Origin of the sequence: Nocardiopsis metallicus (assembly GCF_014201115.1) — a bacterium.
Taxonomy (GTDB): Bacteria; Actinomycetota; Actinomycetes; order Streptosporangiales; family Streptosporangiaceae; genus Nocardiopsis; species Nocardiopsis metallicus.
The window spans coordinates 7,512,112-7,627,454 of the sequence record NZ_JACHDO010000001.1 but is presented as its reverse complement, the minus strand read 5'-3'; the positions used below and the strand labels follow the sequence as shown (position 1 = coordinate 7,627,454).

At 70.1% G+C, this 115,343-nt stretch carries 82 protein-coding genes and 2 tRNA genes (2 of these 84 only partly in view); 34 read left to right on the top strand and 50 right to left on the bottom strand.

Annotated elements, in window-relative coordinates:
- Window positions 1-796, bottom strand: partial view of a DUF2786 domain-containing protein gene (locus HNR07_RS33490; protein WP_184370883.1) — the 5' portion only. It extends 548 nt beyond the left edge of the window; the window shows 796 of its 1,344 coding nt (coding positions 1-796); it begins with the start codon at window positions 794-796; its stop codon lies off the left edge, out of view.
- Between the two features lie 208 nt (window positions 797-1,004).
- Here HNR07_RS33490 and HNR07_RS33485 point away from each other — a divergent pair, with 208 nt between their 5' ends.
- Window positions 1,005-1,730, top strand: a complete 726-nt coding sequence (locus HNR07_RS33485; RefSeq protein WP_184370880.1) for a M48 family metallopeptidase — start codon at window positions 1,005-1,007, stop codon at window positions 1,728-1,730.
- Window positions 1,731-1,755: 25 nt separating this feature from the next.
- Here the strand turns inward: HNR07_RS33485 and HNR07_RS33480 are convergent, their stop codons facing one another.
- From HNR07_RS33480 to HNR07_RS33470, 3 genes are all read right to left on the bottom strand, one after another.
- Window positions 1,756-5,178: a type I restriction endonuclease subunit R gene (locus tag HNR07_RS33480; protein WP_184370877.1), complete on the bottom strand. Its 3,423-nt coding sequence runs from the start codon at window positions 5,176-5,178 to the stop codon at window positions 1,756-1,758.
- Between the two features lie 140 nt (window positions 5,179-5,318).
- Window positions 5,319-5,522: a DUF397 domain-containing protein gene (locus tag HNR07_RS33475; RefSeq protein WP_184370874.1), complete on the bottom strand. Its 204-nt coding sequence runs from the start codon at window positions 5,520-5,522 to the stop codon at window positions 5,319-5,321.
- Window positions 5,523-5,545: 23 nt separating this feature from the next.
- Entirely contained in the window at window positions 5,546-6,361 is an 816-nt protein-coding gene (locus tag HNR07_RS33470; RefSeq protein ID WP_246420615.1) for a helix-turn-helix domain-containing protein, read from the bottom strand.
- Between the two features lie 250 nt (window positions 6,362-6,611).
- On the opposite strand from HNR07_RS33470, the gene HNR07_RS33465 reads away from it, so the two are divergent.
- Genes HNR07_RS33465 through HNR07_RS33455 form a run of 3 tightly spaced genes read left to right on the top strand, consistent with a single transcriptional unit; the run spans window position 6,612 to window position 7,584 of the window.
- Window positions 6,612-7,061, top strand: a complete 450-nt coding sequence (locus tag HNR07_RS33465) for an ATP-binding protein (RefSeq protein WP_184370870.1) — start codon at window positions 6,612-6,614, stop codon at window positions 7,059-7,061.
- Window positions 7,061-7,312, top strand: coding sequence for an HMG-box domain-containing protein (locus tag HNR07_RS33460; RefSeq protein ID WP_184370867.1), 252 nt, complete (start codon window positions 7,061-7,063; stop codon window positions 7,310-7,312). Before HNR07_RS33465 ends, HNR07_RS33460 begins: the two co-directional genes overlap by 1 nt.
- 11 nt (window positions 7,313-7,323) lie before the next feature.
- Complete coding sequence (locus HNR07_RS33455) at window positions 7,324-7,584, top strand: hypothetical protein (RefSeq protein WP_312894046.1); 261 nt, start codon at window positions 7,324-7,326, stop codon at window positions 7,582-7,584.
- Window positions 7,585-7,649: 65 nt separating this feature from the next.
- On the opposite strand, the gene HNR07_RS33450 is transcribed toward HNR07_RS33455, so the two are convergent.
- From HNR07_RS33450 to HNR07_RS33440, 3 genes are all read right to left on the bottom strand, one after another.
- Window positions 7,650-8,846 (bottom strand): restriction endonuclease subunit S, encoded by a 1,197-nt coding sequence (locus HNR07_RS33450; RefSeq protein WP_184370861.1) that lies wholly within the window; start codon window positions 8,844-8,846, stop codon window positions 7,650-7,652.
- The gene (locus HNR07_RS33445; RefSeq protein ID WP_184370859.1) at window positions 8,839-11,301 is read right to left on the bottom strand and encodes an N-6 DNA methylase; all 2,463 of its coding nucleotides are present in this window, start codon (window positions 11,299-11,301) and stop codon (window positions 8,839-8,841) included. The genes HNR07_RS33450 and HNR07_RS33445 overlap by 8 nt, the downstream gene beginning before the upstream one ends.
- Before the next feature lie 143 nt (window positions 11,302-11,444).
- A complete protein-coding gene (locus HNR07_RS33440) occupies window positions 11,445-13,544 on the bottom strand; it encodes an AIPR family protein (RefSeq protein WP_184370856.1) in 2,100 nt (699 codons plus the stop codon).
- Between the two features lie 173 nt (window positions 13,545-13,717).
- On the opposite strand from HNR07_RS33440, the gene HNR07_RS33435 reads away from it, so the two are divergent.
- A complete protein-coding gene (locus tag HNR07_RS33435) occupies window positions 13,718-13,993 on the top strand; it encodes a type II toxin -antitoxin system TacA 1-like antitoxin (protein ID WP_184370853.1) in 276 nt (91 codons plus the stop codon).
- A gap of 7 nt (window positions 13,994-14,000) precedes the next feature.
- Window positions 14,001-14,492: a GNAT family N-acetyltransferase gene (locus HNR07_RS33430; RefSeq protein ID WP_184370850.1), complete on the top strand. Its 492-nt coding sequence runs from the start codon at window positions 14,001-14,003 to the stop codon at window positions 14,490-14,492.
- Window positions 14,493-14,543: 51 nt separating this feature from the next.
- Here HNR07_RS33430 and HNR07_RS33425 read toward each other — a convergent pair whose 3' ends face one another.
- Entirely contained in the window at window positions 14,544-15,779 is a 1,236-nt protein-coding gene (locus HNR07_RS33425; RefSeq protein WP_184370847.1) for a lactonase family protein, read from the bottom strand.
- Window positions 15,780-16,256: 477 nt separating this feature from the next.
- Here HNR07_RS33425 and HNR07_RS33420 point away from each other — a divergent pair, with 477 nt between their 5' ends.
- Window positions 16,257-16,808, top strand: coding sequence for a globin domain-containing protein (locus HNR07_RS33420; protein ID WP_184370844.1), 552 nt, complete (start codon window positions 16,257-16,259; stop codon window positions 16,806-16,808).
- Between the two features lie 59 nt (window positions 16,809-16,867).
- Window positions 16,868-17,563 carry a pyridoxamine 5'-phosphate oxidase family protein gene (locus HNR07_RS33415; protein ID WP_184370841.1) on the top strand — a complete coding sequence of 232 codons (696 nt, stop codon included), beginning with the start codon at window positions 16,868-16,870 and terminating at the stop codon, window positions 17,561-17,563.
- Window positions 17,564-17,656: 93 nt separating this feature from the next.
- Here HNR07_RS33415 and hrpA read toward each other — a convergent pair whose 3' ends face one another.
- The 17 genes from hrpA to HNR07_RS33330 form a co-directional block, all read right to left on the bottom strand.
- A complete protein-coding gene (hrpA, locus tag HNR07_RS33410) occupies window positions 17,657-21,670 on the bottom strand; it encodes an ATP-dependent RNA helicase HrpA (RefSeq protein ID WP_184370839.1) in 4,014 nt (1,337 codons plus the stop codon).
- Between the two features lie 156 nt (window positions 21,671-21,826).
- On the bottom strand, window positions 21,827-22,684 hold the full coding sequence (locus HNR07_RS33405; RefSeq protein WP_312894045.1) for an alpha/beta fold hydrolase: 858 nt from the start codon (window positions 22,682-22,684) through the stop codon (window positions 21,827-21,829).
- Window positions 22,636-29,898 (bottom strand): type I polyketide synthase, encoded by a 7,263-nt coding sequence (locus HNR07_RS33400; protein WP_184370836.1) that lies wholly within the window; start codon window positions 29,896-29,898, stop codon window positions 22,636-22,638. Before HNR07_RS33400 ends, HNR07_RS33405 begins: the two co-directional genes overlap by 49 nt.
- A 129-nt stretch (window positions 29,899-30,027) precedes the next feature.
- Complete coding sequence (locus tag HNR07_RS33395; RefSeq protein WP_376769968.1) at window positions 30,028-34,926, bottom strand: type I polyketide synthase; 4,899 nt, start codon at window positions 34,924-34,926, stop codon at window positions 30,028-30,030.
- 14 nt (window positions 34,927-34,940) lie between these two features.
- Window positions 34,941-42,980 carry a type I polyketide synthase gene (locus HNR07_RS33390; protein WP_184370833.1) on the bottom strand — a complete coding sequence of 2,680 codons (8,040 nt, stop codon included), beginning with the start codon at window positions 42,978-42,980 and terminating at the stop codon, window positions 34,941-34,943.
- Window positions 42,981-43,413: 433 nt separating this feature from the next.
- A complete protein-coding gene (locus HNR07_RS33385) occupies window positions 43,414-44,679 on the bottom strand; it encodes a styrene monooxygenase/indole monooxygenase family protein (protein ID WP_184370830.1) in 1,266 nt (421 codons plus the stop codon).
- 79 nt (window positions 44,680-44,758) lie between these two features.
- Window positions 44,759-45,316: a GTP-binding protein gene (locus tag HNR07_RS33380; protein WP_184373052.1), complete on the bottom strand. Its 558-nt coding sequence runs from the start codon at window positions 45,314-45,316 to the stop codon at window positions 44,759-44,761.
- 22 nt (window positions 45,317-45,338) lie between these two features.
- A complete protein-coding gene (locus HNR07_RS33375; protein WP_013151545.1) occupies window positions 45,339-45,698 on the bottom strand; it encodes a DUF742 domain-containing protein in 360 nt (119 codons plus the stop codon).
- 46 nt (window positions 45,699-45,744) lie between these two features.
- Window positions 45,745-46,170, bottom strand: coding sequence for a roadblock/LC7 domain-containing protein (locus HNR07_RS33370; RefSeq protein WP_017581967.1), 426 nt, complete (start codon window positions 46,168-46,170; stop codon window positions 45,745-45,747).
- Between the two features lie 94 nt (window positions 46,171-46,264).
- Window positions 46,265-48,955 carry an ATP-binding protein gene (locus HNR07_RS33365; RefSeq protein WP_312894044.1) on the bottom strand — a complete coding sequence of 897 codons (2,691 nt, stop codon included), beginning with the start codon at window positions 48,953-48,955 and terminating at the stop codon, window positions 46,265-46,267.
- A gap of 729 nt (window positions 48,956-49,684) precedes the next feature.
- Window positions 49,685-50,929: a crotonyl-CoA carboxylase/reductase gene (gene ccrA, locus HNR07_RS33360; RefSeq protein WP_184370827.1), complete on the bottom strand. Its 1,245-nt coding sequence runs from the start codon at window positions 50,927-50,929 to the stop codon at window positions 49,685-49,687.
- A 320-nt stretch (window positions 50,930-51,249) separates the two neighbouring features.
- The gene (locus tag HNR07_RS33355) at window positions 51,250-53,061 is read right to left on the bottom strand and encodes an ABC transporter substrate-binding protein (protein WP_184370811.1); all 1,812 of its coding nucleotides are present in this window, start codon (window positions 53,059-53,061) and stop codon (window positions 51,250-51,252) included.
- Window positions 53,058-53,249 carry a hypothetical protein gene (locus tag HNR07_RS33350; protein ID WP_184370809.1) on the bottom strand — a complete coding sequence of 64 codons (192 nt, stop codon included), beginning with the start codon at window positions 53,247-53,249 and terminating at the stop codon, window positions 53,058-53,060. Before HNR07_RS33350 ends, HNR07_RS33355 begins: the two co-directional genes overlap by 4 nt.
- 6 nt (window positions 53,250-53,255) lie before the next feature.
- Window positions 53,256-54,380, bottom strand: a complete 1,125-nt coding sequence (locus tag HNR07_RS33345) for an ABC transporter ATP-binding protein (protein ID WP_184370806.1) — start codon at window positions 54,378-54,380, stop codon at window positions 53,256-53,258.
- Entirely contained in the window at window positions 54,377-55,447 is a 1,071-nt protein-coding gene (locus tag HNR07_RS33340; protein ID WP_184370803.1) for an ABC transporter ATP-binding protein, read from the bottom strand. Before HNR07_RS33340 ends, HNR07_RS33345 begins: the two co-directional genes overlap by 4 nt.
- A 5-nt stretch (window positions 55,448-55,452) precedes the next feature.
- A complete protein-coding gene (locus HNR07_RS33335; RefSeq protein ID WP_184370800.1) occupies window positions 55,453-56,340 on the bottom strand; it encodes an ABC transporter permease in 888 nt (295 codons plus the stop codon).
- Window positions 56,341-56,352: 12 nt separating this feature from the next.
- Window positions 56,353-57,441: an ABC transporter permease gene (locus HNR07_RS33330; RefSeq protein ID WP_184370797.1), complete on the bottom strand. Its 1,089-nt coding sequence runs from the start codon at window positions 57,439-57,441 to the stop codon at window positions 56,353-56,355.
- Window positions 57,442-57,806: 365 nt separating this feature from the next.
- Between HNR07_RS33330 and HNR07_RS33325 the strand changes: the two genes are divergently transcribed.
- Entirely contained in the window at window positions 57,807-59,534 is a 1,728-nt protein-coding gene (locus HNR07_RS33325; protein ID WP_184370794.1) for an alpha/beta fold hydrolase, read from the top strand.
- A 123-nt stretch (window positions 59,535-59,657) separates the two neighbouring features.
- Here the strand turns inward: HNR07_RS33325 and HNR07_RS33320 are convergent, their stop codons facing one another.
- The 6 genes from HNR07_RS33320 to HNR07_RS35770 form a co-directional block, all read right to left on the bottom strand.
- Window positions 59,658-60,260, bottom strand: a complete 603-nt coding sequence (locus HNR07_RS33320) for a septum formation family protein (protein ID WP_184370791.1) — start codon at window positions 60,258-60,260, stop codon at window positions 59,658-59,660.
- 200 nt (window positions 60,261-60,460) lie between these two features.
- Window positions 60,461-60,967, bottom strand: a complete 507-nt coding sequence (locus HNR07_RS33315) for a septum formation family protein (protein ID WP_184370788.1) — start codon at window positions 60,965-60,967, stop codon at window positions 60,461-60,463.
- 186 nt (window positions 60,968-61,153) lie between these two features.
- Window positions 61,154-61,227: transfer RNA gene (locus HNR07_RS33310), tRNA-Lys, on the bottom strand.
- Window positions 61,228-61,518: 291 nt separating this feature from the next.
- Window positions 61,519-61,592, bottom strand: a tRNA-Lys gene (locus tag HNR07_RS33305).
- 177 nt (window positions 61,593-61,769) lie between these two features.
- A complete protein-coding gene (locus HNR07_RS33300) occupies window positions 61,770-61,961 on the bottom strand; it encodes a hypothetical protein (protein WP_017581955.1) in 192 nt (63 codons plus the stop codon).
- Between the two features lie 211 nt (window positions 61,962-62,172).
- On the bottom strand, window positions 62,173-64,164 hold the full coding sequence (locus tag HNR07_RS35770) for an AfsR/SARP family transcriptional regulator (protein WP_184370786.1): 1,992 nt from the start codon (window positions 64,162-64,164) through the stop codon (window positions 62,173-62,175).
- 202 nt (window positions 64,165-64,366) lie between these two features.
- Between HNR07_RS35770 and HNR07_RS33290 the strand changes: the two genes are divergently transcribed.
- On the top strand, window positions 64,367-65,341 hold the full coding sequence (locus HNR07_RS33290; RefSeq protein ID WP_184370783.1) for a MurR/RpiR family transcriptional regulator: 975 nt from the start codon (window positions 64,367-64,369) through the stop codon (window positions 65,339-65,341).
- Between the two features lie 77 nt (window positions 65,342-65,418).
- Complete coding sequence (locus HNR07_RS33285; protein WP_184370780.1) at window positions 65,419-66,486, top strand: N-acetylmuramic acid 6-phosphate etherase; 1,068 nt, start codon at window positions 65,419-65,421, stop codon at window positions 66,484-66,486.
- A gap of 255 nt (window positions 66,487-66,741) precedes the next feature.
- Here HNR07_RS33285 and HNR07_RS33280 read toward each other — a convergent pair whose 3' ends face one another.
- A complete protein-coding gene (locus tag HNR07_RS33280; protein WP_184373048.1) occupies window positions 66,742-68,247 on the bottom strand; it encodes a DUF885 family protein in 1,506 nt (501 codons plus the stop codon).
- Window positions 68,248-68,412: 165 nt separating this feature from the next.
- On the opposite strand from HNR07_RS33280, the gene HNR07_RS33275 reads away from it, so the two are divergent.
- Entirely contained in the window at window positions 68,413-69,633 is a 1,221-nt protein-coding gene (locus HNR07_RS33275; RefSeq protein WP_184370777.1) for a flavin monoamine oxidase family protein, read from the top strand.
- Between the two features lie 64 nt (window positions 69,634-69,697).
- On the top strand, window positions 69,698-70,447 hold the full coding sequence (locus tag HNR07_RS33270) for a SanA/YdcF family protein (RefSeq protein ID WP_184370774.1): 750 nt from the start codon (window positions 69,698-69,700) through the stop codon (window positions 70,445-70,447).
- 163 nt (window positions 70,448-70,610) lie between these two features.
- Here the strand turns inward: HNR07_RS33270 and HNR07_RS33265 are convergent, their stop codons facing one another.
- The 3 genes from HNR07_RS33265 to HNR07_RS33255 form a co-directional block, all read right to left on the bottom strand.
- Window positions 70,611-72,068, bottom strand: coding sequence for a hypothetical protein (locus HNR07_RS33265; protein ID WP_184370771.1), 1,458 nt, complete (start codon window positions 72,066-72,068; stop codon window positions 70,611-70,613).
- A 122-nt stretch (window positions 72,069-72,190) separates the two neighbouring features.
- Complete coding sequence (locus HNR07_RS33260; protein ID WP_184370768.1) at window positions 72,191-72,811, bottom strand: SanA/YdcF family protein; 621 nt, start codon at window positions 72,809-72,811, stop codon at window positions 72,191-72,193.
- 132 nt (window positions 72,812-72,943) lie between these two features.
- Window positions 72,944-73,594: a DUF1707 SHOCT-like domain-containing protein gene (locus HNR07_RS33255; protein ID WP_184370765.1), complete on the bottom strand. Its 651-nt coding sequence runs from the start codon at window positions 73,592-73,594 to the stop codon at window positions 72,944-72,946.
- An 891-nt stretch (window positions 73,595-74,485) separates the two neighbouring features.
- On the opposite strand from HNR07_RS33255, the gene HNR07_RS33250 reads away from it, so the two are divergent.
- Entirely contained in the window at window positions 74,486-76,315 is a 1,830-nt protein-coding gene (locus HNR07_RS33250) for a UvrD-helicase domain-containing protein (protein WP_184370763.1), read from the top strand.
- 210 nt (window positions 76,316-76,525) lie between these two features.
- On the opposite strand, the gene HNR07_RS33245 is transcribed toward HNR07_RS33250, so the two are convergent.
- Entirely contained in the window at window positions 76,526-77,992 is a 1,467-nt protein-coding gene (locus tag HNR07_RS33245; protein ID WP_184370760.1) for a DUF6114 domain-containing protein, read from the bottom strand.
- A 4-nt stretch (window positions 77,993-77,996) separates the two neighbouring features.
- A complete protein-coding gene (locus tag HNR07_RS33240; RefSeq protein ID WP_184370757.1) occupies window positions 77,997-78,644 on the bottom strand; it encodes a DUF6230 family protein in 648 nt (215 codons plus the stop codon).
- 218 nt (window positions 78,645-78,862) lie between these two features.
- Here HNR07_RS33240 and HNR07_RS33235 point away from each other — a divergent pair, with 218 nt between their 5' ends.
- Entirely contained in the window at window positions 78,863-80,800 is a 1,938-nt protein-coding gene (locus tag HNR07_RS33235; protein WP_221319008.1) for a GMC oxidoreductase, read from the top strand.
- Between the two features lie 198 nt (window positions 80,801-80,998).
- Here the strand turns inward: HNR07_RS33235 and HNR07_RS33230 are convergent, their stop codons facing one another.
- Window positions 80,999-81,781 (bottom strand): MerR family transcriptional regulator, encoded by a 783-nt coding sequence (locus tag HNR07_RS33230; protein ID WP_184370754.1) that lies wholly within the window; start codon window positions 81,779-81,781, stop codon window positions 80,999-81,001.
- Between the two features lie 177 nt (window positions 81,782-81,958).
- Here HNR07_RS33230 and HNR07_RS33225 point away from each other — a divergent pair, with 177 nt between their 5' ends.
- From HNR07_RS33225 to HNR07_RS33185, 9 genes are all read left to right on the top strand, one after another.
- Complete coding sequence (locus tag HNR07_RS33225) at window positions 81,959-82,870, top strand: AurF N-oxygenase family protein (RefSeq protein WP_184370752.1); 912 nt, start codon at window positions 81,959-81,961, stop codon at window positions 82,868-82,870.
- Between the two features lie 510 nt (window positions 82,871-83,380).
- Window positions 83,381-85,009: an NACHT domain-containing protein gene (locus HNR07_RS33220; protein WP_184370749.1), complete on the top strand. Its 1,629-nt coding sequence runs from the start codon at window positions 83,381-83,383 to the stop codon at window positions 85,007-85,009.
- A 122-nt stretch (window positions 85,010-85,131) separates the two neighbouring features.
- Entirely contained in the window at window positions 85,132-86,427 is a 1,296-nt protein-coding gene (locus HNR07_RS33215; protein ID WP_221319007.1) for an ISAs1 family transposase, read from the top strand.
- 38 nt (window positions 86,428-86,465) lie between these two features.
- Window positions 86,466-87,284, top strand: a complete 819-nt coding sequence (locus tag HNR07_RS33210) for a hypothetical protein (RefSeq protein WP_184370746.1) — start codon at window positions 86,466-86,468, stop codon at window positions 87,282-87,284.
- Window positions 87,285-87,712: 428 nt separating this feature from the next.
- Complete coding sequence (locus HNR07_RS33205) at window positions 87,713-88,597, top strand: SDR family NAD(P)-dependent oxidoreductase (protein WP_184370743.1); 885 nt, start codon at window positions 87,713-87,715, stop codon at window positions 88,595-88,597.
- A 26-nt stretch (window positions 88,598-88,623) separates the two neighbouring features.
- Window positions 88,624-89,538 carry an AurF N-oxygenase family protein gene (locus HNR07_RS33200; RefSeq protein ID WP_184370740.1) on the top strand — a complete coding sequence of 305 codons (915 nt, stop codon included), beginning with the start codon at window positions 88,624-88,626 and terminating at the stop codon, window positions 89,536-89,538.
- 328 nt (window positions 89,539-89,866) lie between these two features.
- Window positions 89,867-91,384 (top strand): flavin-containing monooxygenase, encoded by a 1,518-nt coding sequence (locus HNR07_RS33195; RefSeq protein ID WP_184370737.1) that lies wholly within the window; start codon window positions 89,867-89,869, stop codon window positions 91,382-91,384.
- 43 nt (window positions 91,385-91,427) lie between these two features.
- Window positions 91,428-91,772 (top strand): DUF4873 domain-containing protein, encoded by a 345-nt coding sequence (locus tag HNR07_RS33190; RefSeq protein WP_184370734.1) that lies wholly within the window; start codon window positions 91,428-91,430, stop codon window positions 91,770-91,772.
- A 102-nt stretch (window positions 91,773-91,874) separates the two neighbouring features.
- Complete coding sequence (locus HNR07_RS33185) at window positions 91,875-92,771, top strand: alpha/beta fold hydrolase (protein ID WP_184370731.1); 897 nt, start codon at window positions 91,875-91,877, stop codon at window positions 92,769-92,771.
- Window positions 92,772-92,965: 194 nt separating this feature from the next.
- On the opposite strand, the gene HNR07_RS33180 is transcribed toward HNR07_RS33185, so the two are convergent.
- From HNR07_RS33180 to HNR07_RS33170, 3 genes are all read right to left on the bottom strand, one after another.
- On the bottom strand, window positions 92,966-94,324 hold the full coding sequence (locus HNR07_RS33180; protein ID WP_184370728.1) for a four-carbon acid sugar kinase family protein: 1,359 nt from the start codon (window positions 94,322-94,324) through the stop codon (window positions 92,966-92,968).
- A gap of 129 nt (window positions 94,325-94,453) precedes the next feature.
- The gene (locus HNR07_RS33175; protein ID WP_184370725.1) at window positions 94,454-94,735 is read right to left on the bottom strand and encodes a DUF2165 family protein; all 282 of its coding nucleotides are present in this window, start codon (window positions 94,733-94,735) and stop codon (window positions 94,454-94,456) included.
- 150 nt (window positions 94,736-94,885) lie between these two features.
- Window positions 94,886-96,094, bottom strand: a complete 1,209-nt coding sequence (locus HNR07_RS33170) for an MFS transporter (protein WP_184370722.1) — start codon at window positions 96,092-96,094, stop codon at window positions 94,886-94,888.
- 157 nt (window positions 96,095-96,251) lie between these two features.
- Here HNR07_RS33170 and HNR07_RS33165 point away from each other — a divergent pair, with 157 nt between their 5' ends.
- Window positions 96,252-96,854, top strand: a complete 603-nt coding sequence (locus tag HNR07_RS33165; RefSeq protein WP_184370719.1) for a TetR/AcrR family transcriptional regulator — start codon at window positions 96,252-96,254, stop codon at window positions 96,852-96,854.
- 48 nt (window positions 96,855-96,902) lie between these two features.
- Here HNR07_RS33165 and HNR07_RS33160 read toward each other — a convergent pair whose 3' ends face one another.
- Window positions 96,903-97,544: a hypothetical protein gene (locus tag HNR07_RS33160; RefSeq protein ID WP_312894043.1), complete on the bottom strand. Its 642-nt coding sequence runs from the start codon at window positions 97,542-97,544 to the stop codon at window positions 96,903-96,905.
- A gap of 337 nt (window positions 97,545-97,881) precedes the next feature.
- A complete protein-coding gene (locus HNR07_RS33155) occupies window positions 97,882-99,003 on the bottom strand; it encodes a Gfo/Idh/MocA family oxidoreductase (RefSeq protein ID WP_184370717.1) in 1,122 nt (373 codons plus the stop codon).
- Between the two features lie 154 nt (window positions 99,004-99,157).
- On the opposite strand from HNR07_RS33155, the gene HNR07_RS33150 reads away from it, so the two are divergent.
- The 3 genes from HNR07_RS33150 (at window position 99,158) to HNR07_RS33140 (ending at window position 102,546) form a co-directional block, all read left to right on the top strand.
- The gene (locus HNR07_RS33150; protein ID WP_184370714.1) at window positions 99,158-100,504 is read left to right on the top strand and encodes an ABC transporter substrate-binding protein; all 1,347 of its coding nucleotides are present in this window, start codon (window positions 99,158-99,160) and stop codon (window positions 100,502-100,504) included.
- 69 nt (window positions 100,505-100,573) lie between these two features.
- Window positions 100,574-101,551, top strand: coding sequence for a carbohydrate ABC transporter permease (locus HNR07_RS33145; RefSeq protein WP_184370711.1), 978 nt, complete (start codon window positions 100,574-100,576; stop codon window positions 101,549-101,551).
- Window positions 101,548-102,546: a carbohydrate ABC transporter permease gene (locus HNR07_RS33140; RefSeq protein ID WP_184370708.1), complete on the top strand. Its 999-nt coding sequence runs from the start codon at window positions 101,548-101,550 to the stop codon at window positions 102,544-102,546. Before HNR07_RS33145 ends, HNR07_RS33140 begins: the two co-directional genes overlap by 4 nt.
- A gap of 37 nt (window positions 102,547-102,583) precedes the next feature.
- Here the strand turns inward: HNR07_RS33140 and HNR07_RS33135 are convergent, their stop codons facing one another.
- The 5 genes from HNR07_RS33135 to HNR07_RS33115 form a co-directional block, all read right to left on the bottom strand.
- Window positions 102,584-103,528, bottom strand: a complete 945-nt coding sequence (locus HNR07_RS33135; protein ID WP_184370705.1) for a fructosamine kinase family protein — start codon at window positions 103,526-103,528, stop codon at window positions 102,584-102,586.
- Complete coding sequence (locus HNR07_RS33130) at window positions 103,529-104,056, bottom strand: low molecular weight protein-tyrosine-phosphatase (protein ID WP_184370702.1); 528 nt, start codon at window positions 104,054-104,056, stop codon at window positions 103,529-103,531.
- Window positions 104,057-104,184: 128 nt separating this feature from the next.
- Window positions 104,185-104,619: a response regulator gene (locus HNR07_RS33125; RefSeq protein ID WP_026117172.1), complete on the bottom strand. Its 435-nt coding sequence runs from the start codon at window positions 104,617-104,619 to the stop codon at window positions 104,185-104,187.
- Between the two features lie 24 nt (window positions 104,620-104,643).
- Window positions 104,644-106,599 (bottom strand): sensor histidine kinase, encoded by a 1,956-nt coding sequence (locus tag HNR07_RS33120; RefSeq protein ID WP_221319005.1) that lies wholly within the window; start codon window positions 106,597-106,599, stop codon window positions 104,644-104,646.
- Between the two features lie 26 nt (window positions 106,600-106,625).
- Window positions 106,626-107,885 (bottom strand): PP2C family protein-serine/threonine phosphatase, encoded by a 1,260-nt coding sequence (locus tag HNR07_RS33115; protein WP_184370696.1) that lies wholly within the window; start codon window positions 107,883-107,885, stop codon window positions 106,626-106,628.
- A gap of 459 nt (window positions 107,886-108,344) precedes the next feature.
- Between HNR07_RS33115 and HNR07_RS33110 the strand changes: the two genes are divergently transcribed.
- The 3 genes from HNR07_RS33110 (at window position 108,345) to HNR07_RS33100 (ending at window position 110,186) form a co-directional block, all read left to right on the top strand.
- A complete protein-coding gene (locus HNR07_RS33110; protein WP_184370693.1) occupies window positions 108,345-109,019 on the top strand; it encodes a biliverdin-producing heme oxygenase in 675 nt (224 codons plus the stop codon).
- A gap of 94 nt (window positions 109,020-109,113) precedes the next feature.
- On the top strand, window positions 109,114-109,770 hold the full coding sequence (locus HNR07_RS33105; protein WP_184370690.1) for a TetR/AcrR family transcriptional regulator: 657 nt from the start codon (window positions 109,114-109,116) through the stop codon (window positions 109,768-109,770).
- A gap of 161 nt (window positions 109,771-109,931) precedes the next feature.
- Window positions 109,932-110,186: a hypothetical protein gene (locus HNR07_RS33100; RefSeq protein WP_184370687.1), complete on the top strand. Its 255-nt coding sequence runs from the start codon at window positions 109,932-109,934 to the stop codon at window positions 110,184-110,186.
- Window positions 110,187-110,231: 45 nt separating this feature from the next.
- On the opposite strand, the gene HNR07_RS33095 is transcribed toward HNR07_RS33100, so the two are convergent.
- A complete protein-coding gene (locus HNR07_RS33095) occupies window positions 110,232-111,128 on the bottom strand; it encodes a 3'-5' exonuclease (RefSeq protein WP_184370684.1) in 897 nt (298 codons plus the stop codon).
- A 247-nt stretch (window positions 111,129-111,375) separates the two neighbouring features.
- On the opposite strand from HNR07_RS33095, the gene HNR07_RS33090 reads away from it, so the two are divergent.
- Together HNR07_RS33090 and HNR07_RS33085 are read left to right on the top strand one after the other, a co-directional pair.
- Window positions 111,376-112,341, top strand: coding sequence for an asparaginase (locus HNR07_RS33090; RefSeq protein ID WP_184370681.1), 966 nt, complete (start codon window positions 111,376-111,378; stop codon window positions 112,339-112,341).
- Between the two features lie 54 nt (window positions 112,342-112,395).
- On the top strand, window positions 112,396-113,661 hold the full coding sequence (locus tag HNR07_RS33085) for an NAD(P)/FAD-dependent oxidoreductase (protein ID WP_184370678.1): 1,266 nt from the start codon (window positions 112,396-112,398) through the stop codon (window positions 113,659-113,661).
- On the opposite strand, the gene HNR07_RS33080 is transcribed toward HNR07_RS33085, so the two are convergent.
- On the bottom strand, window positions 113,645-113,836 hold the full coding sequence (locus tag HNR07_RS33080) for a ferredoxin (RefSeq protein WP_184370675.1): 192 nt from the start codon (window positions 113,834-113,836) through the stop codon (window positions 113,645-113,647). The two genes, HNR07_RS33085 and HNR07_RS33080, sit on opposite strands and share 17 nt — an antisense overlap.
- 194 nt (window positions 113,837-114,030) lie before the next feature.
- Between HNR07_RS33080 and HNR07_RS33075 the strand changes: the two genes are divergently transcribed.
- Window positions 114,031-115,343, top strand: partial view of a DUF4153 domain-containing protein gene (locus HNR07_RS33075; RefSeq protein ID WP_184370672.1) — the 5' portion only. Its footprint extends 535 nt past the window's final position; only the first 1,313 of its 1,848 coding nucleotides appear in the window; the start codon lies at window positions 114,031-114,033; its stop codon lies off the right edge, out of view.

The following is a 115,343-nucleotide window of genomic DNA, read 5'->3' as shown; positions in this document are numbered from 1 at the left end:
TAACGGTTCCCTGCTCTGCTTCCAGTGCGGCGTAGTCGATGCTGTGGCGGACCATCATCTGCTGAGCCCGTTCGGAGAGCGCTTCGGCCTCCTCCTGGAACTCGGTGGCCTCCGCCTTGGCCAGCAACGCGCGGATCCGGGCGAGCTTGCCGGGATCGGCCTGGGACCGGGCCTGTTCCGGAGCGGGGCGGGCCGTTCCCGGAATCGGCAGGAGGACCTGGATCTCGGGAAGGCCGTCCAGGAACTCCAAGGCTTGGAGGGCCGACTCGATGTAGGCCTGACGGGTGAGGCCGTGTTTTTCGGTGAACAGCGCCGCGTGGTCGGCGCCGGTTCCCCACCACTGTTCTCCGAGTTCACGGACCTGAGCGGCCCACTCGGGTGCTGTACGGGCCTCGGCGTGGTGCCGGTTCTCCGCGATGACCATGTCCGTGACCAGGTGCGCGGCCTGAGGGGTGCTCGCCCGGCGGGTCAGCCGCACGAGTTCGGCGGGTTGCCAGCCCCGTGGCCACACCCGACCCACCGCGTCGACGAGTTCACCGAACAGGGTCTTGTCCACCGCCCGCAGCCATTGGGGCTCCGTCTCCTGTGCCAACAGCGAAGCGGCCTCCGCCAAAGGGTTGTCAGGGCACTGGCCACAGTCGCAGTGGGCCAGGGCCGACCGGATCACGGCCAGTACCATCTCCCGCTCTGAGAGGGTGCCGAACTGCCCGTCCTGCCTGGAGCTTCGACGGCGCCGCTGTTGTTCACGTACCTTCTTCTGCTTGGCGCGGCGACGATCGCGGTTTGTCTTGCCCACAGGCCTCATCCACTTCTCGAACTCGGTTTCGACTGAAAGTGTTCCATCGCGGCCGCCTCCGTGAGGTGCTTTATGGGAAACTCGCGCCCCTCGTCCCGTACCGCTCCGTCTCCACCGGGTGTGACCTGCCCGCACCTGTCATCAGTCGCGGCTGCTCCGTGCGAGGAGGTCCGCGCGGGTTCGCCACACGTGCTCTAGCCTGGTCAGCATGCCCGCGTCCCTGGTTACCCGCCCGCCTGAACTGCTGCGACTGGAAGAGCTGGTGTTCTCGGTCCACGTCTCGGAGCGGCGCGGCACCGTGGGGATCACGGTCGACCGGGGCGGGGCCCTGCACCTGCATGTGCCGACGGGGACCGAGTGGGCGCGGGTCGAGGAGTGGGTGCGCCGGAAGCGGCACTGGGTGCGGGACAAGCTCGCGGAGAAGGACGTGCTGCTCTCACGGCAGCCGCAGCGGGAGTTCGTCTCGGGGGAGGGTTTCGACTATCTGGGGCGCCGGTACCGGCTGAAGGTCACCGACGAGGTCGAGGGCGTGCACTTCAACGGCGGCCGGATCCGCGTGCACCCTTCGGTGGCGTACGGTCCGGACCCGGCTGCGGCACTGGTGGCCTGGTACCGGGATCGGGCCCGCCGCTGGGTGCCCGCACGCCTGACGCCCTGGAGCGAGCGCACGGGGCTGCGCCCGGAACAGGTGCGGGTACTGGATCTGGGGCACCGCTGGGGTTCGGCGGGCAAGGGGGGACGGCTCAACCTGCACTGGGCGGTGATGCAGTTGCCGCCCACCGTCGTGGACTACGTCCTGGTGCACGAGCTCGCCCACATGGCGGTTCGGGACCACTCCCCCGAGTTCTGGGCCCGGGTGCGGGCTGTCATGCCCGACTTCGAACGCCAACGCGACCGGCTCGCCGTCCTCGGCGGCCAGGCCTGGCTGGGCTGACCGCCGGGGAAGGTTCGGGCTCCGGTCAGCCGTGGTCGAACTTGCGCTCCGCGAGGTCGACCAGACGGGGGCCGAGTTCCTTGGCCACCTCCATGGGGAAGGGGCGTGTTTCGGCGAGCTTGACCCTGATCAGCTCCTTCGTCATCTTCTTGCGCAGGTTCCGGCCCGGGATGTCCCCGTAGCCCCGAAGGGCGATGGCGGCCCGCATGTCACGGCTCGCGCTCCTGGTGAAGTCGACCAGCACCTCACGCAGTTCCGGGGCCAGTTCGCCCGTCTCCTCGTTCCGGATGGTGGTGGCGAGCAGGTCGTAGAAGGGTGCTTCGGTGTTCGGGTCGAGTCCGGTGTCGTCGGACTGCCGCCCTTCGGCCATGTCGGTGCGCAGGTCGCGCATGGCCTCGTACATCTGAGCCCAGTTGCCGTCGAGCCGGTCGAGGATCTCGTCGAGGCGTTCGGAGAGCTTGCCGTAGTGCTCGGGGTCCTGGTCCAGGTTCTCACTGATGTGGTGGCGCAGCGCGTGTTCCATCTCCGAGGCCTTGGCCCGGTCCGAGGACAGCGCCTCGACCTTGCTCTCGAAGTCGCTCGCGGTGATGGCGGTCGGCGGGATCTTGGTCCGGATGTCGTGCACCCGGATGTACTGGTCGATGAGGTCCCGGACCTTGCCGCCGTACAGGGAGGGGTCGAACCCGTCACCCTCCCTGTAGCGGCTACGGGCGAGGGTGGCGATAGCGCCGAAGGACTTGGCGTCGGGGACGAACTCGCGGGCCTCGGGGCGGGGCAGCACGGTCTCCAGGCTCCGGTTGAAGTCCTTGAGCGCGTTGCGGAACTCCCGCCGCCGGGACTCGTCCGCCAGGAGCTGCACGCACTCCTCGCGCTCCTCCTCGGTGTCGAACCGGTCGAGCCCGTGGACGGTGAAGATCTTGCGCACCCGCTCGTGCCGCTCGCGCAGCAGGGGCACCTCGTTGCGGACGCTGCTCAGGGCGCCCTCGATGTCCTCGGCGGCGTAGGCGGCCAGCGCGGTCTTGAGGTGTTCGGCGACCCCGTAGTAGTCGATGACGTAGCCGACCTGCTTGCCCTGCGCGGTGCGGTTGACGCGGGCGATCGCCTGGAGGAGTTCGGCCTCCTTGATGTGCCGGTCCAGGTAGAGGATCTGCTCGCCCGGGGCGTCGAAGCCGGTCAGCAGCATGGAGTTGACTACGAGGAAGGCCAGCGGGCTGGTGTTCTCGGGATCGGAGTCCGTGCCCAGAGGCAGCGGCTTCTTGAACTCACGGATGCGGTTGCGGTGCTTGGTCTCGTTGGTCCACTCCTTGCTCTGGGCCTTCCAGTCCGCGCTGTCGTTGTGCGCGCCGGAGATGACGGCGGCGGCGTCCAGCCGGGCGATGAGGTCGCGGTGGGGCAGGGCGCGGATGAGCCGGGCGGTGGCCGCCCCGTGTGCCTCGGGGTCTTCGGCCGCCTCGGGGGTGCGCAGCTCGGCGGGCAGGGCGTCGATCTCGGCGACCAGCTCGTCACGGGCGACGAGGAGCGCGGCCTGGTAGCGGACGGCGGCCTTGCGGGAGACCGCGACGACCTGTGCCTTGAAGCCGTTGGGCAGGATGACGTCCACGTAGTGGCGGAGCATGCTGGCGGCCTTGGCCGCGATCATCTGTTCCGCTTCGAGGACGTTGTTCTTGGTGGCGTAGCGGCGTTTGAGCTCTTCGAGCTGCTCGGGGGTGGCATCGAGCATGCTCACGAACAGCTCGTCGAGGTCGTTGCCGTCGCGTACGTGGGCCTTGGTGGTGCGGCCCTCGTAGAGGATGGGCACGGTGGCGCCGTCGGCCTCGGACTGCTTGATCGTGTAGGAGTCGATGAACGCGCCGAAGATCTTGCTGGTGAACCGGTCCTTGTCGCCCATGATGATGGGCGTACCGGTGAAGCCGACGCGCACGGCGTTGGGCAGGGCGCCCATGAGGTTGGCGTGCAGCTGCGACCCCTGGGAGCGGTGCGCCTCGTCGACCAGGACGAGGATGTCGGTGGAGTCGTCGGCCACGTCCAACTGGGGGACGATCTCCTTCTTCTCCTTGCCGGTCCCGGTCTCGGGAGCTTCCTCGTCCGACGCTTCGCCATCGGATGCAGAGCCTTCGGGGGTGACGGCGCCATCCCCCCGATACTTGTGGATCATGGCGAAGTACAGACCCTTGCCGGGGACGGCCAGGGTGGATTCGAGTTCCCTGACCTTCTCGATGGTCTTGGTGCTCTCACCGCTGAGCGCCATGGTCTCGGACAGCTGCCCCTGAAGCTGGGTGCGGTCGGTGACCACGATGATCTTGAAGGCGGTCAGCTGCGGGTGCGAGCGCATGGCCCGGACCAGGAACACCATGGTGAGGCTCTTACCGGAGCCCTGGGTGTGCCAGACGATGCCGCCGCGCTGGTCGAACTCGCCGTGCTGGAGCCGGGTGGGCTGGGTGGCCATGCGCCGGATGGCGCGGTGGACCGCCCGGTACTGCTGGTAGCGGGCCACGGCCTTGACCCGCCGGGTTCCGGGCTCCATGAACAGGGTGAAGTGCCGGACCAGGTCCAGCAGGATCGCGGGGCGGAGCATCCCGGCGACCAGCGTCTGCTGACCGTTGAGGTTCTTGGCCGCGTCGGGGCCTGACGTCTCGGAAACGCGGAGGTCGAGTTCGGCGGCGACCTGTTCGGGGGTGGCGGGTTCGGTGGTCTTCCACTCCATGAAGTGCTCGGGGCCGGCGGTGAACCCGGCCGCACGGGCGTTGGTGCCCTGGGCGGCGATGACGAACTGGTTGGTGTGGAAGAGCTTGGCGTTGCCCTCCTTGGCGCGGACCTCGGAGCGCTGGTCGGCGTAGCGGCGCAGCTGGTCGATGGCTGTGGCCATGGGGCTGTTGGCGTCGGGTGACTTGCACTCGATGACGACCAGCGGGATGCCGTTCACGAAGAGGACCAGATCGGGGATGATCCGGTCGGTTCCGGGGGCGCCGGGCCCGTCCAGGACGAAGTGCCGGGCAATCCGGAAGTCGTTGTTGTCGACGTCGTCGAAGTCGATGAACCGGACGCTCTGGCGGCGGCCGCCGTGCCAGCCCTCCACCCCGTCGACCTCGGTGCCGACGAGGAGGAGACCGGTGAGTTCCTCGTTGATCTCGATGAGCGTGCGCGCCTGGGGGCGGGTGAGCGCGCTAACGGCCTGCTCGATCCGGCTCTCGTCGAGCCATTCGCGGCCGTCGTCGTCCAGGTTGATCCGGCGCAGCGCTGAGCGGAGCGGGAGTTCGAGGAGCGTCTGGGTGTAGGAGGAGCGGCCGGAGCCCTTGCCATGGCCCGTGTCCAGGGTCCACCCCATGGTGATGAGCTGGTCGATGAGGGGTTTCTCGGTGAGCTCCCACTCGGGCCCGGTGGGCTGTTTGCCGGAGGGACCGGAGGAGGGGGCAGAGGGGTTGGGGGAAGAACCCTCGGGGGCGTCCATCGGCGACCTTTCATCACAGGCGGCTCAGCTAGCGGGCGACATGTCCATGTTGCCCGGATTCTGCCGGTCGGTGATGACAAACGCCCGCACCCTCGGAGGGACTGGGCCCTCCGAGAGCGCTGTTCTCGACAGGCCCGAGACTACTGGGTGGTCTCTCCATCACGCAGAGCGCCCAGAAGCGAGGTCCAGTCGGAGGAGGGGAAGGAGAGGTGCCCCAGCGACCTGTTCTGAGTGTCTCGGACATGGATGCGATGGAGGGTGTCCGCGACCTCGACGCAGGTCGGCCCGTTCCCGCTGTAGCTGGACTTACGCCAGTTCGAAGGGGAGCCCTGAGAGGCAAGCATGTTCTAAGTTCCTTTCCCGGCTCCTAGCACTTCTCACCATCAGCCATCGCGGCGATGAACTTGCCAGACTCAGCTGGACCGAGGGCGAGAGTACACAGCTGGTTGAAGGCGAGCGCGTACCGGAACACCTCTGCTTCTTCTTCGACGTAGAGGCTACTGGTCATCGCCTCAACGTGAACCACATCAGCGTCGTAACTGTCCGGGAACTGCAAAATGGTGAACTCACCAGCGGTAGCCGGGTGCTCCCCTACTGCACTCGGCAGTATTCGAATCGTGAAGTTGGCATGCTCAGCAAGCCGCAACAAGTGCTTGAACTGGTCTTTCATCACCTCAGGGCCACCGACTTGCCGCTGAAGTGCCGCCTCATCCAAGATCACAGAGAGAGTCTGGGCGGGCGAGCTACTCAGCCGCTCTTGGCGCTCCATCCGCACCCTCACACGACGAGTTACCTCACCCGGGGGCGATATCAAGAGCGCCGACTGCACGACCCTCTGCGCATAGTCCTCAGTCTGCAAGATGCCACTGATGATCTGCGGAGAGTAGGTGAGGATGGAGCACGCGGCGCTCTCAAGCTCGATGTAGTCGGCGTAATCCCGTGGGATTGCGTCTGCGTAAGCTGCCCACCAGCCTTTGACGTTCGCCCCTTTGGCCAGCTCAAGGCACCTCTCCTGCTCATCCTCCGGCACCTCGTAGAGAACAAGCAGCGAACGCAGGTCCTTGGTGCTGACAGCGATTCGCCCCGTCTCAATACGGCTGACCTTGGATTGCGACCACTCCAAACGAGAAGCCACCTGGTCGCCCGAGAGCCCAGCCGCTTCTCGCAGCCTCTTCAACTCCATGGACAGCCTTCGTCCACGGACAGTCTTCTTGCGTCGTTGCGGCATTCGCACCCCTCTGAGCATCTTCAGTGACCAGTCTCACGGAAACCCTGGTGCACGGCAACGGAGTGTAGTAGACATGAGTCAGTGCATAATGCAGAGCGCTATGCACGCACTGTCGGAGGGCTGAACGCAAAGCGGCCCTGGTCGAAGTGTTTGCCTCACTCGACCAGGGCCTTAGCCCACAACCTGAGACACCAGGTGAGGACTCATGGTCAACCGTACCGTTTCCCCTGCTAGCAGGAGCCTGCGGCCGCCGCTGCGGCGCTGCTCCTTCCGGTTCTCCGGACAGCCCACGAGTGTCGGGGAGGCCCGCGACTGGCTCGGGCGCCGCCTGAACATGGCAGCTGTCCCCGAGCAGAATCGCGAGACCGCGCTGCTGTTGCTCTCCGAGCTGGCCACCAACCAGGTGCTGCACACGCCGCGCGCCGACCAGTCCACCGGTGACTACTTCGTCCGGGCGTTCTTCTTCCACGGATGGCTCCGGGTGGAAGTCCGGGATGTGGAGAGGAACAGCCCCGAGATCCCCATGGTCTCCCTCGACCTGAACGCCGAGCACGGCCGCGGCCTGCTGCTCATCAACGCCCTCGCCTCCCGGTGGGGGCGTTTCGAGTCGGGGCGGGGCCCGGGCATGTTCTTCGAGCTCCGTTGGGATCGGTGATGACCGTGACCGGCTACCAGCTGCACCCCAGCGAAGTGATCCGACGCCTGCGCGCGGAGTTCCCGGACTTTCTCATCTGCGAGCTCAGCGGCGAGCTCGGAAACCCCTGCTTCACCGCGACCAGCACCCGGGCCAACGTCAACGGTCAGCCCGAGCTGATCGTGACGGCGAACCCGGACGAGCTGAGGCGGGTATTCACCGTCCTCGGTACCGGAGGGATCAAGTCGGGAGAGGACGGTGACCGGGGTTGACTCTGGAAACCGTGGAAGGCTCTCCTGCGTTTCACCTGCGCCGACTGCAAGCCACCTACCGCAAGCGAGGGTGGACCATCTGGCACGGCAACTCCACGAGCCAGTACTGGGCGGCCCACACCGGACGGATGGTGCTGATCAGCGGTGAGAGCCCGCAGGCTCTGGCTGCCGAGATCGAGCGCATCCAGCCGAGCAACTACCCGACCAAGGTGCCCACGCCCCGTCGCCACGCCCCCTGGCGACGGCCGCCCCTCACCCGCACGCTCCGCTAGTTGACACAACCGATAGTGGCCCGGGACACCAACCCGGGCCACACCCGTGTTCGAAGCTTCAGACGTCAGACCGAAAGGTCCTTGAGCTGGTTCACCCGCACCCGCCCAGTCAGCAGGTCATCCATGAGCCCTGCCTTCAGCTTGCGCAGCTTCTCCAGACGCGCTTGCTCAACCGCGATCCGCTCAGCATGAGGCTTAATGGTTGACAAAATTCGGCGCTGCCTCTCAAGCGAGGGAACGGAGATACGCAAACTCCGAACAATTTCAGAGCTAATTTTCACCATGCTCTCCGAAGTACCGACCGCCCTCGCCATAATCTGCCGACGCACATAAGAATGACGCAGAGAGGCCTCAAGGAACCCTTGGTCGATTTTTTCGTTCGGCTTGAGCCTCATCATAAGATCAGGATACAGACAAGGCCCACCCACATCTTCATATCGACCCACCAGGCCGACAAGTTCACGAGTATTGGCCCGAGAAATCAAGAGGTCCCCAACTTCAAGCAGAGACGAAGAAACGCTCACGAAGTTTGCTGGAACATTCTTAAGCTGACGAGGAACGAAGCCGACATGCGTCAAACAGCCGAGGCCAAGAACACGAACACCAGTCCAATCATCTACCTCAGACGGACTAAACCCATTCTTTGGCAACGCAGCTAGGTAGCTCTTCAGTTCACCAGAAGGCCAATAATTGTGTTCAGAAAAAATGCTATCAACTACACCAGAGCGAACATCTTCCAGCTTGCCGATCATCGCTTGATGTCCATCAATACTCTCATCTACAACAGCTAGCACCTCAGTGATTTTCCGCTGCTCCAACAAGGAAGGGAGAAGGACAGCGAGTTGAGCAAACTGGGAGAACTTAAGATTCCACGTGTCGCTGACCAGCCCTTGAGACATCCTACGAAACATATTCACGTATCTCGGATGCTTGAGCAAGTAGGCCAGGAAATCCGCATGCACCAGATTATTCGGCACACAGACCGTATAGGCAGGACTAACGATTCCCGAGCATCCGGCTACCCCAGAGACCCCCTGCCACATACGCATGGTGTTGTAGACGATATCCCCAGGAAAAACTTTATTGTACGAGCTCTTATCGCCACTGGAGATGTCTCGCCTACCCGATTCAGATTGACGAATGACACCGCTCTTCGCCGTCACTGAAAGAAGATCTTCCCCAGGTCTTCCCATCATCTTTCGATGCGAGAGGATATCCCCAAATGTCAGCTTGACCCACCCTTCAGGGAGAACATCAGACATATCCAAGCCCCCTGAGGAACCCACTCAGCTTGGCCTCAGCTTGCTCTCGTCGATCCTCGAACTGATCCAACGAGGTCTGGTACTTGTCCCACCAGTGCTCCAACTCAGCCACGACCACGCTCCGCTGCTGCTCGGAATATTCCCTGAGTTCTTCTACCAACTCACGTTTGGCAAACTCAAGAACGTACGCGCGCTCCTCTTCACTATCCATCCCCTGCCGCTCCATGCGCAGTGCTGCGGTCAGGTCTTCCCGCAGCGACTTGACCGTCTTCTTGGCCTCGGTACGCTGCTTTTTGAGCTTCTTCAGGTCGGCTTCACTCATCACCGCCGAGTTTTCGAAGCCCTCCCTGTCGTCTTCCTCAACACCGGCGTCATCTTCGGTCTCCGACGGTTCCGGGGTAGCTGCCTTAATCCGAGCGTCCAACTTCGACGCTTCTTGCTCCGCTTCAGCCAGCTTCACCAGGTGCTCCGGAAGCAAGTCCCTCACCAGCCGGTGCTCGGTTGGGTCCTTGGGCGGTGTGGCTTCCAGACCATCTTCGATGCTGGTGATCCACCCGTCCAACACCTCACCGAACCCATTCTCTGCGAGGGTCCGCATGTCGTACTGGATCCCATCCCACCAGCGCACGACCACACCCGTGGTCTCGAACCGGTCCAGCGAGCCCACTGGCTCCAGCGCCTCGACAAAGCTGTTGATCAGCTCCCGGCGCACCTTCATCAGATGCTTGGTCTCCGGCAGAGCCACCACAAGCTCACCCTGACGCTCCCACCACTCATCCAGAGCCTTGATCAGCTCTTCGCGTTTGGCTTGCACACCCGTGTCCCCAGACACCTGGGCGGCCAGATCAGCACGCGTCAGTCCTTCCGCAAAATCCCGGTAGGGCCCGTGTTCGGCATCGGCGCCTTGCGAGCGTGGAATCAGGGTCCGATCAGCGCTGAAACCGATGCGGGCGAAGTCCTCCGCACGGTCAGCGATCTCCGCTTCCGGCACCCCGCCGTGCAGATGGGCGTACACGTCCTGCGGTTCCGGCGGCGGAGCGTTGTCCACATAACGGCGGATGTTGAAGTTGAAATCGTTCTCCTTCAACTCCTCCAGGTCCACCACCCGCGAGTAGCCGGGGATGTCCGCGAAGTTCTGGTAGGCGTAGAGGATCTTCTCGGCGTGCTCGGGCAGGAGGTAGTTCTGGGCCTTGCCCGCCTTGAACTCACGGTCAGCGTTGATGAACAGCACCTTGTTCTTGCGCTGCTCAGGCTTACTACGCGGAGCGCGGAAGACGATCACACAGGCCGGGATACCGGTTCCGTAGAAGAGGTTGGGTGCCAGACCGATGACCGCCTCGATACAGTCGTCCCGCAGGAGCTCAGTGCGGATCTGGCGTTCCTCACCACCGCGGAACAGCACACCGTGCGGCATGACGGTGGCTCCTCGGCCACTCCCGTCAGTCAACACCGCCACCATGTGCTGAAGGAACATCAGATCGGCCTTCTTGCAACCATCCTTGACCCGGCCCCAGCGGTAGCGGGAGTCGGCGAACTGGGCTTCCTCTCCCTGGAACACCTGGGAGAACGGAGGATTGGCCAGCACCACCTCGAACCGGTCCAGTTTGCCGTCACTGACGTGCTGGGGGTTGATGAGGGTGTCCTCGTTCTGCAGGTCAGCGTCGGGGATACCGTGCAGCAGCAGGTTCATCTTGGAGATCGACCACGAGCCGCCGTTGAGCTCCTGCCCGGCCAGCGCGAGGTCACGCGGGTTGCGGTCCTGCTCCTCCATGTGCTGTTTGGCCATGATGAGCATTCCGCCCGATCCCGCCGTGGGGTCGTAGACACTTTCCTGTTCCTGCGGGTCCACGAGCTGGACCATCATCCGCACCACCGCGCGCGGGGTATAGAACTCACCACCGCGCTTACCAGCCGAGTCAGCGAACCGGCCGATGAGGTACTCGTAGGCCGCACCCAGCAGATCGGGGAACTCGAAGTCGGAGTCACGCAGCCGGTGCTGGCTGAAGTGCTTGATCAGGTCCCGCAAAGACCTGTCGGACAGGCGGGTCTTGCCGATGGTGGCGTTGAAGTCGATGTGCTGGACCACACCCTCCAGCTCGGGGTTGGCTCCCTCCAGGGCCTCCAGCGCCTTGTTGAGCTCACTGCCGACGTTGGTGTGCACCTTGTCGCGCAGCCGCTCCCACCGTGCCTCCTTCGGAACGAAGAACACACCCTCGTAGAAGACATCGTCCTCTTTGAGCTCTTCGGCCTCCTCCGGGGTGCGACCGTCGTCCAGCAGCTCCTGGACCACCTGCCGCTGGTGGTCCTCGAACTCGTCCGAGGCGCGCTTCAGGAACAGCATCCCGAAGATGTACTCCTTGTACTCGGAGGCGTCCATCCGTCCGCGCAGGATGTCAGCCGCCGAGAACAGGTGTCGTTCCAACTGAGGCAAGGTGAGTTTGGCGTGCGTGGCCACAGAGTCCCCTCTTGAAGTGTTCGTGTCGGTCTCAGGTCCCAGGTCTCATCGACACGAGAAGCCCAGCTTAGAAGCGGTCTACGACAGGAACGAATCGAGCCGCTGCGGGAGGCCGCACGCTTGCGCGGCCTCCCAAAATCCCGCTACTCCTCCTCGCCTCGCAGTACCTGCTCCGCCAGGTCCACCAGGGACCCCTCTCCCGGGACGAACCAGAGCTTGGGCCCCTGGACGGCTTTGGGCGCCTTGGCACCCATGGCCGCCTGAATCATCCGCAATGACAGGTTGCTCGGCGAGTACTGCCTACCGTCTCCTCCCCACAGGAGCGGCTGCGAACGGTCATTGGTCCACGTGGCGTACCGCCGTTCCGGGCCCTCCTCCAACCAAACTCGCATGCCCCTGCGCTGCGGACCGCTCTGCGGCTCGAACACCAGGGTCGTGCCCTCGGTGATCGCGTTGGCGTCGATGAGCGTGCTCACGGTCCGCGGCTTACGCTGCTTCTTCGGCTTGGTGTAAGCCTCCCGTACAGCCGGTGAAACGGGCTGCCCGGTCTCCAGATGGGTGAGCACGGACTCGCTCAGCTCCACACACCGCTCAGGGTTCTTGAACGTGGTGAGCGGGAAGCTGGTGTTGCCGAACCGCGCGTCCACGTAGTGAATAGTCAGGTCCAGCAGAGGCTCCACGGACTCGGCCGCGTTCGCCAGCTCGGTGTCCCAGTCCGCGTCCAAATCCCCGATCTCGCTCATGTCAGCGTCCTGGAACACCAGATGGGTGATGAACAGCCGTCCCTGCTCAGCGATGGCCGCTCCCCGACCCTCACGCTGGTCTGCGAGGAACTTCAACTGCTCCTGAGCCAGCCGGAACAGTCGAACGCTGTTCCAGACCCGCGCGCTGGTGGGTTCGGGGCCGAAGAGGCGCTTGTACAGGGGGTCGCTGGCGGGCCCCCACAGCACGTCCTCGTTCTCCTTGGCCCTGGCCACCCACTCGGTCCGAGGGTCGGCGCACAGGAGGGCCAGGGTGGCCTCCCGAACCGTGCAACCAACGTCCTGGGAAGGGATGATCTGCTCCCCGCGCTTGAGCGCGTAGGTCTTACCGAGGGTCAGCGCCAGGTCGTCCCGGAGTTCGGCCTGGACCTTGTCCAGGGCAACGAAGTCGCGCCGCTCCACCTGGTTCTGGGTGTTGGTCGCGGTCGTGACCCGTTCGCCGAAGTCGTCCTCCTCCGCACCCAGCGAGATAAACCTGACCGCGACCTGGGCGCGCTCCCCCACCTCGGGGTCTTCCCGGACCGCCCGGTGGATGGCGGTGACGGTCTGGGCGCCGTTGACGATGCTGCCGCCTTCCACCGTCAATTGGCCGCTACCGCCGGGCACGCCCTTGTACTTCACGCCCCTGCGCACCGAGTCCGCGAGCACGGTGATGCCGTTGTTGAAGTACCAGAAGTGTTCCGGTTCGGACTTCAGCGTCTCGATGAGCCCCTGGTTGACCCCGGTGACGCCGAGCGATCGGCGGATGTTGCGGTCGAAGAGGCGGTCACCGTGGTCCTCGTACCACTGTTTGATCTGCCCGACCGGGACCATGCCGAAGTAGGCGGGGTAGGGGCCCTCGTACTCGCTGCACCGGTCGACCATCACGTCCAGGTCCACCCGGGGGCGGTTGATACCAGACTTGACGAACTGGTGGAAGTCGCTCAGGTGCAGGTACTCCACGTCGACGGTGTCGGCACCGTGCAGCCTGACGAAGTAGTCGTTCTCGCCGCTGATGTCCGGGTGGACCGGGTCATCACCCAGGATCGCCATGACCACGGTGATCCTGACGGACGGGTTCTCGATCGTGTCGAGGACGTCGGGCCACTTCTTCTGGAAGCGGTCGTTGAAGTCCGCCACGTCCGCGGACAGGATCCGGCCGACGCCGCGCCAGAACTTCAGCACAGCTTCGGAGTTGAGCGTCGCGTTCCCCTTGGCCCGCCACTTGGACTGGACCAACCACAGCCGGCTCCGGCTGCTGTCAACGTGGACGGCGTCGATCCCGCCGTCGTCCGTTCCGTCGATGACCGATGCCCCGGCCTCGCCGATCTCACACCCGGACAGCTTCGCGACGGCCAAGGCCGCCAGCCCTCTGGTGAGTGCGGTGGAGGAAGGCTCGATGTCTTCGAGGGAGTTTCCGGGGGCGTCGCTGAAGTCGATCACCTCCGCGAAGTGCTGGCGGATAGCGGTTCTCACGTGCCGAACGGCGATGGGGGTGGCCATACCTACGAGCCTAGCGACGTGTGCGGGTCTCCCCCATCGCTTTCTGACTTGTCCCCTGCTACTCCCCGGCCAGGGCTCAGGGGCGTGGAGGAACTCCGTTCGACGTGCCCACATCACCAAAAATCCCGTACAACTTCCGTACAATCGATATTGCCGAACAGGGAGAAGCACGCATGAGTACCGCCACCGAACGGATCGAAGTCAGAGTGACGCCCGAGGACAAGGCACTGTTCCTCGAAGCCGCCCGAATCAACCACGAGTCCGCATCCAAGTTCGTCGTCCGGGCAGCCCGCGAGGCGGCCGAGGAGGTCGTGGAGCGCGAGCAGACCACCCGGGTCCCCGCTGCCTTCTTCGACGCCATGGTCGAATCCCTGGAAGAGCCCGCGGAGCCGATCGACGAGCTGGCCTCGGCTGTGCGCAAGCACCGCTCCACAGTGAAGAAGAGGTAGCCCGACCGTGTTCGTCTGCCAGCCCCTCAGCCAGGAGCATGAGCTCGAATCCTTCTCCTGTGGGAAGGAGGAGCTGGACACCTGGCTGCGCAGAAGCGCGCTCCACGCACGCGCGAACAACACCGCCGCCACGTTCGTCTGGTGCGAGGAAGGCAGCAGAGAGGTCGCCGCCTACTACTCGTTCACCTCCATGACCCTGGAACGGGAGGAACTGCCCAAGGCCCTGGCCCGGGGGAGCATGCACAGGGTCCCGGCAGTGCTCCTGGCAAGGTTGGCCCTGGCCACTCGCCACCAGGGGCGAGGACTCGGCCCGGTGCTCCTGGTGGACTCCTTCGAGCGGGCGCTGGTGGGAAACGAGACCTTCGCCGTCAGGTTCTTCGTGGTGGACGCGCTCGACACGGACGCGTACACCTTCTACGAGAAACACGGTTTCCGCGGTATCCCTGGAAGCATGCGGCTCTACCGCAAGATGAGCGACATCGCCAAGACCATGGCATGAGCGGGAGAACGAAGCAGGAGAGGACGAAGCGGCCACGCCCCACAGCGGCAGCTACCGCACGGCTTCCTCTGCCACCGCTTCCGCCGCCTCCGCGCGGCGGATGCGTTTGATGGGGACAGGCAGCACGCACACCGGGACCGCGATCTCCAGGCGGTGGCCGGTGTCGGCGGGGACGCCGGTGTCCGGGTCGATGAGCAGCGACATCAGGGAGTCGCCGTTCTGGGCGGCCGCGACCAGGTGGTCGGGCTGGCCGTTGTGCCCGCGGACCACGGTGAAGTGGCGGGGCCAGGCGCCCACGGGGGTGTCGGCGAGGTGCTCCAGACGGGCGCCCTCGTCGCGCACGGCGAAGGTCGAGATGACGTCCGCGCCCCGGTTGGACACGTACACGCGGCCCTCGTAGGTGTTGGTCATCGGCAGGGCGTCGCCGTCGGCGATCTCACGGCCCTCGACCTTGAGCCGGTGCAGCGTGATCTCGCCCGGATAGTTGGCCTCGGTCACGGCGGCCGTGTGCGCGCCGAGCGCGGGCAGGGAGCCCAGGTGCTCGCCGGTGCCGTTGCGGGGGTTCCAGCGCACGGTGTGCACGCGGGAGTCGAGTTCTCCGGCGACGTAGACGTAACCGCCGTTGACGGCCATATGCCGGGGGCCGGTACCGGACGGGAGGGGGACGGTGCTCAGTAGCCCGTCCTCGATCTCGGGGGCCGGGCCCTCGTTCTCCGGGCTCAGCGGGGTGGCGTAGTGGTAGACGCGCAGTTCGTCGGTGCCCAGGTCCGCGGCGAGCAGGTAGCGCAGGCGGGGTTCGTGGGAGTCGAGGGCGATCGCGGTGCTGTGTGCGTGCGGTCCCTCCTGGCGTTCGCTGACCGGACCGCGGCCCCGGTGCGGGAGTTCACGGGCGGGGCCGGTGGGGGTACCGTCGTCCGCCGTGGGCTGGAAGGCCACCACGCCGTTGGCGTAGTTGGCGACGGCCACCTGCTCGGGGCCCAGGTAGCGCACGTGGCAGGGGGAGCCGCCGCCGGTGGGCACGGAGCCGAGTTCGGTCAGCGAGGCGTCACCGTGGACCCGGAAGGCCGTCACCGTGCCCTTGGCCTGTTCGTTGACCGCGTACACCGTGGGCGGTTCGGGCCGGAAGGCGAGGAAGGAGGGGCCGGTGGTGTGCGCGGCGGCGCCGTCGGCGGTCAGCTCGCCGGTCTCGGGGTCGAACCAGACCCGGTGGATGCCCTGACCCTCCCCCGGCGGGTCGGAGTCGGGGGTGTAGGTCCCCACGAGCAGGAGCCGTCGCGGTGTGTCCACCGGGTGCCTCGTTTCCTTCGCCGAAGAGCGGGATGTGGTCCATACCACCGGCGGCATGCTACCGCCCGGGGCCCGGCTGGGAAAGGTGGAGGGCGCGGTACCCGGACGTGTCGCCGGGCCTACCACCGGACACCCGACCCGGGGAATCACCTGGCCTGTCACCGGGCTTGTTACCGGGCGTAACCACAGGGGCCACATAGCTACTAGACAGTCACAAATCGAGGACTCTCGACTACGTAGCGAGTCTGTTACAGTTCCCCCACAAACGCCCGAGTCAGTGAGGTCAGGGCCACCTCCAGCACATCTGTCCTGATTCGGGCCGCCGCGGAACTTCCCGCGTGCCCCGCGGAAAAACACCGACCCAAGGCCCCCGTCACCCCCGGAAACCGAGAGCGTGCCGCAGCTCTCCCCCACGGTCCGTGGTTCCCCGCTCACCCGAACACTGGATCAGCCTTGACCCTTCGCTCGATATCAGAAGTGCCATTGCCCGACCGGGAGATCATCGACCTGGTCCGCCAGTCAGCCGTCGACATCCCCCAGGGGTCGGCACGACTGGCCAAGTGCTTCTACGACAACCTCTTCACCATGGTCCCCGAGGTGCGGGCCATGTTCTCGGACGACATCAAGCCGCAGCAGCAGCGCATGGCCGACGCCCTCCTGGCCGTGGTCCAGCACCTCGATGAGCCCGGCGAGGTCGCCGACTACCTCCAGCGCCTGGGCCTACAGCACCGCCTGGAGCTCGGGGTGACCCCGGAGCACTACCCGCACGTGGGGCGCGCCCTGGTCCGCGCCGTCAGCGAGATCTCCCCGACCTGGTCCTCCTCGATGAGTTCGGCCTGGGTGCTGGTCTACCAGTGGATCACCGCGAACATGCTGGCCGGGGCGGAGCAGGCCGACGCCCCCTCCCCGAACTCCTCGGCGCCCTCGGCCTCCCCGAACCACGCTCCTCCCCGGCCCTCCCCCTACTCCACCCCTCCGGCGCCTTCCACGAGCGCCCCGAACCCCTCGACACCCTTCCGCGCGCGGTGACGGAACCCGGCTCCACCGGTTCCGTCACCGCTTCCGTACACCGTCGAAAGCCTTCGTCCATGACACAGTCCGATCAGCACCACAGGCCCGGCTCCGAGGGGGAGCACTACGTACAGGAGGTCCTGGGCACCACGGAAAGGGCCGACCGCTTCTACCGCGACCAGATGCTGGACCACCTCAACCCGACGATGAAGGAGTTCATCGCCCGCCAGGAGATGCTGTTCATCGCGACGGCGGACGCCGGGGGCGAGTGCGACTCCAGCTTCAGGGCCGGGCCGCCCGGTTTCGTGCACGTCGTCGACGACCGCACCCTGGCCTACCCGGAGTACCGGGGCAACGGCGTGTTCGCCAGCGCGGGCAACATCGTCCAGAACCCGCACATCGGCCTGATGTTCCTGGACTTCCAGCGGGACCGGATCGGCCTGCACGTCAACGGCCGGGTGAAGCTCACCGAGGACGAGCGGCTGCGCGCCCACGTCCCGGACCTGCCGCTGCCCCAGGTGCCGGGCCAGCGGGCGCTGATGTGGATGGTGGTCCAGGTCGAGGAGGCCTATATCCACTGCCGCAAGCACATCCCGCACCTGCGCAAGGTCGGCGCCGACGAGTCCTGGGGCACCGACGACACGGTGCGCAAGGGCGGAGACTACTTCGGCGCCAAGCAGGAACGTGAAGCCCGCGAACACGAGGCGCGGGAGCGTGCGGCCCAGGGACACCGGTCCCCCACCCGTACCACCGCGGGGACCGGCCGGCGGTAGGGAAGGCACCCTGCCGCGCCTCTCACCCGTCTCGCGCCAGGGGAACAGCGGGCGCCGCCGGAACCCGATCCGGCGGCGCCGCCCCCGTTCGGGTTACTTCCCGGGCTTCTTGACGGCTTCCAGGGCCTTCATGATGCGTTTGTCGGAGACCGGGTAGGCCGTGCGGAGTTCCTGGGCGAAGAGGCTCACCCGGTACTCCTCCAGCATCCAGCGCAGCTCCACCACGTCCGGGTCGTCGGCCCGGCCTGCGGGCAGCGCGCCCTTGACCTTGGCCACGGCCTGGCGCATCTGTTCGACCTTGGACATGTTGACCTGGTCGCGGCGCGGGTTCTCCGGGAGCTTGTTCAGCCGGTACTCGATGCCGCGAAGGTAGCGGTGCACGTCGTCCAGGCGGGAGAGCCCGGCGCGGGTGACGAAGCCGTCGCCGACGAGGTCGCCGAGCTGGCCCTGGACGTCGTTGAGGGACGGCAGGACCGCGAGGGACGTGGTGCCCTTGGTCTTCTTGGAGATCTTGCGCCAGAGCACGAGGATGCGGGCCGTCTTCCCCAGGATCTCGGCGAGTGTGTCGCCGAGGTCGGCGCGGACCCGGTCGGTGAGCTCGGCGAAGTCCTCGCCGTTCCACACCGGCCCGCCCTCGCGGGTGAGCAGGTGGTCGACGGCGGCGGCCTCGGCGTCCTGGAGCATCTTGCGGATGGACCCGTGCGGGTTGTCCGCCAGGGCGAGCTTGTCCGGGTTGTTCAGGCCCTTGCTGACCACGGTCGCCGGGGACGGGATGTTCAGCATGAGCAGCCGCCGGGTACCCGCGCGCATGGCGGCGCGCTGTTCGGGCCGGGTGTCGAAGATGCGGATGGCGACGCTCTCGCCCTCGTCCAGCAGGGCCGGGTAGCCCTTGACCTTCGGGCCCAGGGCCTTGCGTTCCAGGGTCTGCTCCAGCGGACCGAAGTCCCAGGAGGTGATGCCCTTCTTCTCCACGCCCTTGGCCTCGGTGGCGATGGCCTCGCGCAGCCGGGGTTTGAGTTTGGCGCGCAGCTGTTCGAGGTCCTTGGACTCGGCCAGGGTGCGCCCCCGGTCGTCCAGTGCGCGGAAGGTGATGCGCAGGTGGTCCGGGACCCGGTCCAGCTGGAAGTCCTCGGCGCTGATGCGCTCGCCGTAGGCCATCACGGTGAGCTCGGCGGCCAGGGCCGCGCTGAGGGAGCCCTCGTAGGGTGTCAGGCCGCCCCGGGCGCGGGCCGCGTTGTCCGGAACCGGCACGAAGTGGCGGCGCAGCGGCTTGGGCAGCGAACGGATCAGCGCGGTGATGAGCTCGTTGCGCAGGCCGGGGATCTGCCAGTCGAAGCCGGTGTTCTCGACCTGGTTGAGGAACTTCACCGGGATGTGCGCGGTGACGCCGTCGGAGTCGCTGCCCGGCTCGAACTGGTAGGTGAGCGGGAAGACGAACGCGCCCTGGCGCCACACGTCCGGGTAGTCGTCCTCGCTGACCATGTCCACGCCGTCGTTGATGAGCTCCTCGCGGGTGAAGTCGAGCAGCTCGGGCTCGTCGCGGCGGGCCTTCTTCCACCAGGAGTCGAAGTGGGCGGCGGAGACGGCCGAATCAGCGACGCGGCGGTCGTAGAAGTCGAAGAGCGTGTTGTCGTCCACGACGATGTCGCGGCGGCGGGCGCGGTGCTCCAGGTCCTCGACCTCGTCGAGGAGCTTGCGGTTGTCGTGGAAGAACTGGTGCCGGGTCTCCCAGTCGCCCTCCACCAGGGCGCGGCGGATGAACAGCTCGCGGGAGAGCTCGGGGTCGATCTTTCCGTAGGACACCTTGCGCTGCACGACGATCGGTACCCCGTACAGGGTGACGCGTTCGAAGGCCATGACGGCGCCGCGCTTGCGCTCCCAGTGCGGTTCGCTGTAGCTGCGCTTGACGATGTCGACGCCGAGCTCCTCGGCCCACTCGGGCTCGATCTTGGCGACCATGCGGCCCCAGAGCTTGGAGGTCTCGACGAGTTCGCCGACCATCACGAAGCGGGGCTGCTTCTTGAACAGGGCGGAGCCGGGGAAGATCGCGAAGCGCGCCCCGCGGCCGCCCAGGTACTCGTGCTTGTCCGGGTCCTTGAGGCCCACGTGCGAGAGCAGCCCGGCCAGCAGCGACATGTGCACGTCACGCGGGTCGGCGGCCTGCTCGCGCAGCGGCGGGACCTCGATGTCCATCGTGCGCAGCACCTGCTTGAGCTGGCCGTGGATGTCCTGCCACTCGCGTACGCGCAGGTAGTTGAGGAACTCCTCGCGGCACATCCGGCGGAACTGGTTGCCGGACAGCTCCTGCTGCTTGTCGCGCAGGTGGTTCCACAGGTTGAGGAACGCCAGGAAGTCCGATTCCTTGTCGGTGAACCGGGCGTGCGCCTGCTGGGCCTGCTGCTGCTTCTCCGTGGGGCGCTCGCGCGGGTCCTGGATGGACAGGGCCGAGGTGATGACCATGACCTCGGCCAGGCAGTCGCGTTTCTCGGCCTCCAGGACCATGCGGCCCAGGCGGGGGTCGATGGGCAGCTGGGCGAGGCGGCGGCCGATCGGGGTCAGGCGGCGCTGCTTCGAACTCTGCCGGTCCGAACCCTGCTTGCCGTCGGTGTCCCCGTCCCCCTTGGACGTCTTGGTCCGGGCGGCCTCGGGCTGGAGCGCGCCGAGTTCGGCCAGCAGGTTGACGCCGTCCTTGATCTGGCGGTGGTCGGGACCGTCCACGAACGGGAAGGCGGCGACGTCGCCCAGGCCCAGGTGGGCCATCTGGAGGATGACCGAGGCGAGGTTGGTGCGCAGGATCTCGGGGTCGGTGTACTCCGGGCGGGAGAGGAAGTCCTCCTCGGAGTACAGGCGGATACAGATGCCCTCGGACACACGGCCGCAGCGGCCCTTGCGCTGGTTGGCGGAGGCCTGCGAGACCGCCTCGATGGGCAGGCGCTGCACCTTGGTGCGGTGGGAGTACCGGGAGATGCGCGCGGTGCCGGGGTCGATGACGTACTTGATGCCGGGGACCGTCAGCGAGGTCTCGGCGACGTTGGTGGCCAGCACGACACGGCGGCCGCTGTGCCGGGACCAGACGCGTTTCTGCTCGGCCACGGACAGGCGGGCGTAGAGGGGCAGGACCTCCAGGCCGCGGATCTTCTTCTTTTCGAGGGCCTCGGCGGTGTCGCGGATCTCGCGTTCGCCGCTGAGGAAGACCAGGATGTCGCCGGGGTCCTCGGTGGAGAGCTCGTCGACGGCGTCCAGGATCGCCTGGGTCTGGTCCTTGTCGGTCCCTGGACCCGAATTCTTCTCCTCCGGGTCGAGAATCTCGTCCGAGATCGGCCGGTAGCGGACCTCGACCGGGTAGGTGCGCCCGGAGACCTCGACGATGGGGGCGTCGTCGAAGTGGCGGGAGAACCGCTCGGGGTCGATGGTCGCCGAGGTGATGATGATCTTCAGATCCGGCCGCTTGGGCAGGAGCTGCTTGATGTAGCCGAGCAGGAAGTCGATGTTGAGGCTGCGCTCGTGCGCCTCGTCGATGATGAGCGTGTCGTACTGGCGCAGCATGCGGTCGTGCTGGATCTCGGCCAGCAGGATGCCGTCGGTCATCAGCTTGACCAGCGTGCTGTCGTTGGAGGAGTCGGTGAACCGGACCTTGTAGCCGACCGTCTCGCCCAGGGGGGTGCCGATCTCGTCGGCGATGCGCTCGGCGACCGTGCGGGCGGCCAGCCGGCGGGGCTGGGTGTGCCCGACCGTGCCCATGACGCCGCGCCCCAGCTCCAGGCAGATCTTGGGCAGCTGGGTGGTCTTGCCGGAACCGGTCTCACCGGCGACGATGACGACCTGGTTGTCCCGGATGGCCTCGGCGATGTCCTCGCGCCTGGCGCTGACCGGGAGCTCTTCGGGGTAGCTGAGCTCGGGCACGGCCTCGCGGCGCAGGCCCACACGGAGCTCGGCGCGGTCGATGTCGCCCGCGATCTGCGTGGTCACGGAGGCGCGGCGGCGCTCGTCACGGATCCTGGCCAGGCCGTCGATACGACGACGGAGCCGGTGCCGGTCCGCGGGCATGAGGTCGCGCAGCCGGGAACGGAGTTGGTCCGCGGCGGGCGCGGGCGTGGTGGTGCTCATCAATAACCAAGGTTAAGAGGGCCGGCAACCGGTTTTCCCGGCGGGCAGGCAGGAAGGGTTTCGACAACACGGCGGGCGCGGCGACTCCGGGCCGGAGGAGAGGGCCCGGGCGCACCTTCAGCTGAACGTCCGGGGCGGCGGAGTTTGTTCCAGGTGTCAGAGCGGGCTGGTGAGCCAGTCCTTGAGGACGGGCAGCCAGGGCCCCTCGGGGATGAGGTGGGCGTCGTGGAACTCCTCTTCCAGGTCGGCCCGGCGGGTGGCGGGGCGGCGGTCGGTCAACTCCCTCGTCTGGGCGTCGGTGAAGATACCGAACTCGGCGAAGACCGCCAGGGTGGGGACCCGCAGTCCCTCCCACTCGGACCAGCGGGGCTCCCGGAGCCCTTCCATGGTCGCTTCCATGACGGCGGGGTCGAAGCGGGGGACGAATCCCTCGGGAGTCTCCACGAGGTCGGCGACCCAGACAGCGCTGAGGGCGTCTGGGCCCAGGAAGGCACGGGCCGCTTCCCGGCTGGGGAAGGGCACCGGCCAGGAGGCCAGGAACGCTCCGATCCGGGTCGCGGTCTCGGGGCCGTCTCCCCCGGGGTGGCACTCCAGCAGGGTGAGGCGTTCCACCAGATCCGGTCGGGCGCTCGCGGTGAGCATGGCGGTGTGGGCGCCCATGGAGTGGCCCACGAGCCGGACCGGGGAGTCCGCGAGTTCCTCGATGACGGCGACGGTGTCCGCGACGAAGGCCTCGCGGGAGGTGTCCGCGGGGCGGGAGGTGCTGCGGCCGTGGCCGCGCTGGTCCACCAGGAGCACCCGGAAGAGGGGTGCCAGGGCCCGCGCCGTGGGCCAGAACTCGCGCGCGCTCCCGGCCAGGCCGTGCAGGATCACGACCGGCGGGCCCGCCCCCGCGGTGTCCAGGACGTGCAGGTCGGTGCCCTCCCGGTGGATCCACCGGGAGAGCACCCGTGCCCCGTCTCGGTTCACCTCGAGCTCTTCCTCTTGGAGACGGCCCGCTTCAGGGTCGTCCACCTGGAGACGGTCCGGTTCGGCTTCCCTCCCTCGGAAACGATCCGGTCGACCTCCTCGGCGGTGCGGAGAGCGTGCTCCTCCAACATGGTGAAGTGGTCACCCGGGACCTCCACCCAGTCGTGGGGGATCGGCCAGCTCCAGTCCAGGCCGAGTTTGGTCCCGGCCGCGGTGACCACCGCCTCGGTGGGCCGCACCTGAACCGTCGGACCCGACCACTCCGAAGGACGCCAGGTGGAGAACAGGTCGAGGTAGGCGCCCATCGCGGTCAGGCGGGTGGTGTCCAGGAGTTCGAACTCGTGCGCCCGTTCGGTGACGAACTCCGTCACCATGGGCAGAAGGTCGTCGTCGCCGGGCACCACCGTGTCGAGCAGGACGGCCTTGGCGGGCGGGGTCCCCCGGCTGGAGAGCTCCTCGGCGACGGCGTGGGCCGTCCAGCCGCCGGAGGAGCGGCCCACCAGGATGAACGGGCGCCCGTCGGCCGCGGCGAGGGCTTGGTCGGCCTGGGTCCGCACGAAGGTGTCCAGGTCAGCGGGGAGTTCCTCGCCCTCCAGGTAGCCCGGAGCGGAGAGCACGTGGACCCTGCGTCGTCCCTGCCACCGGTTGGCGAACCGTGAGAACTCGTGCGGGCCGGAGGTCATGACCAGTGACGGGTGGCAGATCAGGACGGGTTCTTCCGGACCCGTGGCCAGCGTGGTGGCGGCGGACCGCGACGCCCCGGTGAAGACCGCGCGGGATCGGGAGGCGGCAAGGGCGAGGTCCACGGCCTGCTTGGGGCGGTGTGCGGCACACGCGTCCAAGAAGAGGCCGATCAGGCTGTCGTCGGATTTCGCCTCGCGGCTCCGACCGCCGCGGGCTCCGTCAGCGGTGGTCGCCCCGCCCGCCACCGGGGCGGGTCCGCCCATCTCCTGGTCGAGGTGGTGCGCCAGGGCCCGGGGTGTGGGGAACTGGAACACCAGGGTGGCGGGCAGGCGCAGCCCGGTGATCTCCTGGAGGTGGTTGCGCAGTTCCACGGCGGTCAGCGAGTCGAACCCGGCCCCGGGGAACTCCTGGTGGGCGCCGTACTCCAGGTAGCCCAGGATCTCCGCGGCCCGTTCGCACACCAGCCGGGTGAGCAGCTCCCGGCGCTCGGCGCCGGGCGGAACCGCGACCACCGCTTCGGTACCGCGTCCGCTCCGGTCCGGGGCGCGTACCAGCCCTCGCATCAGCGGAGGTACCGATCCCTGGGTGACCGCTCGGGTGCGCAGCCCGACCAGGTCCAGCGGGGAGGGCACCAGATGGGCGCGGTCCGAGGCCAGCGCGGCGTCCAGGAGCGCGCACCCCTCGCGGTCACCGATCCCCTGGACCCCCCAGGTACGGGACATCCGGTTCGCGGACACCTCGCTCATCTCCGCGAACTCCCCCGACTCCACCAACCAGCGCCCCCAGGCCAGGGACTGGGCCGGCAGGCCCAGCTCGCGGCGGTGCGCGGCGAGGGCGTCCAGGTAGGCGTTGGCGGCCGAGTAGGCCGCCTGGCCCGCGCTGCCGAACACCCCGGCGGCGGAGGAGAACAGGACGAACGCGTCCAGGTCGCTGTGGGCGGTGAGCCGGTGCAGGTTCCAGGCGCCCACGGCCTTGGGGCCCATCACACGGGCGACCGTGTCCGCGGTCAGACCGGTGAAGGTGGCGTCGTCGATCACCGCGGCCGCGTGCACGACGGCCGAGACCGGTACCTCGGCGAGAAGGTCCCCCAACCGCTCGGCGTCGGAGACGTCGCAGGCCTCGACCCGGACCCCGGCGCCCAGGGCGGTGAGGTCGGCGACCAGAGCATCGGCCCCCGGGGCGCGGGGGCCCTGGCGGCTGACCAGGAGGAGGTCGTCGACACCGTGCCGGACGACCAGGTGGCGGGCGACCAGGGCGCCGAGCCGACCGGTGGCACCGGTGATCAGAACCGTTCCACCGGGACGGAAGCGGGTGGCCAGCTCCAGGACCGCCTTGCCGACGTTGCGGCCGCGCTGCATGACCTGGAACGCCTCCGGGGCCTCCTCGATCGGGTACCGGGTGAGGGGGGCGCGGGGCAGGGTGCCGGCTGTGAGGAGCGGCAACAGGGCGGCGAAGGCCCGCTGGATCCGGTCCGGCCCCGACTCCAGGACGTTGAAGGCCCGGTAGACGATGCCCTCGGGGACGCCGTCCGCGCCGAGCAGCTCGTTGCGGCCCAGTTCCACGAACCGGCCGCCCGGTCCGAGCAGCCTCAGCGAGGCGGGGATCGCCTCGCCCGTGAGGGAGTTGAGGACCACGTCCACGGTGTCGGCGGCCGCGCGGAACTGCTTCTCGAAGCCGAGTTCACGCGAGTGCGCGATCTCGGCCTCGCCCAGTCCGGACGAGCGGAGCAGGTCCCACTTCTCGGGGCTGGCCGTGGCGAGCACCCGGGCGCCCAGGTGCCGTGCCAGGCCGAGCGCAGCCTGGCCCACCCCGCCCGCGGCGGAGTGGACGAGCACGGTCTCGCCCTCACGCAGCCCGGCCTCCTCGACCAGGGCGAGGTAGGCGGTCAGGTACACGGCGGGGACGGCGGCCGCCTCCGCGTGGTCCCAGCCCTCGGGGACCCTGGCCAGGTACCGGTGGTCGGCCACCGCGACCGGGCCGAAGGCGCCGGGGAAGAGCCCCATCACCCGGTCGCCCGGGCACAGGTCTCCGGCCTCGCCCCCGGTCTCCAGAACCACTCCGGAACCCTCGTTGCCGATGTCGCCGGGCTCGGGGTACATGCCCACGGTCATCAGGACGTCGCGGAAGTTCAGGCCGGCGGCGCGGACGGCGACCCGCACCTCGTGCGGGGCGAGCGGACGTTCGGGCACGGGGACGTAGGTGAGGCCGTCGAGGACGCCCCGGCCGTCGGCGTGCAGCCGCCAGCCCGGGCTGCGGGCGGGCGGGAGGGTGGCGGTGTCCGCCTCGGAGCGGCTGCGGGCCAGACGCGGCGCGTGGAGCCGTCCGCCCCGGACGGCCAGCCGGGGTTCCCCTGTGCGCAACGCCGCGGCGATCAGTTCGGTGCCGGTCTCGGAACCGGTCAGGTCGGTGTCCAGCAGCAGGAACCGGCCGGGGTTCTCGGTCTCGGCGGAAGCGATGAGCCCCCACAGCGCCGCGCCGGACGGGTCCGCGGGCAGACTGGTATCGCCGGGCAGGCTGACGGCGCCGCGGGTGAGCACGACGAACCTGGTGGCGGCGTAGCGGTCGTCGTCCACCCAGCCCCGCAGCTGTTCCAGGGCACCGGTCAGCCGTTCGAGGGCCCGCTCGGGGTCGGCGTTCGCCTGTTCGAGGCTCTGGGTACCGCCGGATCCGGCACCCTCGTCACCTGGGGCCAGCACGATCACGTCGGGCGCCTCGGCGCACTCCTGAGGCCGACGGTCCACCCCGGCCAGATCACCCGCCACCGCCCAGGTTCCGGGGTCGGGGAGAACGGTCCCCCCGGGTATCGCGATCTCCTCCCAGTCCTGGTGGAAGAGCGCGTCCTGGTCCGCTTGGGCCGCCGGGGCGGCTTCCCGGACGGAGAGGGAGTCCACGCTCAGGACCGGTCCCCCCTCGGGGTCGGTGACCAGGATCCCGTAGGTGTCCTCACCGGTCCGGGTGAGCTGGACCCGGACCCGCCCCGGGGCGCCCGGCGCGTGCAGCCGCACCCCGCTCCAGCCGAAGGGCATCAGGAGCCGGGGAGCCTGGTCGGCTTCCGCCTCGAGCAGAAGCAGGGACTGGAGCCCGGCGTCGAGCAGGACCGGATGCGGGCCGGTCATCGCCTCGGCGTCGGCGGGCAGGGGTTCGGGCCCGGCCTCGGCCCACGTCCGAGGGCCGTCGGCCCGGACGGCGCGCAACCCCTGGAAGGCGGGCCCGTACCCGATGCCCCGGGCCTCGAAGAGCGCGTAGGCGTCCGCCACCGTGAGTTCGGTGGCCTCCGGGCCCGGGGTGAGGGGGGACGGGGCGGGGGCCCTGGTGGCAGGGGCCAGCAGGCCCTCGGCGTGCGTGGCCCACTCCTGCCCGTCGGCGGAGGACGACAGGAGGCGGAAGGCGCGCGTTCCACGCAGGTCGGGGGCCTCCACGATGACCTGGACCGGGGTGCCCGGCCCCTCGGGGTCGAGTTCCAGGGGGGCGCTCAGGGTCAGTTCGGCGATCTCGGGCCGGTCGCAGAGCCGTCCGACGCGCAGCAGCAGCTCCACCGCGGCGGTTCCGGGCAGGATCGTCCGCCCGGAAACCGTGTGTTCGGTCAGCCAGGGAGCACGCGCGGGGTCGAGCCGACCGGTGAAGAGGGTCTGGCCGGTCGCGCCGATCGGTGTCCAGGCGCCGATCAGGGGGTGGTCGGCGGCGCTGAGGCCGACCGAGGAGGGGTCACCCGAGAGTCGGGGCTCGTCCAGCCAGTACCTCCGGCGCTGGAAGGGGTAGGTGGGAAGGTCGACGTCGCGGCCGCCATCGCCCAGCACCCGTTCCCAGTCGACGCCGATCCCCTGGCAGTGGGCTTCGGCCAGCGCCGCCAGGAAGCGGTCTCCGGTGTCCTCGTCCCGGCGCAGGGTGTGCACCACCGGGAGGTCAGCGGCCCCGGCGGCCTCCAGGGTCTGGCGCAGCGGCACCGACAGCACCGGGTGCGCGCCGACCTCGACGAACGCGTGGCTGACCGGGGCCAGGCGGCGGACCACCGGTTCGAGGAGTACGCCGTGGCGCAGGTTCCGGTACCAGTAACCGGCGTCGAGCGTAGTCCCGTCCACGGGCTCCGCCGACGGTTCGTCCCCGGGTTTCCACGTGGGTGAGGGTGCCACGGTGGAGTACAGGGGTACGGTGCCCGGCCGGGGCCGGAGGTCGGCCAGGGCGGCCCGCACCTCCTCCTCGACCCGGTCCACGAGGAAGCAGTGCGAGGTGTAGTCGACCGGGATGCGCCGCACGAAGGTCCCGTCCTTCTCACGGGCGGCCACGAAGCCGTGGACTGCCTCGGCACTGCCCGCGACCGTGCTGGTCTCGGGGCCGTTGGCGCCCGCGAGGGCGAGCTGTCCCTCCTGCCCGTCGATCAGGCCCGCGACCTCGTCCATGCCCAGTCCCACCACAGCGATGCCGCCCTCACCCGCGACCTTGCCGAGCGCGCGCGAGCGGGCCACGACCACCCGGGCCCCGTCCTCGAGCGAAAGGATCCCGGCCACGCAGGCGGCCGCCACCTCGCCCTGGGAGTGGCCGACCACGGCGGAGGGCTCGACACCCGCGGCCCGCCACAGCCGGGCCAGGGAGACCAGCACCGCCCACAGGGCCGGTTGCAGGACGTCCACGGGGGCGTCCTCGCCCATGAACCGCGGGGCTCCGGGGTCCTCGCGCAGAACCGCGGACAGGGACCAGTCGACGTGGGGTGCCAGGGCCCGTTCGCACTCGGCCACGGACGCGGCGAAGACCGGGGAGTCAGCCATCAGGCCTTTGGCCATGCCCGCCCACTGGCCGCCTTGGCCGGGGAAGACGAAGACCGGTTGTTCGGAGTGGCCGGACCGGCGGGCCTCGCCGGTGACCACGCTCGCCGCGCACCCGTCCGTTCCCGCGCTCCCAGCCAGGGCACGCAGCCCTGCGGTGAGGGACTCGGGGTCGGCGCCGATGACGGCCGCGCGCTGGACGAACCGGCCGCGTGTGCTGGCCAGGGCGCGGGCGACGTCGGCGGGCGGCGCGGCGCCGCCCGGGTGGTCGGCCAGCCGGGCGGCCTGTTCGCTGAGCGCCGTCCTGTCGCGGGCGGACAGCAGCCAGGCGGTCCGCCCCGTGACCAACGGCCCGGTCAGGGGCCCGGAGTCCGACGAGCCCTCCTGGGTCTCCGAGGCGTCCGGGGTCCCCGACGCGGCGCCACCCGTTCCGGGGGAGGGTTCCGGGGCCTCCTCCAGCACGATGTGGACGTTGGTCCCGCTGATCCCGAAGGACGACACACCCGCGCGGCGCACGCGCTCGCCGCGCGGCCAGTTTCTTGCCCCCGACAGCGGCCGCACACCGCCCGAGGCCCAGTCCACCAGGGGCGAGGGTTCCTCGGCGTGCAGGGTTCGCGGCAGCCGCTCACGACCAAGGGCCAGCACCAGCTTCATGATCCCGACCGCCCCGGCCGCCGCCTGGGTGTGCCCCAGGTTGGACTTGACCGACCCCAGCCACAGGGGGTCCCCCTGCCGGTCACCGAACACCTCCAGGAGGGCCTCGGCCTCGATCGGGTCGCCGAGTTCGGTCCCGGTTCCGTGCGCCTCCACCGCGTCGATGTCGTCGGGGGTCAGCCCGGCGTCGGCCAGCGCGGCCCGGACCACCCGCGATTGCGCGGGGCCGTTGGGGGCGGTCAGCCCGCTGGAGGCGCCGTCCTGGTTGACCGCGCCGCCCCGGATCACCGCCAGGACCCGGTGCCCGGAGCGCTCGGCGTCCGAGAGCCGTTCCAGGACGAGGGCGGCGGCCCCCTCAGCGAACCCGGTGCCGTCGGCCCCGGCGCCGAAGGCCTTGCAACGACCGTCCGCGGAGAGCACCCCCTGCTTCGCGGACTCCGCGAAGAGAGACGGCCCCGACATCACGGTCGCCCCGCCCGCCAGCGCCAGAGAGCACTCTCCCTGGCGCAGGGACCGCACGGCGAGCTGAACGGCGGTCAGCGAGGAGGAACAGGCAGTGTCCACGGTCAGCGCGGGCCCCCGCAGCCCCAGGGTGTAGGCGATCCGACCCGAGGCCACGCTGGCGGCGGTGCCGGTCATCAGGTACCCCTCCGCTCCCTCGGGCATGGGCACCCGGCCCGAGGTGGTGGTACGGGCGTAGTCGGTCGTGCTGATCCCGGTGAAGACGCCGGTGGGCGTCTGCGCCAGGGAGGCGGGGTCGATCCCGGCGCGTTCGAGGGACTCCCAGGTCACCTCCAGCATGAGCCGCTGCTGGGGGTCCATCGCCTCGGCCTCGCGCGGCGAGATACCGAAGAAGGCGGCATCGAAACCGGCCGCGTCGTCGAGGAAACCCCCGCCCGCGGACATGCCCGGACGGCCGCGCATGTCCTCCACGTCCCAGCCCCGGTCGTCCGGCAGGTCACCGATGGCGTCGGCGCCCCGTTCCAGCAGGTCCCAGAGTTCCTCCGGACTGTTCACTCCTCCGGGCAGACGGCAGCCCATGCCCACCACGGCGATCGGCTCGTTGTCGCGCTCCCGCAGCCGCGTGAGCTCGGCGCGGGTGCGCCGCAGGTCGGCGGTGACCCGTTTGAGGTAGTCGAGAACCTGTGCGTCGTCGGTCATGGGCATGCCTCGCCGATTCACGTCGCGGCACCGGGGTGCCGGGGTTGGGCTGTGCTTGTCGCTGGTCTTCGTGTGGTGGCTGGCAGAACTCGGTCACCCGGGGCGGGGTACGCCCGCCCCGGGTGGGAATCAGTCGCCCAGGGTCTCGTCGATGAGCGCGAAGAGCTCTTCCCTGGAGGCCCTCTCCAGGTCGGGGTCGTCCGACCCCGGCTCCCGAAGGGGCGGGGTACCCGGCTCCAGGCGCAGTAGCAGAGCGCGGAGACGGTCCGCGACGGCGGAGGCCCCGGCGGCACCGGATCCGCCGCCCCCGGTCTCGCCCTTGAACTCGTCAAGGGCGGCGACGAGTCCGTCGAGGCGTTCCAGGACGACCTGCTCCGCGCTGCCGAACACCCGCTCCTCGACGTGTCGGGCCAGTGCGGCGCAGGTGGGGTGGTCGAAGGCGACCGCCGGGGGAAGGCGGACCCCGGTGAGCGCGGAGAGCCGATTGCGCAGTTCCACCGCCGTGACCGAGTCCATGCCCAGGTCCTTCAGGCCGCGGTCGGTCGGAACGTCCCCGCCTGATCCGTATCCGAGGACGGCCGCCACGTGTTCGCACACGTGCTCGGTGAGCACGCGGACGCGTTCGGCCCGTGCCGCACCGGACAGCCGGGCCCGCAGGTCAGTGACGACCGTCTCCGGGGAGGGACCGGCCGTCTGGCCGGACGGCGCCCCGGCCCCGGCCGGGGCGAGATCGGTGATCAGGGGACTGGGCCGGTTCGCGGTGAAGGCCACCCGAAAACGCGGCCAGTCGATGTCGGCGACGGCCAGCGCGGTCAGGTCGTGGTCCAGGGCCCGGCGCAGCCCCTCCACCGCGGGTGCCGGTTCCATCGTGGGCAGTCCGTGCCGGCTCAGGAGACCCGCCACCGCCTCGCGACCGGCCATCCCGGCCCCCTTCCAGGCGCCCCAGGCGATCGATGTCGCGGGCAGCCCCAGGGACCGGCGGTAGTGGGCGAAGGACTCACAGAAGACGTTACCGGGCGCGTAGTTGCCCTGGCCGGTCACACCGAAGACGGCACCCACCGACGAGAACAACACGAAGGCCGACAGGTCCAGACCTCGCGTGAGCGCGTGCAGATGCACGGCTCCGTCCGCCTTGGCGCGCAGGACGCGGCCGATGGACTCCGGGCCGAGGTCTGCCACGGGGGCATCGTCCAGTTCCGCGGCGGTGTGGAAGACCGCCGTGAGGGGGAGGCCCTCCGGGATGCGGGACAGCGCCTCGGCGAGCTGGGCCCGGTCACCGACGTCACAGGCGACCAGGGTGACCTCCGCACCCGCCGCGCGCAACTCAGCGGTGAGTTCCCCGGCGCCCGGGGCGTCGGGACCGCGGCGGCTGAGCAGAAGAAGGTGCTCCGCGCCTCGCGCCGCGAGCCAGCGTGCCGTGTGCGCGCCCAGGCCACCGGTACCACCGGTGACCAGGGCCGTGCCCGAGGGCCTCCAGTCCCGGATCCCGGTCCCGCTGACCGGGACGCGGGCGAGCCGCCGGGCCGACAGGGTCCGCCCGCGCACCGCGAGCTGGTCCTCGCCGACCGCGGCCTCGCCGGCCAGGACCGTGGCCAGGACGGCCCCGCTCTCCGTGTCGTCGGGGTCGGGGAGGTCGACCAGACCGCCCCACCGGTCCGTGTGCTCCTGGGCCGCCACCCGGCCGAAGCCCCACAGCAGCGCGGCGGCGGGGTCGCTCACCCCGGACCCGCTGTCGACCGCGCCGCTGGTGAGGCACCACAGCCGCGCGTCGGTCCCAGTGCCGAGCAGGGCCTGGAGAACGAGGACGGCGTCCCGGTGGGCTGGCGCTTCGGACGGGGGAGCGACCTCGCCGGGAGCGGTGTCTGTGGGATCCGTGTCCCCGTGTGCCCGGTCCAGGGCGGTGGTCAGCAGGACCCCGGCGATACTCCCGGCACCGTCCCGGACGCCTTCGACCAGGGCGGTCACTGCCTCGCGCCCAGCACCGTCCGGCAGGTCGAGGACGCGCGTGCGGTGGCCGCGCGCCTCGAGGGCGCAAACACAGCTCCGGAGGGCCGGGCCGAGCCGGGAGCCGACCAGCAGCCAGGTGCCCCGGCCACCGGCCGCGTCCGGCAGGGCTGTCTGAGCGGGCGGGGCGGCGGGGGCCTCGGCGGAGGCCGGGACGGGCACCCACTCCTCGCGGTAGGTCCACTCGTCGGCGCAGGCGCCGGAACCGGCTCCGGAGGAAGCGTCGTGGGCGTCTTCCCGGGCCCGGTCGGCACCGGGTCCCGGCCGCCAGTAGCGCTGGCGTTGAAAGGCGTAGGTGGGCAGGGCGACCTGAGCGGCCTCCGGACCGAAGAGCGGAGTCCAGTCGAGGTCTACCCCGTGGCTGTGGGCCTGGCCCAGGGAGGTCAGGAAGCGGACCGGCCCGCCCTCGTCCCTGCGCAGGGTGCCGAAGGCGACCGTCTCCTCGGCCCCCGCGGCCTCGGCGGTCTCCTGGACCGAGGGTGTCAGCACCGGGTGCGGCCCGACCTCGACGAACACGTCGTGTCCGGCGGCGACCAGGGCCTCGGTGGCCTCGGCGAAGCGCACGGGTTCGCGCAGGCCCCGGAACCAGTAGGCCGCGTCGAGCAGCTGCCCGTCCAGGAGAGCGCCGGTCAGGGTGGAGTACAGGGGGATTCCCGGCAGTTCGGGGGCGATCCCGGACAGCTCCGACTCGATCCGGTCGCGCAGGAGATCCACGGACGGTGAGTGCGACGCGTAGTCCACGGCGATCATCCTGGCTCGGACACCATCGGCCTCGCACTCCTTGACCAGCTGGGCCACGGCTTCGGGTTCACCCGCCACGACCGTGTTCGACGGGCTGTTGACGCCGGCCACCACGACCCGGTCCGCCCACACGTCCAGGCGCTCGCGCACGGCCGCCGCAGGACTGGCGACCGAGGCCATCGCCCCGGTCCCGGCCAGGTCGAGCACGGCACGGCTGCGCAGGGCCACCACCTTCGCCGCGTCCTCCAGGGTCAGGGCACCGGCGATGTGCGCGGCGGCGACCTCTCCCTGTGAGTGCCCGACCACGGCGGCCGGGGTCAGGCCGTGGACCATCCACAGCCGGGCCAGGGAGACCATGACCGCCCACAGTGCGGGCTGGACGACGTCCACGCGGTCGAGGGAGGGCGCGCCGTCAGCGCCTCGGAGCACGTCGGCCAGCCGCCACCCGACATGGGGTGCAAGAGCGCGTTCGCAGGCCGCCATGTGCCGGGCGAACTCGGGCGAGGAGTCCAGCAATTCGACCGCCATGCCCTCCCACTGCCCGCCCTGACCGGGGAAGACCAGCACGGGGCGGCGGTCGGGGCGGGCCCGGCCGGTGGCGGTGGTCGCCCCCGGGGCCCCCGTCTCCAGGGAGGACAGCGCCGTGAGGAGCTGGTCGCGGTCACCGCCGACGACCACCGCCCGGTATTCCAGCGCGGACCGGATCGTGGACAGGGACAGGGCGACGTCCGCCGGGTCGAGGCCGGGCCGGGCGCGGGCGTGCTCGTGCAGCCGCACGGCCTGGGCAGCCAGGGCCTGGGGGGTGCGGGCGGACAGCGGCCAGGCGGTGGCCCCGGTCACCGAGGCCGCGCGCGGGCGGCCCGACGAAGCGTCCTTCTCCGGAACGCGGGCTTCGGGATCGGCGCCCCCGGGGTCGGGGGCCTGCTCCAGGATGAGGTGGGCGTTGGTGCCGCTCATCCCGAACGAGGAGACGGCGGCCCTGCGCGGCCGGTCACCGCCGGTCCAGGGGCGCGGTTCGTGCAGCAGTCGGATCCCGCCGTCCCAGTCGACGTGCGTGGTGGGCCGGTCCGCGTGCAGGGTGGGGGGCATGACGCCGTGGCGTAGCGCCTCGACCGTCTTGATCACCCCGGCCACCCCGGCGGCGGCCTGCGGGTGCCCGATGTTGGACTTGAGCGAGCCCAACCAGAGCGGCCGGTCCTCGGTTCGGTCCCGGCCGTAGGCGGCTATCAGCGCCTGGGCCTCGATGGGGTCGCCCAGGGACGTCCCGGTGCCGTGTGCCTCGACCAGGTCGACGTCGGCCGGGGCCAGGCCGGAATCGGCCAGGGCGCGGCCGATCACGCGGGTCTGGGAGGGGCCGTTGGGCGCGGTGAGCCCGTTGGACGCACCGTCCTGGTTGACCGCTCCGCCTCTGATCACCGCGAGGACCTGACGGCCGTTGCGGTGCGCGTCGGACAGGCGTTCCAGGACGACCAGGCCAGCACCCTCCGAGAACGCGGCGCCGTCAGCGTCCCGGGAGAACGCCTTGCAGCGGCCGTCGGGGGCCACCCCCCGCAGCCGGGTGAACTCGGTGAGGGTACCGGGGCCCGACATGACCGTGGCGCCCCCGGCCAGGGCGAGCGAGCAGTCGCCATCGCGCAGGGCGCGCACGGCCAGGTGCAGGGCCACCAGCGAGGACGAACAGGCGGTGTCCACCGTGAGCGCCGGACCGACCAGGCCCAGGCAGTAGGAGATGCGGCCGGAGGCGACACTCGCCGAAACCCCGGTCAGGGTGAGGCCGTCCGTGGTCATCCGGTGGACCGGTGGACCGTACTCCTGCTGGTTCAGACCCACGTAGACGCCGGTGTCGCTGCCGGCAAGGGAGTCCGGGGCGATACCCGCGCGTTCGATCGTCTCCCAGGCGAGTTCGAGCAGGATGCGCTGCTGGGGGTCCATCGCCTCGGCCTCGCGCGGCGATATGCCGAAGAACGCCGCATCGAAGTCGAAGACGTCCCGTAGGAAAGAGCCCCGGTCCATGTCGACGTGTCGGCCGTCTTCTCCCTCGGCCAGGAGTCCGGCCAGGTCCCAGCCCCGGTCGTCAGGGAAGGGGCCGACCGCCTCCCGCCCTTCGGAGACCATTTCCCACAGCTGTTCCGGGGTGTCGACACCGCCGGGAAGGCGGCAGCCCGTACCCACGATCGCGATCGGCTCCGGCACGGAACCGCCTTCCAGTTCCGCACGCAGGCGCGAGTTCTCCTTCATCGCGGTCCTGAGTGCCGCTACCAGGCGTTCGCTTTCGCTGCTCAAACCCAGTCTCCTCGTCATACGCTCGGTCCCCGCAGAGCGAGGTCCACCAGTTCGTCGACGCCCATGGCGTCGATGGCGTCCTGGCCTCCGTCCTCCGCCGGAGGCGTCTCGGTCCGCCCGGTCTCAGCCGGGGGTTCCGGGTTCACGAGACTGTCGAGCAGCCGGGCCAGGGCCCGGGGCGTGGGGTGGTCGAAGACGGCCGTGGCCGGTACTCGCACACCGACCGCTGTGCTGAGCCGGTTGCGCAGCTCGACGCCGGTGAGTGAGTCCGTGCCCTGTTCGGTGAAGGGGCGGTCGGGGTCCACACGGACCGCCGATTCGGCCCGGTGGCCCAGGACCACGGCGGTGTGCGCGCGGACCTCGTCCAGCAGGGCACGGGTCCGTTCTCCCGCCTCCATGGCAGCGAAGCGCGCGGCGGGGTCCCCGAGCTCACCTGCTCCGGTCCCGCCCCCGGCTCCGGAAGCGGCAGCGGAGACCGGGGCGGGGCCGGCCCCGGGTTCGGGCAGCAGCCCTCGGAAGACGCTGACGTCGGCGGCCGGGGTGAGCCACGCGGGCACGGCGTGGACCGGGTTTCGGGCAAGGGCGGTGTCGAAGAGGCCGAGCGCCGCGCTGGGCCGCATCGGCCGCAGTCCGTTCCGGCCGAGAGCGGCGAGATCGGCCCCGTCCAAGTGACCCGTCATCCCGCTGCCCCCGGCCCAGAGCCCCCACGACAGCGAGACGGCCGGCTGACCGGCGTCACGCCTGAGGTGGGCCAGGGTGTCGCAGAAGGCGTTGGCCGCCGCGTAGTTCGCCTGCCCCGGGTTGCCCAGCACCCCAACCGCGGAGGAGAACAGGACGAAGGACGCCAGATCGTCAGTGAGCTCGTGCAGGTTCCACGCCGCGTCGACCTTGGGCCGGAGCACGGCGTGCAGCTGCTCGGTGGTCAAAGAGGCAACCGTGGCGTCGTCGAGGGCGCCGGCGGCGTGCACCACGGCGCACAGCGGGCGCTCCCGCGGCACCTCGGCCAGCACACGGGCCAGGTCCTCGCGGTCGGCCGCGTCGCAGGCGACGACCTCCACGCGGGTGCCGAGCGCCTCGAGCTGGGCGGTCCGCTCCGCCTGCCCGGGGGTGTCCGGGCCGCGGCGGCCGAGCAGCAGCAGGTTCCGGACCCCGTACCCGGTGACCAGGTGGCGGGCCAGGCGGTGGCCGAGCCCGCCGGTGCCTCCGGTGATCAGCGTCGTGCCCTCGATCGGGAAGGGCGCGGGGACGCGCAGGACCAGCTTTCCGACGGTCTCGCCGCGCTGGAGGGCGCGGAAGGCCTCCTGGACCTCGCCGATGTCGTACACGGTGGTGGGCAGCGGGTGGAGGGCGCCCTCCTCGAACAGCTCCATCACCCGGGCGAGCATGTGGCCGATCCGTTCCGGGTCCACGTCCGGCAGGCTGAACGCGTCGTAGGTGCAACCCGGGTACTCGGCCGCCACTCCGTCGGCGTCGCGGATATCGGTCTTGCCCATCTCCACGAACCGGCCCCCCGGTCCGCGACCGTCCTTGGGCGAGCGCAACAGGCGCAACGAGGCGTCCACGAACTCGCCGGTCAGCGAGTTGAGGACCACATCCAGGCCCCGACCGTCGTTGGCCTCCTTCAACCGGGACTCGAACTCCAGCGTGCGGGAGGAGGCCAGCCGCTCCGGGGTCAGGCCGTAGGCGGCCAGCCCGGACCACTTGTGCGGGCTGGCGGTGCCGAACACCCTGGCGCCCATGTGTTGGGCGAGCTGGACGGCGGCGGTGCCCACGCCCCCGGCGGCCGCGTGCACGAGCACGCTCTCGCCGGGGCGCACCGCGGCCAGGTCCACCAAACCGTGGTAGGCGCTCAGGAAGGCCACCGGGACGGCCGCCGCCTGCTCGAAGGTCCACCCCTCGGGTATCCGGGCCAGTCGGGCGCGGTCCGCCACGGCGAAGGGCCCGAAGGCTCCGTCGAACATACCGGCCACCCGATCACCGGGGGCCAGGTCCGTCACGTCCGCACCGGTCTCCAGGACGACCCCGGCGCCCTCGATGCCGACCCCCACACCGTCGTCGACCACGCCCAGGGCGGTGACCACGTCGTGGAAGTTCACCCCGGCGGCCCGGACGGACAGGCGCACCTCGGAGGGGGCCAGCGGAGCCCCGGCCGCGGGCGAGGGCACGGCCTCCAGTGCGTCCAGCGAGCCCGGGCTCCGGGTGTCCGCGCGCCACAGGCGACCGGGCGGGGCCAGGACCCCCTCCGCAGCGTCCGTCGACCTTCTCAGCCGGGGTACCAGGACGGTGCCCGCACGCAGGGCGATCTGCGGTTCGTCGAGTCCGAGCGCCGCGCCCAGCACCTGGTGGGACTCCTCGGCACCGTCGGAGTCCAGCAGCACCAGACGACCGGGGTGCTCGCGCTGGGCCGTACGGAGCAGGCCCCAGACCGGACCGGCGGCGACCCCGGGGAACGGCTCCCCTCGGTGGGTGGTCACCGCCCGCCAGGTGACCAGGACCAGTCGGGAGTCGACCGTGCGCTCGTCCGCCAGCCACGCGCGGACCGATTCCAGGGCCGATTCCAGCCCCTGCCGGACCGCGTCGGGCAGGGCGTCGCCCTCGGCGTAGACCGCGGAGGCGGGCAGTTCGACACAGACCAGCTCCGGTACGGGTCCCTGCGGCTCCAGATCACCGAGAGCGGGCAGGGGCCTGGGAGAGGGGCCCTCGGCCTCCGGTTCCGAAGGCGGTGCCACCTGCTCCCACACCAACTCGTACAGTTCCGGGAGTTCGCCCGGCTCGGGCTCGGGCAGCGCGTCCTCGTCCAGAGGCCGCAGGAGCAGCTCGTCCACGGTCCAGAGCGGAACGCCCCCGGTGTCGGTGGCGAGCAGCCGGTAGCGGTCGTCGCCCAGCGGGGTGAGTCGCGCCCTCAGACTCCGGGAGGGTTCCTCTCCTCCGGCCGGAGCCAGCCGGACCCCGGTCCAGGCGAACGGCACCATGGGGCCGTGGCGGACCTCGGCATCGCCCCCGGGCAGCACCGCGTGCAGGACGGCGTCGGTCAGGGCCGGGTGAGGACCGTGGAAAGCCCCGTTCCCACCAGCGGTGTCCGGTAGCTCGACCTCCAGGAAGAGTTCGTCCCCGTGCCGGTGCGCCGACCGCAGCCCTTGGAAGGCCGGACCGTAGTCATAACCCAGGGCGCGCAGGTCGGTGTAGTCGACCGGGATCCGCTCGGCGCCCTCCGGCGGCAGGGTACCGAGGCCATCGCCGGTCTCCGGGGCGGTGTCCCCGGCGGCGGCATCGGCAGGGCGCGCGCCGGTCACGGAGCCGGAGGCGTACCGTATCCACGGGGTGTCGTCACGGGCCCCGCGCCGTGCGTACACGTTCACCTCGCGGTGCCCCAGCACGTCGCGAGCGGCGACGATGATCTGGATCTCCGCCGTCCCGTCCCGGCCCAGTGTCAGAGGGGCCTCCAGCACCAGGTCGGCGACGGTGTCCCCGCCGACGCTCCGCCCGGCCCTGGCGACCAGGTCCAGCAGCGCGGTCCCGGGGAACATCACCCGGCCGAGCACACGGTGCTCGGCCGCCCAGGGATGGTCCGCGACGGAGACCCGCCCCCGGAACACCACTCCCCCGTCCGCCAGGGTGAGTCCTTCGTCGAGCAGTGGCACCGCCGACTCCGCCGGTCGGGCCTCCGGCTCGCTCGGCGTCAGCCAGTGGCGGGACCGCCGGAAGGGGTCGTCGGGCACCGTGACCGGGGCGCCCTCGTCAGCCACCCCCTCCAACACCACGTGCGCGTTGGTACCGCTGATCCCGAAGGAGGACACCGCCGCCCGCCGGGGCCGACCGGTGTCGGGCCACTCCGCCCCCTCGGACAGCAGCCGGACACCGCTGCCCTTCCACTCGACCCGGTCGGTGGGCTCCTCGGCGTGCAGGGTCCGGGGCAGGCGTCCGTGTCGCAGCGCCTCCACGGTCTTGATCACCCCGGCCACCCCCGCGGCGGCCTGGGTGTGGCCGATGTTGGACTTGAGCGAACCCAGCAGCAGGTCGTGCTCGCGCTCGCCACCGTAGACCGACATCAGGGCACGGGCCTCGATGGGGTCGCCGAGCCGGGTGCCCGTACCGTGCGCCTCGACCGCGTCCACCTCACCGGGGGTCAGCCCCGCCGAGGCCAGGGCCTGCCGGATCACCCGTTCCTGGGCCTCCGGGTTGGGGGCGGTCAGGCCGTTGGAGGCCCCGTCGGAGTTGACGGCGCTGCCCCGCAGCAGAGCCAGCACGGGCCGACCGTTGCGGCGCGCCTGGGAAGCCGGTTCGAGCAGGAGCACACCGACCCCCTCCGACCAGGACGTCCCCTCGGCCCCGGCACCGAAGGCGCGGCAGCGGCCGTCCGGGGACAGGCCGCGCTGGGCGGAGAACTCCAGGAACATGCCGGGGGTGGCCATGACGGTCGCGCCACTGGCCAGGGCCATGGAGCACTCGCCCCGGCGCAGGGCCGCGGCCGCCTGGTGCAGGGCGACCAGTGATCCCGAGCAGGCGGTGTCGATGGTCAGGGCAGGGCCGTTCAGACCGAGCACGTAGGCGATGCGGCCGGAGGCCACGCTCAGCGTGCTGCCGGTGAGCCGGTATCCGCCGTCCGTGCTGCTGGCCGGGTCGGCCAGGCGCGCACCGTACTCGGTGGGCATCGCCCCGACGAACACGCCCACCTGCTGGCCGCGCAGGCTCGCGGGGTCCATGCCGGCCCGCCTGACAGCCTCCCAGGAGGTCTCCAGCAGCAGCCGCTGCTGGGGGTCCATGGCGTCCGCCTCCCGAGGGCTGATCCCGAAGAAGCCGGGGTCGAAGAGGTCGGCGTCGTGGAGGAATCCGCCCTCGCGCGTGTAGGTGCGCCCGGGAGTGCCGGGTTCGGGGTCGTAGAGCGAGTCGAGGTCCCAGCCACGGTTCTCCGGGAAGGGCCCGATGGCATCGGTTCCCTCCTCCACCAACCGCCACAGCTGTTCCGGGGAGCGCACCCCGCCGGGCAGTCGGCAGGCCATCGCGGTGATGGCGATCGGGTCGTCGCCGGAGGCGGCGGGCATCGAACCGACCGGGGCGGCCGGAGTGCGCGGCGCGGACTCCACCGGTGGGGGTACCGACCCGCCCGGCTCCTCGCCCAGTTCCCGGGCGAGGTGTCCGGCGAGCGCGGCCGGAGTGGGCAGCTCGAAGAGGACGGCGTCGTCCAGGCGGATCCCGGTCTCCTCCTCCACGAGGTCGGCCAGCTCCAGCAGCATGATGGAGTCGAAACCGAGGTCACGGAAGGCGCGCTGTTCGTCCGCGGGGTCCAGACCGTCCTCTTCGAGGATCCGGGCGCTCAGGGACGCCACCAGCCGAACGGTGCCGCCGTCCCCCGGGGGCACCGTCTCGTCACCGGTTCCGGGTGCCGCCGGGGCCTCGGCGGTCAGCACGGCCGGGATGCGCTCGGGCCAATAACGGGTGCGCTGGAAGGGGTAGGTGGGCAGGTCGATCCGGTGCGCGCCCGACCCCCTGAAAAGGTTCTCCCAGTCAACGTCCAGACCGGAGGTGAACGCCTGGGCGGCCGCGGTCAGCAGCTGGGCCTGGTCTCCCCGGTCCCGGCGCAGGGTCTCCAGGACCGCGCCGCGCACCTGGCGGGCGGCCAGCACGCGCTCGATCCCGTGGGCGAGGACCGGATGCGGACCGACCTCGACGAAGGCGGTGTGGCCGTCGGCCGCGGCCAGGGCCACGGTGTCGGCGAAGCGGACGGGGTTGCGCAGCCCCAGGTACCAGTACCGGGCGTCCATGGCCGGTCCGTCCTCACCCAGCTCCCCACCGGTCAGGGTCGACAGGACCGGGATCCGGGCCGGGCGCGGCCTGACGTCGGCCAGCTGTTCGAGCAGGGTCTCGCGGACCTGTTCGACGTGCGCGGAGTGCGAGGCGTAGTCGACATCGACCAGCGCGGCGTGCACTCCGGCGTCCACGCAGTGGTCCACGGCGGCGCGCACCGAGGCGGGGCTGCCGGAGACCACCACGGACTCGGGGCCGTTGACCGCGGCCAGGTGCAGGTCGGTCAGTGAGTCGAGGAGTTCCTGGGCGTGCTCCGCGGACAGTCCGAGCGAGGCCATGGCCCCGCTGCCGCCGAGCGCGGTGAGGGCCTGACTGCGCAGAGCCACCACCTTGGCGGCGTCCTCCAGGGTCAGCACCCCGGCCACATGGGCCGCGGCGATCTCGCCCTGGGAGTGGCCGATCACCGCAGCGGGGCGCACCCCCATGGCCTCCCACACCCGGGCCAGCGCCACCATGACCGCCCACAGGACCGGCTGGACGACGTCGACGCGGGCCCCGGAGCCGGCGTAGCGCGGCGCCCCCGGCTCCCCGCGCAGCACCCGGGTGAGGGACCAGTCCACGTAGGGGTCCAGGGCTCGCTCACACTCCCGGAGTCTGCGGCCGAAGACCCGGGCGAGCTGGCCGTCGCCGTCCAGGAGGGCGCGGGCCATGCCCTCCCACTGCCCGCCCTGTCCCGGGAAGACCAGCACCGGACCGCGTCCGTCACGGACGATGACCGGGGTGCCGGAGGGCCGGACGGACTCCAGTTCGCGCGTGCCGCTACCCGCGGAGGCGAGGATGACCGCGCGGTGCTCCATGACCGTGCGGGTGGCGGCCAGTGAGTAACCCACGTCCTCGGGTCGCAGGCCGGGCCTCTTGGACACGAAGGAGTGCAGGACCGACGCCTGGGCGCGCAGCGCCTCCTCCGAACGGGCCGAGAGGACCCAGGGCACGGGGTCGAGCGTGCCCTCCCCCGAGGCCGGGTTGGGTGTGTCCGGAGAGCGCCGGGGCGGCGGAGCCAGTACGAGGTGGCAGTTGGTCCCGCCCATGCCGAAGGAGGACACGCCCGCCAGCGGGGTGTCGGTCGGCCACGGCTCCCGGACGGTCTGCGGAACCAGTCCCAGCCCTTCGAGGTCGATCGCGGGATTGGGCTCGGCGAAGTTCCGGGTGGGGGGCAGCAGGCCGTGGGAGAGGCTGAGCACGACCTTCAACAGGCCGACGATCCCGGCCGCGCCCTCCAGGTGTCCCACGTTGGTCTTGGCCGAGCCCACGCGCAGGGCGCCGGAGCACCCGGAGAAGACCGTGCCGAGCGCGGTGGCCTCGACCGGGTCGCCCACCGGGGTGCCCGTGCCGTGCAGTTCGACGTAGCCCACCTGCGAGGGGTCGATCCCGGCCCTGCGGTGGGCCGCCCGCACGGCTTCCGCCTGGCCCTCGGGTTCGGGGCGGGCCAGGTAGGAGGTGGGGCCGGAGTTGTTGATCGCGCCGCCGGCCAGGACCGCGTAAACGTGGTCGCCGTCGGCCAGCGCACGGTCGAACGGTTTGAGGACGACCACGGCCCCGCCCTCGCCGCGGACGTATCCGTTGGCGCGGGCGTCGAAAGTGTAGCAGTGGGCGTCGGGAGAGAGGCCACCGAACTGGGCCACGTACTCGGTGCTCTCGGGCAGCAGGATGAGGTTGACACCGCCGGCCAGCGCAAGGTCGCACTCGCCGCTGCGCAGGCTCTCCATCGCCGTGTGCACGCTGACCAGGGAAGAGGACTGCCCGCTGTCCACGGTCATACTCGGCCCTCGCAGGCCGAGCGAGTAGGAGACGCGGTTGGCGATCATGCCGCGCTGGCCGCCGGTCAGGCTGTGGTGTGATGCGGGCGTGTCCCGCAGGAGGAGCGAGTAGTCGGAGGAGATCGCCCCGGTGAAGACGCCGGTCCTCGTGCCGCGCAGGCTGTCGGGGGCGGTGCGCGCGTTCTCGACCGCCTCCCAGCTGAGTTCGAGCATCAACCGCTGCTGGGGATCCATGGCCACCGCCTCACGCGAGGAGACTCCGAAGAAGGCGGCGTCGAAGTCCTCCGCGCGGTCCAGGTAGCCGCCCCACCGGTGGTCCCGCTCAAGCGGGGTCCACCCGAGCCGTTCCGGCGGCGGGGTGATGGCCTCACGGCCCTCGCACAGCAGCCGCCAGAAGGAGTCCGGGGTCGAAGCCCCCGGAAGACGGCAGGCCAAGCCCACGACCGCGATGGGCGAGCGGGTCACGTTATCGCTGTCAACGTCCCTGGTCATCGCGTTCCTCCGGTCGAACTCGACGTGCTCACCCCGGGCGGGTCCCGGCCCGGGGTCATGTCACGGGGTTGGCTTGCCCGTCACGTGAAGATGCACGCGCACCGCCCTCTTTGCACAGGTCAGGTCCAGAAGTGACCGTCACGGGCCCCGTCAGCGAAATCCGCGTGCTCCGGAGAATCGACAGACAGGACAAGCAAGCCGCATACAACTCCATTGACGCATGAACCACACGTACCTCACATGCGGTTTTGAGTCATACGCAGGGTGGATGGTATCCGCGATTCAGGACAGATGACAACGGAACCCTAGTTTTCGGTCATTAGCGCCACCACATTCAGAACACGACACAACCAGGGATTTAACAGCTTCGTTACCGAATAGAAATGCCCAATGTCCGTGGACATTGGGCATGCCGAAGTGTTCCAGGCCCGGCTCACCCCCCGTTGCGCGCCCGGACTTCGGCCAGGTACTTCAGCGCCTCCTCCGGCTGGAGGAGCCAAGAGGCGTAGTCAGGCGGGTGGTCCCAGCCCTGAATCCACCGGTCAGCGATCTCCGGGTAGCGCTGAGCACCGTCGATGAGATCGTGGAAGTAATCCGGCAGGTCACCCTGGTCCCACATGGTGGAATTCATTTCCGACCACAGCTGGTTGTGCAGACCGAATTCCCAGAACCGATCGAACGCACTGACCAGGAAGTCCTCGTCGAAATCACGGTCCCCGTGCTCCATGATCGCCTCAAGGTAGGCCTTCGCGCAGTGCATGGAGTTGTTCCAGCTCTGGCCGACGTAGGGGTCCATCGTGACGACGACGTCGGCCATACCCAGCACCCTCCCCCCGGAGGGCAGGACACCGACGGGGTTGCGCACCTGGGGCGTGACCTCGTCGGTCAGGGTACTGCCGAACCCTTCCACCAACGCCGCGTCCTTGATGCGCTCGTAGTACTCCGGCGCGTAGCGACGCATCAGGTCCTTCATGCGGCGCAGCTGTTCCTCGGGGCCCGGCCGGTCGGGCCAGGCGTCCATGGGCCCGCCGCGCTTGTCCACCATGACCAGGGCGTGGCAGGGGCCCTCCTGGCTGAGGATCGGCATGAGGATGGTGTTCCCGGCGTCGGCGGCCGAGGCCGCCCAGCCGACGTTGGGGTCGTCGCCGGCGTCCGGCCAGACGTCGTAGATCAGTGCCTGGGCCATGGACCGGGGCCTGGCTCCGCTGAACCGGCTCTGGTCGTAGTCGAACAGCTGGCCGAGCTCTCCGTGGCCGACCGCGACGATGATCAGGTCGAACATGCGGGAGAAGTAGTCGAGGTCGGTCACGGTGACGCCGTGGATGACGACCTTGCCCCCGCGGTCCTCGAAGAACTCCAGCCAGTCGGCCATCTTCACCCGGCGGTCCACCGACACCATGTAGTCGTTGGCCCTGCCTGTCCGGCCCACGAAGGACAGGGCCGGTTTGTCCTTGCCGGGATAGAGGTGGATCCTCTGGTTGCGGACCTGCGGACAGAGCACGCTCCACAGGTCGAGGTCGTACTCACGCTCGTGGTTCAGCGACGTGGGGAGGGTGAACTGCGTGACGGAGGACCGCCCCGTACGGATCTCAGTGGAGGACTGCCCCGTGATCACCGTGACGTCGTAGCCATGGGTCAGGAGACCGTGAGCCAGGTGCAGACCGGCGTGGCCAGCGCCGACGATAAGGATCTTGCGCATTGTGTCGCTAACTTTCCTGGGGAACCTACGGGGCCGTGGGGAGGATCGACCGGTTGGGGGTCCACACGCTCCCTGCCTGTCAGGCGACGGGCTCGCTCGCACGGTTGTGCTCGAGCGCGTACCGCAACAGCGTCTTGAGCACGTCGCCGCCGGACGTCCTGTGCCTGGCGTCGAAATCGATGATAGGGACCTCCGGGCTGACTTCCAGAGCCTCGCGGACCTGCTCGGAGGTGTAGTCCAGACGGCCCTCGAACTTGTTCAGCGCAACGATGTAGGGAATGCGTTTGCTGGTCTCGAAGTAGTCGACGGCGTCGAAGGAATCCGCGAGCCTGCGGCAGTCGACCACGACGACGGCGCCCACGGCGCCGCGGACCAGATCGTCCCACATGAACCAGAACCGGGCCTGGCCCGGCGTGCCGAACATGTACATGACCAGTTCGTCGTCGATGGTGATGCGGCCGAAGTCCATCGCGACGGTGGTCGTCGTCTTGTCGGGTGTGACCGAGGTGTCGTCGTGCCCGACACTGGCCTCGGTCATGATCGCTTCAGTCGTGACCGGCGGAATCTCCGACACCGAGCGCACCAAGGTCGTCTTGCCGGCACCGAAGCCACCGGCGATGACGATCTTGCTCGACATCTTCTTGCGATTCGACCTGTTGTCACTGGAAAAGTCGTTCGAGACCACGAAGAGCCCTCTCCAGAACCTGGTTTTCGGACGGACTGCTGCCGGTGATGGTCGGGTGGATGTACACCAGGTCCTGCTCGGCCAGGTCACTGACCAGAACCTGAGTGACTCCCAGGGGGATGTTCAGCTCGGCCGACACCTCGGCGAGAGACCGCGTCTCCCGGCACAGTTTGTAAATACTGATCGACTCCGGCATGAGGGTGCCAGGAGGTTCCTGCCCGGGCTCGGACGTCGAGACCAGGGTTTGCACCATCAGCGGATGCCGTGACCGCGTCCGCCCACCCGTGAAGGTGAACGGGCGAACACGGTTACTCCTTCGCCTGCGGAAGCTCATAGCCGCGGCAACCTCATTCCTGCCGAACCGTTACGGGTCACCGTCGTCAGTTCTGGATGACCTCGCGCAGCTGCGAGCGCAGCTGCGGAGTGAGCACGTGGGCGACGTTGTCCACGAGCTTGGCCATCTGGAAACCGACGATCTTCAGCTCGGTACCGGGTGCGGTGAGCACCGCCATGCAGGAACCGTCACTGATGGCCATGATGAAGAGGTGGCCGTGGTTGAAGCGGACGAGGAGCTGCTCGCACTCTCCTCGCTGGAACAGACTGGCCCCGCCGACCGCCAGGCTGTGCAGACCGCTGGAGATCGCCGCGAGCTGCTCGGCGTGCTCCTCGGGGAAGTCGCTGGAGTGGGTCAGGACCAGGCCGTCGGAGGAGACCACCACGGCGTGCTCCACACCGCGCACGTCCCGGACGAACCGGTCGATGAGCCACGAGAAGTTCTCAACGCTGTCGTTCGTGGATTCAGTCATGCTTGTGCTCTACCTGCCTCGGCCGAGTGTCGTGTTCGCTGGGGGTCTGGGGTGTGGGGGCCCGCGCCCAGGGCGCGGGCCGCAGCGTTGGAGGTCATTCCTTGTCGCCCTCGAGCTCCTCGCCCTCGATGGCGGCGCGTTCCCCGTCGAGGAAGTCGCCGATCTCGTCGCGGATCTGCTCTGCCCGGGCCTGCCCGGTGAGCTTGGGCGGGGTGTCCTCCCGGCCTTTCGGCGGGGGCGGCGGGGTCTCCGAGAGCGCTCCGGGGTGCGGCATCATCCGCAGCGGCGAACCGTGCGGGGTGGCGCTGCGCCGGGGCAGGCCGGCGGCGGTGACCGCGGAGGTACCGCCGGTGGTCGCGGGCGGTGCGTCCTTGGAGGCGCCGGGACCGGCGGCCACGTTGCCGTTCGCGCCGCCGCCGTTGCTGCCGCTGCCGTTGAGCGGCTTGCCGTTGGCGGGCTGCTGCGGGATGGGGCCGGTCGAGGTCACGGGGGCGCTCGTGCTGGGAATCATGGAGGTACGGGTCTGTCCGGGCTGGCGGGGCGTGGCCACGCGCAGGAGCCCCTTGGGGACGATCGTGAAGGCGCTGAGCCCGCGGAAGGAGCGCGGCTCCAGCCTGGTCTCCAGGCCGTGCTTCTTCGCGATCCGGCTGGCCACGTACAGGCCCATGTGCTTGGGTACCTCGTCGTCCAGGACCGGCTCACCGCTGAGGCGGCCGTTGAGTTCGGCCAGCTGGTCCTCGGGGATGCCCACGCCCTCGTCCTCGACGATGATCATCAGGCGGCCGTCTTCCAGCTCGCGGGCGCTGATCACCACCTGTGAGTGCTCGGGCGAGTTGGCGGTGGCGTTGTCCAGCAGCTCGGCCAGGAGGTGACTGATGTCGTCGGCGGCCAGACCGGTGATGGAGGCCTGCGGGAGCTTGCCCAGGCTGACCCTGGGATAGTCCTTGATCTCCGAGGTCGCGGCGCGGGCGACGTCGAGCAGGGGGACGATCTCGTCGTGGGCGTCGGACTCGCCGCCGTCGTGCCCGGTCAGCACCAGGAAGTTCTCCCCGTTGCGTCGCATACGGGTGGCGAAGTTGTCGATCTGGAAGAGCTTGTCCAGGAGGTCGGGGTCCTGGGCATCGGTCTCCAGCGCCTCGACCGTCTCCAGTAGGGCGTCGACCAGGGAGAGGTCGCGCATGGCCAGCCCGGCCAGCGCCTCGTTGAGGATTCTGCCCCCGGATCCGGCCTCCGGGTTGAGCAGGGCCTCGGAGACGGCCTCGGCCACCTCCGCCTTGGCCGCCGCGGCTGCCTCGGCTTTCTCCTCCGTGGTCTCCTCGGCGGTGTCCTTGGCCGGATGCTCGGCAACGGGTGCGTCGACCGCGGCCGCCGGGTCGGTCTGTTTCGGGGACTTGGCGGACGGCTGCGCCTGGGCCGCCCCCTCGGAGTGCTCGGGGGCGGCCTCTTCGTCCGTCCCTGAACGGGTGAGCGCCTTGTCCTGACGCACCTCCTGGGAGACAGTCGGTTCGCTGCGCTCCGCGAAGAGCGTGGCGGCCGACTCGGCGGTGACCACCTGCGGCTGCTGTCCGGCGGCGAGCACGATCACGTGCTGCACCGGCTGGCCGTACGGGTTGGGTTGGCCGTAGGCACCGAACTGGCCCGGGTAGATCACCGGCTGCCCCGGGAGCACGTAACCGGGCGGCTGGTAGGGCAGCGGGTATGCGCTCTGGTAGGGCAGCGGCTGCGGGTGGGCGTAGTGCACCGGGTAGTGCTGTAGCGGCGGCACGGGCGGCTGCGGCGGGTACTCGGCCTGCGGATACGGGTAGGGTGCGGGCGGCTGGCCCTGGTGGCCGCGCGGGCCTCCCGGGTGGCCGGGACGTCCCTGCTGGCTCTCGGGGTACGGGCTGCCGGGGTACGAGCTGTCGGAGTACTGGCTGCCCGGGTACTGGCTGCCCGGGTACTGGCTGCCCGGGTACTGGCTGCCCGGGTACTGGGGGCCGCGCCGGTCTGCCGGGTAGCCCTGGCCCGGGTGGCCCGGGTCTGGGTAGCTCTGCCCCCGGAGGCCCTGCGCTTGCTGATAACCCTGTGCCTGCTCGAAACGCTGTGCTTGCTGGTAACCCTGGTGGTCCCGGTAGCCGTTCGGGTCCGGGTGACCCTGGTACCCGAGGGGGGCCTGGGGGTCGTGCCCGGCAGGCCGGTGCTCCTGGCCCTGCTCCGCCCCCTGGGGGCGGGCCTGATCGCGGTGCGGCGGCTCGTAGGGGGCCTGCGGGCGGTCGGCGTACCGTCGCGGCTCGTAGGGCGCCTGCTGGGGCTCCCACTGGCTACCGGACGCCGAGGACTCGGCCGCGGGCCACCGCGGCTGGGATTCGTGGAGCTGCGACTCCTGGGGTGGGGCCTGGGGCTCGGGCAGCTGGGCTTCGGGGCGGTGGGGTTCGCGGGCGGTGTGCTGCCCCGGCGTCGACCGGTGGTCGGCCGCGGGCTCGGGGGCGGAAGAGGCCGGTGCCGCCGACTGCACAGGGGCCTCGGGCCGCTCCGTGTTACCTGGCGTGGGGCTCCCTGGCATGGTGGGGCCCTCCGGTGTGGGGTTGTCGGTCATGGTGTCCGTGGTGGCGGGGGTGTACGGGTTGCGCGGTTCGGGCTCGTCCAGTCCGACGCCGCGCCACTGACCAACCGGGTTGGCGCCGGTGTCGACATCATCGACGTCGACGCTCCTGGTCGTGTAGGGGTTCGGGACGCTCGTCCGGGAGGTGGGGCGGTAACCGTTCTCGGCGGACGCGGAGAAGGGTCCGGTGGGGGGCTCCGTCACGGCTGTCTCCTCGCCGTCCGCCGTCTGGTCGGGGTTCCGCGAGTGCGGATGCACGGGCTGATGCACGGGATGTCCTTGCTCGCTCTCCGATGACGAGGATGTCTGGGACTTGACCATCCGGGAGATGGCCCGGCGAAACCTTCCCTCACGCCTTGTTCCGTGCCCATCCTCCGTCGACTTCATCTTGGCCAGGGAGTGGTCATCGCGCTCGTGCGGTGACTGCGCCTGTGCCACAATCTCGTCTCCTCGAATCAGGTGGGCGGATTGGCGGTGGCCCCGCACCACCGCCCTGACCAGGGAGGAAATCGTTTCCTGGGTCTTTTTCGACCCGTGATACGACCAGGCGTCCCGAACGCCGGGGGAACGCCTCGACGGCTCCGTCCGTGGTGGGAGCGCATGCGCGTTGTGACAGCGGGATCGGCGCCGCGAGCCCGATCCGCAGGACAAGTGTCCGCGCTCCACACAATTGCTGTTCTTCCACCGGGAACCGTCGTTCGGTTCGTCAGACTAACAAAGGATGCCCAGTTTGACAGAAGAATCAAAGAAGCACCGAAAGAGCGCCGGACCATACCCTTCTGACGTGCGTGAACACTGAGAAACAAGCTACTCAACCCATGCGAAATCCGGTCGATTTGAGGTGCTTTGTCGGATTCTTGCCGGGTGTCACCTCTCTCTCAGTGACACCCGGAGGTCCCTGCGTCAGAGGGAGACGTCAGCTCGCGGTCCGGGTCACAGGTCCAGCCCGAACTGCCCCGGAGCGGCGTTGACCAGGACCGCCGTGTTCCCCGGCGGCTGCTTGTTGTCCCGCATCAACTGGTGCGCCTCACCGATCTCGTCGAAGGGTACGGTCTTGGTCACACAGGGGTCGAGCTGGCCGCCCGCGACCAGATCGATCACCATGCGGCACTGCGCGGGCGAGGCGAAGTGCGAGCCCTGGAGCCGCTTGAGCCGCATCCACAGGAAGCGCAGGTCCACGTCGGCCTGGAAACCCGAGGTGGCACCGCAGATCACCACCATCCCGGAGTTGTCGCACAGGTACAGGGAGGTGGGCAGGGTGTCGGCCCCGGTGTGCTCGAAGACGATCCGGGGCGAGCGCCGCTCTCCCAGCTCCTCCCAGAACTTCCTGCCGAAGGACCGCGCACCGCGCATCCACGCCGCGAAGGCCTGGGGGTCGCTCTCGTCGGGGACCCGGCCCCAGTGGTCGAACTCGGTGCGCAGGATCGTGCCGACGGCGCCGAGTTCGCGGCACAGCTCGGCCTTCTCCGGGGTGGAGACCACGGCGATCGGCTTGCCGCCCGCCTGGCGGGCCAGCTGGATCGCGGAGGTGCCCAGACCGCCCGCGCCGCCCCAGATCAGCACCGGGTCGCCCGGGCGCACGACGTTGGGGTACCAGCCGAAGAGCTGCCGGTAGGAGGTGGCGGCGCTGGCCAGGAAACCGGCCGCGACTTCCCAGGTCAGGTTCTCCGGCTTGCGGTGGCACTGGACGTCCTGGACCAGGGTGAACTGGCCGAATGACCCGAAGTTGTGCTCGTAGCCCCACACGCGCATGCTCTTGGAGGCGATGGGGTCACCGCCCATGCGGATGTCGTCCGAGCTCTCGTCCCACTGGCCCGAGGCGATGATGACGTGGTCGCCGACCTCGACCCCGCGCACGCCCTCCCCCACGGCCCAGACCACGCCGGAGCCGTCGGATCCGCCGATGTGGTAGTCCTCGGGCTCGCCCGCCTTCTCCCGCGCGGCGATGACGTCCGCCGGGTGGCCCTTGGCCGCCCAGATGTTGTTGTAGTTGATGCCCGCGGCCATCGTGTAGACGAGGACGTGGCCAGGCTTGAGCTCCGGCACCGGCACGATCTCGTGGGCGAAGGCATCCCGGGGCTCGCCGTAGCGCTCCCGCCGGATGGTGAAGGCGTGCATCCGCTCGGGCACGTGGCCCAGCGGCGGAACCTCTCCGAGGTCGTACAGGTCCTTGGGCATGGTGCACCAGTCCTTTCGAGGGCCGGGAGCAGGGGGGCGAACAAGGGGTGTGGAGCGGGGCGGGGTTGCGGGGCGGTCGGGTCGGAGGGCGACGACGCGGATGCGCGTGCGAATGCACGGGAGACTACCCTCATCGCCCCCGAACGCGCACAAACGGCCCCCCGGTGGACAAACTCCCGCACGCCCGTAATACCCCGGACTCACGTTCGGGTCCGCCCACGGCACCGCTCCCGGACACGCCTGTAGGGGCGAGGCCGCGGGCACTCGCCCCTACAGGGGATCACTCATCCCGCCCGGTGGGACCGGGCGGGGTTCGGGAATCAGCCCTCGTTCGGGGTCAGATCACCCTGGATCAGCGCCAGGATGATGGGGTTGTCCTCGTAGATGTCGTTCTGCGCGGCCGGGTGGTCATCGTCGAAGGACTGGACACGCACGCCCTCGATGGCCGGGGCGAGGTACTTGTAGGTCCAGATCGGAATACGCGGCAGCAACTCGTTGAAGACGATCGCCATGACCCGCACGGCCTCCTTCTGCTCCTCCTCGGACTCGGCGCGCCGGGCGGTGTTCACCAACTCCTCGAGGTCGACCTCGCCTTGGGAGGGGCTCTCCACCTTGAGGTCGAAGGACTGTCCCGGAGAGTCCTCGGTACCCGCGTTCTCGGCGAGGAAGTTCATCTGGAAGGCGCCCCAGTAGTCGGGCAGCTCGGGGTTGCCCCAGTGGCGCACGGCGACCTCGAAGTCACCGGCGGCCCAGATACCCCACGGGTTGTCCTCGGGGACGTTGCGCGCCTCGGTCTTGATACCGAAGCTGTTCCACGCCTCCTCGACCTGGGTGGCGGTCAGCTCGAAGTCGCCCCAACCCGAGACACCGATGACCTCGAAACTGGCCTCATCACCGTCGGGGAGGTACCACTTGCCGTCCTCCTTGGTCCAACCGGCCTCCTCCAGAAGCTCCGTGGCCTTGTCGATGTCCTGGTCGAAGGTCTCGAAGTCCTCAAGCTCCTCGGCGCTGAAGACCTCCTCCGCCTGGATGTCGGCCAGGCCCGCGTAGTGCGTGACCCGGCCGTAGGCCTCACCTCGGGCCACCTGGCCGATCTGGTCGCCGTCGAGGACGTAGGCGAGCGCCTTGCGCACGCGCACGTCCTTCAGCTCGGGCTTGGCGGCGTAGTTGAACATCAGGCCGCAGCCGTCGTAACCGGGGTGCTCGATCCACCGGAAGCCCTCGACCCCCTGGAAGGCCTGCTGGTCCGCGGCGGAGGGGGCCAGGGTGGAGTAGTCGACCTCGCCCTGCTGCACGAGCAGGGCGGACTGCCGGTTGTCGCCCTTGTGGACGACGACCTCGTCGAAGTTGACCTCCGTGCCGCGGTAGCCGTCCTCGTTGCGCACCAGCGTGATCCGCGCGTCCGTCATCTGCGCCCGGTCGAACTTGTAGGGGCCGCTGCACACGATCTCGTCCGGGTTGAACTCGATGAACTCGGCGTTCCACTCGAGGTGCTCGTCGTCGCCCTGGCGGACTCCGCCGTTGACCAGGTCCAGGGCCTGCTCGCCGAAGTCCGCGTACGTGGTCTTGGAGACGATGCGGTGTTTGAGGATGCTCAGTTCGATGTTGGGGAACGGGTCCTCGAAGCCGAGCCGTACGCTCAGGTCGTCCAGCTTCTCCAGGTCCTGGACCTGCGGGAACCCGGTGCCCCACGAGGGGGCCTCCAGGACGCGCATGGCGTAGCTGCGGACCATGTCGTCGGCGTTCAGGTCCGTGCCGTCGCTCCACTTCAGACCCGAGCGCAGGGAGACGATCAGGTCGTCGCCGTCCCACTCGTGCCCTTCCAGCAGGAGGTAGTCCCACTCGTGCGCGCCCCAGTTGTAGAAGGCGCCACTGCACAGGAAGAGGTCCCGGTAGACGGAGTTCATCAGCAGCGCGCCGTCCTCGACGTGCACGTTGCGGGTCTGGGAGTCCAGGTCGAAGTCGAAGACACCGGCGAACCTGGTGACGCCGTCGCTGTCACCGTTACCACCGGAGCAGGCGGACAGGGCGCTGGCGCCCGCCACACCGACGGCGCCGAAACCGACGGCCTTGAGCAACCGCCTCCTGCTCAGCTCGTTCAGGAGGGCGTTGTTCGAGGGGGTGGGGGTCATTCTTGGCGTTTCCTTTCGAAAAGGACGGCGATCCAGCCGAGGGCGAGTACGACCAGGCCGATACCGATGCTGACGACGGTGATGACGAACTCGGCTGTGCCGGGGGAGGTGAACACGGCCATGAGGGTGCATGTGATGGTGAGGAATGCCCCGACGAACAGGCCGAAGCGTCCGATGAGGAGCAGCAACCCGCCTCACCCCCTGGTGACGACGTGGCAGGCCAGCAACCGGTCGTGGCTGCGGACCAGCGGAGGCCGTACGGTGTCGCAGCTGCCCTGGGCGTAGATCGGGCAGCGCGGGTGGAAGTCGCAGCCTGGCGGCAGGTCCGTGAGGTCGGGGATGTCCGCGCTGCGCAGCCGGACCCGCTCCTTGTTCCTCGCCAGGTCCGGGTCCGGTTCGCAGACCGCGGAGATGAGCGCCTTGGTGTAGGGGTGCTGTGGATCGTTCACCACGTGCGGGGTGGGCCCGTGCTCCACGACCTTGCCGAGGTACATGACCGCGATCTCGCCCCGCCAGGCGAAGTACTTGGCCACGGCGAGGTCGTGGGTGATGAACAGGAAGCTCACGCCGAGTTCGTCGCGGAGCCTGCCCAGGGTGTTCAGGAGGCTGACCCGGATGGACACGTCCAGCATCGACGTGGACTCGTCGGCGATGATCACCTCGGGGTTCATCGCCAGGGCTCGGGCCACGGCGACGCGCTGGCGCTGGCCGCCGGACATCTGGTGGGGGTACTTGTCCAGGTAGTCCTCGGCAGGGGTGAGGTCGACGCGCTCCAGGAGTTCGGTGGTGACGCGGCGGGCCTCGTCGCGGCCCTTGACCAGCTTGTGGCGGCGCAGTCCGGCGGAGACCGTGGAGTAGACGGTGCGGACCGGGTTGAGGGAGGCGTAGGGGTCCTGGTGGATGTACTGGACCGAGCGCCGGAAGGCGGCCCGCTCCTTCTTGTCCATCGAGGCGACGTCCTTGCCGCGGAACAGGACCTCGCCCGCGGTGGGGTCGGACAGGGCGGCGGCCATGCGGGCGGTGGTGGTCTTGCCGCAGCCGGACTCCCCCACCAGGCAGAGCACCTGGCCGGGGCGGACCTCCAGGTCGACCCCGGCGACGGCGGGGACATCGCCTCTCGGGGTCCTGAAGATCTGCTGGGCGCCCTTGAGGGACAGCACCGGCGGTTCGGCGCGGCGCTCACCGGAGGTGTGGGCCCGGGCGGTCGCGGCGGTGCCGATGACGGTCCCGGGGGCCGGTTCGACCGTGCTGGCGGCGCGCGGGGCGGTGTCGTCGGGGCGCGGTTCGGCGTGGGCGGGGTTGACGGTCCGGTCGATCAACGGGAGACCCCCTCGGCGTGGAGTGCGGCGTCGGTGGAGCGGAAGCAGGCCGCGGTGTGGCTCAGGCCCGCGTCGCGGTGCTTGAGCACCTCGAGCACGGGACGGGTGGCGGTACAGGAGTCGAGGGCGTGGGCGCAGCGGGGCGCGAAGGAGCAGCCCGGGGGCAGCGCGTTCAGGCTGGGCGGGCCGCCGGGCAGGGACTCGGGCACGTGGAGGTCGCCCACGACCGGCGGCACGGAGTTGATCAGAGCCGAGGTGTAGGGGTGCCGGGAGCGGTAGAAGATGTCCCGGGTGGTGCCGGTCTCGATGAGCCGCCCGGCGTACATGGTGCCGACGCGGTCGGCGAGCTCGGCGGCCAGGCCGAGGTCGTGGGTGATGAAGACCATCGAGAAGCGCAGCTCCTCGCGCAGCTCGGCGAGGCGTTCCACGATGGAGCGCTGGGTGAGGATGTCCAGGGCCGTGGTGGGCTCGTCGAGGATGAGCAGCTGGGGTTCGAGGGCCAGGGCCAGGGCGATGAGGCTGCGCTGGCGCATACCGCCGGAGAGCTCGTGCGGGAAGCTGCCCAGTACCCGGACCGGGTCGAGGCGGACCATCTCCAGCAGCTCGGCGGAGCGTTCGATGATCTCCTTGCGGGGGCGGCGCCGCCCGGCGCGCTCGTGGGCGCGGAAGGTGTCGAGGAAGTGCTCCTCGATCTTGAGCACCGGGTTGAAGGCGTTCATGGCGCCCTGGAAGACCATGGCCGCCTCGTTCCAGCGGAAGCGGCGCAGCTTCTCCTTCTCCAGGGTGCGCACGTCCACGCGGGTGCCGTCCTTGCGGCGGAAGAGGATCTCGCCCTTGGGGACGACCCCGGTGCGCGGCAGCAGCCGCAGCAGTCCGAGGCCGAGGGTGGTCTTTCCGCAGCCGGACTCGCCGACCAGGGCCATGGACTGGCCGGGGTGGAGGTCGAAGGAGACGTCGTGGACCGCGGTGACCCGGGTCCTGCGGCCGGTGCGGTAGCCGACGTCGACCCCGCGGACCGACAGCAGGGCCCCGTTGTCGGTGTCCGGGGCGGTGGGGTGGTCGTTCACTGGGCTCACCTGTCCCGGAGTCGTGGGTTGAGGGCCTGTTCCAGGGAGCGGGTCATGGTGACCAGCCCGATCTGGAAGAGCATGATCATCACCATCGGAGCGACGAGGAAGGGTGCCGCCTGGGGCAGGAGGAAGGCGTTGTTGTCCCAGGCCTGCTGGATCATCAGCCCCCAGTTGTCGGCGGTGCTGGGCAGCAGGCCCAGCAGGTACATGCCGACGACCGCGTAGATGGCGTTGGTGATGGCGATGATGAAGTTGATGAAGATGTAGCCCGCCATGTTGGGCAACACCTCGACGCACAGGATGCGGGCGGTGCCCAGGTCCTGGAGGCGGGCGGCCTCGATGAACTCGCGTTCCTTCAGGGTGAGGACCTGCGCGCGGATGGACCGCATCAGGTACGGCCAGGTGACCAGGCCGATGATGAAGGAGACCACCATCGGGGAGGAGGTCCGGTAGAAGGAGGCGATGACCAGCATCAGGACGATGAAGGGGATGGTCATCGTGATGTCGGTCAGCTGGAGCAGGAAGTGGTCGACCCTGCCCCGGACGTAACCGGCGATCGCGCCGAGGGTGACCGCGATGGCGACGGTGATGAGGGCGGCCATGAGGCCGACCATGATGGGTTCGCGTCCGCCCAGGATGAGCTGGGTGAGGGTGTCCTTGCCCTCGTGGTTGGTGCCGAGCCAGTGCTCGGAGCTCATCGGGCCCCAGATCTTGCTGACGTCCGTGGGGTTGTGGCTGTCGATGAGCAGGGGGCCCACGAAGGAGAAGAGCAGAACGCTCAGGACCAGGCAGAGCCCGATGAACCCGCTGGTGCTTCGGGTGATGCCCTGCCAGATGCTGCCCCAGACGCCTGCGGCGGGCGCGGGACCGGTTGCGGTGGTGACTGCCATGCGTGCGTCCCCCTACTTCCGGATACGAGGGTCGAGCCTGCTGTAGAGCAGGTCCGCGGCGAGGTTGGCGATCACCACGCACGAGGTGATGATGATGAGCAGCCCCTGGAGGAGCGGGTAGTCGCGGTAGTTGACCGCGTCGAGCAGGAGTCCGCCCACGCCCTTGTAGACCAGGACCTGTTCGACGAAGATCGCGCCGCCGACGAGGGTGCCGAAGGAGATCGCGATCTGGGCGACCAGCGGCAGGACGGCGTTGCGGCCGACGTAGGCGGTGGCGATGCGGCTGTCCCGCAGGCCCCGGGCCCGGGCGACGGTCACGTAGTCCTCGCCGAGCACCTCGGTGGTGGAGGCCTTCATGACGAGCATCCAGGTGCCGATGATGGCGAGCACGTAGGTGAAGATCGGCAGGGCCGCGTGGTAGAACGCGTCGCCGATGAAGGTGAGCGTGAACCCGGGCTGGACGCCGGGGCTGAGGGTGCCGCGGAGTTCGATCGGGTTGAACCAGCCCAGGTACATGCCGCCGACCACGACCAGGAGCATCGCGATGAGGTAGTTCGGGACGGCGCCCAGGACCGAGGCGAGGACGCTGAGCACGTGGTCGAGGGACTGGTTGCGGCGGTAGGCCATGACCATGCCCAGCGCGAGGCCGAGGACGATGGCGATGAGGGTGCCGGCGCCGATGCTGAAGAGGGTCCAGGGGAGGTAGGCGCCGATGGCCTCGGTGACGCTGAAGGCGGGGCGGTTGATCGTGTTGCCGAGGTCGAGCGTGGCGATCCCGACGAGGAACTCCCACCACTGCCGCAGGAGGGACGCGTCCGGGTCGTAGGCCAGCGAGTTCATCGCGATGGCCCGAGCCTCGTTCATCGACATGCCGCCCTGGGTGAGGCGGCCCGCCATGACGTCGATGGGGTCGCCCGGCATCGCGCGGCCGAGGAAGAACGTCACGTTGGCCACGACGAAGACCACGACGAAGGCCTTGCGGACCTTCACGAAGACGTAGTTGCGCCAGATCCGGTTCAGGAGGGGGTTGGTCTTCCGGGGGACGGCGGGCCCGGATCCACCTGTGTCCGGTGGTGGGGAGGCCGCGATTTCGGTGGCCACGGGGCTCCTTCGAGCAAGGGGGCACGGCGGTGTCGGGGACCGTGGGGGCATGGCGATTTTTTGTTAGGAAACTTTCCTAATAGAACATCACGGTAACGCCACCCGTGTGTCCCACACCACCCCCGTGACCAAACGGCGTCTTTTGCGCGACCCGATCGGCATCACAAAAAGAACAGAAAACAACAAAACAACCCATAGTTCCCAAGGGCATCTGGCCGTATCCGGCCACCTGAGTCACACATGACACTTGTAGGTGTTGTGGCTCTTGAGGCGCTTCGTACTGTTACGGAACCACTACACACGCCTGCCGGAACGGGCCCCGGCCCCGCCCCGTACCGGTGGCCGCAGAACGGAGGGGAACCCCCGTGCCCCGAGCACGCACCACCATCCGAACGGCCTCGGTGGCCACCGCCACCGGACTGGCCCTCTCCCTGACGGCGGTCCTCCCGGCCGCCGCCGGCCCGGCAGGCGAAGCCTCCCCCGGCTACCCCGTCAACCAAGCCGCGTTGGCCCCCTTCTCCGACCAGGAGCTCGTGTGGGCACCGTGCACGGAGCAGGAGCTCGCGGCCGAAGGCCTGGCACTGGAGTGCGCGGACTTCGAGGTCCCCCTCGACTACGCCGAACCCGACGGGGACCGGCTCACCATCGCCGTGAGCCGTGCCGCCGCCACCGAACCGGAGGAGCGCCTGGGCGTCCTCCTGCTCAACCCGGGCGGCCCCGGGGTCCCGGCCCGGGTCATGCCGCGGGACCAGGCTGGTACGCCCCTGCACGAGGTGTACGACCTCATCGGGATGGACCCGCGCGGCACTGGGGCCTCCAGCCGCCTCGACTGCGGGGCCGAGCTCCCCGACATCGTCTCCCGGCCCACGGACGCCGAGATCAGTGCGCACACACGCGCGACGATCCGCTACACCCGCGCGTGCGACGCCGCCGAGGGCCACCGGTTCCCGCACATGACCTCGGCCAACACCGCCCGTGACATGGAGGTCCTGCGTACCGCCATGGGTGAGGAGCAGATCAACTACCTGGGCTACTCCTACGGCACCTACCTGGGCGCGGTGTACGGGAGCCTGTTCCCCGAGCGACTCAACCGCAGCGTCCTGGACTCGGCCGTTCACCCGGACGAGATCTGGCGCGACCTCTTCATGGGGCAGGGTCCCGCCGGCACAGCCAACCTGGAGCGCTACACCGCATGGCTCACCGAGCACGACGACGTGTTCGGGTTCGGCAGCAGCCATGAGGAGATCGTCGCTCTCTTCGACGAGACCTCGGCACGGTACCGGGAGGAGCCCCTGGAGGAGCCTTTCCCCGGGTTCGGACCGGTCGACGGCGCGCGCTTCGACTCACTGGTCTTCTGGTACGCCCGCAACCAGGGCCACTGGGACATGAGCTCCTGGGTGCTCCAGGTCCTGGTCACCGGTGAGCCGGTACCGGAGGCGGCCGCCCTGCCAGACGGCGAGGCGACCGCCGAGGAGAACCAGGAGAGCCCCGCGGAACCGGATCCGTGGGAGGAGGACCCGGCCTTCGCCATGGGCACCGACCTGTTCTCGGCCATCGTCTGTGAAGCCGAGTGGCCGGACCGGATCAGTCAGTACCACGCACAGGCCCGCGCGTACGGCGACGACCACCCGTACAGCTCCGGGGCGCTCTGGGCCGCCCCTCAGGCGTGCACCTTCACTCGGAACCCGCCGACCGAGCCCGCGGTCGAACTGGGTCGGGACGGCTATCCCGAAGCCCTGGTCATCGCGGCCGACCTCGACGCCAACACCCACTACGCGGGCGGACCGGCCCTGGCCGAACGGCTGGACAGTCCGCTGCTCACCGTCGTGGACGAGGGCGGGCACAGGTTCGCCTTCATGCCTGACCAGTTCACCGGGGAACTCGGCTATCCCTGTGTGAACGAGGTCGTGGCGGCCTACCTGATCGACGGCGAGGTACCCGGCGACAAGGAGTGCGCGGGGATCCCCCGCTCCGCGGAGCCGCTTACCCCCCACGCGGGCAACGCCCCGACCGCACTCGCGCCAGAGGTCACCGACCCCCTGGAACAGGTGTTCGCGGGCCCGCTGGGGAGCGGGAACCGCGCCGGACCGTGAGGCCGGGTCCTGAAGGTCAGCCGGTAGGCACCCGGTGGCGGGACCATGACCGAACGGCCCGCGCCATCCGATGGCGCGGGCCGTTCACGTTCCAGGGGGTACCGCCGGGCGGACCGGCGGCGGCTACAGCCGCGAGTCCTCCAGGGTGCCGGTGGACTGGCTGCCGTCCATGTGCCCGACCAGGCACAGGTAGTCGCGGCTGCCCTGCTCCCAGCCCTCCTCGGTGGGCCACAGCGAGGTCTGGTAGAGGGCCGAGGTCGCGTACGGGGAGCCGACGAAGTCCTCGAAGGCGTCGACGCAGCCCTCGTCGACCATGTCGGAGAGCTCGTCCTCACCCGGGTAGTCACCGCTCTCGTCGACCACGCCCTCGTAGTAGACCTCGAAGTCGTGCGGCTCGTCGCAGTCCACGATGGGGACGCTGCTGACCGTGTCGTCGTAGTCGGTGGTCCACTCGTTGAGGCAGTCGCCGACGGCCAGGATCATCACGTCCTGCTCCTCGGGCTCCACCTCGACCGGCTCCTCGGTCTCGAAGGGCTCGGGCTCCTCCGTCTCGACCGGCTCCTCGGTCTCCGTGGGCTCGGCCGCGGGGCCGGGGTCCTCCGTACTGTCGGTGAAGGCGGGGGGAAGCAGGGGCAGTCCGCACGCCGAGAGGGACAGTGCGGCACCGGCGGCCACAGTCGCCAGGGCGATACGGCCGAGCAGGGGGTGACGCGCTTCGGACAACATGACGGCTCCACGGGATCGTTGGTCTCCCACCGACCCGGAAGAGTGAATCGGCGTTACTTATCCAGACGCGTCCGGACAGCAGAAGGTTTCGCCCGGTTCGCGAACCGGCCCCGGCCGGGCCGGGAAACAGCACTGGTCGGTGCCCGACAGGGCCCCGCAAGGGTTTCGGGCGGGGTGGGGCCGGTCCGCTCGGGTCGGGGTCAGCGCTTGCTGCCCTCTAGGCTGCCGGTGACGGTCTCGCCGCCGGTCACGACGTAGCAGAGCGTCTCGCGGTCGTCCAGGAGGTCCCAGGTCTCGGCGGTCGGCTGGAAGGCGCCGACGTAGAGCTCGGAGTCCATGTAGTCGATGCCGACGAACTTCTCGAAGGCGCTGCCCGTGCAGATGTCGTCCAGGGATTTCTCCAGGGCGGCGTCGCCCGGGAAGTCGCCGTCGGGCAGTTCCTCGGAGTAGAAGATCTCGGAGTCGTGCGGCTCGGCGCAGTCGACCAGCGGGACGTCGCTGACCTCCTCGTCCTGAGCCGTGAAGCCGCCGAACACGTCCTGCTCGTTGAAGCAGTCGCCGACCCCGAGTTCCATGACGTTGCCGGCCCCGAGGAGCGAGGTGACCAGGCCGCAGGCGGAGAGGCTCACGGCCGCGCCCGCGGCGAGCAGCGTGAGGGAGGTGTTGCGCAGAGCAGGGGAAAGGAGGGCAGGGGTGGGGGAGGACATGGAGGGACTCCGGGTTCTTCGGGAAGGGGAGACCGCCTCTCGGGGAGGCGGGCAGAAGAAGCATTCACCAGCGGGTACGCGGTGTCAATGGGATTCGGGGAGGACCGCACCGTGCGGGAATGGTGAAACGAGAACGGCCCCGGTCGGTGGACGTGGCGTCCTCCGACCAGGGCCGTCGTACTGCTGTGCGCCATCAGGGACTCGAACCCCGGACCCGCTGATTAAGAGTCAGCTGCTCTGACCAACTGAGCTAATGGCGCCTGTTCTCGCTGTGAGCCCTGCGGCTCTGTGCGGCAACGGAGTTAACTCTACCGGAACTTCTGAGCTCCCCGAGCCAGGAAGGGCGCGATGTGCGCCACGCCACGCGGGACGCCCGCATGAACGGGGGTCGGACGGGGCAACGGCTGCCCTGGCATTCCCCTCGGGCGGCGCTCCGGGCGGGGTTCCCCGAGGCGCTCCGGAGGCCCCGGCCCCGGGGCACAGCCCGAACACACGAGAACGGCCCCGGTCGGTGGACGTGGTGTCCTCCGACCGGGGCCGTCGTACCGCTGTGCGTCATCAGGGACTCGAACCCCGGACCCGCTGATTAAGAGTCAGCTGCTCTGACCAACTGAGCTAATGACGCCTGTTCTCGCTGTGAGCCCTGCGGCTCTGTGCGGCAACGGAGTTAACTCTAGCAGGACCGTGAGGTGGTCGCGAACCGGTTTCGGAGCCGGCCGGGGGTCGGCCCCATCACATCGCGGCCCTCGCCCCTCGGGCTCTTTCGAACCTGACGGGCGCGGTCCGGGCGGCCTGCTCCGGCTTAGGAGAAGGCCATGACCAGGGCGATGATGATGCCGATGGTCAGGACGACACCGACGCCCGCCAGCACCAGCGGCAGGATCGGGCGGCGCGGAGCCTCCTCGGGCTCGGGGTTGTCGTCGACGAACCGGCGGAAGTGCTGCGTGGTTCCCGCCGGGTCCGGGTCGAGATTGGGATCGTTGTTCTGCGTCATGGAGCTGACACTAGCGACTCATGAGACCGCTGAGCACCCCCTGGGGCAGATCTGGTCGATCTCACAACTCTCCATTGGGCTAGCCGGAACCCGGACTTTTCGAAAACCCCTCGTGAGCGCTGTTGTGGCTGATGTGACTGCTGTGACTCCGCTTTCCCGGGCCGAGAATTTTCTCTGCCTGAAAGCCGCCCGTAAGACCGACCGCGAAGACTCAGGAGCGGGGTTCGGAGCCCGGTCGGTACTTCCCCGCGGCCGTGCCCGGCCCCAAGGGCCCGGCGCGCAGCACGGCGGCCATCCGGGCCGTGGGCGAGACGCCGTGCGCCGGGTCCGCCCGTTCCACCAGCCGGACCAGCTCCGCGGCGGGGCGCTCCGGATGGGCGTCCAACCAGGCCACCGCCATCCGCAGCGCCAGGGGAAGACCACCGGCCAGCTCGGCGATCCGCCGCAGCGTGTCCGGTGGGCAGCGGCCGGACCCCAGCAGGGAGCGCAACAGGGCGACCGCGTGCTCCCGCGGCAGGGCGTCCACCGGGACGGCCCGCAGCCCGTCCCGGACCAGGAGGTCGGTCAGCCAGTGACGGCTGGCCACCACCGCCGAGCTCCCCGGGGTACCCGGGAGCAGGGGCCGCACCTGGTGGGCGGTGGCGGCGTTGTCGAGTACGAGCAGCACCCGGCGCCCCGCCATCAGGGAGCGCACCCGGGCGGCGGCCTCGTCGGCTTCGGTGAAACCGCGGTCCGGTTCCGTCGAGTCGGGGTTACCGGTGTTCAGGTGGCCCGGGCCGAGGCGCCCGAGGTTCGAGTGCCCGACGTTGAGGCTTCCGGGGTCGGCGGTCCCCGCGGACAGGGAGCGGACGAGGCGGCCCAGGACGTCCGCGGGGTGGAGGGGGCCACCGTCGGAGCCGCGCAGGTTGACGTAGAGCTGGCCGTCGGGGAAGTGGGCGGCCACCGAGTGCGCCCAGCGCACGGCCAGGGCGCTGCTGCCCGCCCCGGCAGCGCCCCGGACCAGGACGCTGCCGGGCACCGGGGAACAGGGGTCGACGAGGCGGTCGATCTCGGCCAGGGCGTCGGCGCGGCCGACCAGGGCACGGGGGGCCGCGGGGAGTTCGGCCGGGATGAGGCAGGCGGCGGGATCGGTGGCGGGCCCGGCGGCGGGATCGGGTCCGCGCCGGGCGGCGCAGCGCCTGGTGTCGGGGTGGGCGCGCTGACGGGGCACAGCCGCTCCTGAACCGGTGGTTCCCGGATCGGGGGTTCCCGGTTCCGGGGTTGTCGATCGGAGGGCCACCGGCGGGGCGGCACCCCGCAGGGCCGCCCCGGGCCAGACGACGCCCTCCGCTCGGGAGCGCAGACCGAGCCTGGAGTCGAGGTCACCGCGCAGGACTCCGTGGAAGGTCTCCTGGAGTTCGCGGCCGGGGTCGGCGCCCAGGCGTTCGGCGAGCACGGAGCGGGCCCTGGCGTAGACCCGTAGGGCCTCGCTCTGGCGTCCGGCCCGGTAGAGGGCGATCATCTGGACCCGGATGAGGGGTTCGCGTTCGGGGTGGTCCGCCGCGATGGGGCCGATGCTGGCGGCGACGCGTTCGTGCTCGCCCCGGGCCAAGGCTGCGTCGAACCCCCGTTCGGCCACTCGCAGAAGCTCCTCGTTCAGGCGCGGCACGTCCTGTGTGTGCAGCAGCGGCGCGGCGACGTCGGCCAGGACCGGGCCGCGCCACAGGCGCAGGGCTTGGGACAGGAGGTCGGCGTGGGTGTCGGTCTCCCCGCGGGCGGCGGCCAGGTCCGCCCGGCCGACCAGGGCGCGCAAGAGCAGGAGATCGGAACGGTGCTGCTCCAGGTCGATCCGGTAGCCGCCGTCGGCGCCCTGGATGAGCGGGGCGCCCAGTTGCTGTTCGAAGAGGGCGCGGACCCGGGCGATGTGGACCTGGAGTGCGCCCCGGGCGGCCTGGCCCGGCGTGTCCCAGACGCGGGCGATGAGGTCGTAGGTGGGCACGACCCGGCCGGTGTTGAGCAACAGGGTGGCCAGGAGGGCGCGGCGGCGGTCCCCGCGCACGCTCAGCGGGACACCGTCGACCTGGATCCCGAAGCGACCCAGGAGACTGACGTAGAGTCCCTGGGAAGCGGGTTCCAGCCGAGCGGGTTCGACGGGTTCGGGTTCTGCGGGTTCGGGTTCTACGGTCGCCTCGTCCCGTGTTCCCGGCGGGTCGAGCAGCGACACGGATTCATCCCCCCTGTGAGGCCGACACGGATGTGTTCGGGTGCCGACGTGTCGCCTCCCTCCCAGGGTGCCGCCTGAGCTGGGATCACGCAATCAGAAGAGGGCCACTTGCCGCACGGGCCGTCCCTTGAAATCCTTGAATCTCCCGGTTTTTCCCGTCAGTGCGTTGACTCAGCACCACGACCGAAAGAAACTTTCCTCCATGGCGCAAATTCCGAAGTCGTCTGGTGACCGTGCGAACCGGGGTGACGTTTCCTCGTCACCGGTCCCGACGACGGTCCTCCGGATCAGGTCGCTGCTCCCTTCCCTGGCCCCCGCCGAACAGCGCGTGGCCCAACGGGTCGTGGACGACCCCGAACGCGCCGCGGCCTCCTCCATCACGCAGCTCGCCAAGGACTGCGCGACCTCCGAGGCCACCGTCATCCGGTTCTGCCGCACCATCGACTTCAGCGGCTACCGCGAGCTGCGGCTGGCCCTGGCCACCGAGGCCGGGCAGGCGCGGGGGGCGCGCGCCGACTCCGCGGAGCTGGCCAGTGACATCAACCCCGACGACACCCTCGTCACCGTCGTCCAGAAGATCGCCTACACCGACGCCCGCGCGGTGGAGGAGACCGGCGCGGCCATGGACGTGGAGGTCCTGCGCTCGGTCATCGACACGATGTCGAACGCGCGGCGGATCGACGTGTACGGGGTGGGCGCGAGCGCCTTCGTCGGCGCCGACCTCCAGCAGAAGCTGCACCGGATCGGGCTGACGTCGTTCGCGTGGTCGGACGCGCACGTGATGCTGACCAGCGCGGCCCTGCTGGAGGAGGGTGACGTGGCGATCGGGATCTCGCACAGCGGCACCACCATAGACACCGTGCAGGCACTGACCGAGGCGGGCCGCAGGGGCGCGCGGACGGTGGCGATCACCAACTTCCCCCGGTCCCCCATCGGTTTCGCCGACCACGTGCTCACCACGGCGGCGCGGGAGACCCTGTTCCGCTCGGGTGCCACGGCCTCCAGGCTGGCCCAGCTGACGGTGGTGGACTGCCTGTTCGTGGGGCTCGCGCAGATCCGGTACACGGACAGCATGAGCGCTTTGGAGACCACCTACGAGGCGGTGCGGGGGCTGCGGCTCAGCGACGACCGCAGACGTCGGCGGGGCGGTCCACCCACCACCGAAGACGACGACTGACCCGCTACCCGCGTCGGTTCCGTGGTTGGGCCCTTCCGGGCGCGGCCCGGCGCGGCCGGACGGAAGGACAAGCACGGGTGCGGACCGAACAGGAGAGCGCGGTGCACGGCGGCACGGAACAGAACCCGCAGGACCGGGAACCGGACGGACGGGGGCCCGGCAGCGGGCCGGTTCGAGGAGCGGACAGCGGGTCCGGCGGCACTGACGCCGTGATCGTGCGTGCGCCCACCGAGGCCCGCAACTCGGGTACCCACGACATCGACATGCTCCCGGCGTTGGACATCCTGCGGCAGATCAACGCCGAGGACGCCACCGTCGCGGCGGCCGTGGGCGCGGTGCTGCCGGAGCTGGCCCGCGCGGTGGAGCTGGGGGTGGCGGCACTGGAGGGGGGCGCGGCCATCCACTACTTCGGGGCGGGGACCTCGGGGCGGATCGCCGCGCAGGACGCCGCGGAACTGCCGCCGACCTACGGAGTGCCCGCGGAGTGGGTGGTGGCCCACCACGCGGGCGGCGGCGAGGCGCTGGTGCGCGCCGTGGAGGGGATCGAGGACGACTGGGAGTCCGGTCGGATCGACGCGTCCGGGGTGGCCCCCGGTTCCCTGGTGGTCGGCCTGGCGGCCAGCGGGCGGACCCCCTACGTGGGCGGTGCCCTGGAGGCGGCCCGTAAGCGGTCGGCCGCCACGGTGTTGATCAGCGCGAACCCGGACGCCCCGCTGGCCGGGGGCGCCGACGTGCACGTGGGCGTGTCCACGGGCGCCGAGGTGATCGCCGGGTCCACCCGGATGAAGGCGGGCACCGCGCAGAAGCTCCTGCTCAACGCGTTCTCGACCGCGGTGATGGTGCGGATGGGGCGGACCTACTCGAACCTGATGGTGGGTGTGGACGCCACCAACGGCAAGCTTCGCGGGCGAGTGGTGACCATCCTGGTGGAGGCCACCGGCCTGGACGAGCAGACGTGCGCCGAGGCGTTGACGGCGGCCGAAGGCGACACCCGGACGGCGCTGGTGTCGCTGCTGGCCGAGGTGGACGCGGCCACGGCGGCGCGGGCCCTGGAGAAGGGCCGCGGCCGGGTGCGCGCGGCCCTGACCGCGCTGGGCCTGCCGGGCCAGGAGGCCCCGGGGGTCCGGGGCGCGCCCGGAGTTTGAGGCAGGCGCGATTGAGGGCGGCTGGGGTTGGGGGCGGCTGGGGTTGGGGGCGGCTGGGGTTGGGGGCGGCTGGGGTCGAGATCAGCACTGCGCGGGCGGAACCGGTGGCTCCCCCGTACCGGAGTGAGGACCACGGTTACGGCTCGCCCGCGCCAGCGGCTTCACTCCGGGTCGTGGACGGCCCGGCCGTGGACAGCGGCCAGCCCCGCCCCGGGCGTTCTCCGGGGCGGGCGGCTGTCGCTTCGCGGACGGGGGTCAGGCGTCCAGGGCGGCGGGGATCAGGCCCAGGGGCGGGGAGCCGAGCTCCAGGAGGGCGCGGTGGAAGCGGGGCAGGGAGAACTCACTGCCCCACTGCTCCCTGGCGCGTTCGCGTAGCGCCATGATCTCCAGCTTCCCCCAGGTGTAGCGGCCGTAGGTGGGGTCGAACGTGGCACGCCTGGCCTCGGAGAGGGCCGCCGGACCCTGGAGCGGGGTGTCCTCGCTGAAGCGGGCCGCCGCCTCCTCCACGGTCATCGTGCCGGTGTGCATGCCGATGGCCACGGACAGCCGGGTGACGCGGATGAGCGCCTCCAGCCACACGCCGATCTCGAAGTGGTCGGCGGTCCAGTCCGGGTCTCCGAGCCGCTCGGCCGCGTACGCGCCGAAGCCCTCCTCCAGGCACATCTCCTCGGCGTAGTGCGCCCAGCCCTCGGCGAAGGTCATGGAGTGCAGGGCCCGCCGGACCTCACTGGGGGCGCGGCGCAGGGCACGCCCGTGCGAGAAGTGGCCGGGCGCGACCTCGTGGACGCTGACCGCCGGGAGGGTCGTGTGGCTGAACTGCTCCAGCCACTCGGCGGCCTCCGCCTCGGACAGCTCCGAGTCGGGCGGGGTGATGTAGTAGAAGGACGGGTTGTCCTGCTCCCAGGGCCCGGACCAGGCCATCATCGCGGTGGCCCAGCGCAGCGCGGGCGGGGGCACGTCCACTCGGCACTCGCCGTCGCCGTAGGGGGCCAGCCCGCGTTCCTCGGTGAAGTCGAGGGCGATCCGCGTCCAGGTGCGGGCGGCGCCGAGGACCCCGTCGGTGTCGGGGTGCTGTCGGGTGAGTTCGCGGCTGAACTCCATCGGGTCACGCCCCGGAGCCAGCCGCTCGGTGGCCTCGGCGAGCTTGGCGCGCAAGCGGTCGCGTTCGGCGTCGGCGCGTGCGGCCAGGGCGTCGAGGTCCACCTCCATGGCCTCGCCGGTACCCATCAGACGGCTCAGCGCCTCAGTGCCCAGCGCGGCGCTGTCCGGGCCGTGTTCGGCGGCGTGTTCGACGTGGGACAGCAGCCGTGCGTGGGCGGCCAGGGCCTCGCGGCGCACGTCCTCGGGGACGCTGTCCGGGATGCCTTCGGCCAGCCCTCGGACCGCGCCCAGGAGGGACTGCGCGATGGGCGCCGGGAGGCGGTCCAGCGCGGCGATCGCGTTGTCGGCCAGACCCGGCCAGAGCCGCAGGTGTGCGGTGCGGGCGGCGTCTCGCTCGGCTTCGGAAGCGTACTCGCGGTCGTAGCCGGACAGGTCCATCTCACCGGCGTGGTAGAGCGGGTTGGCGCGGTGCCACTGGAGTTCGCCCAGCTCGTAGCGGAGGGCGTTCTCGAAGGCGGAGAGGTGGGCCTCGTCGTGGGGATCGGCCAGGGGTCGGCCGCCCAGCTTCGCCAGGGCGGCGCTCACCCCCTTCGGGGAGAGGTCGGCGGCCCGGCCGTCGTACTCGTGCATCCCGGCGCCTTCTCGCATGCCGCCGGGCATGAGGTCGGCGATCGCGCGCAGCCGCGGGGAGAGTTCGTCATTGTGTGCCCGTGCAGAACCTTGAGACTGCGCGGAGCTGTGCGGCTGTGCGGGAGTGTGTGACTGTGCAGGCATGCGCAGACTCTAACCTTGGACAGCCGCACCGGAAGAAAGGTTTTCGCGCGTATGCTCCCCCAGCCCAGCCGTTTTCTTCGTACCTCGTGGTCGCGGGATCCCTTCGCCCTCAGTTCGTACTCGTACCTGCCGCCGAACCCGCTCGGAGCCCGCGTGCGCGCGCACCTTGCCGAGTCGGTGGGCGGGCGGGTGCACTTCGCCGGGGAGGCGACCTCGGCCCAGGCGCCCGCCACCACCACCGGAGCCCTGTTGAGCGGGCGCCGGGCCGCCCGGGAGATCCTGGAGACCGCCCGGGAGGGGCAGAGCGTCACCGTGGTGGGGGCGGGGTTCGCGGGGCTGGCCTGTGCCCGCAAGCTCGTGAAGGCGGGGCTGCGCGTGACCGTGCTGGAGGCGCGGGAGCGGGTCGGCGGCCGGGCCTGGACCACGTGGGTGGACGGTATGCCGGCTGAGCTGGGCGCCTCCTGGATCCACGGGCACAAGGGCAACAAGATGACCAAGGTGCTGCGGCGCTCCGGCGGCCGGGCGCTGCCGTTCGACTACGACAACGCCGCCGGGCGGGACCGGGCGGCGCTGCGTGAGCTGGGACGGCTCACCAAGGACATGGACGACCGGCCCGACGCCGACACCGCTCCCATCTCGTCGGTGCTGCCGCCGGCCCCCTCGCCCGCGCTGCGCTCGGCGGCCAACATGGTCTACGCGCAGGAGTACGGGGCCGAGCCGCACCAGCTGTCCATCACCGCCGACGAGGAGGGCGTGGGCGGACGCGGCGGCGACCTGCTACTGCCCGACGGCTACGACCGGCTGGTGGAACAGGTCCGCGACGGTCTGCCCGTGCGCACCGGCGCGGTCGTGACCGGGGTCGGGTACGACGCCGCGGGGACCGCGGTCCGGCTGCGGGACGGGGAGGAGGTCCACGGCGACCACTGCGTGGTCACGCTGCCGCTGGGAGTGCTCAAGTCCGGGTCGGTGACCTTCACCCCCGAGCTGCCCGAGGAGAAGCGGGCTGCCGTCGACACCCTCGGCGCGGGCCTGCTCGACAAGCTCTGGCTCTGGTTCCCCGAGGTGTTCTGGGCGGCCGGCGCCGACGTCATCGAGTGGTCGGACCCCGAGGACCCGGGTCTGTGGTCCTACTGGGTCAACGGGTACAAGGCGTTCGGCCGGCCGGTGCTGCTCGGTTTCAACGGCGGGGACCAGGCCCACCGGGTCGCGGGGCTGACCGACGAGCAGACCGTGGACAGCGCGATGTCCGCGCTCCGCCGTATGCACGCGTGAGTTCCGGGCACCGGTTCCGGGCATTGCTCGGAACTCCGGCCGGTTTCCGGTCGTCTCCCCTGATGTGACGACCTCTGAATCCCACAAGCCCGACGGTGACACCGCGCCCGAGAACGGCGCCGCCGAGAACAGCCCCGGGGCGCTGCCGCGACGGCGCCGTCTGTTGGCCCTGCTGGCCGTGTCCGCCCTGATCCTGGCGTGTGTGCCGTTCGTGTGGATGCTGGCCTCCACCGGCGACCAGCGCCACACCGCCGAGACGGTGCCCGACCGGCCGGTGGCGATCGTCCTGGGGGCGGGGGTGCGCCCGGACGGCCTGCCCAGCTATCTGCTGGCCCAGCGCCTGGACCTGGCGGTGGAGCTGTATGAGGCCGGAAGCGTCCAGGCGGTGCTGGTCACCGGGGACAACGGGGTCGAGCACTACAACGAGACCGACACCATGCGCGACTACCTGGTGGACGCGGGTATCCCGCAGGACCGGGTGGTCGGTGACCACGCCGGGTTCTCCACGTGGGACTCGTGCGCCCGCGCCAGAGAGGTGTTCGGGGTGGAGGAGGCCACGGTCCTCACCCAGGAGTTCCACCTGCCGCGCGCGGTGCGGCTGTGCCGGGCGGCGGGGATCGACACGGTCGGGGTGGGCGGTTCCAGCATGGGCGAACGCGCCTTCGCCACCGTCTACGGGTGGGCCCGCGAGGTCCCGGCGTCGGTTCGGGCGCTGGGCACCGTGGTGTTCCAGCCCGACCCCAGGTTCCTGGGCGACTACGAGACCGGCGTGGACGACGCCCTGGCCGCGCACGCCGGAGAGGAAGGCCGCTGACCCTCCCGACACCCACCATGGTGAACCAGTAGATCTTGCTACCGGTAGCAAGTTCGGCGCCTCGGGTTTCGGTGGTACTGCGCTCCTGGTAGCAAGGTCATCGCTGGAAACGCACCCGCGCCCGCGCCCGCCAAGGACTGGGCCGGGTGCGGGTGCGGACGGGTCAGCGGCCCCCGCCGAAGAGGCGGCCGAACAGGCTGGTGGGCGCCTGCGACTGCTGCGGGGCGGCGGATTCGGCGGCCTCGGGGGCCTCCTCGGCCTCCGGCTCGGACTCCACGCCGACCAGGGCGCAGAACTCCTCCATGTCGTCCGGCAGCGCCCAGGCGCGCAGGGTCGCGGTGAACTCCTCGTCCTCCCACGCCGAGGCCGGGAGTTCGGCGATGGTCCACAGGACCTTCAGCGTCTCCTCCTCGTACTCGGCCTGGGCGTGCTCCTCGGCCGTGTAGCCCTTGGAGCGGGGGCCCAGGACGATCTCCAGGGCCGCACCGGTGACCAGGGCGCGCGACTCGTCCTCGCCCTTGATCAGACCGGGCAGGATGTCCAGGCGCAGTCGGCGGGCGCGGTCCCCGGCGCGGCCCAGCGCCAGGAAGCCCAGGACCTGCGGGGAGCGGTTGCCGCAGTGCGGCCACGACTCGTTGAACAGACCCTCGTAGCCCACCGAGGTCCCGCCGCCGCGGCCGATCCGGCGCAGCCCCTCGCGCGGGGTGTTCTCGCCGTGGATCAGGACCAGCGCCACCGAGGCGGCGAAGGAGTTGTAGAGGTTACCGCTGGCCATCTGATGGGTCAGGCCGACGGTGGTGTCGATGTCCGCGGGGTCGGCGACCAGGCCGAGGGCGAACAGCTCCGCGGGCAGCGGTTCACCGCTGTCCAGGCCCTGGGTCATCATCTCGCGCATCGAGGTCGGGGCCTTGGGCGTGGGGCGCAGGTCCTTGGCGAGCAGCATCTGCGAGGCACCGGTGATCTCGGAGGAGATGCGCTCGGCCTCGCCGGACAGGAAGCCCAGCAGGTAGCTGACCCACTCCCCGGCACGGTCCAGGCCGCCCCGGTTGGCGCCGCCCTTGAGCAGGGTGACCAGGTCCGGGACCCGGGCCAGGACGGCCTCGTAGGTGTCCAGTTCGGCCTGCAGGAGCTCGGCGCCGTCGTCGGCCTCCAGCACGGCGAGCCGGTTGCGCATTCGGTGGAAGTGCTGCTCGTCGGGGGCCTCCTCCATCCAGGTGCGGTACTGCGCCCGGACCTTGTCCGCGTCGTTGGAGACGGCCCAGGCCACCTCGTCGCGCCACTGGCCGAGGTCCCGGGCTTGCGGGAAGCGGTCCTCGGCGTGCGCGCTGACCAGCTCGAGGAGGAGGCTCAGCGGGCGCCAGCGGTCGGTGGGCGGGGTCTCCTCGGCGATCGCGATGTCGACCAGGCGGTCCACGGCCTCGGGGGCGGCCCGGTGACCGGGGGCGGGGAAGTGGATGATGTCGTGGAGGTCGGACAGGGCGCTGTCACTGGCGGCGACCTGCGCGAGCAGCTCGGGGATGCGCTCGCCGCCGTCGGGGGCCAGCGCGGCCCAGTCCACCGCCTCCGCGCTCTCCACGTTCTCCGTGTTGTCGTTTTCTTCGTTTCCCGTGGTCGCGTTCATAGGCCCGATTATCCCGGCTCAGGGGTTCTGCGCGAATCGCGCGGCGAGGTCGTGCTTCTCACCGGCCCCGCGCGAACTCTCCGCCGTGTTCCGGTAGCCCTTCGGGAGGGCTTCAGGAGCCCTCAGCCGTCCTTGTCGGTGAGCTCGCCACGGGCGGGAGCGGGGCGCAGGACGGCGTCCTTCAGGGCCTTGGCGGCCGCGCCGACCTCCCGGGCGTAACCGACGAGGGTGGAGCGGCGGCGGGCGCCGAGGCTGGGGTCGCCCACGCCCACGGCGTCGATCCCGGCGGCCCGGGCCAGGGAGACGGTACGGGGAAGGTGGAAGGACTGCGTGACCATGGTCGCCGCGTCCACCCCGTAGAGCCGCCTGACTCGCACGCAGGTGTCCCAGGTGCGGTAGCCGAACGGGTCCGCCGTCACCCGGTCCGCGGGCACGCCCCGGGCCACCAGGTAGTCGGTCATGGTGTCGGTCTCGCGGCGGGAGACCTCCCGGTTGTCCCCGGAGACCAGGACGCGGTCGACCTTTCCGGTCTCCACCAGCCGCACGGCCAGGTCGAGGCGGCGGGCGAGCAGCGGGGAGGGGCCGTCGGCCCAGGCGGCGGCGCCGAGCACCACGGCGACGGGCCGGTGGGGCACGGTGTCCACGCTCCCGCGCCGGCCACCGCTGGCCAGGTAGGTCCAGGCGAAGGGCGACAGTCCGAGGGCGAGCACGCCTGCTCCGGCCGCCGCGATCCAGATACCCACAGCCGAGTGTCCTCCCCGTTCGGCGCGCGGCCCCTGCCGCGCGGCCACACCATCATGGCGCACGGTGGGAGCACGCGGTTCTGCTCACGGGCCTCGGTCAGCCGCTGTGCCGCCCTCACCAACTGTGCCGTCCTAACTGAAGAGGTCGCTCCAGCCGCCGGACCTCTTGTACCGGACCTTGAGCGCGCCGCCCTGGCTCTTGCCGGTGATGACGAAGTGCGGGGTGCCGTGGCGCGGGATGGAGTCGATGTCCGAGCGGATGCTGCCGAACCACGAGGCGTCCACGTCGATCTCGGCGGTGGCTCCCTCGGGCAGGACCAGGTCCGCCGACCCCCAGGAGGCGTCCAGCCACACCTCGATGACGGGGGTGGTGAGGCGGGCCTCGCGGAAGTCGAGTTTGGTGCTGTTGAAACGGGCGTCGACCTCGACCCGGTGGGGCACCGTCCACTCGCCCTTGCGCACGACGGGGTGGCCCTGGCCCTTGAGGACCAGGGGCTGGCCGCCCACGAGGGGTTGGCGGCCCGTGGGCGAGAGTCCCTGGCCGCCGCCGGTCGGGGCTGCCCCGGTGGGTGCGGGACCGCCGAACCCGGCCGCCCCGGCGGGCAGGTCGGACACGACGGGCCGCAGGTCGGCGTAGGTCTTGGCGGCGTAGACCGCGCTGAGGCGCTCGTCGAGTTCGTCGAGGTCCAGTCGGCCCTCACCCGCGGCCTCGCGGAGGATCTCGGCTACCTGGTCGCGCTCGGTGTCCGAGATGCGCATGTGGTTCATGTCGTCGGGGGCCACGTGCTCGTCCCGCTCCTTCCGCCTGATTCGGTCACCACCAACGTTAGGGCATGGGGCCGGTTCGGGGATTCCCGAGTTCGCGGCGCGGGCGGCGGAGGGAGGTCGTTGAGGGGAGCCCGTCTGTCGTACCCGCCGTGGAAGATGCGTTCCGAGCCTCAGGGGCCCCTGGGTTCACACCACGCGCGCCCCTTTCGGGGTCGCCGCGGTTTGCCCGGGCGTCCCCGCTTTGGAGGGGACGGGGACTGGGTACCGCTTCTCTAGGGTTGTTGAGGACGTGGTTGAGGACTCTGCCGGGGTAGGACGGACCCCGGCAGAGTCCTGAACCACGCGTCGTACCTCCCCGGGTGGCTACACCATGTCGCACCGCACACCTTCCTGCACAGAGCGTGTCCGGAACCGGCCAGACTGCGAAGGTAACCCCAGGGTCCCTCATGTTTTCGGGCCCCTACCACCTCAGCCCCGCCCTCGGGTTTCGGCCACCCCCAACCCGTAGGCCAGGACACCCTCCCCTCTCCCAACTCCCTCAGGAGAAACAGGACGGCGCCAGCCCGAGACGCGAGTTTCGGACAGCACCATAACCCACATTATGGACACACACGGCGAGCGAAGAACCGCAGGTCAGGATCCCCCGCCCCGAATGCCGTCGAAAATCTTCGCGAGACTATCGAACACCCTTCCGTAAAGCATCCTTTGAACTGCGAAAACGCCACCCACAAGGCGATCCGCGCGATGGTCGAGAATCGCCCTCCGAGCGGCGTTTGCCCAAATTCCCCGGCGAGCATGTTTCCAGTGAGAGCGGAGCCTCCCGCCGGCTCCACCCTCGCCAGACACCATCCGCTCCGACCGTCCGAAAGAGCCGCCATCAGGTCGAAGACCGGAGGAATCCACGACGTGTCCGCCCTCGCGATCGCCCCGACGTTTCTCAGCGACTTCACCCGCCTCACGCCCGACGTCCAGCTCAACACCCTGGCTGTGATGCGCGCCTACCAGGCCGGTGACCAGCCCGGACTGGAGTCCGTCGCGGGCGCCGCCGACCCCCGGGTCCGGGTCGTCAGCATCGCCCCCGACTGGTCCGGCGTCATCGTCCCCGACCCCGGCGCCGAGCCCGGCACCGAGGACGCCGGGCAGGACCAGGCGCACGAGACGCCCTACCGGCTGCTCACCGTGCGCCCGCGCGACGAGGCCCTGCGCTACGCCCGCAGCCTGCGCCCCGCGGCCCTTCCCGACAGCCTCGTCGAGGCCGGGGTCGACCCCGTCGACCTCACCCCGACCGGCCCGCCCGAGCTCGCCGGAGCGCTCAGCTCGCCCTTCGCCCAGTGGCAGATCACCCTGCACCCGGACCAGCACCGGATCACCGAGGCGCACTTCAACGGTTCGGCGCAGATCACCGGCGGCCCGGGCACCGGCAAGACGGTGATGGCCCTGTACCGCGCCGCGCACCTGGCCGAACTGGACGCCGCCGCGCACCCCGGGGACACCCGGGAGTCCGTTCTGCTCACCACCTACAACCGCGCCCTGGCCCAGTCCCTGGCCGACCGGCTGGACCAACTGCTGCCCGACCCCGGCACCCGCTCCAGGGTCAAGGTGGCCACCATCGACAGCCTGGCCCGCTCCATCGTGCAGACGCACACCAGCACGGCCCCGCGGATGGCCGGTAAGGACGAGTTGGCCCAGCGCTGGCGCGCGGTCGCCCTCGCCGACGGCCTGCCCTTCTCCGGGCGCTTCCTGGTGGACGAGTGGGAGCAGGTGATCCTGGCCAAGGGCCTGGAGCTGCTGCCGGACTACATCCGCTGCGAGCGCAGCGGCCGCGTCCAGCACCTGGCGCCCGAGCACCGGCGGCAGGTGTGGGAGACGGTGCGGCGCTACGTGGGCGCGATGCGGGTGGAAGGACTGTGGTCCTACCCACAGCTGGCCGGTGAGGCGGCCCGGGTGCTGGGCCGGTCCGGCCCGCTGTTCCGGCACGTGGTGGTGGACGAGGCCCAGGACCTGCACCCGGCGCAGTGGCGGATGCTGCGCGCCTCGGTCCCGGAGGGCCCCGACGACCTGTTCATCGTGGGCGACCCGCACCAGCGGGTGTCCGACAACCGGGTCTCGTTGGCCTCGCTCGGCATCAACGTGCGCGGCCGCGGCCACCGGCTCCGGGTCAGCTACCGGGTGACCCAGGAGATCCTGGACTGGAGCATGCCGATCCTGGGCCGCCGGGCCGCCCTGGGGATGGACGACGACGCCGACACCCTGGCCGGTTACCGTTCGCTGCTGCGCGGACCCGCGCCGGTGGTGCGCGGTTGCGAGAGCCGGACCGAGGAGCTCACCGCGCTGGGCGAGTGGGTCCGGGTGTGGCTGGAGGCCGGGGTGAACCCGAGCGAGATCGCGGTGGCCGGGCGCAACCAGTGGGTGGTGCGCGGGGTCACCAAGGAGCTGGAGGCCCGCGGCGTACCGACCACCCCGTTGGAGGGCGCCGGCGACACCGCGGCGGTGCGGGTCGGCACGATGCACCGGATGAAGGGGCAGGAGTTCCGCTGCGTGGCCCTGGTCGGGGTGAGCGACCACCTCCTGCCTCCCAAGGCCGCGCTCGAGGCGGCCGAGGGCGACCAGGTAGCGCTGGAGCACGCCTACCAGCAGGAGCGGACGCTGCTGTTCGTGGCCTGTACCCGGGCCCGGGACGCGCTGTACGTCTCGCATGTGGGACAGCCCAGCCGCCTGATTTCGGAGAACTGGTGAGGTGGGGTCCGGGGCCGAACCCGTGACCCCCTGAATCGCCCGCGGCAGCCGGGTACCGGTCAACCGGCCGGAACCCGGTCCGGTCCGGCTCGGTTCCGGGTCCGGCTTCGGGGAGGCGCAGGGAACGGGAAACGGGGGCGCCGTCGCCGCGGCGCCCCCGTTCTCTATACCGTTCTCCGGGACAGGGGTTCCCCGAGATCTGTCGGGGAGCTAAGCGGTCCCGCCGTACCGACCGTTGAGGTTGGGGATGGTCATCGAGTCGGTGGAGGCCATCGGGTTGTCCACCTCCACGCCGGTCACGTACATGATCGGCAGCAGGAGCGGCGGCGGGAAGTCCGGCGTGAAGGTCAGCGGGATGCCCAGCAGCCGCACGTGCATGCGTGTCACGTGCATCTCCACGTCACCGGTGAGGTTCATGGTGGGCAGCCCGAGGCTGCGCCGGGTACCGAGGTCGTCGAACCACAGTTCGCCGTTGCGGATGTCGCCGCGGCTCATGGTGAGCCGGATGTAGCGCTGAGGGCCGTCCGCGGTCGGGCACTCCACCACGCCCCGGTAGCGGGCTCCGTACATGGTGAGGCTGTCGGCGGTGAGGCCGGAGTCGCGGACCGAGCCGCGGAAGCAGTCGTAGTCGGAATCGACCACGACCTCCGGGTAATCGCCCTCCTCCTGTGCGGACTGGCAGGCCAGGACCACGGCGAGGAAGTCCTCCTCGTCCTCGGTGACGGCGTCGTCACCGATCTTGAGCTGGCACTCCTCGGGGCCGGCGTCCTCGTCCTCCTCCAGCTCCTCCTCTTCCTCTTCCTCGTCTTCGGTCTCGCCCTCGGTGTCCTCGTCGTCGTTCGGGTCCTCGGGGTAACCCTCTCCGGGGTCACCCCTGCCGGGCTCCTCCGAGGCCTCGTCCGAGGGTTTCTCGGAGGGCCGTTCCTCGGATTGTTCCTCGTCGCCCCCGGGGAGGAACCAGTCCCAGGGCCAGCCCAGGCTGGGGGCGGGCGCCGAGGCGACGGCCACGGCGACGGCCAGTGGCAGGGCGAGCGCGACCAGGGGCCGGGTGCCGCCCCGCGGGTCGGTGACGGTCTCGGTCTCCGCTGTCGCGATGCCGTGGTCACCGGGGGTTTCGGCACGTGTGCCGGTGCGGGTGCCGGGGGTGTCCCCGGCGGAGGTGCCGCTGGTGTCGCTGTCGGCGTCAGCGCTGCCCGTGTCGGCGGCATCGGCGTCGGTGTCGTCATCGACCCCGCCGCCCGCCTCGTCCTCGGGTGGGACCGCAGCCCGGCGGCGCTTGCGAGAGCGCCGCCGGGCGTCGGGTGCCCACGCGAACACGAGAGACCCGCCGACGATTCCGAGCAGCATCCCGATGACGAACCCACCGAAGTTGGAGGTCACGAAGGACACCAGCGCGAGCATGACCCCGACCAGGCCGAAGAACACGTGCTGGGCGGGCTGGAACCAGCTCAGCACGCCGAGCGTGATCAGCAGGAACGCGATGAGCGGACCGGACACCCCGGCGATCCCCGCGTAGATGATCAGGTCGATCGGCAGGATCAGGCTCTGCGCGGCCGGTGCGACCAGCAGCTCGACGCCGGCCGCGACGAGGAGGACTCCGCCCCAGAACGGACGGGTCCGTCGCCAGTCGCGGAACCATCCCCATCCCGAGCGAAGCGGGTTCAGTGCGTGGGCCATGGGCTCAGAAGCACTCGTGGTTGCCCGGCTTGATCGCCAGGTTCAGTCCGGACAGGCGCAGGGAACCGGAGGTGACCGCCCAGGTGGTCAGCTGCATGTCGGAGACGGTGATGCTGTCGGACTGGAGTCCGAAACCACCCGCGGGGCCCTGGCCTCCCTCCGCCTTGTCCAGGGTGCTGGCGTCACGGCCGATCTCGATGGCGCTGAACTCGGCGTTGCCCTGGAGCTGTTCGATGTCGATGACGAGGTTGCTGCCCTGGACCGGGCTGGTGGCCCCGGCGTTGATGACGAGGGTGGCCTCACCGATGGGCAGGTCCCACAGGGAGGACATGCACAGGTCGTCCAGTTCCGCGGTGTTGATCGTGGACAGGCCGACGGGGCGGGCCGAGCCGTCCACCGAGTTGGCGACGTCGCCGTACTGGCTGAAACCGTTGCCCTCGAGCGATTCCGCGGACATCTTGAAACTGTCTCCGGAGACCGCGAAGGAAGCGGCGAGAAGGCCCTGGGTGGTCATGCCGCCGAGAACGGCGGCCGCCACGAAACCGGGGACGGCGACGAGGGCGAATCTGCGCCAGCGTGTTCCACCGCTGCCTTCGGGCTGCTCAGGCATGTCCTGAGTAGCCTCGGGCGCCTCTTCGGGAGCCTTGGGCATGTGAACCTCCAGTGTTCCGCCGCTGGGGGAAGCGGCGAGGGGGAACGAGACTTGCGCCGAAGCACGCCACGCGTGTTACATGGAACACACCTTACTCGGCGGTAGTGACGAACATTACAATATGGGTTGTCACATTTCTAGATGGCGCATTCATCGTTGCGGACTCGTATCCGGCGCATTACGGGCAACCGCTTCCGACCTGGAGAGAGACCCAAGCCATGTCCCCTCAGCGCACAGAAGACCCCGCCGACGGCAGAGCACAACCGGATGCCGATGACGTGAACCCCGGCGTGAACGGTGCCGCCCAGGACGACGCCTTCGACTACGACGTGGTGGTGATCGGCTCCGGCTTCGGGGGATCGGTCAGCGCCCTTCGCCTCACGGAGAAGGGTTACCGCGTCGGCGTCCTGGAGGCCGGACGCCGTTTCACACCCGAGACGCTCCCGTCCTCGTCCTGGGACGTGAAGAACTTCCTCTGGGCCCCGCAAGCCGGGATGTACGGCATCCAGCGCATCCACCTGCTGCGCGACGTCATGATCCTCGCCGGCGCGGGGGTCGGCGGCGGCTCCCTCAACTACGCGAACACGCTCTACCACCCGATGGACGCGTTCTTCGAGGACCCGCAGTGGCGGCACATCACCGACTGGAAGTCGGAGCTGTCGCCCTTCTACGACCAGGCCCGCCGCATGCTCGGCGTGCGCACCAACCCCACCGTCACCCCCTCCGACGTCCATCTGAAGGCGGTCGCCGAGGACATGGGCGTCGGTGACACCTTCCGCCTCACCCCCGTCGGCGTGTGCTTCGGCGACGGCCAGGACGGCGAGGGCAACAAGGCGGCCCCCGGCGAGTCCGTCGGCGACCCCTACTTCGGCGGCGCGGGCCCCGACCGCAAGGCCTGCAAGGAGTGCGGCGAGTGCATGACCGGCTGTCGGCACGGGGCCAAGAACACCCTGACCGAGAACTACCTGTACTTCGCGGAGCGTGGCGGCGCCGAAGTACACCCCCTGACCACGGTCGAGCGGCTGCGTGAGCGCCCCGAGTCCGAGGGCGGCGGCTTCGCGGTGGACACCCTGCGCACGGACGCCCCGCGGCGCCGGTCGAACGCCCGCACCTTCACCGCGCGCCAGGTCGTGGTCGCGGCCGGGACCTACAACACCCAGACCCTGCTGCACCGGATGCGGGACAACGGGATGCTCCCCCGGCTGTCCGAGAAGCTGGGCACCCTGACCCGGACCAACTCCGAGGCCCTGGTCGGCGCCATGAGCAAGCAGGTGCCGCCGCCCGAGGACCTCACCCAGGGCGTGGCGATCACGTCCTCCATCCACCCCAACGCGAACACCCACATCGAACCGGTCCGCTACGGCAAGGGCTCCAACGCGATGGGGCTGCTCACCGCGATCCAGGTGCCGGGCGGCGGGAAGATCCCGCGCTGGCTGCGCTTCCTCGGCCTGGCCGCGCGCCACCCGTACGTGTTCATGCGCAGCTTCTCCAACCGCCGCTGGTCCGAGCGGGTCATCATCGGGCTGGTCATGCAGTCCCTGGACAACTCGCTGACCACCTCGGTCAAGCGGGGCCTGCTGGGCGGGAAGAAGCTCACCTCCCGGCAGGGGCACGGCGAGCCCAACCCCACCTGGATCCCCGAGGGGCAGGAGGCGGCCACCCGACTGGCCGAGCGGATCGACGGCTACCCGGGCGGCACCGTCGGCGACATCTTCAACATCCCGATGACCGCGCACTTCCTGGGCGGCTGCCCGATCGGCGACAGCCCCGAGAGCGGCGTGATCGACCCCTACCACCGGCTGTACGGACACCCCGGGCTGCACGTGGTGGACGGTTCGGCGGTCACCGCGAACCTTGGCGTGAACCCGTCCCTGACCATCACCGCGCAGGCCGAGCGGGCGATGTCGATGTGGCCGAACAAGGGCGAGGAGGACACCCGCCCGGCGCAGGGCGAGGACTACCGGCGCACCAAGCCGGTCTACCCGCGCGACCCGGCCGTCCCGACCGGTGCCTTCGCCGAGCTGCGCTTCACGAAGTCGCTGCCGCTGTCCGTGGTGAGCTCCACGGAGCCGCCCGGCGGGGAGGCGGCCGGGGAGATCGCCGAACAGATCGAGGAGAAGGCGGCCGAGATCGGCGCCGAGGCGCCCAAGAGCTGACCCGGCTCCGGGCCGCACGCGGGCCCGGACACCTGAGCGGTGTCCGGGCCCGTGGTCTGTCCGGCTTCGAGCGGTGGGGGCCGCTGTGCGAAGGGTTGAAGTCTTCGGGGGTCGGGGGTCGAAGCTGTCGGGGGTCGGAGCGAGCCGGGTGCCGGGGAGCACGGCTCTGTGTGGCTGTGTTGCTGTGCTGCTGCGGCCTCAGGGGCCGTGCGGGTCGTCCGTTTCCGAGGCGGACAGGCCTCCGCTCCGCAGGGTCTCCATCCCGTCGGCGAAGTGGTCGCCCATGATGTTGGTGAGGTGGTTGGCCATCTCCTGGGCCAGGACCGCGTCCACCGCCTGCTGGGCCAGGGGTCGCACGTGGCGGATGAGTTCGGCGATCTTCGCGATGTCCTCGGGCTGGAGCACGCTACCCGCGGTGTACTCGGCGATGATGTGGTCTGAGACCAGGCGGATCATGTGCTCGGAGACGTGACCGATCTTGTCGCGCAGGTTCTCGGCTATGTCGAGCACCGAGCCCACGGTCATCCCGAGCTTGACCAGTTCCACACCGGCGTGCAGCAGGCGCGGGCTGGGCACCCGGAAGCGCAGACCGTCGCGTTCGAGCACGCCGAGGTCCAGCGCACGCTTTATGGTCTTCGGGGTCACCCCCTTGCCGAACAGTTCCCTCAGGTCGCCGAGGCTGATGTAGTCGGCGATCTCGTCGCTCCAGGCGTCCCCGATCGCGGATTCGAAGCCGAGGACCTCGGACAGGTCGCCGCCGCGCTCCCACACCTGGAACATCTCACCGATGTTGGCGAAGGTGTAGCCGCGGCGGAGTAGCTGGCCGATCAGCCGCAGGCGCGCCAGATGTGCTTCGGAGTAGATGCCCACGCGCCCCTGGCGTCGAGGCGGGGCGAGGAGACCTCTGTCCTGGTACACCCGGACGTTGCGCACCGTCGTGTCGGCGAGTCGGGCGAGTTCGTCAATGCGGTATTCGGCCATGCAACCCAGCCTAGAGACCCTGGAGAGCCGTACTCATCAGTAAATCCGTCCCTCCGTGCCGTTGAACGATGTCAACGAAGATTGTAACGTTCAGGAGAATCGGAGTGAACGGGGTCACATCACTTAAACCGCCCGTTCGGCGCGCCTCCGACACGGAACACCCCCTGGAGGTACCCCATGTCCGTGGCAAACGCGCAGACACCGAAACTCACCGACCGCGAGGACATCGCCAAGCGCCTCCTGCGCGGCTCCGCCAAGGCCTCCTTCGACCCCCTCGTCGAGATCGACTGGGACGCCCCGCTGGAGGACAAGTGGGGCATGCGCCCCGAGCGGGTGTCCATCTACGGCACCCACCTGTGGGACCGGCTCAGCGAGGACCAGCGCAGGGAGCTCTCCCGCCTGGAGATGGCCAGCACCATGGCCACCGGCATCTGGTTCGAGACGATCCTGATGCAGATGCTGGTCCGGCACGCCTACCACAACGACCCCACGACCCTGCACGTCCAGTACGCGTACACCGAGATCGCCGACGAGTGCCGCCACACGGTCATGTTCGCCAAGGCGATCGAGAAGCTGGGCTCAAAGGCCTACCGCCTCGACCCGGTCGCGCACGTGCTGGGCAACCTCTTCAAGGCGATCGCGCACGGCCCGCTGATCTTCGCGGGCGCTCTGTTCGTCGAGGAGATCCTCGACCAGCTGCAGCGGGAGATGATCGACGACGACAGCATCGAGCCGGTCGTGCGCTCCACCTCCCGCATCCACGTGATCGAGGAGGCCCGGCACATCCGCTACGCCCGCGAGGAGTTCCACCGCGACTGGATCAGGCGCGGCCCCGTGGACAAGGCCTACTCGCGACTGGTCCTGGGCCTGGTCACGTACTACTCCGCCACCCGGCTGATCCACACGAAGGTCTACGAGCAGGTCGGCCTCGACCCCAAGGAGGCCTACCGGGTGGCGCACCGCAACCCGATCTTCATCGACAGCAAGACCGAGCTCTCCCGCAAGGTCGTGAAGACCCTGGACACCGCCGGGGCGATCACGGGGCTGGGCCGGTACTTCTGGAAGAAGGCGGGCCTGCTCGGCCGCTGATCGGGCGGCAGGGGCCGGTTCGGTGGGCCTGAGTCATGGATCCGCGGCTCCCGAAACCGGTGTGCGACCGGCGGGGAGCCGCGGATTCAGGCTCACTGGGCAGCGGGGCTGGGAGAAGTCCTCTTTCCTCCCGTGAGAGCGGGGGTGCCGGACTACAATTTTGAACTCCCCCCCACAACTCAACAACTCAAGGTGCAGCCCATGGACCCCCTGCTCACCTCGTTTGGCACGACCCCCAACTCGACGTCTGTGTCCCTTCTGGGCGCGGTCGTGTTGCTGCTCAGCTTCCTGGGAGCGATGGGACTTGCGAAGTACCTCCGCAAGCAGGCCAGAGCCTTCACGAACGAACACGGCAGAAGGATCATCGACGGGTTCCTCTGGAGGGCCAGCCGCTACGCGGGACAGGCGATACGCGCGCGTTCCAGCATGAGGCGCTACTGCAATAGCCGTTTGGGGGACGCTGGATCACGTTCGCTCCATGTCCCCGGGTTTCGCGATACCGCTCTTGACGTGGACGAGGTGTACGTACCGCTGACCTTGGAGAGCGGCGGGTACGGCCGTACCTACACCAGCCTCAACCTGCTCGAGGCTGGCGGCCGCCTCCTCATCATGGGCGACCCCGGGTCCGGAAAGTCGACCCTGGTCAAAAAGGTCTACCGGGACACCTGCCGGCAGACCGCCGAGAAGCCCGGGCAGGGACGGCTGCCCATCCTCCGGGACCTCAAGAACCTGAACCCTCCCGCGCACCTCACGGTTGAGCGGGACCTGGCGGAGTGGCTGCTCAACGAACTTCGGGAGCAGGTGGCGCAGGTCGAGGGTTTCGAGATGGCGGAACTCTTCGACACCTGGCTCAGCGGACCAGGGCTGTTCGTTCTCCTCGACGGCATGGACGAGGTCGCCAGCGACCGTTACGTCAAGGTGGCGACGGCCCTTCGCGGTCTGAGTCAGCGGTTGTCCGAGAAGTCACCAGGCAACGCCGTCGTCGTCACCATGCGGGTGCAGTTCTACCAGCAGGTCCGCGCGGACCTGCTGGAGGACTACCCGAAGACGCTGTACGTCCGACCCTTCAGCCCGAATGAGATCTTCCTCTTCCTCCAGCGGTGGCCGTTCGCGTCGGATCGGGAGAAGAACGCCAACCGCGTCTACCGCGAACTCAACGACCGTCCGACGCTGCGGGATCTGTGCGGAAACCCCCTCGTGCTGGCCATGTACACCCAGCGTGACTGGAAGGACGGCAACGGCAAGATTCCGGAGAGCCGCACGGAGTTCTATTCGAGGGTCGTCGAGGAACTCCTGGTCATGCGCAGACAGCGCCAGATCCAGCATCCGGGCCGCCTGGACACGGAGTACCGGGAGCGTGAAGCCTTTCTGGGGCGGTTGGCCCTGGAACACCTCATGGATCCGGACCAGCCGGCCAACTCCCTGGACTGGAAGAGAGCGTTGGTCCTGGGCGGCCAGACCTGGAAGTGCTCCGAGGTGGAGGCCGCACGGCGCCTGCGCCAACTCGCGAGCGTCACCGGGATCATCAGTGAGGAGCGGCGGGGCGAGTCGTATCGTTTCATACACCTCACCTTCTGCGAGTTCCTTGCGGCCAAGGAGTGCGCGGACGGGGAGGAGAACGGCTGGCGGCGGTTGATCGACCGGCACCGCGCCTTCCGCGACTCCCTACAGGTCCAGAACCGGACCCGACTCAGCGGGACGCTCCCCTTCGCGCACGCCCTCCTCCGGCGCGGACAGAAACCGGAGAAGGCGCTCGCTGACGTGGCCGATCTCGGCGACCGTTCGGTGCTGGGCCAGTGCTTCCTCGAGACGCAGCTGTACGAGACCAGGCAATGGCCTGAGTACTTCCACGCCGAACGCAACGACTTGATGGAGAACGAGGGAAGGGAGTGGGACGAAGCGCGACTGCGGCAACTACATGCTTTCTCGGTGGTCGTGCGCGACGCCGCGGAATGGGCCGAACGCACGGAGCGGACACCTGATCCCGATCTCGGCACGGTGTTCGAGAAGATCGTCTCGGGCAACCGAGAACGGCTCCTGACGATCTTCACCTCGCACGCGAGTCAGGACGCGGCCGCCGCCTTCAGCCTGGCCGACCAGGCAGGGCCCCGGAGTTCTCGCGGTTTGTCGGGGAAGTAACGAACGCCGGATCTACACCGCCTGTGAGGACATAACCGGGTTCTGACATGCAAAAACGGGCACGGGCCTGAAGGATCATGGAGTTGTCGAGACACCACTATCCGCAAGGCTCCGCACCCGCTGTGTCATCATCTCGCTCCCAAGGCGTTCTCACAACCGATCCCGCCGAACCGCTCACCCCGGACCTGATGGACCACCTGGCCACCATCGACGACCCCCGCCACCCACGCGGCCGCCGCTACCCCCTGACCGCCTTGCTCGCCCTGAGCGTGTGCGCTCTGACCACCACCGGCCACAACACCACCACAGCCATCACCGAATGGGCTCACAACGCACCCCCACCCATCCTCCTGCGCCTGGGGCTTCCCGTCTGCCCTTTCACAGGGCGGATTCACATCCCCGACGAGCGCACCCTGCGCGAGGTGCTCGCCCGCCTGGACCCCGCCCAACTCGCCCGGGCCGGCCTGGCCACCCTGGACACCCGCACCGGCCCACCACCCACACCCCACAGTGCGGCCCGCACCCCCGGCGGGGCACCCGAACGCGAACACCGCCGGTCCCACCGCACCCGCCAATGCCAGATGCCACCCCCACGGCTACGCCACACCGCCTACGCCGTGGACGGCAAGACCCAGCGCGGCGCCCGACCGCGCAAGGGCCGCGCTTCGATCTCGATGTCCTTGCACGCCGCCCGCCACCACGACGCCGCCGTGGCCGCCTGCACCCAGCTGGGCAACAAGAAGGGTGAGACCAGCGCCTTCACCGCCCTGCTCGACCAACTCCACGACACCGAGCTCCTGGGCGCGATCATCACCGCCGATGCCCTGCACACCGTGGCCGACCACGCCACCTACCTCCTTGAGCGCGGCGCCCACTACCTGATCTATGTCAAGGGCAACCGGCCCAGGCTGCACACCCAGCTGTCCACTCTGCCCTGGTCACAGATACCGGTGGCCCACAGTCAGGGCCCCACCCACGCCCACGGACGCGAAGAACACCGGTCGGTGAAGGTCACCGCCGTGACGGGCCTGGCCTTTCCCGGGGCCCGACAAGTGGTGCGCATCGAGCGCCACCGCCGCGAGCACGGCAAGGCCCAGGGCAGCCGCGAGGTCGTCTTCGCCGTCACCGACCTGGACGCCCACCAGGTCTCGCCCGCGGAACTGGCGGCCCACGCTCGCGGTCATTGGACGGTGGAGAACCGGGTGCACTACGTGCGGGACGTGACCTTCAACGAAGACGCCCGGCGCACCCGCACCGGGGCGGCCCCGGTCGTGTTGGGTTGCTTGACCGACATCGTCCGCCAGGCGCTGAGCGCCGCGGGGTGGAAGAACACACAGTCCGGGCGCAGAGCCCACACAGGCAAGGACAAAGTCCTCGACCTACACGGCATCAGACGAACTCGGCCTGTATGGATCTAAACCGCGAGAACTCCGGGGCCCTGGCCGACCAGGTCGGTGTGAACCTGCTGACCGACCACTCGGAACTTCTGGTGGAGAGCTGCCAGGAGAAGCCCTTTCTCGCTCTAGCACTCGACCGAGCCCTGGAAGGCGTTCCTGACCAGCGCGCCCCCTGGTCACGAATCCTGGTCGAGGCTGCACTGCGCTATGAGAACGTCGCACAAAGATTAGACGAGCTTGCCGTCCGAAACCAGGATCACAATCATCGAGGATCGAGAGAAAAGGCCCCACTGGAAGCAATGACCAGACCTGGTTCTGCATACCACCGCGTCTTGCAGCAGGCAGACGTGAGATCCACCGAGAGGGAAAAGCTTCCGGCCACCTCCTGCCTCATCAAAATCGGAGATTCACGATTCGGAGGAAATGCCTCCATCCTCAGGTCCACCATCCTGATGATTATTCCCTTTGCAGTCGCAGGTTCCGTGGCGTCAGGTTTATTTTATTCAATATTCCTCTTCCTGGAATCCATCCTGGGAAAAGAAGAGGAGCAGCCCTTGCCCTACCCGGCCATCGCACTTATATTCACTTTCCTCCTGGTCACAATTTACATCCTTGAACTCACAAGAGCAAGGGAATTTCATTTCCTGCTGACACTGAACACTGTCAATTTCAATACAGATGCGGGATTGCACAAAACCCCCACAGCGGCGATGATCTACCTCGCCCTAAGTTCATATTCCGCAAGGCGCGACCTGAGGACACTCCTCAGGCTCCTCGACATTCGGAACGGCACCTCAAGTTCCGACACGCCAGAACTGAACGGCCTGAAGCTGGCCAGGCACGCACGCGCAAGAATCTCCGGGAATTCAAAGTCGTGACCCTCGGGCCCGGCAGCCCGGAGAAGCGCCAGCCAGCGGGAGAGCAGGAGCCGGTCCGGCCGTCCAGGACCACAAGCCACGGCCACCCCTCCCCGCCGACGCGACCGCAGGCGGTAGCGACCGAGACCGTCTCGCCACAGCCCGCCCGCCAGCACCAAGACCACAGACCCAAGGCAGCAGGACCCACAGAAGGAGCCCTCGCGCACCGGCGAACCGCCAAGACCACAGGCGCTAACCAGCCACAACTTCGCAGGTGACCAGCCCCAGGGGGCCGTGCGCTCGGACGCACGGCCCCCTTCCGTGTGTGCCAGAGCGGCGCAGCACTCGGGAGTCCCGGAACTTACCCGCGAGTAAATTTCTGGCGACACCCCATTGCATTGTGACAATGCCCGTTGTAACGTTCCGGCAATGACTGTGGAGGAGATCACATGACGACCCCCTTGCCGCGCCACCTGAGCCGGCTGCCCGGCCAGAACGCCATCGTCACCGGCGCTTCCGGCGCGTTCGGCAGCGCCACCGTGGCGGTCCTGCGCCACCTCGGCGTCAACGTCGTCGGCATCGACCGCAAGGCCGCCCCCGGTGTCATCGCCTGCGACATCACCGACGACACCCAGGTGCGCGAAGGGGTCACCGAGGCCATCGAGCAGCTCGGCGGTCGCCTGGACCTGCTCATCCACTACGCCGGGGTCGGCCCGTCCGTGGACATCGGCCACCTGCCCGACTCCCACGCCCACCAGGCGCTGGAGGTCAACCTCCTGGGCACCTGGCGGGTCACCGCCGCGGCGATGCCCGCTCTACTCAAGAGCCGGGGCCGCGTCATCATCACCGCCTCGCTGCTGGCCAACCTCCAGCTGCCGCTGGCCGGCGCCTACACCGTCTCCAAGCGCGCGGTGACCGCCTACGCCGACTGCCTGCGCGCCGAGTACGGCACGCACGTCGGGGTGACCACGGTCTACCCGGGCTTCGTCGACACCCCCATCCACGAGAGCTCGCGCGCCACCGGCGCCTCGCTCGACGGGCTGGTCCCCGCCGAGACCGAGCGCGACACCGTGATGACCGTGGTCCGCGCCGCGGGCGCCAAGCGCGCCCCGCGCGACGTCGCCTGCACGGCCTTCGGCACCGCGGCGCTCCACCTGACCAAACACTTCCCCGGCACCACCGAACAGATCGTCTCGCTCCAGCTCGGCCTGCTCCTGACGGACGGCGCCTTCGCGGAGGCGGAGATCGCCCAGGGGCTGCACGCACGACACGGCTCCCCGTACGCCCAGACCAGTGCCACCGCCAGCGCCGCCCCCGCCACCAGCACTTCTTGAATCAGCACTGTCTGAGGAGGAACCCGATGACCGCAGAAGTAATCGCCAAGCCGAAGGTCACCGACCGCGAGGACATCGCCAAGCGCCTCCTGCGCGGCTCCGCCAAGGCCTCCTTCGACCCCCTCGTCGAGATCGACTGGGACGCCCCGGTCGACCCGGACATGTGGGCGATCCGCCCCGAGCGCATCTCCATCTACGGCACCCACCTGTGGGACCAGCTCAGCGACGAGAAGCGCAAGGAGCTCTCCCGCCTTGAGGTCGCCAGCGTCGCCACCATCGGCATCTGGTTCGAGACGATCCTGATGCAGATGCTGGTGCGGCACGCCTACCACAACGACCCCACCTCGCTGCACGTGCAGTACGCGTACACCGAGATCGCTGACGAGTGCCGCCACACGGTGATGTTCGCGAAGATGGTCGAGAAACTGGGCTGGCACACGCACCGGCTCGACCCGGTCACCTTCCACCTCGGCCGCGTCTTCAAGGCGATCGCGCACGGCCCGCTGATCTTCGCGGGCGCGCTGTTCGTCGAGGAGGTCCTGGACCAGCTCCAGCGCGAGGCCGTCCCGGACGAGCAGATCCTGCCGCTGGTGCGCGCCGTGGCCCGCATCCACGTGACCGAGGAAGCGCGCCACATGCGCTACGCCCGCGAGGAGTTCCAGCGGGACTGGCCCGAGCGCGGCGCTCTGAACAAGGCCTACAGCCGGATCGTGCTGGGCCTGGTCTCGTACTACTCCGCGACCCGCCTGATCAGCCCGAAGGTCTACGAGCAGGTCGGGCTCGACCCCAAGGAGGCCTACCGGGTGGCCAGGGGCAACCCGCACTGGGTCGAGACCAAGACCTGGGCCGCCCGCAAGGTCGTCGGCACGCTGGACACCGCCGGTGCGATCTCGGGTCTGGGCAGGTACTTCTGGAAGAAGGCCGGCCTGCTCGGCCGCTAGGCCGCAGCGAACGGAACCAGCGCCCCAGAACCCCCCAGATCCGCCCCCGTGAGGATCACCTCTCCCCAGAACGCCGTCGTCGGAAGGCGAAACGCGCCACGTCTTCCGGCGGCGGTCCCCCAAACGTCGGGGGCCGAGCGCGTAACGCGCCACGCGCTCAGCCCCCGACACCCCCTCCCCCGGGGGCGAAACGCGCCACGTCCCCGGGGGACCCATACTTACCGGTCGGTACGCAGGGGTCGGCAAGCAGAGTCCGCCGATCCGCAGGAGTCCGGGGTCGCACCGGTCCGCACCGCGCCGCACCGGGCCGCACGAAGGGAACAGCATCGTGACCGAAGCAGTACCGCACTACCGGGTCGCCGTCATCGGCTCCGGGTTCGCCGGAATCGGGATGGCTGTCCGCCTCAGGCAGGCCGGGCTCAGGGACTTCGTGGTCCTGGAGCGGGCCGACGGCATCGGCGGGACCTGGCGCGACAACTCCTACCCGGGTGCCGCCTGCGACGTTCCCTCACACCTGTACTCGTTCTCCTTCGCGCTCAACCCCAACTGGAGCCGGACCTTCTCCCCACAGCCCGAGATCTGGGACTACATGAAGCGGGTCGCCGGTGAGCACGGGGTCGACCAGCACGTCCGCTACGACAGCGACGTCAAGGCCGCCCGCTGGGAGCCCGACCGCAACCGCTGGCGGGTCGAGACCACCAGCGGCACCGTCACCGCCCAGTTCCTGGTCAGCGGCGCCGGTCCACTCGCTGACCCCACCTACCCGGATATCAAGGGCCTGGGCACCTTCGAGGGCAAGCTCTTCCACTCCGCCGAGTGGGACCACGAGCACGACCTGACCGGCCGCAAGGTGGCCGTGATCGGCACCGGCGCCTCCGCCATCCAGTTCGTACCCAAGATCCAGCCGCAGGTGGGCAGGCTGACGCTGTTCCAGCGCACCGCGCCCTGGGTGATGTTCCGCCACGACCGCGACATCACCAAGGCCGAGAGCTGGCTGTACAGGAACATCCCCGGCGCCCAGCAGATCGCCCGCAAGAGCATCTACTGGGGCCGCGAGAGCTACATCCTCGGTTTCGCGAAGAACCCCAAGCTGCTGGGGATCGTGGAGCGCCTGGGGCGGGCCAACATCAACCGCAGCGTCAAGGACCCGGAGCTGCGCCGCAAACTCACCCCGACCTTCCGCGCCGGGTGCAAGCGCATCCTGATGTCCAACGACTACTACCCCGCGCTGGCCCAGCCCAACGTGGACGTGGTCACCGAGGGCATCGTCGAGGTCCGGCCGAACTCCGTGGTCACCCGGGACTCCTCCGGCGGGGAGACCGAGCACGAGGTGGACACGATCATCCTCGGTACCGGTTTCCAGGTCACCGACCCGCCCATCGCGCACCGCATCTTCAACCCCGAGGGCCGCTCGCTGGCCGAGCACTGGGGCTCCGACGTCCAGGCGTTCCGGGGCACGACCGTCAACGGCTTCCCGAACGCGTTCGTCCTGGCCGGGCCGAACACCGGCCTCGGGCACACTTCGCAGGTCTTCATGATCGAAGCGCAGATCCGGTACACGATGGAGGCGCTCAAGTTCGCCTGCAAGAACCGGATCGACCGCCTGGAGCCGCGCCCCGAGGCCCAGCGCGCCTACACCGAGATGGTGCACAGGTCCATGCGGGGCACCGTGTGGGTGACCGGCGGCTGTGACAGCTGGTACCTGAACGAGGAGGGCCGCAACACGACGCTGTGGCCCACCTTCACCTGGAACTTCGCGCTGCGCACCCGCTGGTTCGACCCGCACAACTACGACCTGCGCCGCATCCGTTCGGCCAGGAGGAACAAGGAAGCCGCCCCGGCCTGAGCACGCCGGGGACCACAGTCGGAGCCGGAGAGGGAGAAGCAGCATGAGCGGGTTCGATGACGAGGAAGAGGAGTACCGGGGCACGGTCACCATCGTTCTCCAGGATCCCTCGGAGAGCGACGGTTCCGGGAAGAGCTTCGAGGTCCAGGCCCACCTGGCCGGGCACTTCTCGCCGCTGACCGGCGACTACCGGTGGAAGGGCCGCCTATCGGCCGACCCCGGCCTCACCGAGGCCTACAGGAGCGGAGCGCGCACCGTCATCGTGCGCACCCCGGACGGCCACGAAGGGGTCGGCGTCCTCGACAGCGCCAACCTCTGGGGCGGCCACCCCGTCAGCGGATCCGGCACACCGCCCTTCGCCGTACCCCAGATCGAACTCGACGACTGAGTTCCGGCCGCCCCCGCGGCCCCTAGAACGTCCCCCCAGGTCACGCGCCGTCCTGGGGGGACTCCCCTTCCCGAGTGTCCAGAGTGAGAGGTAACCCCCCCAATGGCGACACGACACGTGGGCCACGCCCAGGAGCTCAGGGTGCGCTCCGCCGACGGCACCCAGCTGCACGTCGAGGTCCGCGGCCCGGCCGAGGGGCCGACCGTGGTGTTCGCGCACTGCTGGTCGACCTCCCTGGCCTCCTGGGGTCCCGTCGTCCGCGGACTCGAACCGAACCTGCGGGTGGTCCTGTACGACCAGCGCGGCCACGGCCGCTCCCAGACCCCCATCACCCGCGCCGGTTACGGCACCGACAAGCTCGCCGACGACCTCTGCGCGGTGCTCGAAGCGACCGTTCCTGACGGCCACAAAGCGCTGGTCGCGGGGCACAGCATGGGCGGCATGACCATCATGGCCGCGGGCCCGCGCGCGACCTTCAAGGAGAAGGTCGGCGCGGTGTTGCTGACCAACACCGGCTGCACCGAACTGCCCGGAAGGTCCACCGCCATCCCCCTCCCCGGAGCCCTCGGAACCCTGGGCGCCAAGATCTTCCTGACCGCGCCGCTCCCCCTGGGCCCGGCCAACGCCGTCAGCACCGAGGTCTTCAGGTTCCTGGTCATGGGTAGGAAGACCGACCGCGCCACCAAGCGCCTGTGCGCAAGGCTCGTCCACGACTGCGGCGGCATCCCCCGCGGCGAGTGGGGACGCGTCATGACCAAGCTGGAGCTCGACGACTCGGTGCGCCAGATCTCCGTGCCCACCGTGGTCGTCGGCGGCGACGAGGACAAACTCACTCCGCCGTGGCACGCCCACCACATCGGCGGCCTCGTCCAGAACTGCGAAGAGGTCCGCGTGATCCCCGGCCTGGGACACATGGGCCCCCTGGAGGTCCCCAAGACCCTCGCCGAACTGGTCGACAAGCTGGCGATCAACCATGTTTCCGCAGGTCCGAAGGTTTAGAGCCGAGCGAAACCTGACATACGGGGGCGCGACGCGGAGGGGGCGTCGCGCCCTTTCGCCGTGCCACCAACCGAAAGCCGACTCCACCAACAGGAGGAAACCCAGTCCCGGCCCAGTCCACCGAACGTTTCACTCTGTAGTTGCCGGGCTCCGTGAGGTGCGGTGGGGAGGGGACGTCCAACGTTGCGAAGCGGCTAGGGTTCGCGGACCAGGGTCGGGATCACGTGCTCGGAGACTTCGGAGTGCACCTGGTGGAGGCGGGTCTGGACCGCTCTTCTCAGCTTGGCCAGGCACTCGACCAGGGTGATGTCGTCGCCGACCAGTCCGCCCTTGGCCACGACCGGGGTGCCGTCCAGCGGGCCCCCGCTCAGGTGCCCGTGCACGGCGAGCGGGACGATCTCGCCGCCCACGTCGAAGGCGTGCACGTCCAGCTCGTCCAGGAGGCTGGCCACGAGGTCGCCGCCGGTCAGGTAGAGGCCGCTGGGCAGGGCCTGGGCCCCCACCGTGTCGGCCAGCTCGTTGACCACGTCGGCGACCAGGCTCGCGATACGCCCCGGAAGCTCGGCGCGGGCCTGGGGCGGGAGTTCGCGGACGCGTTCGGCGGTGGTCACCACGCGCAGCACGCACAGTTCCGGGAAGCCCGAGGAGGACAGGTGCGCGGTGAGTTCGTCCGCCACCTCGTCGGGGTGGTCGCTGTCCGGGTCGCTGATCGCGACGGCGTCCACGTCCACGAAGCGGACCGCGCCGGTGCGGGCGACCGTGGCGAGCTGGCGGCGGGTGAGTTCGGTGGTGCTGCCCGCGACCGCGAGCAGCGGTCCCCGGGAGCCCGCCTGACCGCGCAGGCGCAGGGCGTAGGCGAGCAGGGCTCCGGTGGGCCCGGGATCGACCGCCACCCAGACGGTGCCGTCGGAGTGGTGGGCGGCGGCCGCGGCCTCGGCGATGTCGGTCAGGTGCTGCTCGCTGCTGGCGTCGCAGAGCACGATGGGCTCGTCACCGGCGAGGAGCTCGGCGGTGAGCATCTCCTGGGTGATCCGGCGGATGGGCACGTGCCGCACGGCGAGGTCGGTCTGCTCGGCGAGGATGTCGGCGACCACGCTGGTGGTCATCGGGCACAGCGGGTCCACCGCGAGTTCGGTGCGCTCCAGGGGCAGACCGTTGAGCAGCTGGACGCCGTCCTCGGTGATACGGCCCGAGCCCGGGAAGGCCGGGGTGAACAGCACCCGGACGCGGGTCCCGGCGGGGAGCCGGTCGCGGACGGCGTCGTAGGTGGCCTCGATCTCCGCACCGATGTTGCCGCGCAGGGTGGTGTCGGTGCGCTTGACCACCAGGCCCACCGGCCAGACCGCCTCCACCACGTCGGTGACCAGGTCGGCGGCCTGTTCGGCCGGGACGTGGCGGCTGTCCAGGTTGGCGACCACCACGTCGTAGTCCCCGGCGACCCGGCTGACGTGCTCGGGGGTCACCGTGGCCACCCGCATGCCCGTACGGGCGAAACGGGCGCCGGTGGCGTTGGCACCGGTGAGGTCGTCGGCGACCACGAGGACCTGGGCCACGGCGCTGCTCCTTCGGTGTGGGAAACCCTTGCTTAACCTGCCTCCAACATAGGCCCCGGGGGAGGTCCGGAGGTCACGTGCGCGGGGACCCGCCAGCCGGGTTCCGGCGGGCGGGTCCCGGACAGCCGGTCAGGCCGCGGCCCTCCCGCGCGGCAGGTTCACCAGCACGAGTCCGCCGACGGCGACGAGCAGGAGCGTGAAGTGCACCTGTTGGGCGGGGCCGAAGGTGATCCAGTAGCCGAACCACAGGCCGCCGACCAGGAACATCAGCGCCAGTCTGGCGAGGGCGCTCAGCGCCAGGTTGCCGAGCAGGGTGGCTCGGGTGCCGTCGCCTCGGCCGAAGGCCAGGCGCAGGTGTGCGACGGTGGCCCACCACAGCAGTACCGAGGCCACCGCCTGGTAGGCGATCACCCCGTACAGGCTGTTGCTGATGCCGTAGCTGTTGCCGCATGGTGCTGTCTCCGTTCCGTGGTTGTCGTACCGCTGTCCGGGCCGGCCTGGGCTGGCATGGACTGGCTTGATGTGGTCTGGGGTCGGTGCGCGGCGCCGTTCCGGTACCGGTCAGGCACCTCTCCGGGGGAGGAGGAGCGCGGCCAGGGCCAGCGCGCCTCCCCCCGCCAGGGCGGTCGCCGCCCCCAGAGCGACCGCGGTGAACCCCAGAGCCGAAAGGACGGTGGCGAGCTGGGGTCCGAGTCCCGCGCCAATGAACAGCGCGAAGGTGTAGAGGGCGGTGGCCGAGCCGCGGGCGGCCCCGGCGCGCACGCCGATGGCCTGGACGAGGGCGGGTGCGGCCACGGCCACGCAGCCGGTGAAGGCGAGCAGGCTCACGCCCAGGGCGAGCGGGCCGAGGTCCGCGACCAGTCCGGTCGCGGCCGCCGTCACGGCGGCGCCGAACAGGGCCACGGGCACCCTGGTTCCGGGCGCGTAGCGGGCGAGCCGGGAACCGAGGAGGGGGACGGCGAGCATGGCCGGAAGGGCGCCGGCACGCAGGGCCAGCATCGCCTGGGGGTCTCCGGCGAGCCAGTCGGGGCCGGAGACTTCCAGGCCGCCGTAGACCCCGACGAAGCCGAACAGGAGGGTGGCGGTGGCGCCGTAGAGCAAGAGGAGCCGACGGTCGCGCAGCAGGCCGAACATGCCGGCGAGGGCCCCGTCCACCGCGGCCTTCGAGCTCGGGTCGGGGGCGAGCACAAGACGCAGGGCCAGGGCGGCCACGGCCAGGGAGAGCGCGGAGGCCGCGAACACGCCCTGCCAGCCGATGCTCTGTTCGAGACTCTGGGCGGCGAGCTGTCCGATGACGGCCGCGGCGAGGAAGGAGCTGGTGAGCCAGGTGATGGCGGTGACGCGGCGTTCGGGTGCGACCCGGGTGGCGACGTAGCTGAACGCCGCCGGGGCGAAGGAGGCGGCGGCGAACCCCTGGAGGGCGCGCAGTGCCAGCCCCACGGCCGTGTCGGGGGCCAGGGCGACGGCTCCGGTCAGGAGCGCTGTCGCCAGTCCGCCGACGACGATCACCCGGCGGGGCCCGAAGCGGTCGGCCGCGGGTCCGGAGACGAGGAAGCCCGTGGCGTAGGCGACGGCGAAGGCGGTCACCGTCCAGGCGACGGTGGCCTGCTCCTCCCCCCAGCTCTGGGCCATGGGTGCCAGGAGCGGGAGGACGGCGTAGAGCTGGCCGACGACCAGGACTCCGGTCAGGGAGAGAGCGGTGACGGGGAACGGGCGGGGCCCCGGGCCCTGTTCCCGGTTCACCCCGGTGGTGTGCTGTGTCGTGGACATGAACGCAATGGTTGACAACCAACCAGTTGGTTGTCAATTGCCCGAAGAGCCGCGACAGGACCACTTCCGGCCACCGTGAGGCGCGACACACACCCCGCGTTCAGGGCTTCGTGCACCCCAAGTAACCAACCAGTTGGTTAACGCTTATCATTGTGTCATGAGTAACACTTCCCGAACCGAGAACACCCGAGCCCTCCTCCTCGGTGCGGCACGGCGGGAGTTCGCCGCTCACGGCATCGCCGGTGCGAGGGTGGACCGCATCGCCGAGAGCGCCGGCGTCAACAAGCAGCGGATCTACGCGCACTTCGGCGACAAGGAACAACTGTTCCGGCACGTGGTCGGCGAAGCGGTCGGCGAGCTGTCACAGGCGGTGACTCTCACCGACGACAGCGATCCGGCCGCCTACGTCGGCCGGATCTTCGACTACCACCGGTCCCACCCGGACCTGCTGCGCCTGCTGCTGTGGGAGGCCCTGCACTACGGCGACTCCCCGGTGCCGGAGGAGGAGGGGCGCGCCGCCCTGTACGACGCCAAGGTCGCCTCGCTCTCCGGGGCGGTGGGCGGCACCGATTCCGACACCCGTGTGCGCCACCTGCTGCTCACCATGATCGGACTGGCAGCCTGGCCCCAGATCACCCCGCAGCTGACCCGGCTCGTCCTGGGCCGGGACCCCTCCGACGAGGAGACCCAGGACCAACTGCGCGCATACCTGATGGACTTCGCAGGGAACGCGATCCCGACGCCCTCCTCCCTCTCCTGAGCGGTTCGGGCGGGGTCAGGGCCCGTGCCGAAGGACGGACTCCGGGCCTCAGCCCGCGTCGGCGACCGCCGCCGGGGCGGGCGGCTGGTCGCCCGTGCCCTCAACCGCCGCGACCCACGCGTCGTGCAGCCACATCTGGGTGGACCGGCGCTGGGCGGCGGAGTCCCAGGTGACGTCGCGCTCGAAGGCCACGATCCGGGCCCCGACACCCACGATCACCCAGGCGTAGCGCCCGTCGTCGTGCCGCGTCTTGACCTTGATCCCGGGGATCACCGCCTCCTGCCCATCGGCGTCCACCACGACCTCGTCGTGCCGGTCCACCCACTGCTCGGTCAGGCCCTCCAGGTACTCCGAGTCCTGCTGAGCCAGCCAGGTGTAGGCGGCCTCCCTGGCCTGCTCGTGGCTGGGCAGGTCCTCGGGGTCGCCCGCGGCCTCGGCCTCCAGGCGGGTGAGCCCCACGAGCCGGTCGTCCTCGCCCAGCACGACGCTCAGGTGGCTCCCACCGAGCACCCGCTCACCGTCGGCCTGGTAGCGCCGTACGGTGACCTCCTCGCCGTCCTGGAGCACGGTGCTCTCATCGGCTTCGGCCCAGCCCTCCGGGATCTCCACCCCGGTGCCCCGCAGAGCGGGGTCGCCCCCGGCCGCGTCCTCGGCGCCGGACTCGTCCCTGGTCTGGGTCGTCGGGCTCACGGGCCCCTCCTCGCTCGCGTTCGTCACGTAGTCGGCGGGCTCCGCTCCCCCGCGCGTGCCGGCGTAGGCCCAAAGGGACGTGCAGAGCACGACCGCCATAGACGCGGCGGCACCGAGCACCACCGAGCGGCGCCGGCCTCGTCCGGTCGCCCCGCCTGTTCCCCGTGCCATGTCCTCACCTCTTCCCTGTCTCCCTGTCGGGTCTTTCGTTCTCGGGCCGAACGTCCACATGAAACCAACCAACTAGTTGGATGTCAATGCTCGGAGTGACCCCCCGAACACCGAGGGCCGGGCCTCCCCCACGGGAAGGCCCGGCCCTCACACCCGTCGTGCCTGCTCAGTGACCGGGCAGTGTCACCACGGATTCGGTCCGAGCACTCCGCAGGGCCGCCTCGATGACCTCCAGACCGTGGATGACCTCGTGCGGGTCCACCGGCAGCGGCTCGCCCTCGCCGACCGCGTCACGCACCCCGGCGTAGAACTCGGGATAGGCCCCGCGACTGCTGGGCACCGGCTGGGTCCGGCCGTCGGACCCGAGCAGTCCCCACTCCCCCTCCGGGACCACGCCCCAGTCCGCGGCGCCCCCATCCACGGTGTTCGGGCGCTCGCCCGCCACCAGCCGGGCCTCCTGGCCGTCCAGGCCCTGGCTGGTGAAGGCCGCCTCGTTGCCCAGGACCCGGAAACGCGGCCCGTTCTGCGCGCTGAGCGCGCTCATCCACAGGTGGGAGCGCGTACCCCGGACGTGTTTCAGGGACAGGAAGACGTCGTCGTCGGCCCGCACGCCCTCGCGCCGGGCGTCGACCTCGGCGTAGACCGAGGCGACCGGGCCGAACAGGTTGACCGCCTGGTCGATCAGGTGCGACCCGAGGTCGTACAGGATCCCCGCGCCCACCTCCGCGCCGCCGGTCTCCCGCCAGGTCCCCTTGGGTTCGGGGCGCCACCGCTCGAAGCGCGACTCGAAACGGTGCACCCGCCCGAGCGCGCCCTCCTCGATCAACCCCCACAGGGTGAGGAAGTCGGCGTCCCAGCGGCGGTTCTGGTACACGGTGAGCACGTGTCCGAGCTCGGCCGCCAGGTCGGTGAGCTCCCGGGCCTGCCCCGCGGTGAGCGCGAAGGGCTTGTCCACGACCACCGCGAATCCGGCTTCCAGGGCGGCGCGGGCCAGCGGCGCGTGGGTGTCGTTGGGGGTGCTGACGACCGCGATCTCGTAGCGCCCGGCGTCGGCCCACAGCTCGGCGGCCGTGTCGTAGACGCTGATCCCGGGGTAGCGCTCCCGCGCGGCGCGCTGACGCTCGGGGGAACCGGTGACCACGGCCGACAGCCGCAGTCCGGGGACCGCGTCGATGAGGGGCGCGTGGAAGACCTCACCGCCCTTGCCGTAGCCGATCAGGGCGACGTGCAGCTCGGGTCCGTCATGTTCGGGGATGCCCTGACCAGGGCTGGTGGGTGCGGGAGCCATGCCCTCCAATGTACGGCTCCGCTCACCGGATCGTTACGCAAGAATTTGCGCAAACTATGGACAATGAGCCCGAAACAGACTTTCATCGAAACGCGCATGACCTGTATCACACCCGCAGCACCGGCGGGTGTGCGTGCCGAAGGAGTGAACCCCCATGCCGAGTTCGGTCAACCGCCGTGTCATGGCCGCAGCAGCGGCCACCGGAGGCCTGGTCCTCCTGGTCTCCGGTTGTTCCTACCTGAGCGGGGGCGACGGCGGCACCGCCGACACCTCCGACATCGACTGCTCCCCCTACGAACAGTGGGAGGACACCGGCGGCACCGTCTCCATCTACGCGTCCATCCGTGATGAGGAGGGCGACCGTCTGGAGGAGTCCTGGGCGGACTTCGCCGCCTGCACCGGCATCACCGTCCAGTACGAGGGCAGCGGCGAGTTCGAGGCCCAGCTGCCGGTCCGCCTCGACGGCGGAAACGCCCCCGACCTCGCCTTCATCCCCCAGCCCGGCCTGCTGGAGCGCGCGGCCGAGGACGGCCACGCCGTCCCGGTCGCGGACGGGGTGCGGAGCAACGTCGAGTCCGGTTGGTCCGAGGACTGGCAGGGCTACGCCACCGTCGACGGCGACCTGTACGGCTCCCCGCTCGGCGCCAACATGAAGTCGATGGTCTGGTACTCCCCCACCTTCTTCAACGAGAACGGCCACGAGGTCCCCGAGACCTGGGACGAGATGGTCGAGCTCAGCGACACCATCGCCGCCGAGGGCACCAAGCCCTGGTGTGTGGGCTTCGAGTCCGGCGACGCCACCGGCTGGCCCGGCACCGACTGGATCGAGAACGCCCTCCTGCGCACGTCGGGCACGGACGTCTACCACGACTGGATCGCCCACGACATCCCGTTCGACGCCCCCGAGGTCGAGGAGGCCTTCGACCTGGCAGACGGGATCATCCGCAACGAGGACTACGTCAACGGCACCTTCGGCGGGGTCGACAGCATCGCCGTCACCTCCTTCCAGGAGGCCGGGATGCCCCTGCTGGACGGCGGCTGCGCCCTGTACCTGATGGGCTCCTTCTACGGCGCCCAGTTCGAGGACGACGTGGAGATCGGCGAGGACGCCGACATCTACGGCTTCGTCCTTCCCCCGCTGGAGGCCGACGCCGAGGTCCCGATCATGGGCGGCGGCGAGTTCGTGGTCGCCTTCGACGACCGCGACGAGGTCGTGGCCGTGCACGAGTACCTCTCCTCGGGCGAGTACGCCAACCAGCGCGCCTCCCTGGGTTCCTGGGTCTCCGCCCACCAGGACCTCGACCGGTCCGCGCTGGCCGACCCCACCGACCAGTTCACCGCCGAGGTCCTCAACGACCCGGACACCGTCTTCCACTTCGACGGCAGCGACGCCATGCCCTCCTCGGTGGGCACCAACGTCTTCTGGGGCGGCATGGTCGACTGGGTGACCGGCGCCGACACCGCCACGGTCCTGGAGAGCGTGGAGTCCGCCTGGCCGTAAGCCCGCCCCGACTGAACCTTCATCGGGACCGGCCCCGGCGGCCGGTCCCGTCCACACCAGGGGTCTTCCATGGAGTTCTCCTTCCTGAACGAGCTGCCCAAGCTCGTGTGGATGCTCATCGGGATCGTCGCCTTCCTCGGCGTCATCGGCCTGATGCTCGTCCTGCTCGACGCGCCACGCAGCAAGCGGGACCGCTGGCAGGCGGTCTTCTTCCTCGGACCGGCCGTGCTCCTGCTGCTCGGCGGGCTCGTCTACCCGGTCATCCGCACCACCGTGCTGTCCTTCTACGACCGCAGCGGCGACACGTTCGTCGGGCTGGCCAACTACCTGTGGATGTTCCAGCGCCCGGAGATCCTCCAGGTCCTGCTGAACACCCTGCTGTGGGTGCTGTTCGCGCCGGTCCTGGCCACCGCGGTAGGGCTGCTCTACGCCGTGCTCATCGACCGGTCCCGCTTCGAGTCCCTGGCCAAGTCCCTGGTGTTCATGCCGATGGCGATCTCGTTCGTCGGCGCGAGCATCATCTGGCGGTTCGTGTACGCCTACCGGCCCGCCGACCAGGAGCAGTACGGGCTGCTCAACCAGATCGTGGTGTGGTTCGGCGGTGAGCCCCGGCTGTGGCTGCTGAACCAGCCCCTCAACACGTTCCTGCTGATCCTGGTGCTGATCTGGGTGCAGGCCGGGTTCGCGATGGTGGTCATGTCCGCCGCCATCAAGGCCATCCCCACCGAGACCGTGGAGGCCGCGCGGATCGACGGCGCCGGGCCCTGGCAGCTGTTCAGCCGGATCACCCTGCCGTCGGTCTGGCCCACCCTGCTGGTCGTGCTCATCACCATCTCGGTGCAGACGCTCAAGGTCTTCGACATCGTCCGAACCATGACCGGCGGCAACTACGGCACCAGTGTGATCGCCAACGAGATGTACAGCCAGGCGTTCTCCCAGGGCCAGGTGGGTCAGGGGTCGGCCCTGGCCGTCTTCCTGTTCGTCCTGGTCATCCCGTTGGTCGCCCTCCAGATCCGGCGCAATCGCAAGGCCAGGGAGTTGGCATGAGCAAGACCGGACCCCGCCCCGAGGCCGAGGCCGCCGAACCCGGTACCGCCGCCGAACCCGCCCCCGAGCGTTCCGCCCCCGCCGACCGGGGCGCCGCCGCCCGGGTTCGCAGGCGGCTCACCAGCGGGACCGCCAGCCTGGTCGCGCTGGTCATCGCCGTGGTGTGGACCCTGCCCACCGCCGGGCTGTTCATCTCCTCCTTCCGGCCCTCCGAGCAGATCCGCACCACCGGCTGGTGGACGTTCTTCGGCTCCCCCGAGGTGACCCTGGACAACTACCGGGACGTGCTCTTCGGCAGCGCCAACGACGGACGCCTGGCCAGCCACTTCGTGAACTCGTTCGTGATCACCCTGCCCTCGACGGTGTTCGTCCTGGGTATCGCGGCGCTGGCCGCCTACGCGCTGGCCTGGATCGACTTCCGCGGCCGCGACTGGGTGTTCCTGGGCATCTTCGCGCTCCAGATCGTCCCGCTCCAGATGTCCCTGGTGCCGCTGCTGCGGTTCTTCTCCCAAGGGGTGTCGATCGGCGAGGTGCAGCTGCTGCCCGCGTGGGAGCTCACCGGGGCCATGGCGTTCACCAACGTGTGGGTCGCGCACACCATCTTCGGGCTGCCGCTGGGCATCTTCCTGATGCACAACTTCATCTCTCAGCTGCCGAAGTCGCTCTTCGAGGCCGCGCGCGTGGACGGCGCCGGGCACGGCACGATCTTCCGCAAGGTGGCACTGCCGCTGATCGCGCCCGCGCTGGTGTCCCTGGGCATCTTCCAGTTCCTGTGGGTCTGGAACGACCTGCTGGTGGCGCTGATCTTCGCCGGGGGCGACACCGCCACCGCGCCGCTCACCGTCCGGTTGGCGGAACTGGCGGGGACCCGGGGCGAGGCCTGGCACCGGCTCACCGCGGGCGCGTTCGTGTCGATCATCGTCCCGCTGCTCGTGTTCTTCCTGCTCCAGCGCTACTTCGTCCGCGGGCTGCTGGCGGGCAGCGTCAAGGGATGACCGGCCGGGGCTACCGACCCGGACCGCCGCCCGGGATTCAGGAGGAACGGAAGGCTGTCCGCGCCGCCTCCATGGCGGTGGTCCGGTAGGCGGCGCCGAACAGGCACACGTGCACGAGCAGCGGGTGCAGCTGGTGCAGGGCCACCCGGCCCCGCCAGCCCGACGAGAGCGGGGCGACCTCGTTGTAGGCGTCACGGACCCGGTCCAGGTAGGGCAGGCCGAACAGCGCGAGCATCGCCAGGTCCGCCTCGCGGTGGCCGCCGTGGGCGGCGGGGTCGATGAGCACCGCGTCGCGTTCGCGCCAGAGCACGTTGCCGTTCCACAGGTCTCCGTGGACGCGGGCGGGCGCTTCGGGCTCCCCGGCCAGCTCCTCGACCGAGTCGACCACCTTCTCGACCGCCCGCGCGTCGGAGGGGGTCAGCGCCCCCTGGTCCAGGGCCCGGCGCAGGTAGGGGCGCAGGCGCTGCTCGGCGTAGAAGCGCGGCCAGTGCCGAGCCGGGGTGTTGTCCAGCGGGAGCGGACCGATGTAGCCGGGCCAGTCCGCGCCGAAGCTGTCCGCCCCGGTCAGGTGGGTCCCGGCGAGCTGGCGGCCGAGGCGTTCAGCGGCGGCGGGGGTGGGCTCGTGCTGCTCCACCAGCGGCAGGACCAGCAGGCGTTCGTCCCAGCCCAGGGGTTGGATCGCCGGGGAGCCGAAGGACCGCCCGAGCCATTCCAGACCGCGTGCCTCGGCGACCAGCACCCCCGTGGGCGCGCTGCCGCGGGAGAGCGACTTGACGAACAGCCGGGTGCCGTCGGCGAGTTCGGCGTAGGACAGGATCCAGTCATGGCTGCTCCCGGCCCGGGCGGCCCGCCGGACCTCCAGGTCGAGCAGCGCGGAGACACGGTCGGCGAGGGTGCCGGTCAGCGGGTCCCGGCCCCGGCGCCCCGACCCGCTCCCCGTGCCTGAGGACCCGAAGGGTCGCACGATCGGATCCCTGCCCACTCAGCCACGCAGCCGGGTGGTGAGTTCCCCGGTCAGGCCCTTGGCGGCGGCCTCCACCATGTTCAGGACGGCGGTGAACCCGTCGTCTCCCCCGTAGTAGGGGTCGGGCACCTCCGGGTTGGGACCGCTCGCGGGCGCGAAGGAGCGGAACAGCCGCAGTCGGGAGACGTCGAAGCCGAACTCGGCCCCGCGTTCGTCGACGACGCGGCGGAGTTCGTCGAGGTTGTCCAGGTCCATGGCCAGGATCAGGTCCCGGGTGGCCAGGTCCTCGGGGGCGAACTGACGGGCGGTGTGGGTGGTCAGGTAACCGTGCACACGCAGTGTCGAGGAGGCACGGGGGTCCATGTCCCCACCCACGTGCCAGTCGCCCGTACCTGAGCTGTCGACCTCGACGAGGTCGCTCATTCCGGCACGTTCGAGGTCTGCGGTGAGCACCTTCTCCGCCATGGGGGAGCGGCAGATGTTTCCCAGGCACACCACACTGACGCGGTAGGGACCAGCGGGGTCACGCGGTTCCGGCAGGCTCATGTTCCTTACCGTAACGAAAAACCATCCCACCTACCGGATCCGGCTCGGTGAGTGCGGTTCCCGTCCCCGATCCGTGACTTGCGAACCGTGACCCGTACCGGCTCCGCCCCAGGTCAGCCCTGGGAAGGTCAGCTCTTGGGCAGCCGGACCACGGTCACGAAGAAGTCGTCGATCTGCCGAACGACCCGGATGAACTGCTCGAAGTCCACCGGCTTGGGCACGTAGGCGTTGGCGTGCAGGCGGTAGCTGCGCAGCACGTCCTCCTCCGCCTCCGAGGTGGTGAGCACCACGACGGGGATGTGCGCCAGGTCGTCGTCGCTCTTGACCTCCTCCAGCACCTCCCGGCCGTCCTTACGCGGCAGGTTGAGGTCCAGGAGGATCAGGTGGGGGCGGGGGGCGTCGGCGAACTCGCCTTCGCGACGCAGGAAGCGGAGCGCCTCGACGCCGTCCGAGACCACATGCAGGCGGTTGCCCAGCTTGTGTTCCTCGAACGCCTCCTTGGTCATCAGGACGTCACCGGGATCGTCCTCGACCAGCAGCACCTCAATGGGATGCACCAACATGACCTCGCTCAAGCTTCCAGACCCCTATACGGGCCCCGCCCCGTGTCCTCGCGGACCGGGTGGAACCGTATCGCCGGCTCCACCGGGCAGGGGACGCGGCTCCCCGCCGGGTTCGCTACCCGTGGGGGACTCGGTCTCCGGCTCGGTCTCGCCGGGCTCTCGTGTGGCCGTCGGCGCCTGCTCCGCGGGGGCGGATTCGGCGGCCTCGGTGCCCTCGACGCCGTTATCGGTGTCGTCGGTCGATTCGGTTCCCTCCACGGCAGCCGTTTCTTCCATCTCCGCGTCGGTGTCGACGGGCAAGGTCCAGCATATGCGGGTTCCGGTCCGCCCGGAGTCCGTGTCGTCGGTGGTTTCGGACCCTTCGGCTTCCTCCAGGCCCGTGTCCAGCCACATGCGACCGCCGTGGAACTCGACGATCTTCTTGCACATGGCCAGGCCGATACCGGTCCCGGTGTACTTCTCCCGGGTGTGCAGGCGCTGGAAGATGACGAAGATCCGCTCCGCGTACTGCGGTTCGATCCCGATGCCGTTGTCCGCGCAGCAGAACACCCACTCCTCGTCCTGGCGCTCGACGCTGATGTGGACCGCGGGCGCGTCCTCGCCGCGGAACTTGACCGCGTTGCCCACGAGGTTGAAGAAGACCTGGGTGAGCAGGGTGCGATCGCCCTGGACCGTGGGCAGGCGAGCGCCGGTGATCTCGGCGCCCGCCTCCTCCAGCCGCGTCTCCAGGCTGCTCAGGGAGTCGTCCAGGGCCACGTTGAGGTCGACCGGCGCGAAGTTCTTGGTGCGTCCGACCCGGGAGAAGGCCAGCAGGTCGTTGATGAGGGTCTGCATGCGTTTGGCGCCCTCGACCGCGAAGTCGATGTAGGAGTCCGCGCGCTCGTCCAGTTGGCCGTGGTAGCGGCGCTGGAGCAGCTGGCAGAAGCTGGCCACCTTGCGCAGCGGCTCCTGGAGGTCGTGCGAGGCGACGTAGGCGAACTGCTCCAGTTCCAGGTTGGACCGGCGCAGCTCCTCGGTCTGGTGCTCCAGCAGGGTGGACTGCTCCTGGAGCTTGCGCCGTGCGGAGGCGACCTCGTCCAGGTCCTGCACGATGCGCTCGCGCATGGCGTCCACGTCCTGGCCCAGCTGGACGATCTCGGGCGGTCCGTGCAGGGAGATGCGGTGGGCGTAGTAGCCCTCGGAGACCTGGCGCATGTGCCCGGCCAGGTCCTCCAGCGGGCGCAGCACCCACTGCTGGAGCATCACCCACAGGAAGACGGACAGGAACACCACGACCAGGCCGACCAGCACCAGCAGGGCCACGACCTGCTGGGTGGCCAGGGTCAGGCCGCTCTGGGCCTCCTGGATCTCGCTGGTGAGGTGGTTGGTGGTGGCGTCGGCGGCCCGGTTGAGCTCCAGGAACAGCACACGGCCGCGCTGGAGCTCCTCCTGGGTGGGGGACTCGCCGGTGCGGACCTGCTCCAGGACGGGTTCGGCGAAATCCTCGCTCCAGACGTCACCGGCCTCGATGAGCTCGTTGACCTTGGGCGCGACCTCCTCGTTCTCCTCCGCCAGCGTGGTCAGGGCACTGCGGTACTCGGCGAGCGCCATGCGCTGCTCGACGAAGGGCTGGAGGAAGTCGCGGTCGCTGGTGAGGATGTAGCCGCGCAGGGCGTGGTCCTGGCTGAGGTAGGCCGAGCGGGTCTGCTCGACGGTGCTCAGCCCCGGCGTCAGTGAGTCGACCTGCAGCACCAGGGAGTCCCTGGCTTGGAAAGCCGCGATGGTGATCACCGAGACGGCCACCACCAGGACGACGGCGACCACCGTCAGCAGGCTGGTGACCCGGCGGCGCAGGCTCCAGGAGTGTCGGGCGGAGTGGATCCGCCCGAGGGGGGAGGCGTGCACGAAGTGGCCTCCCCCGACGGACGGCCGGGAGCCCTCCCCCTGTTCCGGGTCCGGCCCCCCGTCCGGTTCGGAGGCGGCTGCGGACTCGGTGTTCATGCTGTGGTGTTCCTCCCCCGTGGGGCTCACTCCGGCTCTCCGTGGTTGACGAGCAGCATCGCCACGTCGTCCTGGAGCGGGCCTCCGTTACTGCGTTCCGCCTCGTCCACCAGGTGTTCGGGCAGGTTGTTCAGGGCCACGCCCTGGCCGAGCGCGCCGTTGACCATCCGGCGCAGGCCCGCGACCTCCAGGCGCGCGGGCGGGCCGCCGTCGTAGGCGTCGACCAGGCCGTCGGTGTAGAAGAGCATGCTGGTGCCCTTGGCGAGGACGATCTCGGTCGCCTCGTCCTGGTCCACCGGGAAGACGCCCAGCGGCGGCTGCGGAACGGCCTGGATCTCCTCGGCCACGCCGCCGGAGACGATCATGGGGGGCGGGTGGCCCAGGACGCGCACGCGGGCGCGGTCGCTGCCGGTGTCCAGGCTGGCCATGCACAGCGTCGCGTACATCTCCTCCTGCGCGCGCTCGCTGACCAGGAGGTCCTCGAGGTTGGGCAGGACGCGCTCCTCGGCGACACCGCTCATGACGAGGGTGCGCCAGGCGATGCGCAGGCTGACGCCGAGGGCGGCCTCGTCGGGGCCGTGGCCGCTGACGTCGCCGATGATGACGTGGGTGGTGCCGTCCTTTTCGACCGCGTCGTAGAAGTCGCCGCCGACCAGGGCGCGCTTGCGGCCGGGCCGGTAGTAGGCGCGGTGGCTGAGCGGCGAGCGGCCGAGCAGGACCTGGGGCAGCAGGCCGCGCTCCAGGCGCATGTTCTCACGGGCCCGCATGCGCGCCTCGCGCAGCTGGCGGGCGTTCTCGTCGGCGCGGCGCCGTTCCAGGGAGTAGCGCAGACTGCGGGCCAGCAGGGAGCCGTCCACCTGGCCCTTGACCAGGTAGTCCTGGGCGCCCGCGGCGACCGCGGCGATGCCCTCGTGTTCGTCGTCCAGACCGGTGAAGACCACGACGGCGGCGGAGGGCGCGGTGCCCAGGACCTCGCGCAGGAGGTCCAGGCCGTGCCCGTCCGGGAGGTTGAGGTCGAGCAGCACGCAGCCGCGGAAGTCGGTGAGGTGCTCGCGGGCGGCCTTGAGCGTGGAGACCCAGGTGATCCGGGTGGCCAGCGCGGTGTCCGCGAGGAGTTCCTCGGCGAGGAAGGCATCGCCTGGGTCGTCTTCGATCAGCAGGACGTCAACCGATTCGACGGTAGCCTCCACCCGGTCGTCCAGAACGGTGTCGTCACCCAGGGCGGCGCTGCCGCGTGTCGCAGCGCCGTTCGCGGCGTGCGCCGCCTCGTCACCGATCACCTTCACGGGATCGTGCCCTGTTCTCCTGGTATCCACTCATCGCCTCAAGGTCCGCGGGTCCGTGGGGCGCGCTGTCATGCCGGAGGCCCGAGGCGGACACCTCGGGTCTTCCCGGCGGTTCGGACCGCACGACATCCAAACGATAAACGCCCCGGTGACCAGTTGACCAGCGGATGAGACGAGACACATCCAACGCCGGGGTGTGGAACCTCCGTGTGACGGGCGTGTCGGAGGGCCCCTCAGGCCGGACCCTCCCGGCGTGGCCGGGGCCGCGCAGGTGGTCAAAGCGTGCGTGTGCGCACGCAGAGGCATGTGAACCATGTGATACAGGGCACGTTGGATAAGCACCGCGTGAGCGTTGTGTCCCTTTTTTTATGACAAGGTGTCGTATCGATCTTGACAACCTCGCCCACCTAAATGACATGATGTCATAAAGATCCCGGAAGCGAGAGGTGGAAAGTGCCGATGAGCGCCACAGCCGAGGCCCCCACGACGGCTGAGCCCGCCGCCGAGACGTTCTCCGAACGCCTCAAGGCCGCCACCTGGAGCGACCACACGAGGGCCGAGCACCACGGCTTCACCAAGGCCCTGCTCGACGGCGAGCTCTCCCTCGAGGGCTACACAGCGATGGTCGCCCAGCACTACTTCGCCTACGTGGCCCTGGAGCGGGTCGGCCGCATCCTGGCCGACGACCCCGTCGCGGGCCGCTTCGACTACCCCGAGCTGGAGCGCGTGCCCGCCCTCGAGGCCGACCTGGCGCACCTGCTCGGCGCCGACTGGCGCGACCGGATCTCCCCCACCCCGGCCACCAGGACCTACGTGGCGCGCATCGAGCAGATGACCGACCACCCCGCGGGGTTCGTCGCGCACCACTACACCCGCTACATGGGCGACGTCTCGGGCGGGCAGTTCATCCGGCGCATCGCCGCCAAGGCCTACGACTTCACCGACGACGCGGGCGTGGCCTTCTACGTCTTCGACGCCCTGGGCAGCCTGCCGAAGTTCCGCACCGGTTACCGCGAGCGCCTCGACTCCCTGGACCTCGACGAGGCCGCCGCGGCCTTCCTCATCCAGGAGACCCGCCTGGCCTACCAGCTCAACACCGAGGTCCTGGCCGACCTCGGCCGCAGGCACGCCTGACCTCGGACCCCGGCCCGCCGCGCCCCCTACTCCGGCAACCTGAGGAAGTCGGACCATGCCGGTCCGGCTTTCTCGGCGTGCCACCATAGGAGGCATGCCCAAGATCACGGCTCCGACCATCGCCGCTCACCGTGCCCGCACACGGGACCGCATCATGGACGCCGTCGAAGGGCTGACCAGGACCCAGGGGATCGACCGCATCTCCATGACCGACGTGGCCAACGCCGCCGGTATCACCCGCACCGCGCTGTACAACTACTTCCCGGACAAACCCGCGCTGCTCCTGGCCTTCACCGAGCAGGTGAACAGCGCGTTCGTCGAACGGTACAAACGCGAACTCCCCTCGGGGGTGTCGGCCGCCCGTCGCCTGTCAGCCTTCGTCCGCCTCCAGCTGGAGGGCCTCGTCGCGCACCCGCACCCGCCCGCCGCCGAGCTGGGCGCCAGCCTGGGACCGGACGCCTACCAGGCACTGGCCGCGCACGTCGCCCCGATGCAACGCCTGCTCACCGAGATCGTGGAGGAGGGCACCGCCAGCGGGGAGTTCGACCGCCTGCCCGCCGAACGCGTCGCGGGGCTCACCCTGTCCATGGTGGGATCCCAGCGGATGCCCCTGGTGAACGGCGAGATCGACATCGACGACACGCACGCCCTAGTCACCCGGTTCGTGCTCCGCGCCCTCGGAGTGCGGACCGAAACCGTGGACACCATCCTGCCCGCAGGCAGCGCGGAGAGCACCGAGAGTACGCGGTGAAGCACCCTCGGCGATAAAGGTCAGGACCTAACCGGACGTGTCCGGTAGCGGCCAGGGCCGAACGGTATGAAGGCCGCTGGGCCGGGGAACGCTCCGCTTGCCCGATCCTTCCCGGGCGAGCCCACCCGTCCGCAACCGAGTCCTGATAGGCCCTCCTCGACGTGTCCCTCACCCTGATCGTCGTCGGCGCCGTCCTGGTGTCGATCGCCCTGTTCAACAAGGTCCCCCAGTACGTGCCCGGGCGCATGCCCGCCCCCCGCTCCGGCGGCGGGGTCGCCACCGCGCAGCGCACCGGCGCGCCGCCACGGGTGCGCCTGGCCTCCGCCCGACTGACCGAGCAGGGGCGCGCCCTGCTCACCACCGTGGGCGGAAGCGCGCTGATCGTGGCGTTCTTCCTCAGCCTGTCCGGTCTCTGACCGGCCCGCGCGTTCTCTGATCGGCGTCCGGGACCGGCCGCTGAGTCAGCTCGCGCGGCCCCGGACGCCCGCCATGCGCAGCAGGAGGCCGCCCGCGGCCGTGGCCGCGATGCCGCCGGTCACCGCCGCGGCGGCGGCCAGCCGCTCCCGCAGCCGGGAGTCGCGCCGTGCGGCCTTCTCCGCGGCCGCCCGGTCCGAGCTGCCGAAGGCCCCGCCGCACAGCGCGGGGTCCAGTTCGACGGGCCGCCAGGGCGCGATCCAGGCGCTCAGGGGGTCCAGCCCGCTGGGCGAGGCCGTGGTGCGCGGCTTCCAGCGCACCGGCTCTCCCTCGGGTACCCCGCCCTGGAGGAACCGCGGCGACGGGCCCGTGTAGCGCAGCTCACCGCGCGCGTTCCCGATCATCTCCACGAGCAGCTTGGCGCAGGCGCGCGCGTCACCCAGGGCGGTGTGCTGCCCCGTCGGCCAACTGCCGTTCAGCAGGTGGGTGGCGCGCGGCAGCGAGTAACGCGGCAGGTCGAGCTGGGACCGCAGGGCCCGCAGCGTGCACAGGCCCGACTGACCGCGCGGCAGCCCGGCGGGAACCAGCTCGGCGGCGAGGAAGCGCTCCTCGAAGTCCAGGTTGTGGCCGACCACCACCGCGCCGGACAGCAGCCGGGCGATCCTGGGCACGATCTGCGCCACACGCGGGGCCCCGATGACGTCGCCCTCGCCAATCCCGTGGAACTCCTGGCCGCTCACCGGTGCCCGGGGGTCCACCAGCGTGCTGAACTCCTCCACGAACTTGCCGTCACCGCGCACCCGGACCACGGCGATCTCGACCAGCCGGGCACCCTCGTCCGGGTCCAGGCCGGTGGTCTCGACGTCGATGACCGCGTACTCCAGGTCCGCCGCCCGCGTGCCGACCCTTCTCCGGGTCAGTGCGCCCGTCCGCAGCGTTCCCATGTTCTGCCCCAACTCCCAAGGTCGCGGGTGGATCACCATCGGTTCACGACCTTACTGCCCGGGCCCGACAGCGGCCGCAGCGCGGCCCCTGGCTGGGAGAATCCGCTAAGGCCCGGGGCGACCCCGGGGGCGTCCCGACTACCGCACACCGCCGAAGGGGAAGAACCCGGGGTTTCGGTACGTTTTGACGCGTGTCCGGCACCACAGGGCACCTACCGCACCAGCCTCAACGGCGAGGAGAACCCGTATGAACCAGACCACCCCGCTGCCCAGCTACGCCCCCCTGGCGGAGGTCGTCCGCTCCGGGATGCGCGAAGGCGTGCACTACGGAGCGGTGGTCGGTCTGTCCGCCGAAGGCGAGATCGCCTACGCCCGCGGGCCCGTACACGACCCCATGTTCCCCCGTTCCTCCGCCAAGCCCTTCCAGGCGCTGGCCATGCTGCGCGCCGGGGCCCGACTCGAAGGGGCCTCCCTGGCCATCGCCGCGGGCAGCCACGGGGGTGAGGAGTTCCACGCCGCCGAGGCCGAGCGCGTCCTGGCCGCCGCCGGACTCACCGCCGACGCCCTCCAGTGCCCGCCGGACGTCCCCGGCGCCCCCTCCGCCCGCAAGGCCTTCATCGCCGCGGGACGCTCCCCCGAACGCCGGTACATGAACTGCTCCGGCAAGCACGCGGGCATGCTCGCCGCCTGCGTGGCCCAGGGGTGGAGCACCGACGACTACCTCGACCCCGAGCACCCCCTCCAGGTGCTGGTGCGTGAGGCCACCGAGGACATGTGCGGGGAGAAGGTGGCGCACACCGCCGTAGACGGCTGCGGCGCGCCCCAGCTCGCGGTCTCCCTGGTCGGCCTGGCCCGGGGTGTCCAGAGGATGCGCCTGTCCCCCGAGGGCACCCACGAGCGCGCCGTCGTCGAGGCGATGAGCGCACACCCCGAGTACGTCTCGGGCCCCGAGCGCGTCGACACCGAGCTGATGACCCGCCTGCCCGGCCTGGTGTCCAAGATCGGCGCCGACGGCGTGCTGGTGCTCAACGCGCCCACCGGCGAGACCGTCGCGGTCAAGATCAGCGACGGCGACGCCGAGGTCCGCTCACGCGTACTGGTGGGGCTGACCGCCCTCCGGAACCTGGGTGTGGACGTCTCCCCGGTCGCCGAGCACCTCACCACCCCGGTCAAGGGCGGCGGCCGCACGGTGGGCGAAGTCCGGGCTCTCTAGGCTCTCTAGGATCGCGTTGCGGAGTCGGTTGAACGGGACAGCAAGGAGAGTTTGGTGTCGGACACCCTGAGCGAGATCGTCATCGCCGGTGCGGGTATGGCCGGGCTGCACGCGGCGGAGGCCCTGCGGGAGCGGGGGTTCGAGGGGCGTCTGACCCTGGTCGGTGAGGAGCCGCACCGGCCCTACTCCCGGCCCCCGCTGTCCAAGGAGGTCCTGACCGGGATCGGGATGGACCCGGCGAACGGCGAGGCGGGCTGGCTGGTCGGACACCGCGCGCTCCAGCTGCGCGAGGACTCCGCGGTGGACCGCCTCGACCTGGAGTTCCGCCCGAACACCCGGGCGGTCGGGCTGGACCCGGCCGCCCGTGAGGTGCGGTTGGCCGGGCCGGGCGGGGAGGACTCGCTGCGCTACGACGGACTGATCATCGCCACCGGCGCCCGGGCCCGGCGCCCCTCGACCGACCTGGCCGGGGTCCACGTGCTGCGCACCCTGGACGACGCCGAGGCGGTCCGGGCCGCCTTCGACTCCACCGGGAGCCTGGTCGTGGTCGGCGCGGGTTTCGTCGGGGCCGAGGTGGCCGCGAGCGCCCGCGCCGTGGGCATGGAGGTCACGCTCATCGAGGCGGCGCCCACTCCGCTGACCCGGGTGGTCGACCCCCGGATCGGGGAGGTCCTCACCGACCTGCACCGGGAGAACGGCGTGGACGTGCGGCTCGGGGTGGGTGTGACCGGTTTCGAGGGCGCGGGCCGGGTGGAGCGGGTCCGGCTGGCGGACGGCTCCGCGGTCGAGGCCTCGCTGGTGGTGGCCGGTGTGGGGGTGCACCTGAACACCGAGTGGCTGCGCGGTTCGGGTGTGGAGCTGTTCGAGGACGGCTCGGTGGTGTGCGACGAGTACTCCGCGGCCTCGGTGCCGAACGTGTACGCGGTCGGCGACCTGGCCAACTGGCCGCACCCCCGCTACGGCGGCCGGATCCGCCTGGAACACTGGACCAACGCGAGCGAGCAGGGGGAGGCGGCCGCCCGGAACCTGCTCGCCGGGTCCGGGCGGACGCCGTTCACCCCCGTGCCTTATTTCTGGTCCGACCAGTACAAAAAGAAGATCCAGCTCCTGGGGCAGGGGGCACCCGCGGATCAGGTCGCCTTCGTGCACGGGTCCGCACAGGACCGAAAATTCGTCGTGTTCCTGGGGCGCGGGGGGATGCTCACCGGTGTCCTGGGGCTGCGCTCCACCCCGCGCACCATGCGCTACCGCGCCCTGTTGGAGAAGCCCACGACCTGGGACGAGGCCCTGGCCGAGGCGGGGTTCAGTCCGTCACGGTGATGGCCCGCTTGGGGCACAGCCTCTCCGCCTGGCGGACCTTGTCGTGGAGCTCCTCTGCCGGTTCCTCGCTCAGGAGGTAGAGGAAGTCGTCGTCCCTGACCTCGAACACCTCGGGGGCGGCGCCCATGCACAGGGCGTTGCTCTCGCACTGGTCGTAGTCGACCTCGACTCGCATACTGCCTTCTCTCTTGGGCGGTGACGCCCTCGGGATCTGCGGGTGGCAACACCCTAGCCAGAGTGCCTGTGGTTTCGGGAGTGTCGTGGTTCCCGGGGGCGCGGCCCCTCGCGGCCACTTCAGAACCCGGTCGGCGCGACCGCCGTCATACCGCGCAGAACTCCCCGACCGGGGATGCGCGGAAGAGGTGGGGCATGAGCGCTGAAGAGACGGGCACCGAGGAGACGCACCGCCCTGTGCGGAACCGGCGGGCCGACGACGATGCGGGCGAACCCGCGGTGCCGGAGAGCACGCCGGAGGAGCCCGCGGAGGACGACACGGGCCACTACGCGCTGAAGTACCCGGGGGCGTTGGCGGAGCAGCCCTCACGCCCCAGGACTCCACTGCCCGCCGCCCCGGTGTGGCTGCCCCTCGCGGTGCTCGGCGCGGGCGTCCTGGCGCTGTTCCTGGCCACGTTCGACCGGCCCGGGATCGGTCTGGTCATCACCGGCGTGGTGGCCGGGCTGACCGCGTTCACTGCCCTGATGGTGCGTCCGGCGATCCCCGAGAGCGCCGACGACGGGGAAGACGGGGACGGCGAGGCCCCCGCAGACGGCACGGAGGAAGAAAGGGAAGAGCGCGAAGGGGCCGCCGGGGAAGAGGTCGAGGCCGCCGAGGAGCACGAGGGCCCGGACCGCCACCGGCACGCGTGGTCGGCGGTCTACGGGATCCTGGCCGTCGTCCTGCTGGCCACCGCCGCCCTGCGCGACGCGGACTGGGTACTCGCCTGGACGCTGATCGGCGCCTTCTTCCCGGCCTCCCTGGCCTTCGCCGTTCACAACCCAGGCGCGCGCAGGAACACCGCCGGGGTGGCCGCCGGTTCCCTGGCCCTGCTCCGCAACGCCCTCGCCGTACCGGTCTTCCTCAGCCGCCCGCTGGTCAGGTCCAGGGCATCGAGTCTGGTGCTCGTGCACACCCTGGTCACCACCGGGGCGACCCTCGGGGTGCTGGTGGTCTTCGGTCTCCTGCTCGCCTTCGCCAACCCTGTCTTCGCCTTCTACACCGAGGAACTGATCGACTCCGTCTATCGGCGCCTGCAGACACTCAGCCCGGCCGGTGCCCTGCTCACCGCGGTGTTCACCGGTGCCGCCGTCCTCGCCGCGCGACGCCGCCCGAGTCCCCCCGTGGTCCGAATCGTCCCAGCGGGCGGTCACACGGACCCGGCCGAACCAGCGGCGGCGTCAGCGAAAGCCGCCCGGCCATGGCCGGTCTGGGTGTGGGCGGTACCGCTCGGCGCCCTCGCCGTGTTGTTCACCTCCTTCCTCACCGTGCAGGTCGCCGCCGTCTTCGGCGGTGACGAGTACGTCCAGCGGGTCGCGGGAATCACCTACGCGGAGTACGCCCGCCAGGGCTTCTTCCAGCTGGTGGCGGTCAGCCTGCTCGTGCTCGGTGTGGTGGCGCTGGTGCTTCGGCTGGTCCCGGACCAGCCCCCGAGAACCCGGGTCCTGCGCAACTCGATGCTCGGGGT

Coding starts and splice junctions, on each gene's coding strand:
- HNR07_RS33315 (WP_184370788.1), bottom strand. CDS start 60,967: ATGTCCTCCCCCACCCCTGCCCTCCTTTCCCCTGCTCTGCGCAACACC.
- HNR07_RS33475 (WP_184370874.1), bottom strand. CDS start 5,522: ATGCTTGCCTCTCAGGGCTCCCCTTCGAACTGGCGTAAGTCCAGCTAC.
- HNR07_RS33335 (WP_184370800.1), bottom strand. CDS start 56,340: ATGGCAGTCACCACCGCAACCGGTCCCGCGCCCGCCGCAGGCGTCTGG.
- hrpA (WP_184370839.1), bottom strand. CDS start 21,670: ATGAGCACCACCACGCCCGCGCCCGCCGCGGACCAACTCCGTTCCCGG.
- HNR07_RS33440 (WP_184370856.1), bottom strand. CDS start 13,544: ATGGCCACCCCCATCGCCGTTCGGCACGTGAGAACCGCTATCCGCCAG.
- HNR07_RS33385 (WP_184370830.1), bottom strand. CDS start 44,679: ATGCGCAAGATCCTTATCGTCGGCGCTGGCCACGCCGGTCTGCACCTG.
- HNR07_RS33230 (WP_184370754.1), bottom strand. CDS start 81,781: ATGGCCGAATACCGCATTGACGAACTCGCCCGACTCGCCGACACGACG.
- HNR07_RS33245 (WP_184370760.1), bottom strand. CDS start 77,992: ATGGCCCACGCACTGAACCCGCTTCGCTCGGGATGGGGATGGTTCCGC.
- HNR07_RS33235 (WP_221319008.1), top strand. CDS start 78,863: ATGTCCCCTCAGCGCACAGAAGACCCCGCCGACGGCAGAGCACAACCG.
- HNR07_RS33300 (WP_017581955.1), bottom strand. CDS start 61,961: ATGACGCAGAACAACGATCCCAATCTCGACCCGGACCCGGCGGGAACC.
- HNR07_RS33130 (WP_184370702.1), bottom strand. CDS start 104,056: ATGAGCCTGCCGGAACCGCGTGACCCCGCTGGTCCCTACCGCGTCAGT.
- HNR07_RS33400 (WP_184370836.1), bottom strand. CDS start 29,898: ATGACCGACGACGCACAGGTTCTCGACTACCTCAAACGGGTCACCGCC.
- HNR07_RS33095 (WP_184370684.1), bottom strand. CDS start 111,128: ATGGGAACGCTGCGGACGGGCGCACTGACCCGGAGAAGGGTCGGCACG.
- HNR07_RS33435 (WP_184370853.1), top strand. CDS start 13,718: ATGAGTACCGCCACCGAACGGATCGAAGTCAGAGTGACGCCCGAGGAC.
- HNR07_RS33355 (WP_184370811.1), bottom strand. CDS start 53,061: ATGACCCCCACCCCCTCGAACAACGCCCTCCTGAACGAGCTGAGCAGG.
- HNR07_RS33450 (WP_184370861.1), bottom strand. CDS start 8,846: ATGTCTGATGTTCTCCCTGAAGGGTGGGTCAAGCTGACATTTGGGGAT.
- HNR07_RS33485 (WP_184370880.1), top strand. CDS start 1,005: ATGCCCGCGTCCCTGGTTACCCGCCCGCCTGAACTGCTGCGACTGGAA.
- HNR07_RS33280 (WP_184373048.1), bottom strand. CDS start 68,247: ATGCCCGGCGGCATGCGAGAAGGCGCCGGGATGCACGAGTACGACGGC.
- HNR07_RS33480 (WP_184370877.1), bottom strand. CDS start 5,178: ATGGACGCCCCCGAGGGTTCTTCCCCCAACCCCTCTGCCCCCTCCTCC.
- HNR07_RS33185 (WP_184370731.1), top strand. CDS start 91,875: ATGGCGACACGACACGTGGGCCACGCCCAGGAGCTCAGGGTGCGCTCC.
- HNR07_RS33080 (WP_184370675.1), bottom strand. CDS start 113,836: ATGCGAGTCGAGGTCGACTACGACCAGTGCGAGAGCAACGCCCTGTGC.
- HNR07_RS33200 (WP_184370740.1), top strand. CDS start 88,624: ATGACCGCAGAAGTAATCGCCAAGCCGAAGGTCACCGACCGCGAGGAC.
- HNR07_RS33110 (WP_184370693.1), top strand. CDS start 108,345: ATGAGCGCCACAGCCGAGGCCCCCACGACGGCTGAGCCCGCCGCCGAG.
- HNR07_RS33225 (WP_184370752.1), top strand. CDS start 81,959: ATGTCCGTGGCAAACGCGCAGACACCGAAACTCACCGACCGCGAGGAC.
- HNR07_RS33120 (WP_221319005.1), bottom strand. CDS start 106,599: ATGAACACCGAGTCCGCAGCCGCCTCCGAACCGGACGGGGGGCCGGAC.
- HNR07_RS33155 (WP_184370717.1), bottom strand. CDS start 99,003: ATGGCTCCCGCACCCACCAGCCCTGGTCAGGGCATCCCCGAACATGAC.
- HNR07_RS33150 (WP_184370714.1), top strand. CDS start 99,158: ATGCCGAGTTCGGTCAACCGCCGTGTCATGGCCGCAGCAGCGGCCACC.
- HNR07_RS33390 (WP_184370833.1), bottom strand. CDS start 42,980: ATGACCAGGGACGTTGACAGCGATAACGTGACCCGCTCGCCCATCGCG.
- HNR07_RS33140 (WP_184370708.1), top strand. CDS start 101,548: ATGAGCAAGACCGGACCCCGCCCCGAGGCCGAGGCCGCCGAACCCGGT.
- HNR07_RS33170 (WP_184370722.1), bottom strand. CDS start 96,094: ATGTCCACGACACAGCACACCACCGGGGTGAACCGGGAACAGGGCCCG.
- HNR07_RS33125 (WP_026117172.1), bottom strand. CDS start 104,619: ATGTTGGTGCATCCCATTGAGGTGCTGCTGGTCGAGGACGATCCCGGT.
- HNR07_RS33240 (WP_184370757.1), bottom strand. CDS start 78,644: ATGCCCAAGGCTCCCGAAGAGGCGCCCGAGGCTACTCAGGACATGCCT.
- HNR07_RS33165 (WP_184370719.1), top strand. CDS start 96,252: ATGAGTAACACTTCCCGAACCGAGAACACCCGAGCCCTCCTCCTCGGT.
- HNR07_RS33265 (WP_184370771.1), bottom strand. CDS start 72,068: ATGAACGCGACCACGGGAAACGAAGAAAACGACAACACGGAGAACGTG.
- ccrA (WP_184370827.1), bottom strand. CDS start 50,929: ATGCCCAAGGACCTGTACGACCTCGGAGAGGTTCCGCCGCTGGGCCAC.
- HNR07_RS33205 (WP_184370743.1), top strand. CDS start 87,713: ATGACGACCCCCTTGCCGCGCCACCTGAGCCGGCTGCCCGGCCAGAAC.
- HNR07_RS33190 (WP_184370734.1), top strand. CDS start 91,428: ATGAGCGGGTTCGATGACGAGGAAGAGGAGTACCGGGGCACGGTCACC.
- HNR07_RS33465 (WP_184370870.1), top strand. CDS start 6,612: ATGGTCAACCGTACCGTTTCCCCTGCTAGCAGGAGCCTGCGGCCGCCG.
- HNR07_RS33460 (WP_184370867.1), top strand. CDS start 7,061: ATGACCGTGACCGGCTACCAGCTGCACCCCAGCGAAGTGATCCGACGC.
- HNR07_RS33290 (WP_184370783.1), top strand. CDS start 64,367: ATGGCGCAAATTCCGAAGTCGTCTGGTGACCGTGCGAACCGGGGTGAC.
- HNR07_RS33370 (WP_017581967.1), bottom strand. CDS start 46,170: ATGACTGAATCCACGAACGACAGCGTTGAGAACTTCTCGTGGCTCATC.
- HNR07_RS33090 (WP_184370681.1), top strand. CDS start 111,376: ATGAACCAGACCACCCCGCTGCCCAGCTACGCCCCCCTGGCGGAGGTC.
- HNR07_RS33275 (WP_184370777.1), top strand. CDS start 68,413: ATGCTCCCCCAGCCCAGCCGTTTTCTTCGTACCTCGTGGTCGCGGGAT.
- HNR07_RS33320 (WP_184370791.1), bottom strand. CDS start 60,260: ATGTTGTCCGAAGCGCGTCACCCCCTGCTCGGCCGTATCGCCCTGGCG.
- HNR07_RS33470 (WP_246420615.1), bottom strand. CDS start 6,361: ATGGAGTTGAAGAGGCTGCGAGAAGCGGCTGGGCTCTCGGGCGACCAG.
- HNR07_RS33145 (WP_184370711.1), top strand. CDS start 100,574: ATGGAGTTCTCCTTCCTGAACGAGCTGCCCAAGCTCGTGTGGATGCTC.
- HNR07_RS33375 (WP_013151545.1), bottom strand. CDS start 45,698: ATGAGCTTCCGCAGGCGAAGGAGTAACCGTGTTCGCCCGTTCACCTTC.
- HNR07_RS33380 (WP_184373052.1), bottom strand. CDS start 45,316: ATGTCGAGCAAGATCGTCATCGCCGGTGGCTTCGGTGCCGGCAAGACG.
- HNR07_RS33105 (WP_184370690.1), top strand. CDS start 109,114: ATGCCCAAGATCACGGCTCCGACCATCGCCGCTCACCGTGCCCGCACA.
- HNR07_RS33415 (WP_184370841.1), top strand. CDS start 16,868: ATGACACAGTCCGATCAGCACCACAGGCCCGGCTCCGAGGGGGAGCAC.